Source organism: Campylobacter sp. MIT 12-5580 (assembly GCF_005406235.1).
GTDB lineage: Bacteria > Campylobacterota > Campylobacteria > Campylobacterales > Campylobacteraceae > Campylobacter_D.
On sequence record NZ_NXLK01000004.1, the window covers coordinates 1 to 114,979 of the forward strand.

Sequence of the window (114,979 nt, forward strand, 5' to 3'; positions counted from 1 at the left end):
AAGCTTTAAAAAACTTTAAAATCAAAGTAACATTTTTACTAACTAAAAATTTAAATATAAAGCCTTAGTTAAATGAATACTCATTTAGTTAAACAAATACTTTTAAATTTATACCTTCACATCCAAACTCTTATTTAAAACATTAAAAGTATTTAAGCTTATCTTTGAAAGCATACTTACTAAATCATTTGAATTTAAATCAAGACTTTTTAAATTTACATTCTCATCTTTTATTCCAAAAAGCATTTTAAGAAAATCTTTTTCATCAAAACTTTCTTCTAAAAGTTTTTTAAGAAGCTCATTTGTATCTATAGCTTTATAAGTTTCATTTTTACTTTCTGCTTGTATTGGAGTAAAAGTTGTTTTGTTTGCTTCATCACTTTGTGGGTTATCATTGTTTTGGACTAAAAAGTTATTTGTATTATTTAAAGTTTGTGAATTTAGCTTTTCATTTTGCATTGTAGTATAAGCTTTGTCAGACTCAGCTTTGAGTTTTAGCCATTGGTTTTTGAAGTCTTCTACATCTGTATAGGTGCTTCTAAGTGCAAAACGTTTTAAAAATTCAGCTGCTACATTTTCATTGAGTGTGTAGGTAATGGGATTATTTTGCATAAATTCATCTAATTCTTTTCTCTGACTTACACCAAAATCATCATCTACGCCTGTCATCTTACCAAATACAGTCGTTTTTCCACGCAAAAAGTCAGTATTTCTTGTAAAAAATGCCATTAAGACACCGCCTTTAGATATGCTTTTATCAGTATGAGTATAAATACTTTTGCCTATATCGCCATAATGAGAAGCAAAAATATCCTCGTTTTTATCTACAAAATCCAAACCGAGTTTATCCCAGCTTGCAAAGCTCAAAGCATGTTTTGAAGAACTATATGCACTTTCTTTGCTTGGTGTGATATTTAAATACTCATCTTTTGTATAAATTTTACTGACTTGCAAGCTTTGAGTATCCCACTCAAACCATTGGGGGATTTTATTAATGTCTTCTTTTGTAAAATTTCCCTCAACATTGCTTATAAGTTGTGAAAAAACTTGATAAGCCCTACCTAAACTTTTAGCTAAGTCTATACTTGTAAAAGCTCTACCAGTAGGGTTTTTTTCTAAACTTGTTATAGAATTTACAAAATTTTCAGCTCCTTTTGCATAAATTTTATAATCTTTTGGAATATTAGCTGCTTCATTAAAATCACTAGTAAAAAAGCCTTCTTTATCTACGCCATAACCTAAGACTTGAGAAACTGCCTTGTTTTTATCTTGGACTAAATTTGAAATGCTTGAATTTAAAGCATTGGTTTGAGTGGAATTTTCATTTAAATTTTGAGTTTTTGTTTGAGAATTAAAAGTATTTGCGTAGTTTGAATATGAATTTATAGAGTTTATTTGCATTTGAGCTTGCCTTTTGAAATTTATTATTAAAGTAAATCGGCAGAATGAAATTTTACTGAAGTTTTCATGAATTTAGTAAAGTGAAATTTGTAAAATATATTTATTTCAAAAAATCTTAAGCTTTTATGTCAAGCTGAAATTTCTTTTCAAACCATAATTTCTCAAGTGCAGTTTTAAAAGAGGTTTGATCTGTTTGCAGATACATTTCAATGAGTTCTTTTAAAGGATTTGTTTTGTTGAGTTTATGGTTAGGCTCTTCCATTTTTTGCCATTTAGCTTCAACTTCTGCCTTAAGATTTAAGAATTCTTTTTTAAATTCATCTATGCTTAAATCAGAACCTAAGAGTTCTATGGACTTTTTTAAGTCTATACCCTCAGCAAAAACCCAGTTTGTGCTTATAAATTTTGAAAGCTCTCTTGCTTCTTGTGAATTCTCATTTGCTTTGCCCATTATGCTTTTTGTGCCTACAAGCAAGGGCTCATTTTTATTAAGATTAAGGTGAGAATTGTTGCTTAAAAAGCCTATTAAAAGTCCTGCTTTGGTGATGGTGCCATCTTTGTTCGTGTAATTTTGAGCTGTAGTGCCAAAAAATATCCCATCATCTTTGCCGCCTGCTAAATTTGAATGCAAAATATCTGGATTAAAGGGCTTAAGCTCGTCTGTGATATTGTTAAAGCTTTGAGCGATAAGCTCATCATTTTTGAGCTTAAAGCCACTTGTGTTTCTTAGCTTTGTGGCATCTTCCCAGCTAAAAACTTGCGTAACTTCATTTTTGGTGTTAATGATATAATGTTGTGGAAAGTATTTTGCTAAATCTTCTTGACTGAAACTTTGTTGATGAGCGATATCAGGACTTTTTTCAAGGAGCTGAGAGACTACTTTATACGCATTTTGCACACTTTTGGCAATGTCAATATCTGTATAAGATCGTGGTAAAAGTGAAAAATTACTCGTTTTTGAACGCACTAAATTTTGCATAGTTTGGCTGTGGATTTTATAATCTTTTGGCAAGCCAGCTGCTTCATTAAAATCACTAGTAAAAAAGCCTTCTTTATCCACACCATAACCTAAGACTTGAGAGACTGCTTTGCTTTTATCTTGGACTAAAGTTGAAATATTTGTAATCAAAGAAGTTTTTTCTTTACTTACAATTTCTTTATGAGAAGTTAAAAAAGAAAATTGTGTAGAAACTGAACCAAGCATTTTATTTTCCACCCATTAAAACTCAATTTTAAAAAGCCAGTTGTCTTTTGAAGTTGCTTTCATAAATACTCTGCATCTCCCTAACTACTCTATTGGAGCCTATATTAGACTTGATTATATACACATTTCCACTATTTGTTACACCAACAAGAGTTGCACCTGAAGTAAAATACACAAACTGCCTACCATTGCTAGAATAGCTTATATTCTTTTTGACGCTAAAAGCAACAAATTTATTGGGATCATAACCAGTTGCAGTCATTATTTCTTTGTATTTATCTTTATTTATACTATAGGGTACTTTTTTTCCGTATGCCTCAAGAGAACCCGGTATATAGCAAGATGAAATACCTATGCTACAAATAGCGCCAGCATTTAATTCTTCGACTGTGGGAATAGCTATTGCTAACATTTCATTGTATGAAATTTTTCCTGTTGCAACTTGATACCCACCCTTAACCTCTTTCATCTCCTCAAGGCTAAGTTTTTTTACCCCAACTGAATAATCACTTAAATTTCCCTTACTTATCCTTGCTAAAAAATCATCTGCAAAAGTTAAGTTTGCAAACACTAAAACCAAACAAAAAAAGAAAAGCTTTTTCATGATCAAGTTCCTTAAATTTAAGATTTTTGCTTGGAAAGTATAGCATAAAATTTTATTTATCGGCGATAAAAAGTGTGAAAATAAAAGAAATTTTACCTCTGTTTAGAGAAATTTAAGATAGTTTTAAAAAGAGCCAAATAAAGCTTTTGAAATAAAAGACTTTATTTGCCAAGATGAGCTTCAAGTTTTTTGATTTTAGGGGCGATGATGACTTGACAATACGCTTGATTTGGGTTTTTCTCAAAATACTTTTGATGATATTCTTCAGCCCTTGTATAGCTTTGAAGTTTGCTTACTTGCGTAACTATGGGTTTTGCGTAGTTTGAGGCTTGTTTTGTGATAAAGGCTTGAATCGCCTTTTTATCCGCCTCATCTTCATAAAAAATCGCTGATCTATACTGCACGCCCACATCAGCACCTTGTTTGTCTTTGCTTGTTGGATCGTGAATGACAAAGAAAAGCTTTAAAAGCTTTTCAAGACTGATTTGGTTTTCATCATAGCTGATTTTTGCGACTTCTATGTTGCCATCGCCCCTTGAAACGCTTTCATAAGTAGGATTTGCCTTGCCACCACTATAGCCAACTTCAGTTTTAAGCACGCCTTCAACACGATCAAAGCTTGCCTCCACACACCAAAAACAACCCCCACCAAGTATGATACTTTTCATTGCTTTGCCTTTTTTGAAATTTGTTTGTATTTTAACCAAAAATTGACTTAATTTTTTTTAAATTTAAGCATTTCTTCAGGGGGGGGGGGCTTATAATTTCAGGAATTAAAATTTTAAACAAAAAGGAGAAAAGCACAATGTTTAAAAAAGCAAAAACAAACCATCATCCCAATGTCATCAACCTTGCTAATGAGATTATGGATACACACTTTGCTTATACAGCAGGTTTTTACGAAGCGGCAAAAATTTTAGGCGAAAGAATGCTAAACGAAAAATATCAAGCCTCAAGAGATAGGCTTGCTTATCCTTTTTTGTTTTTATATAGACATCATTTAGAGCTTTATTTAAAAAACATACTTCAAAAGATAAAAGAATTTAAAGAAGAAGGCATTGTATCTAGTTCAAAGGGGTGCATTCCTGATTCTTTATATAAAGAACTAAGTAATCTCCAAGACCATAATCTTTACCAACTTTTTGAGCTTATGGAAAAAGCCTTGCCATATGTGCAGGATTTAAAAGAAGATGATTTAAACTATTTAAGAGAAATAAAAAAGATGATCAAAGCTATGCATGATATAGACAAAAGTGGGCAGAAATTTAGATATCCAGCAAACAATAACGGCAAGCTCTTTTTTAGCAAAGAACAAAGCTATGAGTTAAAAACTATGGTTGAGACTATAACTAAAGTCCATAGCAAGCTTACAAGTATCTATGATAGTCTTGATAAATGTTTAGAAAGCATGTGCGAATATCATAATCAGCATATGGAGTAAGGAGAGAAAAAATGAAAAAAACATTAATGATTATATGTCTTATGTGGGTAAGTTGTTTTGGTTTAGATGAAAATTGGTGGAGAGAAATTTTTCAAACTGATCCAAGTAGTGAAAAGCTAGCTATAGAAATTTGTCTTGATGATGAAATGGTATTGAACGAAGGTACGTCATTTAGTTGCTACGATATCGCAAAAGTCATAAATGATGAGCGCAAAAAATTTTTAATTTATGAAAGAATATGTGATGAATTTCCTTTTAGAGACAACTATGTTTGCGTGCTAGCAGCTGATAAAAACAAAAATACCGAATTGGCTAAAAAAGCTTATGATAGTTCTAAGGGTGGCTGCTTTAAAAGATATGAAGCAATGAAAGATATAATCGCTAAAGGTAATGGCAGACCTTCTTATTTAGCGTCGTATGAAGGGTATATTAAATGGCTAGGAAGAGAATTGCCTATTGATGATGGGAGAAGTTGTGAGAATATGGTTGAGTTTACAAGTGGAAAGTGGAGTTGGTTTAAGCAAGCTGATTATCACAAAAATAAAGTGTATAAAGAAATGGCTTGCGCTTTAGATGAATCATATTGCAAGACTTATAATCTTAATGCCTTTGGAGCTAGGATATATAAAGATTTCAATTTGTTTAAAAATTTTGATAAAGATGTGCAAAATTTAAAAATACAAGAAGGTGTGCAATGAGAAAAATTATAATACTAGCATTGGGATTATTATTGTTTGGGTGCACTTCGCAAGTAGATATTGAGCAAATCGCTAAAGATGATAAGCTAAATTCGCAACAAAAAAACTATCTTGAGGGTTGTGAAAAATATGACAATATTAAGGCTTGCGATAAAATAGCTTGGAGCTATGAGTATGAGCTTGAAAATGATGATAAAGCTCTAAAATACTATGAAAAATCTTGTAACTTAGCAGCTGAACAAAAAATATTGTCGAAAGCATGTGATAACGCTGTTGATTTATACGAAGAAAAACTAGAAGCGGGCATAAAAGGAAGCAAAGATAAGGCTTTGCGATATTATGAGTTAACTTGCCGTACTGCCGACTGGGGGCGAGTATCGGCATGTGAAGACGCTGCTGAAATTTTCATAGAGAAAAAAGACTATCAAAAAGCTAAAAGATATGCACTAATGTCCGCTTTGTATGGAGGTGGTTATATAGACTTTATCAAAAAATACAAACTTATAAAACGCTGAGCCTTTTAAAAAGGCTCAAGCTTTATTTGTAGTTTTTAATCGCTTTTTCTAGGATTTTAACCGCTTCATCTACACCTTTGAAATCTTGCACTTTTACCCATTTTTCAGGCTCTAGCATTTTATAAGTTTCAAAGAAGTTTTTAATTTGTGCTAGGCTTGCTTTTGGCATATCATCAAGGCTTTTTATCTCTTTATATCTAGCGTCTATTTTATCAGCTGGCACAGCTAAAAGCTTTTCGTCCATTCCGCTTTCATCTTCCATGATCAAAACTCCTATCAAGCGGCAAGGTATCACAGCCCCAGCTTGTATAGGATAATCATTTAGCACAAGTATATCCACAGGATCGCCATCATCTGCTAAGGTATTAGCGATAAAGCCATAATTTGCTGGATAATACACAGCACTAGCCATAACGCGATCTACAAAAACCGCTCCACTATCTTTATCAAGCTCGTATTTTATGCTTGAGCCATAAGGGATTTCTATCACTGCGTTGATTTTGTCTGGAATTTTTCCTATTTGTATTTTTGAGATGTCCATTTTAATTTCCTTTCTTTTCTTGTATGAGTTTTTTGATATCAGCGACGATTTCTTCTATACTGCGTTCGCCATTGATGACAAAATGAAGGTTTTTTGCCTTATAAAAGTCTTGAATTTCTTTTAAAGGTTCGGTATATACTTTCATTCTGTTATTAAACACACTCTCATCATCATCAGCCCCACGCGCTCGCCCTAGCACTCTTTCTTTGGCTACAGCTTCGCTCACTGCGATTTCGATCACGCCTTTTAGCTTAACTTCTTTGTGTTTTTCAAGCTCTGTTTCAAAGGCTTGCATTTGCTCTACACTTCTTGGATAGCCATCGATTAGAATAATAGGCGTTGGCGCAGCTTTAAGTGCTGAAAGTATAGTATTTACCACTACTTCTAAAGGCACCAAATTTCCTTTTGAGATGAAGCTATCGATAAGTTTGCCAAGTTCTGTTTGCTTAGCCACTTCTTCACGTAGTAAATCTCCTGTTGAATAATGTGTGATTTGCTCATCATCTTGAGCGATAATGCTCGCATCAGTGGTTTTGCCACTTCCTGGTGCTCCTATGATTAAAAATAATTCTTTCATTTCATATTCTCCCTTAATTTAAGTCCAAGTTCTCTCATCGCCTCAGCATTTGGCTTTGAGGGTGCATCAGTCATCAGACATTGTGCGCGTTGTGTCTTTGGAAAGGCGATGACTTCTCTAATGCTATTTGCTTTATTTACAAGCATGATAAGTCTATCAAGTCCTATAGCTATACCTGCGTGAGGCGGTGCTCCAAAGCTTAGCGCATCAAGTAAGAAGCCAAATTTCTCCTTTTGTTCTTCTTCGTTGATATTTAAAAGCTTAAAGACTTTTTGTTGAATTTCATTTTTATGAATTCTTACACTCCCTCCGCCTAATTCAACGCCGTTTAAAACGACATCATAAGCGATTGATTGAATTTCTTCTAAATCCCCTTCATCTATATTTTTTGGCATAGTAAATGGGTGGTGCATAGCCGAGTAAGAGCCATCATCATTTTGCTCAAACATAGGAAAATCAACCACCCACAAAAACTCAAGTTTGTTTTCATCGATGATATTTAAATTTTGAGCTAAAAACACCCTAAATCGCCCCATATAATCAAGCACGACTTTTTTCACTCCAGCCCCAAAAAACACCACATCGCCCACTTCAAGTTCACACCTTTTAACAAGCTCATCTAAGTCTTTTTGCTCAAAAAACTTACACAAAGGACCCTTAAGTCCGTCTTCTTTAACCTGTATAAAAGCAAGTCCAGCTGCTCCAAATTTACGCACAAATTCTTCAAAGCCTTGCATTTGTCTTTTTGAAAAGATGGTATCGCCCTTTGGCACTCTTAGAGCTTTTATGCGGTTTTTCTTAGTATCCGAGGCAATCTTTGCAAAAATTTCATTATTTGAGCGAGCAAAAATGTCAATAACATCAACAAGTTTTAAGTCAAATCTTAAATCCGGCTTATCAGAGCCATATTCTTCCATAGCTTGTTTATAAGGCATTCGCATAAAAGGGGTTTGTATATCTTTACCGCAAGCTTTAAATATATCTTTTAAGAAGGTTTCAGCCACCTTTATAACTTCATCTTCTCCACCAAAACTTAACTCCACATCAATTTGAGTAAATTCAGGCTGTCTGTCAGCTCTTAAGTCCTCATCTCTAAAACACTTAGCGATTTGAAAATAGCGATCAAAACCAGCACACATTAAAAGCTGTTTAAAAAGCTGTGGGCTTTGAGGTAGGGCATAGAATTCGCCCTGATGCACTCGAGAAGGCACAAGATAGTCCCTTGCTCCTTCTGGAGTAGCCTTTGTTAAAATAGGCGTTTCAACCTCTAAAAATCCCATATTGGCTAAGGAATTTCTAGCCGCTATACAAGCTTTTGAGCGAAGGGCGAAATTTTCAAAAAGCTTAGGATTTCTTAAGTCTAAAAAGCGGTATTTTAGTCTTAATTCTTCATTCACGCTTTCATCGCCTATAGCAAAAGGCGTTGTTAAGCTTTCATTTTCAATGATAAGCTCATCAACTACAACTTCTATTTCTCCGGTTTTGAGCTTAGGATTTGCTAAGCCTTCGCCTCTTGGGCGGATTTTTCCTTTGGCGATAAGGACAAATTCATTTCTTATTTTTGAGGCTATTTCATGGGCTTTTTGGCTATCATTTGGATCGCAAACCAGTTGGATAAGTCCGCTTCTATCACGCAAATCGATGAAAATTACTCCACCATGATCGCGGTAAGAATTTGCCCAGCCACACAATCTTACTTCTTGTCCTACATTATTTATATCTAAATCTGTATTATAATGAGTTCGCAAATTTTTCCTTTTTGATGAAAATATTTGCAAGATTATAATAAATTTAGCCTTTTATTTTGCTAAGTTTTGTTATAATTTTTTATGCAAAATGAACTAGATTATAAAAACATACGAAAAATAGGGCTTGTCTCAAGGCATAACACACAGCTTGATGATGAAATTTCTTTTCTTGCAAGACTTTTAAAGGCAAGAACTATAGAGCTTTTTTTAAGTGATGAAAGTTCTTGCTCGCTTGATTTAAAAAGACTTGATTTTGATACACTTTGCAAAGAATGCGATCTTATCATCTCTTTGGGTGGTGATGGCACACTTATATCTTTGTGTCGCAGGCTTTGGAGATATGATAAGGCAGTTTTAGGGATCAATGCTGGCAATCTTGGCTTTTTAACGGATTTTAAAGTAAGCGAGGCTGAGAATTTTTTTGAGGATTTTTTTCGGGGCGAATTTATGCTTGAAAAACCTTTTTTACTCGAGATAAATCTTGAAAAAAAAGACGGCACAAAGCTTAATAAAATCGCCTTTAATGACGCTGTTTTTCGTCAAAGTAATTCCTTTTCAATGACGCATATTAAAGTTTTAGAAAAAGGCAAGGTGTTTAATGAATACAACGGAGATGGACTTATCATCGCTACTCCAGCTGGCTCAACAGCGTATAATCTAAGCGCAAATGGTCCTATAGTCTATGCTTTGGCTGAAGTTTTTTTACTCACTCCCATCTGCTCTCACTCACTTACCCAACGCCCTATCGTTTTGCCAAGGTGCTTTAAGCTTGAAGTGCAGGCGAGTGATTGTGTGCTTTGCATAGATGGACAAGAGAATTTCTTACTCAAAGACTATAAAAACGTGCAGCTTGGCTTAAGTGATAAAAGCGTTCGCTTGATACACAGAAAAAATAGAAATTATTTTCAAGTTTTAAAAGAAAAACTTCGTTGGGGAGAATAAAACAAAAGATTTTATTTATTTGTTATCATAAAATTTATAAAGTCAAAATTTCACACACTAAGACAAACAATGCCGCAAAAGAATTCAGATAAAACAACCAAAAAGCAAGTCATAAACCTAGTTATAAGCTTTATTATATGGGGATTTTTACTTTTTTATACACTCATATCATCGCAAGGTGAAGTGCATGTTGCTTTTTCTCATTTTATTATCCTTTGCTTCTGGCTACACAATGGGCTTTATCCGCTTATAAATTTTAAGGCATTTATTCTTTTTATACTGGGTTTGATTTTAGCTTTTGTTAGTCCTATTTATCTTTTTAAAGTTGATTATCGCATTGTTCTTTTATTGTATTTTTTAAGCGTTTTTATACTTTGTTTTATATTTAAAAGATATAGATTAGCTCTTACTTATCTTGCTTTTAATCTTAGTTTTGTGCTCGTTTATTTACTTAATCATTTGAATTTATTAGGAAGTTTTTATAAATAAAAATAATTTTTTATACCCTAAAAATTTAACTTTTTCGTATCATAATTTTAAAATAAATGCTAAAATTTACGCTAGGCATTGAAGGAGAATCAAAACTATATGCTAAGTGATTATAACTTAAAATAAATTCATATAAATTTGATAAATATAAGGGCTAAAAAAAGATGATTACTAAAGTTTTTATGCGTGAAAATGTGGGATTTAAGCTTGCCGAGCTTGAATTAAAGCCGGGCTTAACCGTCTTTACGGGCTTAAGTGGAGCTGGAAAATCTGTGCTTTTTAAGGGCATACTTTCAGCCTTTGCTTTGAGTGATTCTGAGGCGAAATTTGTAGAGCTTGAGCTTAACGATAGGCTTGATTTAAGTGATTTTGGTATTTTTGCTGAAGAAGAAAATTCATTTAAAATGCTTAAAGATAAAACGACAAAATACTTCATCAACAACCAAAGTATCGCTAAAAAGTCCTTAAATCAACTTTGTAAAAGCTTTGTAAAATACCTCAGTGCAAAGGAAAATAATGAGTTTTCAAATGAAAATTTTTTATTTTTGCTTGATACTCTTGAGGAGCAAAAAGATGCAAATTTTGCAAATTCAAAGTTTGAATTTGGCGAAGTTTTTAAGCGATTTTTACAGGTAAAAAACGAACTTGAAACCTTGTTAAAAGAAGAACAAAAAGTAGAAGAACTCAAAGAACTTGCCCAGCTTCAAATTCAAAAAATCGAGCAGATCAATCCAAAGCCAAACGAGTTTGAAGAGCTAATGAGCCTTAAAAAAAGGCTTTCAAAAAAGGATAAGATCGAACAAGCTTGGAACAAAGCAAATGAAATTTTTACTCTTGAAAAAAGCGTTTTGGAGGCTTTGAGTTTAAGTGAAGTTGATTCTAGCTTTTTTTCTGATTGTTTAAATGAACTTAGAGTCATTGCTGAAAAACAAAGTTTTGATGAGCTTGAATTTGATATAGAGGCTGTGCTTGATCGCATAGAGAGCTTATCAGGGTTGATAAAACGTTATGAAAGCATAGAAAATGCTTTGCTTGTGTTGGAGCAAAAAAAGAAAGAGCTTGCTCGTTATGAGAACTTAAGCTTTGAAAAAAAAGAGCTTGAAATTCAGCTTAAAGAACTTGAAGAACAAGTTTTAAGCTTGGCTCAAACTATCAGCACAAAAAGAAAACAAAATTTAAGCATACTTGAAAATTTTTTAAACGAATATTTGCAGAATTTATATATGAAAAATATCCACTTAAAGCTTGAAACAATAGAGCTTAATGAACTTGGCTTTGATTTGGTAAATCTTGAGATTGATAAAACCGGACTTAAAAATCTCAGCTCAGGCGAACTTAACCGCCTAAGGCTTGCATTTATCGCCACACAATGCAGGATTTTAAATGCTGGCAAGGGCATTATCTTTTTAGATGAAATTGATGCGAATTTAAGCGGAAAAGAAGCTATGAGTATAGCTAAGGTGCTTGATGAGCTTTCAAAGTATTATCAAATCTTTGCCATTTCTCATCTGCCTCAACTTTCTTCTTATGCACGTAATCATTTTTTAGTCGAAAAACAAGGCACACAAAGCATAGTAAGAAGGCTTGAAAAAGATGAAAGGGTAAATGAGCTAGCAAGAATGGTAAGTGGTGAAAAAATCACAACTCAAGCCTTAGAATTTGCTAAAACCTTACTTGAAAATGTAAAATGAGTTTTTTATATATTAATTAAAATTTAAGATATAAAATACATTAAGCAAAAGCAAAACTATAAATTTTTGTGTTTTAGACACATTTTTTGATGATAAAAACTTGAAATTCTTTAGCTTTTCGCCTAAATTTAAGCAAAATTATAACAAAGAAATGCTAAAATCAAAGCTTTATTTAAACCCAAATATAAAGCGATATTTCATGGAAAAAATTCTTATCATTGATGATAATAAAATGCTTACAAAACTTTTGGCTAAAAAAATTTCAAGTGCTTTGCATTTTGAAGTGGATACGGCTTTTTCTTTTGCTGAGGCTATAGCACTTTTTGAGCAAGGAAATAAATATTTTTTGTGTTTTGCTGATCTGTGTTTGCCTGATGCGGGTAATGGAGAAATCGTTGATTATACACTTGAGATTGGTTTGCCAACTATCATTTTAACAGCAAGTAATGATACACAAACTAGAGAAAAATTTATGGATAAAGATATACTTGCTTATATTTATAAAGAAAGCGAAACTTGTATAGAACAAATCATTAGCTCGATTGACTTGTTAAGTAAAAACCGAAAAAGCAAAGTCATCCTTGCTTTAAGCAAGGCTGCTGAGCGAAATGAGCTTAAAAAGATATTAAGCCTCAGGCTTTTTAATGTTCTTGTCGCAGCTCATGGCGAAGAAGCTTTAAACTATCTTAATGATAATGCAGATACCAAACTTATCATCGCAGATGCCCAAATGCCAGTTATTAATGGCTTGGATTTGCTTATTGAGATCAGGGAAAAATACTCTAAAACAGAACTTGGTGTGATTATAGTTGGCGAAAAAAACGATGCTCTTGAAGCAAGCTTGCTTCGTAACAATGCAAATGAGTTTATCACCAAACCTTTTAGTAAAGAGCTTTTTAACGCTAGGCTTGATAAGCTTTTAAAATACATGAATGACTTTGAACTTATTAGCACTTTTACAGATATCGAGCCTTTAACAGGAGCAAAAAATTCAGCAGCCTTAAAAAGTGAGCTTGAGGATTATTTAAAAGAAATTCAAGGAAGCGATGAAGAATTTGCTTTTGCATACCTAGATATAGATAATTTAAATTTCATCAATGAAGAATACGGCTTTGATATAGGAGATGCAGTGCTTAAAAGCGTGGTAAAAGAAGTGTTAAATGAAACTATGGGTAAGGATATAGTGGGGCATTTTAGCACAGAAAAAATTTGCATAGTGCTTAAAAATATCAGTAGTGAAAAAGCGATTAAAGTCTTTTCATCTATACGAGTAAATATCAAAAATAAAGGCATTTTAGTATCTTTAGACGAGCTTTTTTTCACTGCGAGCATAGGTATAACTTTTGGTAAAGCTGGGGCAAATTTAAATGAATTGAGTTCTAAGGCAAACAAGGCTTTACAAAGCGCAAAAGATAGTGGAAAAGATAGGGTAGAGGTATGTTTTTAGAGCTTGATTTTAGCACAAGTGCAAAGATCATTGATACGCATTGTCATTTAGATAGTGAAGTTTTTGCTGATGATCTTGATGAGCTTTTAGAGCATAGTTTTAAAAATGCTATTGACAAAGTCATCATTCCAGCGGCAAATCCGCAGGATTTAAGCAAATCAGTAAAACTTTGTGAGCGTTATAAAGAGCTTTATTTTGCTGTAGGAACACATCCTTATGAATGCGATAAATTTGATGAAAAACTTTTAAGAGAGCTTATCACGCATAAAAAATGTGTGGCTGTGGGCGAGTGTGGTTTTGATTATTATCACTCCAAAGATGAAGCAATGAAAACTTCTCAAAGACTTGTATTTGAGGCTCAGCTTGAGCTTGCTTGCGAGTTTCAAAAACCAGTGATTATCCATTCAAGAGAAGCAAATGAAGATACTTATCAAACACTTAAAAAATACGCCCCAAAGCTTGTAGGTGGAGTTTTACACTGCTTTAATGCAAGCGAGCTTTTACTTTCTTTGTATGAGTATAATTTTTATTTTGGCATAGGTGGTGTTTTAACCTTTAAAAATGCAAAAAACTTAGTTTCTATATTGCCAAAAATCCCAAAAGAAAAGCTTTTGCTTGAAACTGACGCTCCTTATCTTAGCCCAGAGCCTTTTAGAGGTAAAAGAAATGAGCCTATTTTAACGCATTTTGTCGCAAGTAAAATGGCAGAACTTTTAGCTATGCCAAGAGATGAGCTTATCGCACTTTGCACGCATAATGCCAAGGAGCTATTTTTTAAGGAGAATAAAGCCTCGTGAAAATTATCATAAAAACAATAATTTTATCATTCTTGGCTCAAGGCTTGCTTTTTGCCAATGCTTTTGCACCAGAGTATTATAAAAACCAAGTTGAAATTCTAAGAACGCTTGATATAGAAAGTAGTTTTATCGGTGATCCTGTATTTGTTGAAGCAAAAAGCGAGCTTAAAAAACTTCACTCAAAAACTCTTGTGATTTCAGCTGAAAATAATTATGAGTTTATCCCAGTGCTTCGCCAAATCATTAACGAGCAAGATTTACCAAAAGAATTTTTGTATCTTGCCATCGTTGAATCTGGGCTTAAAACACATAGCACTTCACGCACTAAGGCTATTGGAGTGTGGCAGTTTATGGAAAATACGGCAAAAAGCCTTGACTTGCGCGTTGATCCTTATATCGATGAGCGAAAAGATGTGTTTAAATCTACACTCGCAGCAGCAAATTACCTTAAAAGCTTAAAAGCTGAGTTTGGCAAGTGGTATTTGGCTATCTTAGCATATAATTGTGGTAATGGCAAACTTCGCCAAGCTATAAAAGAAGCAGGTAGCGATGATTTAAGTATCTTGCTTGATGCAGATAAAAAATACATTCCACTTGAAACAAGGGTTTTTATACGCAAAATTCTCACTTTGGCATTTTTAGCAAATAATGAAGATTTTGTTTTTGAGCAGAATTCAGCCTTTGCTAATTATTCGCTTTCTCATGAATTTAGTAAAGTAAGAGTGCCTCAAAGTGTTTCTTTAAAGGATTTGGCAAAACTTGCTGATTTGGATTTTGCTGAATTTAGACGTTATAATCCGCATTTTCGTTATGATTTTACCCCTCCAAATGGAGAAGTTTTTGTATATCTACCTTTAAGCAAGAGTGAAAGTTTTAGCCAAAAGCTTGATACAACAAAGCTTGCAAAGGTTGATACAACTATACCAAAAACACAAATTTATATCGTAAAGTCCGGTGATTCGCTTTATAGCATAGCCAAAAAATACAAAATTTCAGTCGCTTCCATAAGAGCGTATAATAAAATCAAAAAAAATCATCTCAGTATCAAGCAAAAGCTTGTGATTCCAATACCAAAACAGGAGTATAATTATGCAAAAACTCAAAATAAAACAACTACAAAACTCGTTAGTCGTTAGTTTTCTTGCTTTATTCATCAGTGCTTGTGGTTTGACAAGCTCAAAAACGCCAAGCGTGTATTATCCAAGCAAGGATTTTAAAAGTAACAAAGACGCCGCAAATTCTGGTGCAAAAGGTACGATGAAACCTTATACGATTAACGGCAAGACGTATTATCCAACCGTCGTTGAAGTGGGTGAAACAGCCGATGGTATCGCAAGCTGGTATGGACCGGGTTTTCATGGTAAAAAAACTTCAAACGGCGAAACTTATGATCAAAATGGCTTCACAGCAGCTCATAAAACCTTACCGATGAATACTATCTTAAGTGTAACAAATTTAAACAACGGACGCAAAACCACCGTTCGCGTTAATGATAGAGGACCTTTTGTGGATAACAGAATCATCGATCTTTCAAAGGGTGCAGCAAGTCAAATCGATATGCTTCAAAGTGGCACAGCTCCAGTTCGCCTTGAAGTTATAGGTTTTGGTTCTGTAGATAGCTCACATCAACTTGTGCAACAAAATGTAAATTTAGGCACAAATGGTGAAATCGTAGATAATGGCAAGGTGTATGAAGGTGGAGGCTTTATGGTGCAAATCGGGGCTTTTCGTTTTGAAGAGGGCGCTCAAAGCACGGCACAAAAATACAAAAATTATCAAGGCTATACCACTATAGTAAGAACGAGCGCAAAAGATGGACTTAATAGAGTGTTTTTAACAGGCTTTAGAAGTGAGGCTGAAGCAAGAGATTTTGCAAAAAGTGGAGCCTTTATCGGTGCTTTTGTCGTAAGGGAATAAAAAGGTTTTTGTGATGATAGAGCTTATTTTTTTAGATATTGATGGGTGCTTAACAGATGGCAAGATCATCTATACTTCGGACAATAAAGAAATAAAAGAATTTCATGTGCATGATGGTGCAGCTATTGAAGCGTGGCTTAAACTTGGTAAGAAAATAGCTATCATTACAGGGAGAAAAAGCGAATGCGTCGCTGCAAGAGCAAAGGACTTGAAAATTGATCTTGTGTATCAAGGCGTAAAAGATAAACTTACTTGCGCTAAATCAGTGCTAAAAAGCTTGAAGTTAAATTTCAAGCAAAGTGCAGCTATTGGGGATTATTATAATGATATTACCCTTTTAGAAGCTGTAAAATTAAGTTTTAAGCCTAAAAATGCCCACAAAGCTTTAAAAGTAGATAAAAATCTTACTCACAAAGGTGGAGATGGCGCAGTAGCTGAGATGATAGAATATATCATCAAGCACAATAAAATGCAAAGAGAGTGGAATGAGCTTTGGCGATAAAAATCTTTGCTGCTTTGATGGGAATTTTTGCTTTAGTTCTTGTTTTTTTAAGCACTCAGGATTTTTATTTTATTGATTTTAAGCCTTATGGGATTGATTTTAAAAATGTTGAGTCTAAGCATATTGAAGTATATGAATTAAACTCGAGCGAAGTTTTTACTCATTTTCAAGCTTCAAGTTGGAGCAGGTATGGAGAAGATGATGTTTTTACTGAATTTAGAGTTTTTGGCTATGATTATAATTTAAGTGCAAATACGCTCAGCTTGAGTCAAAAAAATACGAAGCTTGAGGGCAATGTATTATACAAAGATGTTAATCAAACGCGCATAGAAGCCCAAAGTTTGCTTTATGATAGAGCACAAAAGCTTTTAAGCACGCAAACTGAGTTTAAGGCATATAGGGGCGTAAGTATGCTTACTGGGCAAAGTTTGATTTATGATGTGCAAAACAAAGAGTTAAATATCAAAGGAGTAAAGGCGTGGTTAGAGTCAAATTGATGCTTTTTTTCAGCCTTGCTCTTGTTTTGTATGCTGGACAGATTGAAGTGAGTGCGAGTCATTTTTATGCAGATGAAAAAAAAGGTCAAAATGTGCTTAGTGGCAATGTTATCGTAAAACACGAAAAAGATATTTTGCACTCAGCAAAACTGACTATACTCACCAATGAAAACCGCAAACCTACAAGATATATAGCCTCTGGAAAAGCTCGTTTTGATATCGTTCTTAATGGTAAAAATTATAAAGGCAGTGGAGATGAGTTTGTATATATCGTCGCACAAGATACTTATGAGATTAACGGAAATGCTTATATAGAAGAGCTTGAAAGTGGAAAAAAGCTTTTTGGCGATAAGATTGTTGTCAATAGAAAAGAAAATCTTTACAGCGTTACAAGCAAGCAAAATCAGCCTGCTCGTTTTGTGTTTGATTTGGAGGAAAAGTGATTATTGGTGCCAAATTTATAAGCTCTTTAGCCAGATACGATGAAAATGCACCCTTAGCTTGCACGCAGATTGCTTTTCTTGGACGCTCTAATGTAGGAAAAAGCTCTTTAATCAATGCTTTATGCCATCAAAAAAGTTTGGCAAAAAGCTCAAGCACGCCCGGAAAAACACAACTTATCAATCTTTTTGAGGTTATATTTAAATTCAATGAAGAAAAGCATACTTTTATCTTTGTGGATTTACCCGGTTTTGGTTATGCTAAGGTGAGTAAAGACACAAAAGAACAATGGCACAAGAGTTTAGATGAGTTTTTACGCAAGCAAAGGCAAATCAAACTTTTTGTGCATTTAGTTGATGCAAGGCATACAAATTTAGAGCTTGATGAAGGTTTGCAGCAGTATTTGCAAAGCTTTTTGCAAGCTGATCAAAGAATTTTAAGGGTTTTTACTAAGGCTGACAAGCTTAATCAAAGCCAAAAAGCAAAACTCAAGCAAAACTTTAAAGACGCCTTTCTTGTATCAAGCACAACAAAACAAGGCTTAGAAGAGCTTGAAAATGAACTTTTTAGGCAAAGTTTGGGGCTATAAAATGGCAAGACGAAAATACGGCACAAACAAAACTTTACATTACAATATCGATTTTTCCTATATTTTTCTTGCTTTGGTGTTGGTTTTTTATCAAGTATTAAGCTCTATCTTTACGCATTTGCCTATATTGATCGGTTTTTTCTTTTGTTATATGTATAGTTTGCTTCAAGAAAAAGATGAGACTTTATACGATCTTGATTTTCGCTGGTATTTTTCTTTGGTATATCTTTTATTTATTGATATAACGCATGATTTTTACCTTTTTGTGTCGTGGATTTGTTTTTTTGTGTTTTATTATTTTTGTGCGGATTGGATTAGGACGAATTTTAAAATCGGCAAATTTGTTCCGATATTTTTTGTGTTTTGCACTTATCTTTTGTTTTGTGTTTTTGATAGTATTCTTTCTTATATTGACAATGCAAATATTAAAATTTTTGGTCGTGATTATTTTATCAGCATGGGTGTAGAAGCTTTACTTTGCTATCTTTTCTTTAAGGATAAAATCCGATGAGAATGCGTTTGGTTGTCGCTTTTATCTTTTTATTTTTTGTTTTGCTTTTAAGTAGAATTTATTATTTGAGTATAAAATCAAATATATATTATGAAGAAATGGCAAAGCAAAATGCGATAAAAACAAGATTTTTACCTCCTACAAGAGGCTTGATTAAAGATAGCAAAGGCAAGCTTTTAGCAGATAATGATCTTGGTTTTAGTATCGCTATAAAGCCGTATTTAAATATAAAAAAGCAAAATCAAGGGCTTTTAGATGAAGAGCTTTTTGTGCTTTCGCAAACCTTTCCTGATCTAAATGTTACGCTTTTAAAGCGAAATTATATCAAAGAGGATTCTTATTATAATCAAGATTTTATTGATATTGTGGATTTTATCCCTTATGGTGAGATGATACCGCATTTTTCTCAGCTAAACTTAAGAGAAAATTTACAAATTACGCCCATTGTTAAAAGAAGGTATCCTTATGGCAAGCTAGCAAGCCATATCATCGGCTATATAGGCAAGGCGAATTTGCAAGATATGAATGAAAATGAGATCGCAAAACTGACAAATTACACTGGAAAAAGTGGCATAGAGCGGTATTATAATGAAATTTTGCAAGGACAAAAAGGTGTGCGTGAAGTAAAAGTTGATGCACACAACAAAGAAATAGAAGAAATTTCTTTTCAAAAAACAAGTTCAAATGACATAAGCTTAACTATAGATATTCAATTGCAAAGCTTTTTAAGCGAGCTTTTTGCTGATAATGCTGGCGTTGCGATCATCATGGAGGCAAATACAGGCGCCATTTTAGCTGCTGGAAGCTTCCCAGAATATGATTTAAATCCTTTTGTTACCGGAATTTCAGTGCAGGATTGGAAAGAGCTTTCAAATAGCCCAGATCATCCATTTACAAACAAAATGGTAAATGGGCTTTATCCGCCCGGTTCTATCATCAAAATGGGCACGGCTCTTGCTTTTTTAAACTCAAGAAGTATTAATACCGCTACAGAGTTTTATTGTGCTGGTTTGATAGAGTTAGGAGGCAGAAATTTTCGCTGCTGGAACCGATCAGGGCATGGAGATATGAACCTTAAGCACGCCATTGCTCAAAGTTGTGATGTGTATTTTTATGAGGGTGGCTTAAAAGTAGGTATAGATCAAATCAGCTCAACTCTTGGTAAAATAGGCTTTGGGAGTAAAACAGGAGTGGATTTGCCAAATGAGTTTGTTGGCACAGTGCCAAGTAAAGAATGGAAAATGCAACGTTATAAACAGCCTTGGTATCAAGGAGAAACCTTAAATACAAGTATAGGGCAGGGAAATTTCTTAGTTACGCCTATACAAGTGGCTAAATATACCGCTCAAATCGCTGTTGGAAAGAATGTTAATCCGCATTTTCTCAAAGAGATCGAAGGCGAGCTTGACGAAAATACAAGAAAAGAATACCAAATACAAGATAAAGAAGAGGACGAGCTTTTTAATGTCTTTGAAAAAAGTCAATTGCCTGCTTTAAGAGAAGCTATGCTTGCTGTTACTAAACAAGAAGGTGGCACGGCGTATCGCTTTTTTAAGGATTTACCTTTAAGTGTAGCTGGAAAAACAGGCACAGCGCAAGTGGTGGGCTTTTCTCAAGCTGAAAAGCGAAACATTAGGGAAAAGGACTTAAAGTATTATTCTCGCTCACACACTTGGCTTACAAGCTTTGCGCCTTATAAAAAACCCCAATATGTCGTAAGCGTCTTACTTGAACACGGCGGCAGAAGTATAAGTTCAGGCGAACTTACAGCTGCGATTTATAGAAAAATGCTTGCTATGGGTTATTTTAATGAAAATTAAAGTTAAATTTTAATGCAAGAAGTTTAAATTTAAACACAACAAAAACATAATATATCTTTAAAATAAAGCTTAAAAATTGTGTTTTGGCTTTAAAAAACCTTAAGTTTTATCTTAGAATTTGAGCCACAAAATCCAACCAAAACCTTATTTTCCCATCATTTTTCTTAACATAACTCAAGATTAAATTTTCTTTAATTTTTAAGCATTTCTTAAGGGGGGGGGGGGCTATAATTTGACTTTATTTTGATAAAACAAAGCAACTTTCAAATAAAGGAGACAAGATGGATGAAAATAGTCCCAATCCGGTCCTAAGAGATTTAGCTATGGATTTGGAAGGTTATGTTGTGTTTGATATGGGGTTAAATTTAGCAAACCATGTAAGAAAAACTACGCTCATATATGATAAAGACGCTATATCTGGCGTTTTTATAAAGACTGATAGTCTAGTGGCTGTTGTTATGAGCTTAAAGAAACTTACTTATTTTGAAAATTTGCATAATGAGATAAATAGGCTCTATGAAATTAAACTTAAGCTCTTAAAAGAGAGTGGGCGAGAAATTTTTGCAGGTCTTTATATAGAAAATTTTGAAGGCGATTTGTATCATAAAATACTAGCTTTTAGGGACGAGTTTGAATGCAAGTGGAGCAAGCTTTATGCTCAAAACCAACACGCTATGCCAAATTGTGTAAGCTTTGGTGAGTCTTATTTTATGAAGCTGTGGCAACCTCCACTTAGACAGAGTCCTTGTTATGAATTTTATGATTTGCATGATAGCACGGATGAGGATAGGCTGCTTGGGCGTCGGTATTTTGTGGATAATTGCAAGGAGCATTTGACAAATCATTTTGGATATGACTTAGGAAATGTTTATACCAGTGAGTCAAAGCAAAGTGCTAGCCTCAGTGATTTTTCAGGGCTTACGATTTATCTTGATAGGGAGTATATGAGATGAAAAAGTGTATTTGTGTTTTGTTGTTATTGTGTGGGGTGAGTTGGGCTGTAGATGATGCTATTGAAAATATGTATGATGCAGTTAGCGAGGATGCAGTGTCACCAGCATGTTATAATAGTGAGGGACATTATTCCCGGGCATGTGATGACACTAATCATTGCTTGGCTGGTCCTCGCGGTGATAAAGATACTAGAGAAGCCTGCTTTAGTGTGGCAAGTCCATTTCTTCCTGGTGGTGGATATGCTTCTTTCGCTAGCAAGAAGGATTATGGTAAAAAAGAGCTTTATCTTCTATCCGTAGCATGTAATAAGGGCGATTGGCATTCTTGTGGTTGGTTAGCCGAAAGATTTCGCACAGGCGATGGTGTTAAAAAAAATATGTTAAAATACAGGGCTTATGAATTAGAAGCTTGTGATTTGGCGTTTAAACAATATATTGATGAAAATAATGATGAAAGCATCCCCTATCTCTCTTGTTTGCTAGTTGCTCAAGGCATGTATCACGGAAAAAAATGGCTGGAAAAAGAATCCAAAAAAAGCTGAAGAGTATTATAAAAAAGCATGCGAACTGAGTAAAAATTGGGGGGGGGGGCGTATGAGGAGCCTTGCGAAGAGTATATGAAGTATTTTATGTGAGATGAATTTTTCATCATTTTATAATTTTACCCTAAAACCCTTTAGGGTAAAGCCTCCTACACAATCAACATCGCATCTCCATAAGAATAAAAGCGGTAATGTTTCTTAATGGCTTCTTCATAAAGTTTAAGCGTCATTTTTCTACCTATAAAGCTTGCTACAAGCATGATAAGCGTGGATTTTGGCAGATGAAAATTTGTTAAAAGATAGTTTTGTCTTAAGGGTGGATTGCGAGGATGTAAAAAAAGCGTGCATTCTCCGCTTTTTTGCTGTGTTCTTGCGAAATTTTCAATCACCCTTGTTGTAGTGGTGCCAACTCCAAGTATAGGCTTATCACTTTGTAAAAGCTTTATTAGCTTTTCATCGATAAAAAAGCGTTCAGCGTGCATTTTATGCTCGTTTAAAAACTCAGCCTCAACGCTTTTAAAAGTCCCAGCACCCACATGCAAAGTAAGCGTGTAAATTTCATGCTTTAAGGCAAGTTCTTTGAGTTGATTTTTTGAAAAATGAAGGCTTGCAGTTGGGGCTGCAATGCTTCCTTCATACCTTGCAAATTCGCTTTGATAATTTATCTCATCGCTTTTTTCATCAGCTCTTTTGATATAAGGAGGCAAAGGCACATGTCCTATTTTTTCAAGCTTTAAAAAAAGCTCATTTTCGCTAAGCTCTTTTTGAGACTCAAAAAAACGCACCTGCCTAAAGCCATCATCACTTAATGTAACAATTTTAGCTTTTAAATTTAAATCAAATTCTAAAACATCTCTTGGCTTTACTCTGCCTTTAATCTGCACTAAAAAAAGCCCATTAGCTAAGGCTTTATGATATAAAAGTTCGATTTTTGCTCCGCTTTGTTTTCTGCCATAAATTCGAGCTTTTATCACCTTAGTATCGTTAAAAATGATGGCACAAGGAGGCAAAAACTGCTCTAAATTTCCAAAAAAAGTATGGCTTAACTTTTGTTTTGCTCGCTCATAAACTAAAAGCTTGGCATTTTCTTTAGGTAAAATGGGCTTTGTAGCTATGAGTTCTTGAGGCAAATCATAATCATAACTTGCGACACGCAAATCCTCATCATTTCTCATCAAATGTTTCTTTTTGGGCTGGGTTGATTTTCTTAGCGATAAAGATAGAAAGCAAATACAGCAAGCACAAAGGTCCTGCCATTAAAAACTGAGAAAGTATATCAGGTGGAGTCATAAGGGCTGAAAAGATAAAGATTACAAGCACTGCTACTCTAAAATGTTTTTTTAAAAAAGCATCATCGATGAGATTAAGCTTTGCAAGAAAAAAGGTTAGCACAGGCATTTCAAAAGCCAAACCAAAGGCTATCATGAGCTTTGTAAAAAAGCCAACATAAGGTCCAAGACTGATTAAGGGAGCTAAATTCTGCGTTACAGCTCCAAAATGAATGAGAAAAGCAAAAGCCATAGGCACAGCGATAAAATAACAAAATCCAGCCCCAAGCAAAAACATAATAGTCGCAGAAACGACAAAAGGGATAACCATGCGTTTTTCATTATCATAAAGCCCCGGAGCTATAAATTTCCAAAGCTGCCAAAAAATCACCGGCAAAGAAAAGATAAAACCCGCAAAAAAACTCACTTTCATCGAAGTAAAGATAGGTTCGGTAAGCTCTGTGAAAGTCATCTTGTTTGAAAGCTCAGGCAAAGCATCACGCACAGGTTTAGTTAAAATGCTGATGAGGTATTCATTAAAAAACAAACACACGATAAAAAAACCAAGAAGCACGACAACGCTGATAAAAAGCCTTTTTCTTAGCTCGATCAAATGAGGGCGAAGTTCTTCAAACATGTTTTACCTCTTTTTGCTCTTGAGCTTCTTGGTTTGTTTCTTTTGTATCATTTGGACTTAAATTGTTCTCATTGATATGCTTTTTAGCCTCTTTTAAATCATCTTCTATAGTGCTAAGATTTTTTTTAATCTCGTTTGTATCAGCTAGAATTTCTTTTTTTAGCTCGTCAAATTCTTCAAAACTAAGCTTTTTTCTTATGTTTTGATTATACTCTGAAAATTCATCTTTGTATTTTTGGCTTTCTTCTTTAAGCTCGCTAATTCTTAGTTCTTTTTCTATGCTTTCTTTAGCTTCATTAACTTGCTTTTTAAGGGCTTTGATGATTTTAGCAATCTGCGCTATAGTGCTTGGCAATTTATCAGGTCCTAAGACTAAGATCGCTACGATAACGATGACGATGATCTCGCCCATACTCATCTTTTTTTCCTTTGAAATTTAAAACTTGAGGCTTAATTTTACACAAATTTGCCTAAAATTTCCTTTTAGTTTTGCAAAAATAAGACAATTTCATCACTAAGTAAGAAATTTGTATTAAAAAAACGATGATTTTTGTAGATAAGCTTTTTTTTCTCGCTTAAAAACAAAGCTTTTTCAAGCTCATTTTGACTTAGTTTTTTTTCATCTATACCCACACAGCTTCTTAGTCCTAAAAACAAATGCTCTAAGTGCAAATCTTCCTTACTTAAAGGCTCTATTTTCCTAAAACAAGGCTCTTTGATATAGCTTTGTAAATTGGCTTTGGTATAAAAGCGTCTATCATCTTTAAAACCGACACTGCTTAAACCACAGCCTATATAGTTTTTACCTTGCCAATAGGCTAGATTGTGCTGGCATTTTTTACCAAAGTTGCTTATCTCATACTGCCTTAAGCCTAAATTTTCTATATTTTTGATAAAGTATTTCATCAAATTTGAAGCATTTTTTTTATAATGCAATTTCTTGCTAAAAGCGGTGTTTTTTTCTATGGTAAGATGATACGCACTGATATGAGTAAAAAGCTTTTTTAAAGAATTTAAATTTGCAAGCTCAAAATCAAGCATTTTTTTTGTATCCATTTTTGTATCATAAATCATATCGATATTTATATTTTTAAAGCCGACACAATTTGCATTTTCAAGAGCGTCAAGCACTTCTTTAAAGCGATGTATGCGTCCTAGAAAATGAAGTTTTTTTTCATTAAAACTTTGCACGCCAAAAGAAATTCTATTTAAACCAAAACTTTTCATTGTCTTAAGCCAGTTTTTATCTGCTGAGTTTGGATTAGCTTCGCTTGTAAGCTCAGCATTTGGGGCTAAAAAGGGTTGCAAAAACTCAAAAATAGGCTCATAAAAACAAGCTTTAATCACGCTTGGCGTGCCTCCGCCGATGAAAAGTGTTTGTATGCTTTGTTTTTGTGTGTTAAAATTTTGTATTTGAGCTTTTATGTCTTCAAGTAAGGCAGACATATAAGGCTTTTCAAGTTTATTTGTGGCTAAAGAAGTAAAGGCACAATAATGACATTTGCTTTCACAAAATGGGATATGAAGATATAAATGCAAAAATAAGCCTTAATTTAAATGAAATTTGAGAAAATTTTAATAAAAAATTGATTTATATTAGGTTAAAATTAGGCTAAAAAAATAAAAAGTTGAGTTGAATTTGACACAAGCTGAGAAAAAATATAGATTAAATGTCGCTGCAATAGTGCTTTCAAGCACCTATCCTTTTGAGTGCAAGATCATGCTTGCAAAGCGAAATGATATAGATAATATTTGGCAATTTCCTCAAGGCGGTATTGACGCTGGAGAAAATCCCAAAAGTGCTTTATTAAGAGAGCTTGAAGAGGAGATAGGTACGGCTGAGGTTGAGATTATCAGCGAATATCCAAAGTGGCTGCAGTATGATTTTCCAAGCAAGGTGAGCGAAAAAATGTATCCTTATGATGGGCAAAGACAAAAGTATTTTTTGGTGCGTTTAAAGGCAAATGCAAGGATAAATTTACAAACCAAAGAACCAGAATTTGAAGAGTATAAATTTGTAGATTTAAAAAAACTTTTTACGATGATCCATCATTTTAAAAGACCTTTATATGTTAAGGTGATTCGGTATTTTCAAGAGAAAGGATTTATGTAATGCTTATCGTTCAAAAGTATGGTGGAACGAGCGTTGGGGACTTAAAACGCATAGAAGAAGTCGCTAAAAGGGTTATAAAGACAAAAAAAGAAGGCGCAAAGCTTGTGGTTGTCGTTTCTGCGATGAGTGGGGTGACAAACGAGCTTATAGATTATGCTCATCATTTTTCAAAACAGCCCAATGCCAAAGATATGGATATGCTCTTAAGTAGTGGCGAACGCGTTACTTCAGCTTTATTAAGCATAGCTTTAAATGAACAAGGCTATAAAGCTCTTTCTTTTTCAGGCAGAAAAGCTGGTATTATCACAGATAGCGTTTTTACTAAAGCAAGGATAGAAAAGATCGATACAAGAGCTTTGCAAGAAGCCTTAGATGATGATTATATCGTCGTCGTGGCTGGTTTTCAAGGCGTGAATGAACAAGGCGAAGTAACAACGCTTGGACGCGGGGGAAGTGATTTGAGTGCTGTGGCTTTGGCGGGTGCTTTAAGGGCTGATTTATGTGAAATTTATACTGATGTTGATGGGGTTTATACAACTGATCCGCGCATAGAACCAAAAGCAAGAAAGCTTGATAAAATTTCTTATGAAGAAATGCTTGAGCTTGCAAGTTTGGGAGCAAAAGTGCTTCAAAATCGTTCTGTGGAGCTGGCTAAAAAACTTGATGTAAAACTCATCACAAGAAGTAGTTTTAATAACAATGAAGGAACAATGATTACGAAAGAGGAAGGTATGGAACAAGCTTTAGTAAGTGGTATAGCTATGGATAAAAACCAAGCAAGAGTAACTTTAAGACAGATTGAAGATAAGCCCGGAATTGCAGCTGAAATTTTTTCAGCCCTTGCGGCAAGAAATATCAATGTTGATATGATTATTCAAAATGTCGGCGTTGATGGGGCGACAAATTTAGGTTTTACTGTGCCTGAAAACGAGCTTGATTTAGCCAAAGAAACAATGCAAAATATCTTAGGAGCTAAAAGCCTTATCGAAACAGACAAAGAAGTCGTAAAAGTTTCAGTTGTGGGTGTGGGTATGAAATCGCATTCTGGAGTAGCTTCAGCTGCTTTTCAGTGTCTTGCAGATGAGGGTATAAACATACAAATGATCTCCACAAGTGAGATTAAAATTTCAATGATAGTGCAAGAAAAATACGGCGAACTTGCCTTAAGAGCTTTACATAAAGTATATAAGCTGGATGAAAAATGAGTGAAAATATCCTAAGCTACGCCCTAAAAAGTATTCGTGAGGGTGGTAGCTTTATGGCGTGGCTGGAGACAAAAAGACTTGAGCTTGTGCCACTTTTAAGTGCGAGATTAAGGCTTTTGGTGCTTGAAAATAAGCCCTTTGTATTGATGTGTGATGAAGAGCGAACTTGGTATGAATCATATTTGCTTGAAAATATCAATGCCAAGGCATATCGTCCGCTTGTGCCTATCTTTTCTTTAGGGGCTTTATGCAAAAAAAAAATCGAAAAGAACGAGGATATAGCACTTTTAAATGACTTGCTTGAGCTTTCATTTCCTAATGGTTTTGTGTATTTTTATATAGGTTCAAATTTGGATAAAAAAGCTCAAATTGCTAAGTCAAAAGATAATAGCTTGCTTTGGCTTTTTGATGAGGAATTGCAAAATAGTTTTTATCTTAATAGTAAAGATAAGGACTTAGATAGCAAATTACTCTCACTTTACAAGCTTTTTGATGAAATGCTTGATGCGATTTTGTTTTCAAGGGTGAGCCTTTGAGTTTTGTAAGCAAAATTCTTATCAGCGATGATTTTGAGGGCTTAAAAGAAAAACTTATCAAAGAATTTGGTGAAAAAAATTTGCGTTTTATCCCCAAAATTCCAGCAAATGAGCTTTTAATGGAAGATGCCAGAGCCATAGAAAAAGAAAGTTATATAGCAGAAAATACTCAAAAAATCATCATCATCATGGCAAAGGCTTTTCGCACAGAGGCTCAAAATTTCTTACTCAAACTCCTTGAAGAGCCACCAAGAAATATTAAATTTCTTATCATCAGCCCCTCAAAAAATTTGCTTTTACCAACCATACGTTCAAGGTTGATTTGTGAGAATTTAAAGCCTAAAAAAACAAGAAAAGCCCTAGAGCTTAACCTTAAAAATTTTGATTTAAAAGAACTTCTTGCTTTTTTACAAAAAAATGAAGGCTTAGATAAAAGCGAGCTTATACAGCTTATCGCTCAGCTTGGGCTAGAAGCAAGTAAAAATAAAAATTTAAGTGAAAAAGAACTTGAGTTTTTTTATGAGGCTTATGAGCTTGCAAAGCTTAATTCAAAGCCAAGTATCTTGCTTTCAAGCCTACTTTTAACACTATATGAGGCAAAATAATGCTGTGTTTTCATATCGATGAAAAGAGTGATTTTCATGTGCTTTGTAAGTTTATAAAACCTCATAAAATAGGCGAAAAGCTTATGGGTGCAAAGAGTAAATTGCATTTTTTTTTCATCCAAAACTTATCCACCCCAGCTGCAAATATACTCAAACAAGACGCCTTAAGAGTAGGAGCAGAGCTTGTTACTCAAAGTGAGGTTATACTTGGCAAGATTAGGCATTCAAATGCTTTATTAATCGCTAATGAAGAGCAAATTGCTAAGCTTGTAGCCAAAGAAAAAATGCAAGATTTCAAGCTTAAAGAACTAGCGAAATTTTTAGAAAAAAAATTTATAAAGCCAAAAACTGCAAAGCTTATGGGGGTGTTAAATATCAATGAGGATAGTTTTAATGCTCAAAGTAGGGTAAGCTTAAACGAGCTTGAAGCAAGGCTTGAAACTCTTTTAGAGCTTGAGCCCGAATTTATTGATATAGGAGCGGTTAGCTCAAGACCGGGCAGTGAGTATTGTGGGAGCGAGGAGGAGTTTAAAAGGATAAAGCCAGCCCTTGATTTGATTTATCAAAAAGGCTTTTATGAAAAGGCGATTTTTAGCCTTGATAGTTTTGATTATACTTGTTTAAAATACGCTTTAGATAGAGGTTTTAAGCTCATTAATGATATAAGTGGGCTTAAAAATTTAGCTCTAGCCCAGCTTGCTAGAGAATATAAGGCGTATTATTGCTTAATGCACATACAAAATGATCCTAAAACCATGCAAATTAAGCCTCATTATGAAAACTTACTTTTTGAAATTGCCAGTTTTTTTGAAGAAAAGCTTGAGTTTTTAAAAGATTTAGAAGCTGATAAAATCATCTTAGATGTAGGTATAGGCTTTGGTAAAACCCCGGAGCATAATCTCTTGCTTATTAAGCATTTAAGCCATTTTTTGCAGTTTGAAAAGCCTTTGCTTGTAGGTGCAAGTAGAAAAAGTCTTATAAATGCGTATTTTAAAAGTGAGATAAAGGATCGCTTGGCTGGTTCTTTAAGCTTGCATGCAAGAGCTTTTGAAAATGGAGCAAGTATCATAAGAACACATGATGTATATGAGCATAAGCAGTATTTTACCTTGCAAAACGCGATAAATGAGCTTGGAATTTAAAAAAGGACTTAAAAATGACTTATGAAGATTATCTTGAAAAAATACAGCTTGCAAACACTTATGCAAGGGCGTATTATGAAAAAGATGAGCCTTTGGCAAGTGATGAGGAGTATGATAAGCTTATAAGAGAGCTTAGAGCCTTTGAGGCAGACAATCCAAGTTTGATCGATAAAAACTCACCTACTCAAAATGTAGCTCCAGCCATACAAAGCGAATTTCATAAGCTAAAACACAAAGAAAGAATGTGGAGTATGGAGGATATTTTTGATGAAGCTGAGCTTAGGGCTTGGGCAAAACGTGCAAAATGCGAAGAAAATTTTTTTATAGAGCCTAAATTTGATGGAGCAAGTTTAAATTTAACTTATGAAAATGGAGAGCTTATAAGTGGAGCTACAAGAGGAGACGGCGAACTTGGCGAGGATATAAGCTTAAATGTCCGCCAAATCGCAAATATCCCAAAAACTATATCTTATCAAGGAAATATAGAAATCAGAGGCGAAGTAGTGATTTTAAAAGCAGACTTTGAAAAGCTTAACGAAAAAAGAGCCAGCGAAGGATTAAGCCTTTTTGCCAATCCTCGCAACGCAGCAAGTGGGAGTTTAAGACAGCTTGATACAAGCATTACAAAAGAGCGGAATTTGATGTTTTTTCCTTGGGGTGTGGGAGCAAATTCTTTAAATTTTCAAACTCATGCTGAAGTTATGGACTTTGTGAGAGGACTTGGCTTTTTAAAAGATGATTTTATCAAGCTTTGTGCGAATTTAGATGAGGTTTTAAAAGCCTATGATGAGCTTTTGGCTTTAAGAGAAAGCAAGGGCGTGATGATGGATGGCATGGTTGTAAGAGTCAATGATCTTAAGCTTTGTGAAGAGCTTGGTTATACAGCAAAATTTCCAAAATTTATGGCAGCTTTTAAATTCCCAGCTCTTGAAAAAACAACGCGTTTATTAGGAGTAAATTTACAAGTTGGACGCAGTGGGGTTCTTACGCCTGTGGCTGTTTTAGAAGCTGTTGATTTAGATGGAGTAAGGGTAAAATCAGCTTCTTTGCATAATTTTGATGAGATAGCAAGGCTTGATATAAGGATAAATGATGAGGTTAATATCATTAGAAGTGGAGATGTTATCCCAAAGATCACAAAGGTGTTTAAAGAGCGTAGGCAGGGCTTTGAGCAGCTTATCACTCGCCCAAAACTTTGCCCTATTTGTCAAAGCGAGCTTTTAGATGAGGGGGCTTTGATTAAGTGTCAAAACCTTGATTGTGAGGCTAGAGTGCTTGAGAGCATTATTTATTTTGTATCTAAAAAATGCTTAAACATAGATGGCTTAGGGCAAAACATAGTAGAGCTTTTATACAAAAAGGGTAAAATTCATTCAGCTTTAAGTATCTTTGATCTTAAAAAAGAAGATTTTGAGAATTTAGAGGGCTTTAAGGATAAAAAGATTAATAATATCCTAGAAGCCATAGAAAATGCCAAAAACTGCGAGCTTTTCCGCTTTATCAGTGCTTTAGGCATTGAGCATATTGGCGAGGTTGCAGCTAAAAAGCTGGCAAATAGTTTTGGCTTTGAATGGATTGATAAAAATAAGCAAGACTTTGAAAACCTAGAAGGCTTTGGTGTGCAAATGGCTGAGAGCTTGGCTGAGTTTTTGCGTGTAAATAAAGAAAAAATCCTTCATTTTTATGAAATTTTAAAGCTTACTCACACTCAAAGCACGCAAAATGAAAGTGAACTTTCAGGCAAAAGTATAGTCATAACTGGCACGCTTTCAAAGCCAAGAGAGCAGATAAAAGCAAGGCTAGAAAGCTTGGGAGCTAAAATCAGCTCTTCAGTATCTAAAAAAACTGATTTTGTGCTATATGGAACTGAGGCTGGAAGCAAGCTTGAAAAAGCAAGAGAACTTGGGGTGAAAACACTCACAGAAGATGAATTAAACGAGCTTTTAGCTAAATAATATGCGATTTTTTACCCTTTTTTCACTCTTTGCATTTTGCTTACTTTGGCAGGAGTTAGCCTTTGCTTTTGTGCTTTTGCTTTTACCTTTATATGTGATATTTCATGAGCTTTTTATCTTTTTCAAAGCAAGAAAAATGATTATTAAAAGAGCAACTTTAAGGCAAAATGCCTTGCTTTATAAGCTTACTAAGGGGGATTTTTTTTCAAAAAGCCTAGCTTTTGTCTTTGCTTTTGGTATTTGGCTTCATTTGGTTTTAAACTTAATGCTAGCTGGACTTTTGGATTTGCTTTTTTTATTTGTAATTTTTCCATGTTTTTTTGTGCTTGTTGTTTTATTTTTTAGAACCCAGTTTAAAAAACACCCTTATAATATCTTTAAATTCATACTTTTTGCAAGCTTGCCTTGCGCGTTTTGTTATGCTTTAGTGCAAGTTTTTATGCTTGAAAAAACAGAGGCTTTTTTATATCTTAGTAATAATATTGATGCGTATAAAACAAGTACACTTGCTTTTATTGATAGCTTTTCTCAAGCCTTGCATATGTTTTTGGTGTTTAAAAATTTTTTATTATTATTAAGTGATGATTTGAGTATTTATGTTCTTGTATTTTGCTTTGATTTTATGAATTTTTTTACTCAAGCTTTAGCTTTTGGATTTGTGTATAGCTTTGTGTTTAAGGGCAAGATGGATTTTTTCTTATGCCTTGTTTTTGGACTTTTGCTTTTGTTTGTATATGATGAAAAGAAAAATGAGGAGCATAAATACCAAGATAAAATTCCTCTTCTCATGCAAAATTTAGATCAAAGCTCGCTTTTTCTTGATGAAAATTTAAGCCTTTTAAAACAAAAAAATCAAAATTTTTACCAAGAGCTTGAAAGCTTAAGAACTTTGCTTGATAAAAATGCCTTTGATATGGGAATTTGGTGGTTTTCAACTGATAAAGATAAGCTTAAAAAAGACTTAGATGAGCTCTTGCAATGAGATATGATAGCTTTGTGAGCAAAAAGCTTGAAATTTCAAGAAACAAAGCCCTAGAGCTGATAGAAAACAAGCAAATCATGCTCAATCAAAGCTTTTTTAAGCCAGCCTTTGATATAAAGGCTTATTATCTAAGCTTAAAAAACGAGCATACTAAGCAAGAACTAAGCCAAAAAGAACTTTTAGAAAATAAGGCTTTAAATTTAAAGCTTTTAAGTCAACTTTATGTTTCAAGGGCAGCTTTTAAGCTTGAGGCATTTTTAAAAGAAGTTAAGCTTGATATAAGGGGCAAAAGCTGTCTTGATATAGGCTCTAGCACAGGAGGTTTTGTGCAGGTTTTGCTTGAAAATGAGGCTAAAAGCGTGCTTGCTTTAGATGTTGGAGCAGGGCAGTTACATGAAAGCTTGCGTTTAAACTCAAGGGTAAAAAGTCTTGAAAATACGGATTTAAGAGACTTTGCAAGAACTTATGAGGGGCAAAAATTTGAGCTTATTACTTGTGATGTGAGCTTTATCTCACTTTTACATTTGTTAGCTTTCATCGATAAGCTAGCAAATGCTTATATTATCTTGCTTTTTAAGCCTCAATTTGAAGTCGGTAAAGAAGCAAAAAGAGATAAAAAAGGCGTTTTAAAAGATGAAAAAGCCATCAATTTGACAAGAAAAAGCTTTGAAAAAGCCTGTATGCAACTTGGCTGGCTTTTACAAACAAGTATAAAATCAAGCTTAAAAGGAAAGGAAGGTAATGTCGAGTATTTTTACCTGTATTCAAAAAGATAGGATTGAAAGTCTTGCTATAGGTAGGTTTGATGGAATGCACCTTGGGCATTTCAAGCTTTTTTCTCATCTTGATAATAATCCAGCACTCTTGCTTATCGATACAAAAAAGCCTTTTGCGCTTACAAGTTTAGAGGATAAAAAAGAGCTTGTGGATTTTGAGCTTATTAATGTGGATTTTTCACTGCTTAAAGAACTAAGCGGAGAGGCGTTTTTAAAACTTTTAAGGCTTGAGTTTAAGAATTTAAAAAAGATTGTTGTGGGTGAGGATTTTCGCTTTGGCAAAGATAGGGCTTTTAATGCAAAAGATATTGAGCCTTTAAGTGGGATTAAAACACTTATTGTAAGGGAATTTGAACTTGATGGAGTGGGAGTGCATTCAAGTAAGATTAAGGAGTTTTTGAGTGAGGGTTTGATTGAAAGGGCAAATGCTTTTTTAGGAAGAAACTATAAGATTAGTGGCGAGCTTATTAGCGGACAAGGACTTGGTTCAAAAGAGCTTTTTGCTACGCTTAATCTTGATACAAAAGAGCAGTATTTTTTACCTAAAAATGCAGTATATGCAAGCCATACCATAGTGCAAAATCAAGCTTTTAAAAGTGTAAGTTTTATCGGCAAACGTCTAAGTACTGATGAAAAATTCAGCATAGAAACGCATATCATCGAGCCTTTTTCGCTTAAGGTTTTAAAAAATGAGCATATAGCCTTAAAATTTAAAGCTTTTTTAAGAGAAAATCAAAAATTTAACACCCTTATAGAGCTTAAAGCTCAAATTCAAAAGGATATTAACAAGGCTTTATCTGTGCTTTGAAAATTTAAAAGCGATATTTTAGAAAATTATAAAGAAGTTGGGCTTACAGGTATGGGATTATCCTAGCTAAAGCTTTGCGATGACATCAAGCTTGTCATCGCAAATTTATAGCTTGTTTTTGGCATTTGCTTAATAAGGCCAAATGGCTTCAAATATGCTTGTTCCCCAAGGCTTTCTCGTGCTTCTTGCGACATCACCTTCAGTTTTGTATAGGATTTTTGCATCAGCTATGTAACGACTATCTATGGTATTGTCTTGTCCTATATCATAAGGGCGGATTACACCGCTAAGTTGTATGGTTTGTTTTTCGCCATTGATAAGAAGTTCTCTTGAGCCTTCGATGAAATAATTTCCATTTGCAAGGATTTTAATCACACGGGTTGAGATGGTAGTATTAAAGCTTTCATTTCTTGTTTGCGAGCCTTGTCCTGTGTAGTTTGAGTTTGAATTTGTCCCAAAGCCTATATTTGAATAATCGCTAATTGTATTTGCTATACTTGATAAAGCCCCACCAGCTGTAAGCGTAGCCCCACCTAAATTTGTGTTATTTGTTTTTGAAGTGGCTTTATTAGCTTGCGTGCTTTGTGTAGTGCTTTCTTGTATGGTAACAGTTACAAGATCATTAACATTCATCGCTTTTTTATCTGAAAATAAGGGATTGTCTCCCTTACCAAAAAGCGATCCGGGCGCTATTTCGACATTATTTGTTTGTTTTGGTGCAAGTTCTTCTACATAAGCGGGCGGTTTCATACTGATTTGTGGTTCAACACCAGCTCCACATCCTGTTAAAAAATAAGCTGCTACCAAAGAGCTCACGCAAAAAATCCTTTTTTTCATTTTTCTTCCTTAATAAAAGTTTATTTTTAATAAAATCTTAGTAAAATTATAAAAGCAAATTGAGTTCCAACTTTAAAAAAAGCAAGGAGTAAAAATGAGAAGTTTATACCTCATTCGTTCTGATCAAAAGGAGATAAACCTCAAAATCAGCACCCAGTTGCTAGAAAATTTATGTAAAAAGCATAAAAACCTAGCCCTTTTTTGCCCAGTGGTGAGTGAAGATACCATAGAAACACTTAAAAATCTCATCACTAAATTCAAACTCAAACAAGACTTAGCAAGCGTGTATAGTTTTAATTTTCAAAATGGCACCAAGCAATACAACGACGATCAAAATCTTTTTACTGATAAGATCATTAATGACTATGAAAATTTAAAAGCAAATTATGATTTTGTTTTTGTTGTGGGTTTTTCAAGGTTTGGGATTTTAGGCTCTTTTGAGATTAATACCCGTCTTGCAAAAGAGCTTAACACGCCAATTTATGCTATAGTAGATAAAAATAATGCCAAAATGTGCGATGATTATCTACAAAAACGTCTTGAAAGCAAGAATTTTGTTATTATTGATGAATGGTTTAATCAAGAAAATGTAAAAGAGCTTGATGATTATACCTTTTTAACACCTAATCGCTTTCGTTACAAGCTTATACAAAGTGCTAAAAAAGACAAAAAAATCGTTGTGTTACCAGAAAGTGATGATGATAGGATCATTGAAGCTAGTGGAATTTTGCTCGAGCAAGAAGTTGTCGATCTTATCTTGCTTGGCAATGAAAAAGAAGTCAAAGAAAGAGCAAACAGGCTTGGCGTTGATCTTAAAAATGCACAAATTCTTGATCCAAAAAACTCGCCTTTTCATGATGAGTTTGCAAACACGCTTTATGAAGCAAGAAAAGCAAAGGGTATGAGCTTAGAAGAAGCAAAAAAACTCGTGCTTGATCGCACTTTTTTTGGCACACTCTTAGTGCATACTCAAAAAGCTGATGCTATGGTAAGTGGAGCTTCTACAACTACAGCTGAGACTATACGACCGGCTTTACAGCTCATTAAAACAAAACCAAATGTAAAAACCGTTTCAGGTATGTTTTTTATGAGCTTAGAAGATAGGCTTTTGGTGTTTGCTGATTGTGCGGTTACGCCAAATCCTACCCCAGAGCAAATTGCAGAGATAGCTTATACTAGCGCAAGCACAGCCAAAGCCTTTGGGCTTGATCCAAAAGTAGCTATACTTTCTTACTCAAGTGGAAGCAGTGGCAGTGGCATAAGTGTAGAAGCAAGCAAAGAAGCGCTAAAAATAGCAAAAGAGCGATATCCAGAACTTTGTGTTGATGGACCTTTGCAGTTTGACGCAGCTTATGATCCACTCACTGCAAAAAGCAAAATGCCCGGTTCAAAAGTCGCAGGCTATGCAAATGTTTTTGTATTCCCAGACTTAAATGCTGCAAATATAGGCTATAAAGCCGTGCAAAGAACGGCTGGAGCGCTTGCTATAGGTCCTATCTTACAAGGACTTAAAAAGCCAGTAAATGACTTAAGTCGAGGCTGCTTGGTTGATGATGTAGTAAATACTGTCATTTTAAGTGCGATTCAAGCACAAGATAATTAAATTTTGATAAAAGGAAAACAATGAAAATTTTAGTATTAAACTCGGGTTCAAGCTCGATTAAATTTAAGCTTTATGAAGATAAAACCGCTGTTGCAAGCGGACTTGTTGAAAAGATAGGTGAAAGTGATTCTAAAGTGGAGCTTAAAGATATCGCTAAAGATAAAAAATACTCACGCGAAGGAGCAATCGCAAATCATGAAGTAGGTTTAAGTCTTGTTAATGAACTTTTTAAAGAATCAGGGCTTTTGCATGATTTAAATGAGCTTGATGGTTGCGGACATAGAGTCGTGCAAGGTGGAGCAAAACTAATTAATCACTGCGTCGTTGATGAGGCTGTGCTAAATGAAATTCAAAGAGTAAGCGTTATGGCACCTTTACACAACCCAGCCCACATAGCTGGCATTAAAACTATGCAAAAAGCTGCCCCTAAGGTAAAAAATGTCGTTGTATTTGATACGGCGTTTCATTCAACTATGCCAGATTTTGCGTATATGTATGCTTTGCCTTATGAGTATTTTGAAGAAGATAAGATTAGAAAATATGGCTTTCATGGCACTTCTCATTCTTATGTAAGTAAAAAAGCCGCTGAGTTTTTAGGTATGGAGCTAAACAAATTTAACGCTATTACCGCTCATCTTGGAAATGGCGCGAGTGTAAGTGCTATAGAAGGTGGAAAATGCGTGGATACTTCTATGGGACTTACTCCGCTTGAAGGGTTGATGATGGGAACAAGATGTGGGGATATTGATCCAGCTATCGTGCCTTATCTTGCTAAAACTAAGGGCTTAAATCCAGAGCAAATCGATAATATAATGAATAAAAAAAGTGGATTTTTAGGAATTTGTGGCTTTAATGACTTAAGAGATGTTGAAGCACAAATCGAAAAAGGCGACAAAAAAGCAAAACTCGCCCAAGATATGTATATCTACCGCCTTGCTAAATACATAGGCTCATATTTTGCTATCTTGCCACGTACTGACGCACTTATCTTTACAGCTGGAGTTGGCGAAAATTCTGATCTTGTGCGAAAACTTGTGTGTGATAAACTTGCTCATCTTGGTTTTGAGCTTGATGAAAGCGTAAATAAAGGCTTAAGAGGCAAGCTTTGTGAAATTTCTAAAGCAGGTTCAAAGGTAAAAATTCTCATCGTGCCAACTGATGAAGAGCTTGAAATCGCTACCATCACAGAAAATTTGATTAAATAACCTTTTTTCCTCTATCTTTAAAAAACTTCAGTATGCAAAAAGCTTACATACTGAAGTTTGATTAATTAGATACTTTAAGTAAAATTATCTATTTTTTATTATATTGCTTTGAATGCGATAGATTTAAAAAAACGAAATTAAAAAATGAAAATTTGCTTTCTCAATTTTCTTGATTTTATATTTTAGATTTTTAAGATTATTATTATTGATTGTTCTTATCATTTATAGTTTTTGTTGTTCTATGGTATTTTTATTATACCTACTTGAATTTAAATATGATAAAATAAATATTTAATATAATATCTCTCCCTTTAGCCAAAATAATTCTATATTTTTTACACAATAATTTCTATCAAAAAGTAAAAAATATTAAATAAAACTTAAATATAAAAGTAATAAAAATGAAAAATTTGTTACTTTATTACTCAAAAAAATTAAAATAAACTTAAAAAAAGCATTTTTTTCTTTTTTGGAAATAAGAATTTTTAATTTTTGTTATCATTGAGCTTATGAGGTGAAAAACAAGAGTAGTCTCAAATTCTTTTTTAGGAGCAAACAATGCAAGAAGTTGTTATTGTAAGTGCGAAAAGAACCGCGTTGGGTTCTTTTATGGGTAGCTTGAAAAACACCAAAGCGGTGGATCTAGCAAGTGCTGTTGCTAAGGCGATTTTCGCAGAAACCAAGATTGATCCAAATCTTGTTGATGAAGTGATTTTAGGACAAATCCTTCAAGCAGGACAAGGACAAAACTCTGCTAGACAAGTCTTAATCAATAGCGGAATTGATCAAAGCAAATCTGCTTTTACGATCAACAAAGTATGTGGCTCTGGACTTAAAGCCATAGGTTTAGCACAACAAAGCATAGCTTTAGGAGATGCTGAAGTGATACTTGCAGGTGGAGCTGAGAATATGTCGATGTCTCCGTATTTGCTCGAAGGAATTCGAGAAGGCTATAAAATGGGCGATAAAAAAGTCGTTGATAGTATGATTAAAGATGCTTTATCTTGCGCTTTTAATAATTACCATATGGGTATTACTGCTGAAAATTTGGTAAAAAAATACGGCTTAACAAGAGATGAACAAGATAAATTTGCTCTTGAGTCTCAAATCAAAGCTAAAAAAGCCTTAGAATCAGGCGTTTTTAAAGATGAGATCGTGCCTATAACATTAAAAAGCAAAAAAGGCGACACTATCTTTGATAAAGATGAGTTTGTAAAACTTGATGCAAGTGCTGAAGGACTTAATAAACTCAAACCAGCCTTTGACAAAGAAGGTTCAGTAACAGCTGGAAATTCATCAGGTATCAATGACGGAGCAGCCCTAGTGCTTGTAATGAGTAAGGCAAAAGCTCAAGCTTTAAATCTTCCTATACTAGCCACAATCAAAGCCGTAGCAGCAGCTGGTGTTGATCCAAGTATCATGGGTATAGGAGCAGCAGCAGCAGCTCAAAAAGTGCTTGATAAAGCTAAGATGAGTATCAATGATATCGATGTAATCGAAGCAAATGAAGCTTTTGCAGCCCAATCTCTAGCGTGCTTAAAAGAGCTAAAACCAAATGATCTTTCCAAAATCAATATCAATGGTGGAGCTATAGCTTTAGGACATCCAGTTGGTGCAAGTGGAGCAAGAATCACCGTAAGCTTACTTCACGAGATGAAAAGAAGAAAAGCAAAACACGGCTTAGCAACTCTATGTATAGGTGGCGGGCAGGGAATCGCTGCTATTTTTGAAAGGAATGAATAATGAAAAAAATCTCTGCAAAAGAAGCGGCAGCTTTAATCAAAGATGGTGATTCTGTAATGATGGGTGGCTTTTTGGGTTGTGGCACAGCGCATAAATGTGTTGATGCCCTGCTTGAAGCTGGAACAAAGAATTTAACAATGATAGGCAATGACACAGCTATGGCTGATTATAGTTATGGTAAGCTTGTTGTGGCTGGACAGCTAAAAAAAGTCATCGCCACTCACATAGGCACAAACAAAGAAACCGGAAGATTGATGAGTGAAGGACAACTTGAAGTTGATCTTGTGCCACAAGGAACTTTAGCTGAGAGGATAAGAGCTGGAGGATATGGACTTGGTGGTGTGCTTGTAACTACAGGACTTGGCACTGATGTAGCTAAGGGTAAAGATATAGTTAAAGTTGATGGTAAAGAGTTCTTGCTTGAAAAGGCTTTGCGTGCAAAAGTTGCACTTATCTATGCTACAAAGGCTGATAAATACGGCAATCTAAGCTATGATGGCACAACAAGAAATTTTAATGTCGTAATGGCTATGGCGGCTGATATAGTCATCGTTGAAGTTGAAGAATTTGTCGATGGTGCCTTAGATCCAAACCAAGTGATCATTCCTGGCGTCGTGGTTGATTACATAGTAGAAAGCAAAAAGGAGAAATAATGGCACTAAGCAAAGAAGAAATCGTTGCTCTTATCGTGAAAAGAGTAGCAAAAGACTTTAAAGATGGGGATTTAGTAAATTTAGGTATAGGTATGCCAACTCAAGCAGCAAACTACTTACCAAGTGGAGTTGAGATCATTATGCAATCAGAAAATGGTATGCTTAAAATGGGACCAGCGCCAGCTGAAAAAAATCCACGCGTTACAAACGCAGGCGGACAGGCTTCATCTATACTAGAAGGGGGTATGTTTTTTGACTCAAGCTTTTCTTTTGGCTTGATTCGTGGCGGGCATGTTGATATTACTGTGCTTGGCGGACTTGAGGTTGATGAGCAAGGTAATCTTGCAAACTGGATTATCCCGGGCAAATTAGTGCCGGGTATGGGCGGGGCAATGGACCTTGTCAATGGAACAAAAAAAGTGATCGTGGTTATGGAACATACTGATAAAAATGGCAATTCAAAGCTTAAAAAAGCGTGCTCTTTGCCGTTAACCGGTGCAAAATGCGTTAATCGCGTGATCACTGAACTTGGGGTGTTTGATTTTGAAAATGGCAAAATGAAACTTGTTGAACTTCAAGGCGAAGCAACTTTAGATGAGGTGAAAGCTAAAACTGAAGCAAACTTTGAAGTATGCATTTAAAGGACTAATATGATAGGTGCAATTTCATCTTTTATGACGAGGGTGGTTCAGCGTTATTTACCTGATCCACTTGTTTTTGCGATCATCTTGAGTGTGATCGTTTTTGTTTGGGGGTATTTCGTTGTTGATGTTTCAAGTGCAGCAGCTTTAAAAGCGGCTGGATCAGCAGCAGCTGGAGAAACTCCAAGCGCATTGATGTCAATGACAAGATTTTGGGGTGATGGTTTTTGGAATTTACTAGCCTTTACTACTCAAATGGCGATGATAGTGGTTACTGGTTTTGCGCTAGCTAGCTCTGAACCAGTAAAAAAGCTTTTAAAAATTTGTGCTTCTTATGCGAAGACTCCAAAACAAGCTGTGGCTTTAGTGGCGTTTTTTGGTGGTGTTGCAAGTGCGATTAACTGGGGCTTTGGACTAGTTATTGGTGCGCTTTTTGCAAAACAAATCGCAAGAAATTTAAAGGCTGTAGATTATGGCTTACTTATAGCTTGCGCTTATATAGGCTTTATGACTTGGGGTGGAGGCTTAAGCGGTTCTATGCCACTTTCAGCTGCAAGTGCGGACAATGGTATAGTACAAAAATACCTTGCTGGTGTGCCTATCCCTTTAACTGATACAGTTTTTACTTGGTATAATGGCTTTACTATACTTTGCTTACTTGTTTTTATGCCGATTTTAGTAACTTATATGGTGCCAAAAGAACCAAAAGTTGTCGATCCAGCACTTTTAGCTGAAGAGCCAAGCTATCAAAAAGAACTTCCAAAAGATGCTCCTCCAGCACTTAAAATGGAAGAAAGCAAATCTTTAGCTTATATTATCGTGCTTGTGGGTGTGGTATATTTGGTGGATTATTTTATGAAAAAAGGCTTTGCTGGGCTTGATTTAAATAGAGTTAATCTCATCTTTTTAGTCGGTGGGCTTGCGCTTCATAAAACACCTATGGCATATATGAGAGCCATTCAAGGTGCGGCTCGATCTACGGCTGGAATTTTAGTGCAGTTTCCTTTTTATGCGGCGATTGCTTTGATGATGGAAGATTCTGGGCTTGGAGGCTTAATCACTGACTTTTTCATCGATATAGCCAATAAAGACAATTACGCCGTTTGGGCATTTTTCAGCTCAGCAGCAATTAATTTTGCTGTGCCTTCAGGTGGAGGACACTGGGTTATACAAGGACCTTTTGTTTTAGAAGCAGCTAAAGAGCTTGGTGCTGATCTTGGAAAAGCCACTATGGCTATAGCATATGGTGAACAATGGGCAAATATGGCTCAGCCTTTCTGGGCTTTACCAGCCTTAGCTATAGCTGGACTTGGTGTAAGAGATATCATGGGCTTTTGTATCACTGCTTTGATCTTTTCTTTACCGATCTTTGTAATTTCTTTGTGGTTTATACCATAAAGCTTTAAATTTTTAATCTTGCTTTGTTTGACTCAATTTGCTTTTTCTTGACAAAGCAAGATTAACTTAGTCTTACTTTTTACCTTCATTTAAGCCAAAAATCATTATAATCAAACAAAAATACAAAGGAAAACCATGTGTAAAGATTGCGGTTGCTCACTTACCCATGAGCACACTCACGAGCATACTCACAAAGATGGACACTCACATACTCATTCACACAAGCATAGTCACGATCATGCCCACCCAACCTTAAACGAGTCAAAAAGCGTAGAAGTAATTACAAAAATTTTAAGCCAAAATGATCATGAAGCAGGGCATAATAGAAAACATTTTAATGAAAACAAAGTCTTATGTTTAAATTTAATGAGTTCTCCAGGAAGCGGCAAAACCACGCTTTTAGAAAGCACCATAAAGGCTTTAAAAGCTGAGCTTAAAATCAGCGTCATTGAAGGGGACTTAGAAACTGAAAATGATGCTAAAAGGGTAAGGGAAGCTGGAGCAAATGCTTATCAAATCACCACAGGACAAAGCTGTCATTTAGATGCTTTTATGGTGCATGAGGCTTTGCACCACTTAAATTTAGCAGATACTGATCTGCTTTTCATCGAAAATGTAGGCAATCTTGTTTGTCCTGCAAGCTATGATTTAGGGCAGCATATCAATGTAGTGCTTTTAAGCGTAACTGAGGGCAGTGATAAGCCAGCAAAATATCCAGTAATGTTTAAAAAAGCTGATCTTGTCATCATTTCAAAGGCTGATTTAGCTTCTTTGTTTGATTTTGATACAGATGAAGCCATAAAAGAGTGTAAAAAACTCAATCCAAAAGTAGAAATCATCGCTCTTGATGCAAAAAACGGCACAAATTTAGAACTTTGGTTTAAATACTTAAGACTTAAAAAGGAGTTAAATTAATGTGCTTATCTATACCATCTGAAATTTTAGAAATTGACGAGCTTAATAATGCTGTGGTGCAAACCTTAGGCGTAAAAAGAAGGGTAAGTTTGGATTTAATTGCTGAGCCCTGTAAGGTGGGAGATTTTGTGCTTATTCATGTAGGCGTAGCTATGGAAAAGATCGATAAAGAATACGCAAAAGAAAGCATAAAAGCTTATCAAGAAATAGTCCAGCAAATGCAAAGTGGAGAAATAGATGAAAATGAAGGGAATTTAGGATACCATGAACTTCATCGATGAATACAGAGATAAAAACACTATTTTAGCTTTTAAAAAGCTTATTGAAAAAGAGCTTAAAAAGCCTGTTAATATCATGGAAATTTGCGGTGGGCATACACATAGTATTATGAAATTTGCCCTGCCTTCTATACTACCAAAAGAAATTAACTTTGTGCATGGTCCAGGCTGTCCGGTGTGCGTTATGCCTAGAACTCGTATAGATATGGCGATTAAGCTTGCTTCTATGCCAAGCTCTATCTTTTGTACCTTAGGGGATTTGTTAAGAGTGCCTGGAAGCACTATATCCTTACTTGAACTTCGTGCAAAAGGTGGTGATGTAAGGGCTCTGTATTCGCCTCTTGAAGTACTTAAAATCGCCGAGCAAAATCCAGAAAAAACCATCATCTTTTTTGCCATAGGTTTTGAAACCACGACGCCTATGAGTGCATTACTCCTTGAAAAAGTCATAGAAAAAGGTTTAAAAAATGTCTTTTTTCATATCAATCATATCACCGTGCCAGCTCCAATTCACGCTATAATGAATGATGAAAATGTCAAAATTGATGCCTTTTTAGGACCTTCTCATGTAAGCGTTATCACAGGCTATGAGCTTTATAAGCCAATAGCCCAAAAATACTACACACCCATAGCTGTAAGTGGCTTTGAACCAGTTGATATTATGCAAAGCGTACTTAATATAGTCCGCCAAGAAAACGCAGGCACTTATGAGGTGTATAATCAATACTCAAGAGCAGTAAGTGCTAAGGGTAATGAAAGGGCTCAAGAGCTTGTGAAGCGGTATTTTACAAGTTGTGATTTTGAATTTCGCGGGCTTGGAATGATTGCTGATTCTGGGCTTAAACTTAAAGATGAATTTGCAAGTTATGATGCTGAAAAGGTGTTTGATTGTAACGTGCAAAGTAAAAATGAAAGCAAGGCTTGTATTTGTGGCAGTATATTAAGAGGTATAGCCAAGCCTTATGATTGCAAAGTTTTTGGCAAGGCTTGCACGCCTAAAACTCCAGTTGGTAGCTGTATGGTAAGCGGCGAGGGAGCTTGTGCGGCGTATTATAAATACTCAAAAGTAAATTAAAGAGCTATGATGAAAGAAATTCAACTTGCACATGGTGGCGGTGGAGAGGAGATGAACGAGCTTATAGCTGGGATTTTCAAGGCTTTAGATAATGAGATTTTACGCGAAGCAAATGATGCGGCTATACTTGGAAATTTAGCTTTAAGCACGGATTCATTTACTCTTAGCCCCATTTTTTTAGATGAAGAAGTAAATATAGGCAAACTTTGTGTATGTGGAAGCATTAATGATGTTTTAATGGTAGGAGCTAAGCCTGAGTTTTTAAGTCTTGCTTTTATCATAGAAGAAGGCTTTAAAACGCAAAAACTTAAAAAAATTCTTGCTAGCATTTATGAAGAATGCCAAAAAGCTGGGGTAAAAGTCGTGTGTGGAGACACCAAAGTCGTGCCAAAGGGCAAGGCTGATGAACTTTATATCAATACAACAGCACTTGGCACTATCACCCAAAAAGTGCAAACTAAGGACATAAAAGCTGGCTTATCTGTGCTTCTTTCAGGCGATATAGGCAGGCACGGAGCAGCTGTTTTAGTGCAAAGAAACGAGCTTGAAGCTGAGGTAAAGAGTGATTGTAAGAGCTTAAAAGATGAGGTCTTAAGTCTTTTTGAGGCTCATATCAAGCCTCTTGCCATGCGTGATGCAACGCGTGGAGGCTTATCTGCTGTACTTAATGAGTGGGCAAGACAAAGTGGCTTTGATATACTTGTATTTGAGGAAAAAATTGCTGTTAAAGATGAGGTGGCTGGAGTATGTGAGCTTTTTGGCTTTGAGCCTTATGAGCTGGCAAATGAAGGTACCTTTGTGCTTTGCGTTGAAAAAAAAGATGAACAAAAAGCCCTTGAAATTTTAAGAACTTTTAATCCAAACGCAAATATAATAGGTGAAATTTTAAGCGAAAAAAAGGGCAGGGTTATACTTGAAAATGCTTTTGGAGCAAAACGTTTTTTAGAAGCTCCAAAAGGCGAACTTTTACCAAGAATTTGTTAATATGCACGAACTTAGCATAGTTGAGTCTTTAATCACGCTTTGTGAACAAAACGCAAAAGAGCAAAACGCTACGCAAATCAGCGAGGTTTATGTTAAAATAGGACGTTTAAGCGGTATAGAAAGCGAGCTTTTTAAACGTTGCTTTGATACTTTTAAGCTTAATTCAAGCTTTTGCAAGCAAGCTAAGCTTTTTATAGAACAAAGCGAACTTGAAATAACTTGTTTTGAGTGCGGACAAAATAGCATTTTAAAACAAAATGAGTTTAAATGCTCACATTGTCAAAGCACGGAGCTAAAAATCATCAGCGGAGAAGACTTGCTTTTGATGCGTTTGGTGATGAATTAAAATAAAGCAAATTACTTCATCAGCCATACTTTTTTACAATGATAGCTTTTTTTGAGTTGTGTTATCATGCGTTTTTTCAAAGTCTGTTTTTTGCTAAAAATCAAGTTTAAATTTCGCCCACATACTGCGTCCGGGTTCAAATACCCTTTGACTGACAGGATTATCAAGCATGCTGATCTCAACGCTGTTTTTAGATAAGTGATAAGCGTATAAAGTGTTTGTAAGATTGTCTACACCGAGTAAGAATGAAAAATTTTTATTTTTATAGCCTCCGTATAAATTTGCTGTATAAAAGCCAGCACTTTGCCCAAAGTCCCTTCCAACAACATTTCCATAGTCTTTTGCATAGCGTGTTTGTGCAGCTTGTGCATCAATGTCAAGGCGTAAAAGCCATGAGTTTGTATCGATATAAAAAGCAAAACGCGTCTGTAAAGGGGCTATTCTTGGTAAAGGCGTGTTTGTTTTGGTGTTTTGAGCGTAAGTATAGGAAAGATTGGCATAAAAATGATAAATTTCATCAAAAGAAATTTCACCTTCTATCTCGCCTCCATAGAGTTTAGCGTTTGTTTGAAGCGCGGAGCTATTTGCCCAATTTATAAGTATATAATCATACATTCTTGAAGCAAAAAATGAGGCATTAAGATACAAATTTTCTGTCTTATAAATCGCTCCAAAGTCAAGCTGGGCGTTATTTTCAGATTTTAATTTTTCGCCATTGATTTTATTGATCTCCCAATAATCAGCCCCTCTTTGTGCATAACCAGCTCCAGCATACAAAGTCATCGCTTCTTGATAGTGCTCTAAGCGCACAAAAGCACTAACAAGCCCATCGCTTTTGTGTTTGTAACCGCCATTTGTTCGCATAGTTTTATAACGCAAGGTTTTTAGCTCATCATATCTTGTGCCAAAAAATACACCCATATCTTTAAAGCCAAAGTATTGTCCTTGTAAAAAGCCACCAATGCTTTGTTCAAGATAATTTGGAGTATAAGATTTGCTAAAGGCATTTGTATCAGCTGTTTGGGCATTTGTGCCTGAACCGCTACGAGAAGAGTGTTTGTCGTGGTTGTAATTTGTGCCAAGATAAAAAGAAAGTTCTTGACTTGCCTTATAGTTAAGTTCTGTTCTAAAGCCTGAATTTGTGCGTTTTGGATTGCTTAGCATAAACATAGAGCTTGTATTTGGGCGATGTGAGAAATTATCCATAATATGATCGATTTCATTATGCCACACACGAAAATCAATATACTCAAAAAGAGTATTAAGCTCTTGTTTTACTCTTAAGTTAAAAGAAGTTCTATCAAAAGTGCGTCCGTCCATAGCACGATCTGCATACGAAGCAAAACCTTTGCCAAAGTCTGCATCAAGTTCTATACCTGTGCTTTCAAAAGGCGTGAGCGTACCAATGAGGCTTAAAGACTCTCTTTTGTAGGCTGAATGCACACTTTGCTTGTCTGCAGTTTCATAATCATTGCTTGAATACCTTGAGCCAATGACACGCAAAGAACCAAGCTCATTCCCACCAAACATATCAGCATTAAGCTCAAGTTGGTTAAAGCTTGCGTAAAGCACGCTACTTTGAGCTTTCATCATCGTTGTATCAAGCCTTTTAATATTTCTATCAAAAAGCACTCCCCCACTGATTAAATTCCCAAAACGCACATCTTGAGGACCTTTTAGGGTAGTAATGGTATCATAATTTTCAGCAAATATATAAGAGATACTTGTATCCATTCGCCCGCCACAACCGCCATTTAAAATACCACCATTGATAAAAATGGGTAGCCTTGACGCACCTTGTGAGCGAAAAAATATCTCACTTCCACCACCACCTTTTCTTGCCATAGAAAAACCGGGTAGATTTAAGAAGGACTTAGCAAGATCGCCTGATTGCAAGAGTGTGTTTTTTGCAGAAAAATCCGTGTTGTTCGTAGCATCAAGTATATCTTTTTGCGCTGTGATTACAGAAGCTGATAGCTTTAGTGTGGAGTTTTTGCGATCTTGGGTTTTTTCATCTGCTAAGAGATAAAATGAATTTGATAAAAAAACTAAAATTAAAAAATATTGTCTTAAAAGTCGCATAGATAGAGGAATTTCCTTATTTTAAAATGATAACAATTATATAGTATTATATTAAAAGCAAACTGAATTTTATTATCTTAGGTTAAATTTTATAATGATAAAAAATGCTAAAATGACAAAATCATTTCAAAAGAGAGGTAAAATCCAATGCAAGTTATTTCTTGGGATAGGCTTGAATTTAAAGATGAACAAGTTGGCATTAAAGTTCTTCATGAAAACGCAAATGCAAAAGAAATTCAAATCATTATGCCAAAAGAAAGCGTGATGAAAGAGCATAAAGCTCCATTTGACATAAGTGTGCAGGTATTAAAAGGCGAGATTGAATTTAGTCTAGAAAATGAAATTTTTAAACTTAAAGCTCTTGATATGATAGCTTTAAGTGCAAATGTGCCACATTCTTTAAAGGCTTTAAAAGATAGCATCGTGCGCCTAAGCCTTGCTAAAGCTGATAGTATCACTAGGGTAAATGCTATTTTAAAGCCTTTGTAGAAAATTAAAGCTTTTTAAAAAAACTCACTTGCCTTGAGATAAAGACAAGTTAAGAGTAAGTTTAAGCTTTGTAATTTTGTACGAAAGTCTTAATGCGTTCTAAGCCTTTGATGATATTATCTAAACTTGTGGCATAAGAAAGGCGAAAATACCCTTCCATACCAAAGCCAATGCCCGGAACCACAGCCACTTTTTGCTCCTCTAAGAGTCTTTGACAAAATTTCATAGAGTCTTTTTCAAGCCTTGAAATATTCACAAAAAGATAAAAGGCTCCTTGTGGTTTATATACGCTTAAATTTGGTATTTGTGCTAAAAGTTCTAAGGCTTTATTGCGTCTTTTTTCAAACTCAGCTCTCATAAATTCTAAGTCTTTATCAGCCTCACCAAGTAGGGCAGGGATAGCAGCGTGCTGGGTGATAGAGCAGATATTTGAAGTACTTTGTCCTTGCAGTTTTTTTACAGCCTTAATCAAATCCTTGTTTTTACTTGCCATATAGCCAAAACGCCAGCCTGGCATTGCCCCACATTTGCTTAAACCATTTATAGTAACGCTTCTTTGTAAGGCATCTTCACTAAGGCTTGCAAAGGCGTGAAATTCAGTATTATCATAGCGAAGTTTTTCATACATTTCATCACTTAAAACGATGATATTTGTGCCTTCAAGCACCTTTGCTAAGCTTAAAAGCTCATCTTTGCTATAAATAGCTCCTATAGGGTTGTTTGGCGAGTTTAAGATCAAAAGTTTTGTTTTTGAAGTAATAGCATTTTTAAGCTGATTGGCTGTGATTTTAAAGCCGTTTTGCTCCTCACCTTCTATGAAAACAGGCTTTGCACCGGCGTATTTTACCATTTCAGGATAGCTTACCCAATAAGGACTTGGGATAAGCACTTCATCATTTTCTTCTACAAGGCATTGAATACATTCAAAAAGTGAGTGCTTGGCTCCTACATTTGTGATGATTTCACTTATATCATAATCTAAATTATTGTCTTTTTTAAGCTTAAAAGCCACAGCTTTTAAAACCTCATTTGTGCCAGCTACAGCAGTATATTTACCACAACCTTGCTGTATAGCTTTTATGGCTGCGTTTTTAATGACTTCTGGGGTGTCAAAGTCTGGCTCTCCAGCTGAAAAGCTCAGTATATCCTCGCCCTTAGCCTTAAGTTCATTTGCAAGGGCTGTGATAGCTAGAGTTATGGACTCGCCTAAAACTTGTGATCTTTTGCTTAACATTCTTACTCCTTTTTAAAGCTTGATTATAACAAAATTTAAATTTAAATTCCGTGAAAAAGAGCTAGAAAAATGCTCTTGTTTTTAGTTTTTACCCATATTTTATTTTTTACTATATAAAAAATGCCAATATTTTTATTTAAATTCAGTCTCATTTAAGAAAAAAAGTGTAAAATCCTATAATTTTTATTTCTAATAAATAAAGGATTTTTTTATGATGACTCAGATGCGTTAGTCTGGCTATCATCAAAAACTTTAATGTTTTCGGTAGTCAGATTATTTTAGATGAAGCAAGCACAAATATTTTGACTATGAAAGGAAAACAAAATGAAATTAAAAACTCTACTTCTAGCCTCTATCTTAGGCTTAGCAACTTACGCAAATGCAGAAAAAATTATCGTTGGAGCTACTCCTGTGCCTCATGCTGAGATCTTGCAGTTTATAAAGCCAAATTTAGCTAAAGCTGGCTTTGAGCTTGAGATTAAAGAATTTAACGATTATGTGCAACCAAACTTAGCTACAGATAGTGGCGAGCTTGATGCGAACTTCTTTCAGCATACACCATACTTAAATGAATTTAACAAAAACAAAGGCACAAAGCTTGTTAATGTCGCTGGCATTCACCTTGAGCCTATGGGTGTGTATTCTAAGAAATTTAAAAATATCAAAGAGCTTAAAAATGGTGCAAAAATTGCTATTCCAAATGATCCGACAAATGAAAGCAGGGCTTTAAATATCATCGCTAGCACAAAAGCAATTGAGTTTAAAGACGCTCAAAAAGAGCTTAAAACTCCACTTGATATTAGCAAAAATGATCTTAAGCTTAAATTCCTAGAGCTTAAAGCTGCCCAGCTTCCAAGAGCGTTAGAAGATGCTGATTTTGCTGTGATTAATTCAAACTATGCTATGGCAGCGAATTTAAATCCTGTTAAAGATTCTCTTGTTATAGAAAGTAAGGATAGCCCTTATGTTAATATCCTAGTCGTAAAAGCTGGTAATGAAAATACAGCCAAAACTAAAGCTTTAATCAAAGCCTTACAAAGCAATGAAGTGAAAAAATTCATCGAAGAGAAATATCAAGGTGCGGTAATCCCAGCATTTTAAACCCAAGCTCCTTTTTAAAGGAGCTTGTATAAAGGAGTATATATGAAAATTAAAGCTTTTATTCTAGCAAGCTTACTTTTTTTAACAAATTTAAGTGCAAATGATAAAATCATCACTATAGGAGCAACTCCGGTGCCTTTTGGTGAAATTTTAGAATTTGCAAAACCACTTTTTAAACAAAAGGGCTATGAGCTTAAAATCGTCGAATTTAGCGATTATTCTATACCAAATAAAGCCTTGCTTGAAGGCTCACTGGATGCAAATTTATTTCAGCATAAGCCGTATTTAGATGAGTTTAACAAAGCAAATAAGACAGATTTGCAAGCTGTTTTAAGTGTGGCTATCTTTCCTATGGGAGCGTATTCAAGAAAATTTAAGGATATAAGTGAGCTTAAAACTGGCTCAAGTGTAGCTGTGCCAAATGATCCTACAAATGAAAGTAGGGCGCTTGAACTACTTGAAAAAGCAAATTTAATCAAGCTTGATAGGAAAGTAGCTTTAAAAACCCCACTTGATATTAGCTCTAATCCTAAAAAATTAAAATTTAAAGAGCTAAAAGCTGCTCAAGTTCCAAGGGCTTTAGAGGATGTGGATTTAGCGGTGATTAACACTAACTACGCTCTTGATTTTGGTTTAAAACCGCTTAAGGATTCTATTATCCTAGAGGATAAAAATAGTCCTTATGCAAATTTTCTTGCTGTGCGTAAAGAAGATGTAAATTCAGCCAAAACTCAAGTTATAAAAGAAATTTTGCATAGTCAAGAAGTAAAGAAATTTATGCTTGAAAAATATGAGGGTAATATCATCCCAACTTTTTAGACAAAAATGCGTTTCAAAGCTTTGTTTTATAAGAATTTTTTTGTATGATAGTGTAAAAAAACTACGGAGCAAGGCTTTGATACGAAAAATTTGTTTTTTGTTATTTGTGCCGTTTTTAGCTTTTGGGCTTGATACAAATCTAGAACAAGTAAAACTCGAACTTATCAAGACATATCAAAACAAATTCCCAACCCTTATCATCAAAGATATAGAGATTCACACTAATTCTTTACCAAGGGACTTTTCACAATATAAATTTTTAAAACTTGCACAAGGTAAATTCAACCGAGCAAATGGTTATTTAAGAGCTGAATTTAAAAGCCCGCAAAACTTGCAAAGGAATATTTTTTTACGCTATTTTATTAAGGCTGATTTAGAGGTTTTAAGGGCAAATAAGGACTTAGAAAGAGGGCAAAGCTTGAGTGCTTTTGATTATAATCTTGTTTTAATGAGTTTTGATAAAGTGCCTCAAGATGCTCTTTTGCGTGATGATGATCTTGATTTGATTGCTAAAACTACAATACGAAAAAATAGTATTTTGAAAAAAAATATGTTTAAAGGCAACAAGCTCATCAAAAAAAACAATACTATACAAGGCTTGCTTAAAGATGAAGGTTTAAATGTGCTGATTGAAGTAAGCGCCCTTGAAAGTGGCGATAAAGGCGAGATAATCAAAGTCAAAACTAAAGATGGCAAAGTTATGCAAGGACAGATTATCAACAAAAACGAGGTGCTTTTGCAATGAAAATTCTTGTTGGTATAAGTGGGGCAAGTAGTGTAAATTTAGGCTTTTCTTTGCTTAAGGCTTTAGAAAATATTGCTTTGCAAGAACAAAGATTGCAAATTTATGCAGTGATAAGCGAGGGGGCAAAAACCAGCTTTTTAGCTGAAAATGCCCAGCAAAACTTAACTCATCAAGATGAGTTTTTATGCTTTTGCAAGGATAAATTTAAGCTTGAAAAAACGCAGTTTTTTGATGATAAAAACTTAGCTGCTGGGGTTTCAAGCGGTTCTTTTGGTATAGAAAAAACTATCATCGCCCCTTGTTCTATCAATACTCTAGCTCAAATTTATCAAGGTTTAGCTCATACTTTACTTACTAGAGCTTGTGCTGTGGCTTTAAAGGAGCAAAAAAAGCTCATTTTAGGGGTAAGAGAATTGCCTTTTTCAACTTTAAATTTAAAACATATGTATAAGCTTTCTAAGATGGGCGTTTGTATAGCTCCTCCTGTAATGGCAAGCTATAGTAAGGCTTCAAGCTTAAAAGAACTTGAAAATTTCATCGTTGGCAAATGGCTTGATTTACTTGGCTTAAAACATGATTTATTTAAAAAATGGCAAAATGAGTTGGATTAAGCAAAAATTTGCTAGAATTCTTTGTTTGATTGTATAAATTTAAAATTGGAGTAAAGCAAATGACTTGTTTATATCCAGGCACCTTTGATCCTATCACAAATGGACATTTAGATGTGATTAAAAGAGCCTTAAATATCTTTGATAAAGTTGTTGTAGCTATCGCTAAAAATGAGCAAAAACACCCCTTTTTTAGCCTAGAAAAAAGAAAACAACTTGCTTTACTGGCTACTGAAAATTTAAAGGGCAATGTGCAAATCATCACTTTTGATTTTTTGCTTGTGGATTTAGCAAGGCAGATGAATATAAGCACTGTCATTCGTGGGCTTAGAGCGGTGAGCGACTTTGAGTATGAATTGCAGCTTAATTATGCTAATAATGCCTTATGGCAAGAGTTTGAAACCATTTTTTTGATGCCTCATTTGAAAAACGCTTTTATCTCAAGCTCCATAGTGCGTTCAGTGAATGAACACGGCGGAGATTTAAGTTCGCTTGTGCCAAAAGAGATTATTCCTTATATGAAAGATAGAGAATGTATGTAGTATTTGAAGGACTTGATGGAGTGGGCAAAAGCACGCAAATAGAGCTTCTAAAGCCTGAATTTAAAAACGCTCTTTTTACGCTTGAACCCGGTGCAACTGAATTTGGCAAGCATATAAGAACCTTATTGCTTAATAGCGAGTATAGTTTTGATGCAAAAACTGAACTTATGCTTTTTTTGGCTGATAGGGCTGATCATTTTGAACGCGTATTAAAGCCAAATTCTCATAAGCTCATTATCTCAGATCGAAGTGTTATTTCTGGTATAGCTTATGCAAGCGTGCATTTTAGCTTAGAAAGTTTGCTTTTTTTAAATGATTTTGTGCTTGAGGATTTTTTTCCAAAAAAGGCTGTGTTTTTACAAGCCGATGAAGAAGTACTTAGACAAAGACTTGTTGGCAAAGGGCTTGATAAGATAGAACAAAGAGGCTTTGAGTATTTTATGAATATACAAGAAAATTTCAAAAAAACGCTTTTATTTTTAAAAGAGCAAAAAAATCTCGAGTTTATCACGCTTGAAGCTTGTGAGGATAAGCTTAAACTTCATAAATTAATTAAGGAATTTATCAATGATTAGTGCTTTAAAAGGAATGAAAGATATCTTTGATAAGCAGGCTAGGCTTTATGAAAAAGTGGTGCGAACCTGCGAGGAAGTAGCTATAAACTATGGTTTTAGTTTTATAAATACACCTCATTTAGAGCTTAGTAAGCTTTTTAGACGCAGTGTTGGGGAAAGCTCTGATATAGTAGGTAAAGAAATGTATGAGTTTATCGATAAGGGGCAAAATGAAGTTTGCTTGCGACCTGAGGGTACGGCCGGGGTTGTAAGAGCGTATATAGAGCATAAATTTGATAAAAATATAAGCGTAAAAAGATGGTTTTATCATGGTTCAATGTTTCGTTATGAAAGACCACAAAAAGGACGTTTGCGTGAATTTCATCAATTTGGGGTTGAAAGCTTTGGCACCCCAAGTGTGTATGAGGATGCAAAACTCATAGCCATGCTTCATACTATCTTAAAAAAACTTGAAATTCAAACAAGATTAAAGATAAACTCACTAGGTTGTGAAAAGTGCATGGGAGTGTTTAAGCAAAAATTTCTTACCTTTGTTGAGAGCAAGGAAGGCTTTTGTGAGGATTGTTTAAGACGCAAGGAACAAAATGTTATTCGTATGCTTGATTGCAAAAACGAGCATTGTCAAGAGCTTTTAAAAAATCACCCAAAATTAAGCGAGTGCTTATGTGAGGAATGCAGGCAAGATTTTAGCCTTTTAAAAGAGCTTTTAAGTGTGAGTAATATAAGCTTTGAATGTGATGAAAGACTGGTGCGTGGGCTTGATTATTACTCAAAAACGGCTTTTGAGTTTGAAAGTGATGAACTTGGTGCAAAGTCTGCTGTAGCAGGTGGTGGGCGTTATGATAGACTGATTGCTTATCTTGGAGGCAAGCAAGGCTATGGAGTGGGCTTTGCTATAGGTATAGAACGTTTAATGGCGATTTTAGAGCTTAAAGAACAAAAAGAGCTAAGAAAAGGAATTTATCTTTGTGCCTTAGATGAGGCTTTTATCAAAGAGCTTTTTGCTTTAAGTTTAAAACTTCAAGAAAGCAAAATCGTGCATTTTACTCATGAGGCAAAAAAGCTTGCAAAGCATTTAAATCAAGCTGATACTTTAGGAGCTGAAGTTTTTTTATGTATGGGTGAAGATGAGGCACAAAAACAAAGTCTTTTTTATAAAAACTTAAGCACAAAAGAAGAAAAACTCATACGCATTAAAGACTTGGAGCAGGCTTTATGAAAGATTATGGTATAGATATTTGGGGCGATGATAATTTCATCATTAAAAATGGCAAGGTTTGTGTAAATTTTGGCAAAAAACCAGCCCTCATTGAGATCATAAGAGCCTTAAGAGATGATGGCTATAAAGGACCTTTGTTGCTTCGTTTTCCTCATCTTATCCACAAGCAAATTGAAAATATTTATGGTAAATTTGCAAATGCAAGAAAGGAATTTGACTATAAAGGCTCATTTAACGCTGTATATCCGCTCAAGGTAAATCAATATCCAGGTTTTGTAAAAAACCTTGTTAAACTTGGCAAGGATTATAATTACGGACTTGAAGCAGGTTCAAAGGCTGAACTTTTGCTGGCTATGGCGTATAATAATCAAGACGCACCCATCACAGTCAATGGCTTTAAGGACAGAGAACTTATCAACATAGGCTTTATAGCTCGTGAAATGGGGCATAATATCACTTTGACTATAGAGGGTTTAAATGAGCTTGAAAGCATTATTGATATAGCTAAGGAACGTTTTAAGCCTAAGCCAAATATAGGCTTAAGGGTAAGGCTTCATTCAGCTGGGGTTGGAATTTGGGCTAAGAGTGGGGGGATAAACTCTAAGTTTGGACTTACTTCAACTGAGCTTATAGAGGCTATTAATTTGCTTAAAAAAAATAATTTACTTGAGTATTTTACCATGATACATTTTCATCTTGGCTCGCAAATCACTGAAATCCACCCCCTTAAAAAAGCTTTAAATGAGGCAGGCAATATCTACACAGAGCTAAGAAAAATGGGAGCAAAAAATTTAAAAGCCATTAATCTAGGCGGAGGCTTAGCTGTGGAGTACTCGCAGTTTAAGGATGAGCAAAGCAAAAACTATACCTTAGGCGAGTATGCTAATGATGTGGTCTTTATCCTTAAAAATATAGCCGAGCAAAAAAAGGACTTAGAACCAGACATTTTTATAGAAAGTGGACGTTTTGTCGCGGCAAGCCATGCTGTTTTAATTGCTCCTGTTTTAGAGCTTTTTTCTCAAGAATACACAGAAAGCAAACTTGCACTTAAAAAGCAAAATCCAAAGCTTGTTGATGAGCTTTATGATTTATATAAAAGCATAAAGCCTTCAAATGCCCTTGAATATATGCACGATAGCATAGATCATATGGAGAGCATTTTAACCCTTTTTGATCTAGGCTATGTGGATTTAATAGATAGATCAAATACTGAAATTTTAGTGCATTTAATCATCAAAAAAGCCATTGCCTTGCTTGGAGATACGCAAAACTCAGCTGATTTTTTAGCCTTGCAAAATGAGGTGCAAGAACGCTATTTGATCAATTTTTCACTTTTTCAATCAATCCCTGATTTTTGGGGCTTAGAGCAAAATTTTCCTATCATGCCTTTGACGCATTTGGATAAAAAACCAACAAGAAGTGCGAGCATTTGGGATATTACTTGTGATAGCGATGGTGAAATTTCATATTCTAAGAGCAATCCTTTATTTTTGCACGATATAGATATTGAGAAAGAAAATTATTTTTTAGGATTTTTTTTAGTAGGAGCTTATCAAGAAGTGCTTGGAATGAAACACAATCTTTTTGTGCATCCTACTGAAGCAAGTATAAAGATAGATGAAAAAGGCTATGAGCTAGAAAGTGTCATAGAAGCTCAATCTATACTTGATACTTTAGACGATTTAGATTATGATATCCATGTGATTATGGACATACTTAATGAAAGAATTTCAAATTCAAAACTTGTGAATGAAAAGCAAAAAAAGCAAATTTTAGGCGAACTTTATCTATTTTTAAATGATAATGGATATTTAAAAAGTGCAGATGTGTGATGAATTTTTTTGCTCTTATTAAAGAAGATTTTGATCAAGCTAAGCTTCAAGATCCAGCTTATCATTCAGTTTTTGAGCTTTTTTTTAATTATCCTGGTATTTGGGCTGTGGTAAATTACCGCTTTGCGCATTTTTTCTACACAAGAAAATGCAAGCGAATCGCTCGTATTATCAGTGGAATTTCACAATTTTTTACAGGGGTTGATTTACACCCTGGCGCAAAGCTTGGCAGACGTGTATTTATCGATCATGCAAATGGAGTTGTTATAGGACAAACGGCTATCATTGAAGATGATGTTTTGATCTATCAAGGCGTAACCTTAGGTGGCACAAGCCTAGATAAAAACACTAAACGCCATCCTACCATAAAAAGCGGTGTTATCATAGGAGCAGGAGCAAGAGTGCTTGGCAATATTACCATAGGCAAAAACGCAAAAATAGGCTCAAATGCTGTAGTTATAGCCGATGTTCCAGAAAGTGCAACAGCTGTTGGCATACCAGCAAGGATAGTAAAAAACAAAAAAGAAAATAGCAGAGCTATAGATAAGCATTGCGAAGACAAACTTGCTTTGCTTGAAAAAAGAGTGCTTGAGCTTGAGAATTTGCTTTTGCATGGAAAAAAATGAGTATTAGTTTTTAGCTCAAAAAAGACAAGGGAATTTGAAAAACTTTTAACTAGCTTATTTTTATAAAAATTATGCTTTTAAAACACCTTTTTTACAGATAATAAAAATAAAAAGTATTTTTATAGCTTAAGTTGTAAAGTTTGATTTTTTTGAGAAAGAATAAAAGTTTGATTTGATAAAATTTGTTATAATCTTGCCTTTAGTTTAAGGAAAATAATGCCACTTTCAAAGCTTAATGAAGAACAATACAAAGCCGCCACAGCTAAACTCGGACACAATCTTATCATCGCTAGTGCTGGCACGGGTAAAACTTCTACTATAGTTGCTCGCATAGCATATCTTTTAAAACAAGGAATTTGTGCTGAAAAGATTATGCTTTTAACCTTTACAAACAAAGCAAGTAAAGAGATGATCTCTCGCTTAAGCCTTTATTTTCCAAAAGAAATTACACAAAAAATTATCGCCGGAACCTTTCACAGCACCGCTTATACCTTACTTAAAGAACGCAACAAAGAAATACTTTTAAAGCCAAATGCTGAGCTTAAAGTGCTTTTAAAAAGCGTTTATGAGCGCAGAACTTTTGCTCATTTAAGTGATACTAAGCCTTATATGCCAAGTTATTTGTATGATATATACTCACTTTTTCAAAATAAAAGCAAAGATAGGAATTTTGAAGCATTTTTTTGTCAAAACTACCCAGAACAAGCCGTTTTTGCAGAAATTTATCAAGATATTTTGCACGAGTATGAGGAGGAAAAAAGGCGGTTTAATTATGTAGATTTTAATGACTTGTTGCTTCATCTTAAAGAAAGCTTAAATGAAGAGAAAAAAGAATTTGATGAAATTTTAGTTGATGAGTATCAAGATACAAATACCTTGCAAGGTTCTTTGATAGAGGCTTTTAAAAGCAAAAGTTTGTTTTGTGTGGGGGATTATGATCAAAGTATTTATGCTTTTAATGGGGCTGACATTGGTATTATAGGAGGCTTTAAAGAAAGATTTAAAGACGCTGTAATTCACACCTTAAATAAAAATTATCGCTCAAGTCGTTTTATACTTGCCCTTGCAAACAAAGTCATTATCAATAACGAACGCCTTTATCCAAAAGAACTTGTTGTAACAAGGCAAGGCGAGTTTAAAGCTCCTGTTTTGCTCGTTTTTAATGAGCTTTTTGAGCAGTATCAGCATATTGCTAAAATCATACTTACAAGTGGGGTGAGTTTTGAAAAGGTAGCGGTGATCTTTCGTAATAACTCAAGTGCTGATGGCATGGAAGTGGCTTTAAGAGAGCAGGGCATTGCTTGCGTGCGAAAAGAAAGTCGTAGTTTTTTTGATAGTCTTGAGATTAAAGCATTTTGCGCAATGCTTGCTTTAAGGGTAAATCCTAAAGATATCATGGCATTTATTCATTTGCTCGAGTATGTAAAAGGTGTTGGGAGTGTGCTTGCAAAGGAGCTTTTTGATAGTTTTTTACAACTTGGCGAGGGTAATTTAATCCGTGGTTTTTTAGAGCCAGATAAAAAAGCAAATTTAAAAAAAACAGCGAAAAAAAGCTATGATTTGGGGCTTTTTGAGGAGCTTGAAAGCTTGCAAAACCCAAGCCGCTTTCATTTAAAGAGCGAATTTAATGAAAATCCCATTTTAAGCCTACCAAAAATCAATGAATATATAGCCTTAAAGCTCGAAAAAATATATCATTTTATAAAAGAAAGTGTTAAAACAACAAATTCAAATGAGCTTATTACACTTATCTTAGAAAATGAGCTTTTTGTTAAAATTTGTGAGTTTTTGGCGACAAAAAGAGCGACAAATAAAGCAGGGCATGTTGATATGGATAAAAAAAAGCTGGCGTTAGAAAAGATAGAGTTGAAGCTGGCTATGCTTAAGGATTTGGCAAAAAATTATAGTGATGTTTATAAATTTTATAATTTTCTTACACTTGGAGCAAACGAGATGAGTAATGGCTCTGGGGTAAATTTACTTAGCGTTCATGCAAGCAAGGGGCTTGAGTTTGATCTTGTTTTTGTTGTCGATCTTGCACAGGGACGTTTTCCTAATGAAAAGCTTATGCTTATGGGTGGATCTTTAGAGGAAGAAAGAAGGCTGTTTTATGTGGCTGCAACAAGAGCAAAAGATATGCTTTATCTTAGTTATGCCAAGTATGATAAAAACAAAAACACTCACTATAAGCCTTCTTGCTTTCTCATTGAAGCTGGTTTGTGTAAGCCTTCTTAGTCAAAATATCTAAAGCGAAAAATGGGGTAGGGTTTGTGGATTTTAAAAAATTACAAAAAATACTTATGCAAATTTAGTATTTTTGAAAGATATTTCCATAATACTCTATATCTTTTGCATTTTCTTTCTTTTCAAGTTTTTCAAGCAAGTTTTTGCCTTCACTTGCTTTTTGGATGTCTTCATCTAAGTCTTGATAAGAAAAAACCATATTTATACTGATGATATTTTTTAAGGCTTCCAAGCTTTTATATGCTTTTAGCTCATCATCTAAGCACTCACTTTCAATGATTACGATGATTTTGTCATTTTCATTAAGCTCGACGCTGCAGTCTTTGATGAGCTTAATCTCTTTTAAAAGCTTATCTTGGTGTTCTTTTTTTGCTATGATTAAAACGCTTGAGATATTCATTTTTATCCTTCATTGAGTGTAAAAATTAAAATTGTATCATTATATCCTGAAACAAGTAGAGTTTTTTCATCTAAAAAAAGTATGTGTTCGAGTGAAAAATTAAGATTTTCAAAAGCTTTTATTCTTTTTAGATTTGAGCTAGAGAAAATTTCAAGTGTGTTTTTGCTACTATCACCAAAAGCAAATACGCTTGCATTAGCACTTAAAGCACAAGTATAGATAAGAAAATCCCTTTCTACAAAACGTTGTACGCCATTTTGCACAAGTCCCACTTTTCTATCAGTAGCACAACTTAAAACGCTTGAGTTTTTAAAATCCACGCTATATACACTATCTTTGTGAATTTGATCAAAATTAGCAACTTCTTGCCATCTTTTTAGATCAAAAAGCTTGACTTCTCCGCTCTCAAAGCCAGCTACAAGCTTGGTTTTATCTTCATTCAATGCAGCATCATTTAAGCTAGAATGTGAAAAAATATACTCTTTTAGCACTTTTAAATTTGAAAAATCAAGCAAGATTAAACGTGCTGAAGAAAGAGCAAGTAAAACCTTATCATCATCAAGTAAAAAGGCTTTTTTTGCAGAATCAAAAGCAAGCTTTTTACTTTGTAGCTTTTTGTTTTGATCAAGTAAATTTAGGTTTTTTCCACCAAATGAAGCCTCGCTTAAGATAAGCACCTTATCTTTTTGCATATCAAGGCTAAAAACGCGTGGCGAGACATTTTTTTCATAATAATTTTCTATCTTTGCAAGTTGAAGATAAAATGCACTCTTTTTTTCTTTTAAGTCAAAAAGCTCTACACTACCTAAATCCGTGCCGATGAGTAAAATTTCATCTGCTTTACTCAAGCTCATTATATTTGAATGATCTTGAGTTTTTTTAAACACTTCAGCTTCTAAGGCTAAAGATAAACTTAGGCTTAAAAGCAAGATAGCAAGAGCTTTTGGCATTTATTTTACCCCTTCGTTTAAGGCATCGATGAGATTTGATCTTTTCTTTGCTTCTTCGCTTTTAAACTCTGGCTTGAAAGTGTTTCCAACCAAAGGTTTTGCATTACTTTGAGGCACATGGCATTGGGTGCAGTTAAATCTTTCGTTGCTTACTTCATCGCCTGTTGCTTTACCTGCTTGAAAGTCAAAATAATGAGTCATAGGCATAGCTGTAGCACCCACATCAGCAGCAATTGCTTTGTCGTGGCAGCTTAAGCACATATTATTTTCCCTTGTGATAGGAAGCATATTCTCGATGCTATGAGGCACAAGCGGTGGAGCATTTTCAAATGATCGTTCGATCAAATTTGATTCGCCCGGTTGCAAAGTAGTGAAATTTGCATCAGGTAAAACAACATTGTTTTCGTTTTCAACGCTTGTTTTTCTTATGCCTATCTCATCAGAACTTAGTGCTGAACTTGTGCTTTCTTTTTTATCTTGACAAGCGATGAAAGTTAAAGCACACGCACACGCTAACATTATAATTTTCTTTTTCATTTTTTACTCCTTAAATCTAAAATATTAAAAACCAAAGCATCATCATCACAAACCTCAATGCAACGCCCACATCTTATGCACTCCCCAGAACTCACGCTTTTGCTTTCCTTGCCTACCATAAAAAGCACTTGTTTTTCAGGGCAGATTTCTATGCATTTATAGCATTTGGTGCAGTTTTGTGCTTTGTGCTTTACTTTAAGCAAAGCAAAACGAGAGATAAGCGCATAAAATGCTCCCAAAGGACAAAAATGCGAACAAATCGCTCTTGGGCTTAAAAAGCTATCTATACAAAAGATCACAAAAGCAACAAAAAGCCAAGAAACACTGCCAAAAATAATACCCCTTTGCACTATGCCTATATAAGAAATGCTCTCAAACACAGGCAAAGAAAGCACAAAAGAAAGCACTAAGCACAAAATAAGCACAAGGTATCGTAAGTTTTTGTGCAAGATCACAAATTTAGAAGACTTAAAGCCAAATTTCTTTCGCACAAAAGCTGCTAAGTCAGTGATAAGGTTGATAGGACATACCCACGCACAAAATGCGCGTCCTAAAAATACCGCATACACAAAAGCAATGATTAAGGCTCCGCTTAAAACAGCAGCGTCTATACTCAAACTTGCAAGCACGATTTGTAAAAAAGCAAAAGGATCGCTCAGTGGGATGGTATCAAACCACACAGATGAGCTTAAATCACCCTTAGCGATAAAATCAAGTGAGCTAAAGCCAAGGCAAGCTAAAATTCCAAGCTGAACAGCTCTTCTTAAAAGTAAATATCTCATAACAAATCCTCGCTATTAAGATAATCCCTAGCTTTGTTTTGCTCGTTTTTCTTGCTTGTATCAGCGTCTTTTAGCCTTTGTTCATCTTGCTTGTCCCAGCCTTTGACATAGTTTGTCCCGGCTCTACCAAGCACATATTCACGCGGTAAAACACGGATAGCTGGTTCTTCTGTGATACAGGCTCGCTCGCAAAGCCCACAGCCAACGCACACTTCATGATCGACAACAGGGAGCAAAAAAGCATGCTTAGCGGTGCGTTCATTGCGTTTAAGCTCAAGTTTTAAAGCCTTATCAATCAATGGACAGGCTCTATAGCACGCATCACATTGCACACCCCAGTGAGCGACACAGCTTGCGCTATCAAGTATAGCTATACCCATTTTAAGTTCCAAAACACCTTTTTCACGCTCTAAATACTGATGATCTAAAGCATTTGTAGGGCATTCTCTTATGCAAGGTATATCCTCGCAAAGATAGCATGGCGTTTTTCTTGCTTCAAAAAAAGGTGTGCCATTTTTTGGGCTATCAAAAACACTTGCAAGCTTTAAAGTATCATAAGGACAGGCTTTTACACACAAACCACAACGTATGCATAAAGATAAAAAACGCTTTTCATCTTCAGCTCCGGGTGGGCGTAAAAAATATCCCTCATCAGCCTTAAGTGCAAGCGTAGCTAAAAAGCCACCGCCCGCACAAAGACAAAGGGCTTTAAAGCCAGTTTGCATAAACTCTCTTCGGTTTTTCATTGTTTTTACGCTTTAGTGATTTTTACCGCACATTTTTTAAAATCTGTTTGATTTGAAAGTGGGCAAGTCGCATCTAAAGTAACTTTGTTAATATAGACATTTTCATCAAACCAAGGCACATATACAAGTCCTACAGGCGGTTTGTTTCTACCACGCATATCAACGCGTGCTTTAACCTTACCACGACGCGATTCAACCCATACAAGATCGCCTTGTGCTAAACTAAGCTTCTCACAATCTTGTTCGTTCATATAGCACAACGCCTCAGGCACAGCTCTATAAAGTTCAGGCACACGCATAGTCATCGTTCCACTATGCCAATGTTCTAAAACCCTACCTGTAGAAAGCCAGAAAGGATACTCAGCACTTGGACGCTCAGGAGCTTTCATAAATGGACGGAAGAAAATCTTTGTTTTGTTTGCAAGTGAGAATTTCTCATCGCCAGAAGTTGGAGCGATTAAATTTCCTCTTTGCAAGGCTTTATCAGCAGCTCCATAAAAAGCAAAGTCTGAATTTGGAGCTGCTTTTTTAGCATAATAATCAAATTTGGTGTTAAAACGCCACTGGGTTTCTTTACCATTGACTACAGGCCATCTTAAGCCTCTTACTTGATGATAGGTGTTAAAATCTGCTAGATCGTGTCCGTGTCCAAGTCCGAATTTGCGGTATTCTTCCCAGAGGTATTTTTGCACGAAAAAGCCATAGCCCGTAAATTCTTTACCATCACTGCCTATAACCTTTCTTGCGTCACCTTTTACTTCGCTATTATCCACGCCTTGCATTACAGCATCATCAGCGCTAAATTTTTTCGCATCTTCATTTGCATAAAGTACATCAAAAAGCGTGCTTTCTTCGCTATAACCCATAGCCTTAGCTTCTTCTAAAACGCTTGGTAAAGTCGTTTTATCATCAACCTTTGTTTCTCCCCATACTTCTTTGAGTTTAAAACGTTTTGCAAATTCCATCATCTGCCAAGTATCACTCATAGCTTCACCTATAGGTAAGACTTGTTGTTTCCAGTGTTGGGTTCTTCTTTCAGCATTGCCATACGCACCCCATTTTTCATAAATCATCGCACTTGGTAAGATAAGATCGGCTACCTTTGCTGAAATACCCGGATAACTATCACTGACTACGATGAAATTATCCATAGTTCGTGCTGCAGCTATCCAGTGGTTTGCGTTGGCTGTATTTTGCCAAGGATTATTCACTTGCACCCAAGCAAATTTGATCTTGCCATCTTCTAAATCACGCATTATCTTAAGATAAGGAGCACCCGGCTTTGGATTTAAGGTTTTTGCTGGGAGTTTCCAAATTTTTTCTGTGATTTCTCTGTGTTTAGGATTTGCCACAACCATATCAGCTGGTAAGCGGTGTGAGAAAGTGCCTACTTCTCTAGCAGTGCCACAGGCTGATGGCTGTCCGGTTAGAGAAAATGCTCCACTTCCTGGTTTTGCTTGTTTGCCAAGTAAATGATGCACCATATACGCTTGCTCATTTACCCAAGTGCCTCTTGTGTGTTGGTTAAAGCCCATAGTCCAAAAGCTCACAACTTTGCGGTTTTTTTCTATGTAAAGATTGGCAAGTTCTTGAAGTTTTTTCTTAAAATCTTCTAAGCTTTCATTATCATCACCCTTTGAAACCTTAGCCACATAGTCTAAAGTATAAGGTTCAAGGGCTTTTTTAAAGTCTTCAAAGCTGATTTCCCAGTGAGCCATAGCTGCACCTGCGTGCTTGTGTTCAAGAGTATCGCCTGCTTTAACGCCAAGATAAGCTAAAGCTACGGCTTCTTCTTCATCAAGAACTATAGAGTTTTGTTTAGCGACTATATCTTTTTCTGCTTCTTTGAATTTTGGGTGGTTTGGATTGTTTCTCATACCATAACCAATGTCAGCATAACCTGTAGTGAAAATGCAGTGATTTTTGATAAAATCCATATCCAAAGCTTCTGGATGATTATAGACTATCTCTCTAGCGATGTAGTTCCATATCGCTAAATCAGTATTTGGTTTAAAGATGATCTCACTATCTGCGATATGACTGGTGCGGTTTGAAAAAGTCGAGAGGTTGATAACCTTGACTTTATCTAAATTTGAAAGCTTTCTATCTGAAACACGGCTCCATAAAATCGGGTGCATTTCAGCCATATTTGCTCCCCAAGTGATGATAGTATCGGTAAGCTCTATATCATCATAACAGCCTGCTGGCTCATCAACTCCATAAGTTTGCATAAAAGCTACAACAGCTGAAGCCATGCAGTGTCTTGCGTTTGGATCGATATTGTTTGATCTAAAGCCTCCTTTGATGAGCTTTACAGCCGCATAACCTTCTTGAACGGTGTATTGTCCGCTACCAAAAACAGCTATACCACTGGCACCAAGCTCATTGTAAGCCTTTCTAAATTGCTTTTCCATTTCATCAAAAGCTCTTTGCCAAGAAACTTGCTTGAATTTGCCTTTTTTATCAAATTCGCCCTTTTCATTGACTCGAAGCAAAGGTTGCACCAAACGATCCTCGCCATACATAATTTTAGCATTAAAATAGCCCTTAATGCAGTTTAGCCCACGATTTACCGGAGCAGCTGGATCGCCTTTAACCGCAACGATTTTGCCATCTTTTTTTGCGACCATGATACCACAGCCTGTTCCACAAAAACGGCATACTGATTTATCCCATTGCCATTGTTCTTGAGCATTAGCTAAAGCTGAACTTGGCAGACTCAAACCTGCAACGCCAGCAGCACTAGCAATAGCAGAGTTTTTGATAAAATCCCTTCTATTCATAAGAAAGACCTCCAAAATTTGATTTTCACTTCATTGTAGCAGAGTTTTTATTAAACGAATATAAAATGAATATTTTTCTAAGCATTATTTTTACATTTTTTTAAGGATTTTAAATTAAAGACTAGAATAATATTAATTAACATAAGCAATATATAAAATTATCAAAATCACCACATTTTGAGTGCTTTTAAACGCTATTTTAAAGCAAGATATAAAACGGCACTAAATTTAAAACAACGCAAAAAAGAGCAAGCCATTTAAAACGAATGCTAATTAGAACTAGTAATATATAGGCTAAGAGTAGGTTCAAGCTTATATTTGCAAAATTTAAGGCGTGAAATTTAAAGTTAAAGAAATCAAGTAAATAGCTATCTACTAGCCCTCCAAAGCCTATGAGGTGCAAAAACAAAACGCAGGGATAAAATACAACAAAAGCCGCACTTAAAGGTATGGCTAAAAACTGCTGGAAAGAAATAAGTGGGAAAAAATGTAACACTGGGATAATCATCGCTAAAAAAGTCCATAAATTTAGCAAGATGATATTAATAAAAGCATTAAAATAGCTTGCGAAATGATGTAAATATAAAAAGATAAAAAATACTCCCAAAACTGAAAACAAAAAGCCTACGCTAAAAAGAAGCTGCGGAAATAAAGCAAGACAGATTAATACGCTAAAAAATAAATTCCCAAAATGAATGATTTTATTATGCTTGGCTAAAAGATAAAAGCCAAACAAAGCCATCACTAAAGATCGCACAAAACTTGGCACAAAGCCGATAAGATAAGCATAAAAAAGCAAAAATACAAAAATCATCACACTCAAATCAAGCCGTAAATTTCGGTAAGGAAAATAGCGTTTTTGAAAAAAGCTATAAAGTGGAGCAAAACAAAAAAAGAGCAAAGAAAAAATCAAAGCGATATGATAGCCACTAATGGCGATAAGATGAGCTATGCCATAGTGATTGACATCATTTCGAAGTTCCTTTGAGACACTAAGGGCAAAAAACAAAGCCCCATAAAATTCCTTAATCTTTTCATCTTGGTGCTGATTGAGAAAATAAGGAATGATTTTATGTTTAAAAACAGGCTCTGTTGAAGTGATATTTAAATCATAACTTGGCATATAAAAGCTTTTTGAAAGATAGTCTTTAAAGCTTACTTTGCTTGTAATAGCTCTTAAATTTAGCTTTGCATAGTTTGAAATTTCTTTATCTTTAGCTGTGGTGGTATAAAAGTTAAAGTCGTTGCTAGCAAGCTTTAAAACCCTATAAGTTCTACCTTTTTCATTTGTTTTTATATAACTTAAAAGCACGCTAATATCTTTAAGATAGATATGCTTACTTTCTTTAAAGGCTAAAAATTGTCTGTATTCATAAAAAAGATTAAGACTAAAAACACAAAGGCAAAAAAATCCAAGAAAAAGGAATTCTTGGTATTTTTTTACCCATCTTTTCATTGTGTTTTTTTAGAAAAAGAAGAAAGATAAAACCAAATCAAAGCGATTAAAATAAGCAAAAACAAAGGCACAAGATAAGGATAAGTGCCTAAAGTATCCATAAAAGGCGTGATAACAGCTCCAAAAGCAAAGCCAGCATATCCTAAAACTATAGCCCAAAGCAAGCTTGCAAGTGTGTTGATGATGAAAAATTTCAAAAAGTTAAATTTCGCAAGTCCAGCCGCCATAGGGATAAAGGTTTTTAGTCCATAGATGAATTTTTGAAGCAAAAGTAAAAAAACGCCGTATTGTTTGATCTTCATTTGAGCTAAAGCAAGCTTGCGTCGGTGTTTTTTAAAATACGGCATTAAATCTTTTTTATAGTATTTGCCTAAGATAAATAAAAGTGTCGAGCCAAGCGTATTTGCCACAAAGGCTAAGACTATGCAAAGGCTGAGGCTAAAATGCCCTCCAGCGCTTAACACTCCAGCAGCTAAGATAGCTACCATTCCACCACCTAATGAATACACAAACAATATAATATAACCATACTCAAGCAAGCTCGCGATAGTTTCACTCATAAAAAAAGCCTCTTATCTCGCGTAATCCACAGCCCTAAGCTCGCGTATAACATTGACTTTGATTTCGCCCGGAAATTGCACCTTATCTTGAATTTCACTAGCAATTTCTTTAGCCAAAAGCACGGCTTCATCATCATTGATAAGTTTTGCATTAGCAATGACTCTAATCTCACGCCCAGCATTTATAGCGTAAGCATTTTTAATACCTTCTTTACTTTTAGCTATATCCTCAAGCTCAGTAACTCGTTTTAAAAAGGCTTCAAGAACTTCTCTTCTAGCTCCGGGTCGTCCTGCAGAAAGCACATCAGCAGTACAAACAGCCGCACTTTCCACACTTGTAGCTTCTTCGTGTCCATGATGAGCGTAAATGGCGTTTATCACAGCTTCAGGCTCTTTATATCGCTTGCAAAGCTCGCCTCCTAAATCCACATGCGAGCCTTCAAAATCATGAGTTAAAGCCTTGCCTATATCGTGCAAAAGCCCAGCACGACGAGCCAAGCTTTCATCGCCTCCGCATTCAGCAGCGATGATACCAGCTAAGTGAGCGACTTCTAAAGAGTGAGCAAGAGCATTTTGTCCGTAGCTTGCTCTGTATTTAAGCTTACCGATAAGTTTAACTATCTCAGGGTGCATTTTGCTTAGCCCCAAATCCATGATGATATTTTCGCCTTCTTCAAGGATTGAGCTTTCAAAGTCTTTGCAGACTTTTTCATAAATTTCTTCTATGCGGGCAGGTTGAATGCGTCCATCTTCAACTAAGAGTTCTATAACCTTCGTCGCTATGGCTCTGCGGTAGAGGTTAAAGCAACTTACTATGATAGCTCCGGGCGTATCATCGATGATGATATCCACGCCTAGCACCATTTCTAGAGTTTTGACATTGCGTCCTTCTTTGCCTATAATGCGTCCTTTAAGCTCATCGTTTTTGATATTTACGACATTGATGAGCCTTTCAGCTGCAAATTCACCAGCAAAGCGAGAAGTCGCTTGTGCGATGATGTAGTTTGCCTTTCTTTTACCTTCGTTTTTGGCTTCTTCTTCGTATTTACGGACTATAGAAGCGATTTCTTGCCTTGAGTTTTCTTCGACTTTTTTTAAGACGATTTTTTTGGCTTCTTCTTGGGTAAGTCCGGCTGAGCGCTCTAAGGTTTTTAAAACTTCTACTAGCTTTTCTTCGTAATTGTTTTTAAGATTAATACTTTCTTCAAAAAGCTCTGTAGCCTTTTTTTGCTTTTTTTCTAGTTCTTGTGAGCTTTCTTTGAGATTTTGCTCTTTTTTGTGTAAATCATCAAATTTTTGAGAATATTCTTTTTGCATTTTGTGGCTTTTATCCTCAAATTTCTTTTTGGCTTCAAACTCAGCATTTAAAACTGAATTTTTAGCATCCTTTAGTACAAGCTCAGCTTCGTATTCTATGGCTTTTGCTTTTGCTTTTGCCTGCTCAATAAAAATATCATGCTTTGCATCGTTTATTTTTTTGGCAACTATATACCCAATCCCTACGCCTATGATAACGGCGATAAATGCAGTTAAAGTTATCAGCATTTTTCAACTCTTTCTTATAAAATTTTTTAAAAGGGTTAAGATAGAAATCACCTTGTATATCGTGTTCTTGACTTAGTTTGTTTTGGCTAAATCCCTGCGTAGCTTGCACAAAAACGATTAAAGGTTTATATTTTAAGCTTGCAAAAAACCTATCATAAAAACCTTTACCATGTCCTATTCTTTTAAAGCTTTTATCCACGCCAAGCACTGGCACTATAGCTAAATCAATTCTAACACTCATCAAAGAATTCTTTGGTTCTTTAACCCCAAACCTCTTTTTATAAAAAGGTAGTCTTAATTTTATCACTTTTAAACTTTCATCTTGCATAAATGGAACAAAAAGCTGACAATTTTTACTGAATTCGTGTCTAAACTTATATAAATCAAGCTCATAAGCAAGTGGTAGGTAGATTAAGACATTTTTTGCTTTTGTGTTTTTTATAAGTTTGAGGCATTCTTTAAATACAGCAAAATCATGTCTGAAAAAGTATTTTTGAAGCTGGATTAATTTGCTTTTTTGCAATTTTCTAAATTCTTTTTTCATTGTGTATCCATTTATGAATTTCTTATATAATCTTAGCATTTTTTAAAAGATTTTAACGAAATTTAAAAAGGAAAATAAATGAGAATTTTTATAACTTTGTTTTTAGCTCTTTTTTTAATCTCATGCTCAAGTGATGATAAAGATGAACAAAATGCAAGCTCACTTCTTTCTTGGGGACAGGGCAATAAACAAAGCTTTGATCTTAAACTCAATAATGGCGAGAATTTATTTATCAAGTCAAATGAAGGAAAACTTGAGTTTGTGAGTAATGATAAGGCAACTTTATTTGTGTTTTTTACAACTTGGTGTGCTCCGTGTTTGGCTGAAATTCCTCATCTTAACAAGCTTCAAGAAAAGTATCAAGATAATTTTAATATTATCGGTATTTTGCTTGAAGATAAAAATTCAAACGAAGTATCAAATTTCATAAATGAAAAGCAAATCAGCTTTAAAGTGGCTTTGGGCGAGCCAAATTTTACCTTTGCTCAAAGCGTGGGTGGAGTGAATGCTATACCTACGATGATACTTTATTCAAGTTCTGGCGAGCTTGTGGGGCAGTATTTGGGTATTATCCCTCAAGAAATGCTTGATATTGACATTCAAAAAGCGATTATGTAATGCTTGATTTTTTAAAAAAAGGTTTGCAAAAAACCTTTGCTAATTTTAGCGATCTTAAAAAGGGTAAGGAAAAAATTTCAAAAGATTTGCTTGAAGAAATGCTTCTTGAAGCTGATGTGAGCTATGAGATCATAGAAGAAATTTTATATTATCTTCCGCCAAGCGATGAGGTTAAAAAGGAAGATTTACTACGCGTGATGAAGGCGTATTTTATCTATGATAAACCAAAAGCTATTGAGGAAAAGCCCTTTGTTCAGCTTATCTTAGGCGTAAATGGGGCTGGAAAAACCACAAGTATTGCTAAACTTGCAAATTTTTATACACAAAATAATCAAAAGGTGATTTTAGGAGCTTGTGATACCTTTAGAGCTGGAGCGATCGAGCAGCTTAAGCTTTGGGCTAAAAAACTCGAACTTGACATAGTCGCTTCCGCACAAGGTCACGATCCCTCAGCTGTAGCGTATGATGCGATTAGCAAGGCTTTGGCTAAAAAGTATGATAGGGTGATCCTAGATACAGCCGGACGTTTGCAAAATCAAAAAAATCTTGCTAGCGAGCTTGAAAAAATCGTGCGAATTTGTGCTAAAGCTATGCCAAATGCTCCCCATCAAAAAATCCTCGTGCTTGATGGCACTCAAGGTAATGCTGGCATTTTGCAAGCTAGGGCTTTTAACGAGCTTGTTAAGCTTGATGGTGTGATTATCACTAAGCTTGATGGCACAGCTAAGGGTGGGGCTTTATTTGGTATAGCAAAAGAGCTTGAGCTTCCTATACTTTATATAGGAGTAGGCGAGGGCGTAGAGGATTTACTTGAATTTAATGTCGATGAGTATTTGCAAGCTTTACTTGAAGGTATTTTTGAGTAAAAATGAGCTTTACTCTAGCTTTTTGCTCTATCTTTTAAGTAAAGCCCAAAGCATTTAAGCTTTTATATCAAGCAGATTTTCACTTTTTTCCTCTTGAGCTTCTTCTTTTTTTAACTCAAGTTCTTTCTTTTGAGCTTGTTCTTGAAATTTAAGCGTAGGCTTGATTTTGTATTCTAAGTCAGTATCTAAAAGACCAGCGCAAACTTCTAAAATCATTTATCTGCACCATCCCATCCATTTGCAAAAAGCCTCTTGGTATATAGGCTGTTTGATTGTTTGACAATTTTTGAAAGTAGCGCAAGTTATGGCTCTTTCCTCAATTGTGTAATCATCGTCAAAGTCTCTCTCACTTTGATAATTGTGATTTGCAGCAATAGCACTCACACCTAAAGCTAAAAACACTAAAGAGATCAAAATACTCTTTTTCATGGGGAAACTCCTTGTAAAACGAAATATATCTTTAAATTATAATTAAATTAAGATAAATTTTTTCTTAAAAATGATATTTTAGCTCATTTTACACAAAAAAGTAGCACTCATTTTTTCAGCACCCAGCCTAAATAAAAACAAAGCAAGCTTAAGGCTAAGACGATAAAATTTCGCAAAGTATAGTTTGAAATCAAAGCGATATTGGTTAAAGAAAGCATAAAACCAGCTGCTGCACTATAAATACACGCGCTACTCATCATACCATTTTGCACGGCTTTTCGGCACGGGCAGTTTTTATACAGCTTTTTAAGGCTTGATTTTTGGCTTGGGTTTTGCTCTAGTTGCTCGTGCTTTTTTGCGAATTTCATTCCTATAAGTGAAACAAGGGCTAAAAAGCTAAGATAATAGAGCAAAAACTCAAATAAAGAATCAAAAAGCGTTTGAAATACCATCAAAAGTTCCTTAGCCAAAAGTCAAGATGAGCTTGCTCGGTTTTTAGCGTGGTTTCTCCTCCGTGTCCTGGCAAAAGCCTTAGCTCATCTTTAAAGCCAGCCACTCGTTCTAGGCTTTGTTTCATTAAATTTGCATCAGAATAAGGAAAATCATACCTTCCAATACTGCCTTGAAATAAAAAATCCCCACTAAAAGCCAAACCTTCACCCACAAGCTCTATCATACAACACCCCGGCGTGTGTCCGGGAAAAAGAAGGAATTTAAATTTCACTCCAGCGATGTCAAATTCATTTTCATCAGTGATTAAAATATCTGCTTTTGAATGCTCATGCCCCATACCAAAAGGATCACTTAGCATAAACTCATCAAATTTATGTATATAAATAGGAGCCTTAAAATGCCTTTTTACCGCTTCATTATCCCAAACATGATCAAAATGCCCGTGTGTATTTAAGATCGCTTTAACCTCAGCTGCATTTTGCTTTACAAAGTCAAATGCTCCATCTCCAGGATCGATGATAAAGTCTCCTTGCTCGCTTTTGAGTATGTAGCAATTTGTGCCGTAAGCCCCACACGTTTTTTTTAAAATTTGCATTTATTAATCCTTGTTAATTTTTAGTTATAATTATACATTTTTAAGTTAAGGATAGAAAATGGATTTTGCTTTTTTGGAAAAAAAGCTTTGCAAATTTATACAAGATGAGCTTGAAAATGCCCGCGTAAAAGGCGTAGTTTTAGGACTTAGTGGAGGCATAGACTCAGCCCTTGTAGCTACACTTTGTAAAAAAGCTTTGGGCGAAAAGGTATTTGCACTTTTAATGCCAAGTCAGTTTTCTAATGAAGCAAATCTTAAAGATGCTTTAAAACTTTGTGAGAACTTAAAACTTGAGTATAAGATCATAAACATTGAAAACATACTCAAAGCCTTTTTGCAAAACATTCAAAATCCAGATAAAATCCGCATAGGCAACTTAAGCGCAAGAATTCGTATGAGCTTGCTTTATGATTACTCAGCCTTTAAAAATGCTTTGGTTGTTGGCACGAGCAATAAAAGCGAGCTGATGTTGGGATATGGCACGATTTATGGGGACTTAGCTTGTGCTTTTAATCCTATAGCAAGGTTGTATAAGAGTGAAATTTTTGAATTTGCTAAATTTTTAGGCTTAGATGAAGTTTTTATCAAAAAAGCTCCAAGTGCGGATTTGTATGAGGGACAAAGTGATGAAAAAGAACTTGGCTTTAGCTATGCACAGATTGATGAGGCTTTAAAAGCTCTTGAAGCAAATGATAAAAGCATTCTAGCAAAACTTGAACCAAAATTGCTTGAGATGATTGAAAAAAGAAAAAGGCAAAATGCCTTTAAGCTTGAACTTCCTCGTTTTATAAGTCTTGATGAATGAACTTTTTTGATTCGTATTTTTATAAGCCAAATTTCTTTCAAAAAGTGCTTGCTTATCTGCTTTTACCCTTAAGCTTTATCTATGCTTTGTTTGCTATTTTAAACACTCAATTCAAGAAAAAAGTAGCCTTTGAGGTGCCAATCATTAGCGTTGGAAATTTAAGCTTAGGTGGAAATGGAAAAACACCTATGTGTAAGGCTATAGCTGTATTTTTGCAAGAATTTTTATCGCAACAAGGCTCAAAGGAACCTAGAATTTTTATCATTTTAAGAGGCTACAAGCGAAAAAGCAAGGGCTTAATATGTGTGAAACTTGGTGAAAAAATACTTTGTAGTGTAGAGCAAAGTGGCGATGAGGCTATGGAATACGCCTTTGAAAAGGCAATTTATGGCGTGATCGTGAGCGAAGATAGGGTAAAAGGCATACAAAAAGCTCTTGAGTTAGGAGCAAGTATCATTTTGCTTGATGATGCTTTTTCCAAATTTCACATCAAGAAATTTGATCTTTTGCTTGAGGGCAAAACAAAGCCTTATTTTAATTTCCCCCTACCAAGTGGAGCGTATCGCTTACCGCCAAGTTATACTAAAAAGGCTGATTTTATAGCTATTGAGGGTAGAGATTTTGTGCGGTATTCTTATGTGAAAGAAAATCAAAAAGCAGTTTTAATCGCTTCTATAGCCAAGCCTTTTAGGTTGTATGAGCATTTCATCAAGGCAAGGGCGTGTTATTTTTTTAAAGATCATTATGATTATAAAAAAAGCGAGCTTGAAAATTTGCTAAAAAAGCATAATTGTGATACACTAATGCTGACTTTTAAGGACTTTGTCAAGGTTAAGGATATGGGCTTTAAGTATGAACTTATTAAGCTTGAGCTTGAGTTAATGCCAAGCTTAAAAGAAGCTTTAATAAATTATATAAAAAGCTTTAAAAACTTTGATATAAAAGGATAAAAATGCTTTTAGTAGGAACAAGGGATAAAAGTCAAAGCGTTTCTTTTAAAGAAGCTTTGCTTAATCCAGCTGCTCATTTAGGCGGTTTGTATGCACCATTAAGCTTGCCCAAGTTTAATGGCTATGCGTATAAAGACTTAAGTTATAATGATTTTGCTTTAAAACTTATTCAAAGCTTTGAATTTGGCTTTGATGAGGACTTTAAGGAGGCTTTAAAAAGCTATAAAAGTTTTGATGATGAAACTTGTCCTGTGCGTTTAAATAAAATCAGTGAAAAACTTTTTATCAATGAGCTTTATCATGGACCAACAAGAGCATTTAAAGATATGGCTTTACAGCCTTTTGGAGTGCTTTTAAAACGTTTTAGCGAGGGTAAAAATTTCCTTGTGTGCTGCGCGACAAGTGGAGATACTGGACCTGCGACTTTAAAAAGCTTTGAAAATAGCCAAGTTAAAGTTGTATGTATATACCCAAAGGCTGGCACAAGTAGGCTTCAAGCCTTGCAAATGAGAGCTTTAGATAAGGACAATCTCAAAGTTTTTGCGATCAATGGCGACTTTGATACAGCCCAAAACACGCTTAAAGCTTTGCTTAACGATACTGAGTTTAAGCAAGCCTTAAAGACTGAAAACATAGAGCTTTCAGCAGCAAATTCAGTAAATTTTGCACGCATTTTGTTTCAAATCATTTATCATTATTATGCTTGTATAAAGATAGATAAAGAACTTGAGATCATCATACCAAGTGGCAATTTTGGCGATGCTTTGGGGGCGTATTATGCTAAAAAAATGGGGGCAAAAATCAAGCGTATAAAGATCGCTTCAAACGCAAATAATATCTTAAGTGAATTTTTTAACACAGGCAAATATGATTTAAGAGGCAAAAAGCTGGTTAAAACGCTTTCCCCAGCTATGGATATACTCATATCTTCAAATATAGAACGTTTGCTTTTTGATCAATTTGGCGATGTAAGAACGCTTGAGTTAATGAATGCTTTAAAAGAAAAACTTCATTTTGAACTCACAAAAAACGAGCTTGAGAGTTTAAAAGAGGATTTTGAGGCTGATTTTTGCACGGATTTAGAATGCAAACATTTTATCAAAGACTTCTCAAAAAGTGCCATCATCGATCCACACACCGCAACTTGTTTTAAGCTTTTAAATCCGCATAAAACTACACTCATTACTTCAACAGCTGAGTGGAGTAAATTTGTGCCAAGTATGTATGAAGCTTTATTTAACAAGTCTTGCAATGATGAAAAAGAAGCGATGCTAGAGATCGCTGAAGCTTACGGCGAGGGGATAAAAACCGAGCTTTTAGATCTTTTTGATCTTGAAAAACAAGCTATTCAAAGCTATGAAGCAAGAGCTTTAAAAGATGAAATTTTAAGGTGGATAAAGAAATGATTATTATACCAGCAAGGTTAAAATCAAGCAGAATGCCTGAAAAGATTTTATGCGAGATTAAAGGCGTGCCTATGTTTATCGCAACTGCTTTAAGAGTAAAGGGTGTTGATGAAGTATGTATAGCTGTTGATGATGAAAAAGTGCTTGATGAGGCTAAAAAGCATGGCTTTAAGGCTGTGCTTACAAGCAAAGAACATGAAAGTGGCACAGATAGGCTTAATGAAGCATGCAAGCTTTTGGGCTTAAAAGATGATGAGATAATCATCAATGTTCAAGCTGATGAGCCTTTTATAGAGCCAGAAAATTTACATAAATTTAAAGAATTTAGTCAGCAAAACCTAGATATTACAGCCTTTATGACAAGTTGTTTTAAAACCTGCACGAGCGAGCAAGCACAAGATAGCAATCTTGTTAAAGTCGTGCTTGATAAAGATAATTTCGCCCTTTATTTTTCTCGCTCAAAAATTCCTTTTGAAAGAGCAGATTATAATGAAGCTTTTAAAGCGCATTTAGGCATTTATGCTTATAGTGTAAGGGCATTAAATGAGTTTTGCACCTTAAAAAGCTCAAATTTAGAGCAAGCTGAAAAGCTTGAGCAGCTTAGAGCCCTAGAAAATGGCAAAAAAATCAAAATGCTTGAAATACAAACAAAAAGTATAGGCATAGATACCAAACAAGACTATGAAAGGGCGTTGAAGTATTTTGTATAAGGATTTAAGGCTTGATTGACAATGTGCTTTTTAAAAGAATGGCTCTAAAATAGAGTATTTTTTTAAAAAAGGTTGAGAAAGGGTAAAAAAGTCTTGCTTTGAGCCTTTTTATTCTCTTTTAATTTAATAAATCCTATAATGTAAGTTTTAGTTTAAGATAAAAGCATAAAAGGCAGTAGTTGTGGATATATTTGATGAAATGTTTTCTAAAAGCCCTGAGGAGAAGTTTTTTGAGACTTTAAGGCATGCGCCTTTGGGGGCTGTTGAGAAGTGCTTAAGAGCTTTTATAAGCGAGCATATCGCTATGCTTGAGCTTTTGGAGCAAAAGGGCGTGAGTGAAGATGAACTTGAGCTTTATAAGATGGAAAATGACTTTTTGATTCAAGAGCGTTTAAATGATTATTATATAGAGCTTGGAGCTAAAATTTTAGGACAAGAAGGATAGATGAGGGTAATCACTCTTTGTTGTTTGCTTATTTGTGTAAGTTTTGCAGCTGCTCCTGTGTTTGAGCATAGTTATGAGTTTAGCCTTAAGAAAGATGAACGAGCTTCTGTGAGTATTACTGAACTTGCGTATAATGACAAACAAAATTTTGACTTTTATTGGACTCTTTTTGATACAAATAAAATCATCATACATACAAGATACCGCAAATTTTCAAGACAGTTTGTTTTGGCTTTGCGTAGGAATCTTAACTGGGCGACTCAAACTTTGATCCCTGATTATACCAATCCTCACATAGATAGAGCCAGACTTATCTTAGAATTTAGTGATTTTTCAAGAGGAGAAGCTAAATTTAAGGTGTATATCGAGGATAAGCAAGCAAGACTAGCTGTGGATTTTTTAGATCCAAATAAACTTGATCCAAGTAAGACAAGTGATGCAACAAAGATAGTTCCGGGGATTTATTTTAGTGAGGAAAAAAATGCTAGCCTTCAACCAGCTCCTCAAACAGAGCAAGCACCTCAAGTTTTAGAGCCAAACGAAACAGGGCAGACTAATCCTCAAGCACCATTAAATCAAGAAAATTAGAACAAAGGATAAAAAGTGCAAGAAATTGATGAGTTTATAACAAATTTTGTAAAAGATTTGGAGTATAAACCTATACTTTTAATGTGCTCAAAGCTCAAATCAGGTAAAAAACTCCGTTCAAAGCTTCTTTTAAATATAGCCAAGCCAAGCCAAGAAGCCTTTACAATCTGTGCTTTGATAGAGCTTATCCACCTTGCAAGCTTGCTTCATGATGATGTTATTGATGAAGCAGAGTTAAGACGAGGGGCAAAAAGCATTAATGCTGAATTTGGGGCTAAAAATGCGATTATGCTAGGCGATATTTTATACTCTAAAGCCTTTTTTGAGCTTTCAAAGCTCAACTCAATTTTTGCAAAAATTATCTCAGAAGCTGTTTTAAAGCTTTCAAAAGGCGAACTTATGGATATAGAATTAAGCAAGAGTTTTAATGATGATGAAAAGGCTTATCTTGAGATGATCGATCATAAAACTGCAGCATTGATTGAAGCAAGTGCGCGGTGTGGAGCGATACTAGCTGGTTTTGATGAAGAAAAATTTGCTTTATATGGTAAAAATCTTGGCATAGCCTTTCAGATCATAGATGATATACTAGATATTAAAAACGACGCACAAACGCTTGGAAAGCCAGCGATGAATGATTTTAAAGAAGGAAAATGCACCCTAGCATATATCTTTGCATACCAAAACTTAGCCCAAGATGAAAAAACAAGGCTTAAGAGCTTGTTTAAAAAAGAGCTCAGTCAAGATGAAGCAGTTTGGCTTAAGAGTATCATTGCTCCTTATTTAGATCAAAGTTTTATTTTAGCAAAAGATTATACGCAAAGAGCTTTAAAAGCCATAGAAAATTATCATAATGAAGCTTTAGAAGATATCGCTAAAACGATGATAAATAGGGAGTTTTAATGACTTATTTTTGTATAAGCTGGACGCATAAAAACACAGAACTTGCTTTGCGTGAGAAATTTTCTTTTTCAGATGAAGAAACAAAAAAACAATTTCTTTCCCAGCTTATCAAACATCAAAATATACAAGAATGCTTGCTTTTAAGCACTTGTAATAGGGTTGAAATTTTTGCTTTTGTTAAGGATAAAAACAAGGCTGGTTATTTACTAGCTAGTGTTTTGGCTGAGTTTTACAAACTTGATACAAATGAGCTTTATAACAGAGCTGATATTTTTGAAGATACAGGGGCTATTCATCATCTTTTTTCAGTGGCTAGCTCACTTGATAGCTTAGTTGTAGGCGAAACTCAAATCGCTGGACAGCTTAAAGACGCTTTTATCTTTGCTTTGGAGTATAAATTTTGTGATATTCATCTTTCAAGGGCGGTGCATTATGCTTTTAAATGTGCAGCTGCGATTCGCACTCAAACGCAAATTTCTAAAAACCCCATCTCAGTTTCTTCTGTAGCTGTGGCTAAGGCTAAAGAGCTACTTTCTTTAGAAGGCAGAAAGGTTATAGTTATTGGTGCTGGAGAGATGAGCGAGCTAGCATGTAAGCATTTGCTTACCGCAAGGGCTCATATTATTTTGCTTAATAGAAGCTTAGATAATGCCAAAGAACTTGCCTTAAAGCTTGGTAGAGGTGTAGAAATTGATAGCCTTGATAAGCTTGAATACTATCTTAACACATATGAGCTTTTTTTCTCGGCTACAAATTCGCCTCATTATATCATCACTGATACTATGCTTAAAGAAGTGAGCTTTACGCGTTATTTTTTTGATATAGCTGTGCCAAGGGATATTGACTTAAAACAAAGCAAAAATGTGCAAGTTTTTGCCGTAGATGACTTAGAAGAAGTGGTAAAAACAAATCTTGCCTTAAGAGAGGAGCAAGCTAAGATAGCCTATAAGATCATTGGCACTATGACAGCAAGCTTTTTTAGGTATTTAAACAAACTTACCTTAACACCTATCATTAAGGATTTAAGACTTGAGGCAAAACGTTGCTCTCAAGAAATTTTAAGCAAGGCTTTAAAAAAGGGTTATTTGAAAGGTTCTGATGAGGAAGAGGCAAGAAAGCTCATTCATCAAGTATTTAAAGCCTTTTTGCACACGCCAACACTAAGGCTTAAAGAGCTTGAAGGGCAAATTCAAAGCGATACTATCATCAATGCTTTGCGTTATGTTTTTGCTTTAGAAAATGAAAAATCTGGCTTAAATGAATACAAATGTGAATTAAATTTAAAGGATAGCTGATGAAAATGAGTAAATTTTACGCACCAAGCACCAAAGAAAGCCCAAAAGATGCGATTTTAGCAAGCCATATTTTTTTGCTTAGGGCAGGCTTTATCGAGCAAATTGGTAGTGGGCTTTATAATTTCTTACCGCTTGGAAAAAAAGTGTATGATAAGATAGAAACTATCATCAAAGAGGAAATGGATAAAGCAGGTGCCTTGCAAACTAGCTTAAGTTTTGTAACTCCAGCTTCTTTGTGGCAAGAAAGTGGAAGGTATGAAGCGTATGGAAAAGAGCTTTTGCGTTTTAAAGATAGAAAAGAAAATGAATTTGTGCTGGGCGCAACACATGAAGAAGCCATGCTAAGCGTGGTTAAAAACAAAATTACAAGTTACAAGCAACTGCCTTTAAATTTATATCAAATAGGACTTAAATTTAGAGATGAGGCGCGTCCTAGATTTGGGCTTTTAAGGTGTCGTGAGTTTGTGATGAAAGATGCGTATAGCTTTCATGCGAATGAAGAGTGTTTAAAGGCTGAGTTTGATAATATGTTTGAGACTTACTCAAGGATTTTTACTCGCTTAGGGCTTGATTTTAGGGCTGTTGAGGCTGATAGTGGAGCCATTGGAGGAAGTGGAAGTAAGGAATTTATGGTGCTTGCAAAAAGTGGCGAAGATGATATCATCATTTGTCAAAACTGCTCTTATGCGGCAAATATCGAGGCTGCAAAACGAGCCAAAAGAACGAGCAAAGAAGAGCGTCCTGAAGCAAATTACGCAAGCAAATTTCACACTCCAAATACAAAAACTATTAAGGCTGTGGCTGAATTTTTTAAAATCGCTGAGTTTTATACTATAAAAGCTGTGGTGAAAAGGGCTATTTATGAAAATGAAAGTAAATTGGTTGTGTTTTTTTTAAGAGGCGATGATGATTTACAAACGACAAAGGCTAAAAATGCTTGCAATGCTCTTGATATAGTAGATGCTGAAGAAAGCGAGCTTATAGAAGCTGGTTTAACACCCGGATTTATCGGCTTTGTGGGCTTAAAAGATATCGATTTTTATGTGGATAATGAGCTTTATGAAGAAAGCAATATGATCATGGGAGCCAATGAAAAAGACTATCATCTTATAGGCATAAATGTCAGCAATCTTAACAAAGATCGTTTTAAAGACTTGTGCGAGGTAAAAGAAAATGATACTTGTGCGTGTTGTGGTGGGGTGCTTAAGATGAGTAAAGGCATAGAAGTAGGACACATTTTTAAGCTTGGCACGAAGTATTCAAGCGCGATGAATGCGAATTTCTTAGATGAAAATGGCAAGGCTCAGCCTTTTTATATGGGGTGTTATGGCATAGGTGTAAGTCGTTTGGTGGCTGTAGCTGTAGAGGCAAGCCATGATGAAAAAGGCATAGTATGGAACAAAACACTCACGCCTTTTGCTTTGCATATCATCATTTCAAATATCAAAGATGAAAAAGCCTTTAAGCTTGGCGAAGAACTTTATAACAAACTTACTCAGCAAGGTTTTTCTGTGCTTTTTGATGATAGAAATGAACGTTATGGAGTAAAGATCAATGATTTTGAGCTTATGGGCTTTTCTTATGCTTTAATCATAGGCAAGGGCTTAGAAGAGGGCTTTGTTGAGCTTGTGAAGCGAGAAAAGCTCGAAAAAACTCGCTTGAGTGCTGATTTGAACGAACTTGAAGAAAAACTAAAGAAAGCTTTATCATGAATTACTACCGCTTTTCTATCTTTCCTTTTGTTTTGCTTGAGCTTTTAGCAAGTGTGCTTTTTGTTTTTGCTTTTGGCTTTGGAAATTTTTTGATTTTTTTGCTTGCAAGTGTGATTGTAGGCGTGATTTTGCTTGCTGTATTTTGGAAAAATATGCTTGAATTTCAGCTTTTGCGTCCTAAGGAAATGCTTGCTCAATTTGCTTATATTATCGCTGCTTTTTTATTTATAGTGCCGGGTGTTTTAAGTTCGTGTATAGCCTTTTTTATTTTGATTTTTGCCCTTATTTTTAAAGGCAAAAAAAGACAAAAACAAGCCTTTGCAAATTTTAGCAGGGAAGAAAAACCTAGCAAAAGCAAAGTATATGATGAAGAAATCATTGATGTAGAGATCATTAAGGAGTAAAGATGAAGCTCATAATCGCAACACGAAAAAGCCAACTTGCGTTGTGGCAAAGCGAATTTGTCAAAGCGAGCCTTTTAAAAGAGCATAAGAATTTAGAACTTTTACTTCAAGGCTTTAAGACAAAAGGCGATGTTTTGCTTGATAGTCCTTTAGCTAAGATAGGTGGAAAAGGACTTTTTACCAAAGAGCTTGAAGAAGGTATGCTAAGAGGAGAAGCCCAGCTTGCGGTGCATAGCCTTAAAGATGTGCCAAGTTTTTTACCTCACGGGCTTGTTTTAGCTGCACTTTGTAAAAGACACAGCCCAAATGATGCCTTACTTAGCGATAAATTTAAAGACTTTCAAGCCTTGCCAAAGGGCGCTAAGATAGGCACGACAAGCCTAAGACGCAAAATGCAGCTGCTTGCCTTGCGATCTGATTTAAACATCATTTCTTTAAGGGGAAATGTTAATTCTCGCATAGAAAAGCTTAAAAAAGGCGAGTTTGATGCTATAGTTTTAGCTCAAGCTGGCATTGAACGTTTAAATTTAGATAAGCTTGTAAATTTTACTTATACCTTTAGTCTTGATGAGATGATACCAGCGGCTTCTCAAGGCATACTTGGTATAGAAAGCGTTGATAAAAAGGAAGTTTTAGAGCTTTTAAAATGTCTAAATGATGAGAATGCAAGCATTGAAAGCAAGATAGAAAGAGATTTTATCAAAGAGCTTGAAGGCGGTTGTCAAGTGCCAATCGGTATAAATGCAAAGATAAATGGCGATGAGATAGAGCTTAGAGCGATTTTGGGCTTACCTGATGCAAGTAAAATGCTTCAAGAAAAACTTGTGATTAAAAAAGCTGAGTATAACACAGCTGGAACTAGCTTAGCTCAACAATTCATCAAGCAAGGCGCAAAAGAGCTTTTAAAAGAGGCTGAAAAGATGATATAAAGAGGAAAAATAATGCAAAAATTCATTAAAATTTTAGAAGAAAATAACTTACTTAAAGTCATATCAGATCCAATCGATACAGAACTTGAAATGGCTCATATTGCCTATATAGAAGCCAAAAAAGGCGAGGAAGGTAAGGCTTTGCTTTTTACCAATGCTATCAATAGAAAAGAAAACAAAAACTATGAATTTAATGTGCTAATGAATACTTTTTGCAATAAAAAAGCCCTTCATCTAGCCTTTGGCAAGGATTATGAAGAAGTAGCAAGCGAAATAGCAAGTCTTTTAAAGCTTCATATCCCTACGAATTTTGGCGCAAAGCTTGACTTTTTTAAAACCCTTTTTAGCCTTAGAAATGTCCCACCAAAACGCGCTAAAAGCTTGCAAGCAGACTTTAAATTTAAAACCCTAAAAAGTCTTGATGAACTGCCTATCTTAAAAACTTGGAGCAAGGACGCTGGCAAGTTTATCACTATGGGACAAGTTTATACTCAAAGCCTTGATGGCACGCAAAATAACCTTGGTATGTATCGCTTGCAAGTTAGCGCTCAAAATGAGCTTTTATTTCACACTCAAATTCACAAAGACAGCACACATTTTTTTAACGAATACAAAAAAGCTGGCAAAAAAATGCCTGTAAGCATAGCTATAGGCGGTGATCCACTTTATATTTGGTGCGCTCAAGCTCCTTTACCAAAGGGAATTTTTGAGCTTTTACTTTATGGTTTTATCAAAAAACACCCAGCCCAACTCGTAAAATGTGAAAGCAATGAGCTTTTCGTCCCAAAAGATAGCGATATAGTCATCGAAGGCTTTGTGGATACGAATGAATTTAAGCTTGAAGGTCCTTTTGGCGATCATACTGGCTTTTATACTCCAGCTGAGCTTTTTCCGGTGATTAAGGTTGAGAAAATTTTTGCTAAGAAAAATGCTGTGTATCAAGCCACGGTTGTGGGTAAGCCTCCGCTTGAAGATAGGGTGATGGGGCTTGGCACTGAAAGGGTATTTTTGCCACTTTTGCAAACCACTACGCCTGATTTGATTGATTATAAAATGCCTGAAAATGGAGTGTTTCATAATCTCATCTTAGCAAAGATCAAGCCAAACTACCCAGCACACGCCCAGCAAATTATGCACGCTTTTTGGGGAGTAGGGCAGATGAGTTTTGTCAAGCATGCTGTTTTTGTCGATGAAAAAGCACCTAGCCTTGAGGATTACGAGGCTTTGATTTTACATATTTTAAACCGCTTTAAGGCTGAAAATTTGCTTATTAGTAGCGGGGTGTGCGATCAGCTTGATCATGCCTCGCCAAATGCTTGTTTTGGCGGAAAGCTTGGGCTTGATGCGACAAATGATGAGCTTAGCAAAGATGAGCTTGAAAAACTTGATGATGAGGCTTTACTTGAGCTTTTTAAGCAAGTTGATGAAAATATCACAGCCTTAAAGCAGTTTTTTATACAAAGTAAAAGTCCTATAACTTGCATTTTGGTGGATAAAAAAACAGCACATAAAGAACTTTTTGAAAAGCTTTTAAAACTTAAAAAGCATTTCAAAATTCTCATCTTTTTAGATACAAACAACCACCTAGAAAATCCATATATGCTCCTTTGGCGTGTGGTAAATAACATAGATGCGCAAAGAGACATTTTTATCAAAGATGAATGTGTGGGCGTTGATGCAAGTGCAAAAGGCGAACTTGAGGGCTATACAAGGGCTTGGCCTGAGCAGACGGATTGTGATAAAAGTGTGGTTGATGGCTTGATTTTAAGAAATATCATCAAGCAAGACAAAACTCTTTTTGATCAATTTGAGCTTTTTGAATGAGGAATTAGGCTAATTAAATTTTAAAAAGAGCAAGCGATCAGAGCTTGCTTTGTATTTATGATTAAATTTTTCACCTACACCATTACTACAAAAAATATATATTGATAAAATTTATTATTTTTAATATAATTTTAAGTTCTTATGATTTATCATTTTACTTTTGAAAATTTAAAGACAAAAAAGGGAGCAAAACAATGAAAAGAATTTGTCTTGGTTTAAGCTTGGCTGTAACGCTAGCTTTAGCTGAGAATAATGCTACACAGGGGGGGGGGGCTTACAAATACTGAAATACTTGAATTTGACAGCCTAGAAATCAGTGGATCACAGCTTAGTAACGAAGAGAAAGTTTTTACTCATGCTGGAGCTGTTTCTTCAAGAGAAGGCATTAATAATTCTACTCAAAGCCTTGATGATATTATAAGAGAGACTCCGGGTGCTTATACGCAAGTTGATCCTTCACAAGGTGGCGTTTCGGTTAATATAAGAGGTATGACTGGACTTGGCAGGGTAAATACCATGATCGATGGTGTGCCTCAAACCTTTTTTGGTACGAGTGAGGAACAAGGTAGGTATCATGGAGGTGGCAGGGTAAGTGGCACTTCTGCTTTTGGGGCTATGGTGGATCAAAATTTACTCGTTGGCGTGGATATTGAAAGGGGCACTTTTTCTGGGGCAAATGGTGGCAATGCCTTAATGGGAAGTGCAAATTTACGCACTATAGGTGTAAAAGATATAGTAAGTAAAAATAATATCTTTGGTGTAATGGCAAAGTATAGCTACGGCACAAATTCGCTAGGACCATCTTATATGGGAGCTGTGGCTGGAAAGTATGATTTTGATCTTGGCTATGTGGGCTTAATGTATGCTTATAGCGGGCGTAAGCTCTCACAAGGCTATAAGATAGGCGAAGATGAAACCACTATAGTCCCACCTGATCCAAATGATCCAAATAGTTCCATTTATGCTTTTAATCCCCAAAGTCTTACTCAAAAGCCTGTAAATCAGCTTGCTAAACTTGAATTAGCCTATAAAACGCATTCTTCTACTTTGCAGTATAGAAGATATGATAATAATCTAGCAGGTAGAAAATTAATAGGGAATAATTATCAAATCAATTACCGATATAATCCAAATGATATACTTGATATAAATTTAGCCCTCGCTCGAAATGAAGCAAGTCAGCATTACAATGAAAATGTAAAAATCATGAGTACTCCGGTAGGAAATATGAAAGGTATTACCTACAACACAGCCACAATGTTTAATCTTAGCAACACTATTACTTCAAATTTAAGTCAAAATCTTGATTTAAGGAGCACTTTTGGAGTAAATTTTATGAGTAATTCTTATTCTAAAAGCTTAGATTGGGATCAATCTTACAGCTCAAATGATGGCTCAACTGATATGCCCGGTTATTTTCAATACGGCTTTGCTCCAGATGGCAAGCAAAACATAAAAACTTTATACCTTGATAATGCTTTTAGCAGTAATTTTTGGGATTTTTCTTTGAATTTAAACTATGTATTTGCAGAGCTTAGCACTATAAGACAAGGTGTTTGTCAGGATTTTAATGCCTATTGTTCTCCAAAAGAAGCAGGGGCTTTTAAAAAGAATTTTAACAATTTTAATATCTCAAGTATGCTTGCAGCAAAAATTCATACTCTTTTTACACCTTTTGTGAGTTACTCAAGAACATATAGAATTCCAAATGTCCAAGAAATGTTTTTTTCAGGCACTTTTAATACTTCAAGTGATAATTTTCAAGATTTAAACACGGGCTTAAGACCTGAGCTAGCAAATACTTACCAGATAGGCTTTAACAGCTTTACTCAAGGCTTATTGTATGAAGATGATAGCTTTGGCTTTAAGGCGGTTTATTATTACAGCCATATAAAAGATTATATCTATAATCAAAATGTGATTAATAGTGATAATTTTGGACCTCCAAATTATGGTGAAAATGATTTTTTACTCCTACCTCTAAACACAAAGGCTATTTTTAGCGGTATTGAAGCTGAATTAAGATATGACATGGGCTTTTTTTACACAAAGCTTACTTACACGCACCAAAACACTGATAGGCAAGTTTCTCAAAGTGAAGCAAATGCTAATGGCTCTCAAGCTTCTCATATCAATTTGGCTCAATCACAATTTTCAGAACTACCAGAGGATTATGCTGTACTTGATTTAGGAACAAGGCTTTTTAATCAAAAGTTCATACTTGGTTCAAGAGCAACTTATACAGGTAAGATGAAAAGAATCGATCCAAGTGCTTTTATGCCAGATAATAACACAAGACCGCCAGCAAATACAGGTTGGCAAGAATTGTGGGCTATGGGTACTCAAGATTTACCAAGTCAGCCTATCATACTTGATCTTTATGCAAGTTTTGAGCCTTTTAGGAATTTCATCATCAAAGGAGAAATTCAAAATTTACTCGATGAAAAATACATAGACGCCCTAAATTCATATAACCAAACCATGAATAGCACAGCCGATCCTTTAGCTATGAATAATTACGCCAGAGGACGCACCTATGTGATGAGTTTTTCATATAAATATTAAATTAATGATTGTTTTTAAGCAATACATTCTTTATCTAAGTGCAGTAAAGCCACAATTAAGCAGAAGTTTTAAGTTTTTAAATTTGAAAATAACTTCATAAGAGTTAGATAAACAAAGATAAAAACTTTTATTGATGCCTAAAGTCTTTTGTGGCTTGACTTAAGATAGATTTTTTATGCACTTTTACTTTTTATTCGCCATTTGATAGATAAAGGCAAAAACTTCAGCCACAGCTTTATACATATTTGGTGGAATTTCATCACCCAAATCAAGCTTTGAAAGTATCTCAACTAAATCTTCATCTTCTTTGATAGGCACGCCGTGTTCTTTGGCTAGGCTTATCATTTTTGCTGCACTTTCGCCCTTGCCTGTGGCAAGGACTTTTGGGGCTTGATTGCTTGCTTGATTATACCCTAGGGCTACGGCTTTTTTGATCGAGCTTTTTGCCATTTTATGCCTTTTTGTCTATACCCATTTGCAAATCATAATCCCTTACACCAGCGTTTGTTTGATCAAATTTACTTCGCACTATATCGCCAACAAAGAAATTCGAGCTTAAAAGTCCGGCTTTATTTATCGCTCTTTTAAGCTCGTGAGCGTTTTCATAAATTCGTTTTCTAAATTCCTTATCTTCTGCCATGATATTAATGTCAATGTATTTTTCATTGTTTAAGGCTATGAGTATGTCAAGTTCGCCAAGTTTAGCAAACTCAAGCTTGATTTGAGCGAAAAATTTATCTTTCTTGCCCCTTTTAAATACAAGTTTTGAGTCGTTTAAATCCTCCCAAAAAAAAGGCAGATAAGTGTTTATGCTTTCATTGGCTAAGGACATGAGCTGGTTCATCTCAATTTGAGCTAAAAGGCGGTTAGCTTGATTAGCAATGGCTTCATTATCCGTGCTTTTGGCTAAATTTGAAACTTGCAAAAGCGTAGATTTTATATCACTTTTTAGCTCGCTCATCACTTCATGCTCGTTTTTTGTGGCAATTTGAGCCAAGTCCTTGCTCGCATTTTGCATTTTGTGTGTTAAATTTTTAAGCTCGCTTAAATTACTTTTGGCTTCACTAGCACCTAAGTCAAGTTGTTTGAGGCTTTCATTAAGTTTTCTATTTAAGGTGTTTATATCTTTGCTGAGTTGTTCAAGTTCAAGCATTTGGGTTTTTTCATTTGAAAAGACGAGGTTTTTTACCTTAGCTTCTAAATTTTGTATGGCTTTGTTGGCTTCACTAGCTTGTGTTTGTATCGTTTTTTCTGGTAAAGCTTGGGTGTTTTGTGTGTTTAAATTTGTGTTTGTTTGGGTATTTTGTGGATTTTTAGGACCTTCTTTTAGGGCTTGAGTCGCGTTTTCTTTTGGTATTTCTTTGGTATTTTTGCTGATTTCTTTGTTTAGATCTTTAGTTATATCTTTGTTTAAATCCTTACTTGCTTCATTTTTAACTCTTTCTTTAGCAGCTTCTTTTGGGTTTTCTTTAATGCCTTCTTTTCCTTCTTTAAGAGTTGTTTCTTGAGTATTTTCATCTAAGAGCGTTTCATCTTGAGTGAGCTTTTCTTTGTTTTGTTCGTTTGTATTTAGCTTTTCATTTGTGTCTTTGCTTTGGGTTTCATTTGTTTTTGAATTGCTGTCTTTGGGCTGAGTTTTTTCATCATTTTGATCAGTTTTTAACACTTCTTGCTCTTCATCTTGAAGAAGCTCTTGTGTGTTTTTATTGGTGTTTGAATCCTTATTGACTTCATTTTTTTGCGTAGTTTCATTTTTTTCATCTTTAAATTCTACATTTGATGAAGGAGCTTTAGGGCTTGTTTGTTCTTCTTTGACATTTGTTTCAACCTTAACAAAAGCGTTAAAACTTGGGCTTTTATCTTGAGTATTTTGGGTGTTTTGAGGCGTAAAAGGCTTAGCTTGAATGATGTCTTTAAGCGTTTCTTTAAGCTTCATAAAGCTTTGATTTAAATCTTTCAAAAAATTTGTATCTTTTAGGGCTAAATTTTGAGGTTTTGAAAGCTCTTGTTTGAATTGCGGCTCAAGTTTTTCAAGTTTTGAGAGTATATTATTGGCGATTTGGCTGAGTTTTTCTTGGGCTAAATTTGGATTTTTGCTGATATAAAGTTTAAAGTTTTCAAGTTTTGAACCAAGTGAAAGTAGGGTTTTAAAAGCACTTTCTTTAAGAAGGTTTGTATTTTCATTTTTTTGATTTTGTATGATGTTTTTAAGCTCATTTAAAGAGCTTTTTGCGTCAAGTTCTTTGCCAGCTAGGGCTATGATTTGAGTGGCTATTTTTGGGCTTGAAAGGGATTTTATAGTGTTTAAAAGGCTGTGAAAACTGCTTGGGAGCTGTTCTTTATTTAGCGCGTCTTTTAGCTTTGCTTCAAAAAATACGCCTGAGTTTTTAAACAAAGGAGCAAGATTATCAGCTTTCATTTGGCTTGCTGGCTTTAAAATTTGCTCTAGCTTTGCAAATAAATCCTTAAAAATTTCATTTTTTTTCATCTCATTAGCAAGAAATTTAAGCTCGTTACTAAAATTTGGAGCAAAATTAAGCTTTTCTCCTTGCTCGATGAGCTTTGAGCTGTCTTTAGTGCCAAGTTGATTTAAGAGCTTATTGACAAGTTCTTTAAGCTTTAAATTGAGCTCCTCGCTGTTTGTGCTAAGCTCTTTTGTGGGTAATGTGGTGTTTGAAAGTCCTAAATTTTTCTTTAAAGCCTCTGTTAGAGCTTCTTTTGAATTGCTTTTATCACTTGTAAGCTTATCGTTTTTGTTGTCAGTTTTTGAATCTGTTTTGTTTAAATTTAAATTATTATTTGTTTGAACAACTTGGCTTGAAACTACAGAGGGATTAATCATGATTTTTCCTTATATTTGGCTTATTGATCGCAAAAAGGATTAAAAAGCCCAAAGCACACAGATAAAAAAGTGTAAAGCCCTGATATGAAAAATACTGCATTAAAGCACCCAAAAGAGTAGGGCAGAGTAAAGAGCCAAGCGAGTAGCAAAAAAGCACCGAGCGGTTAAGCTCAACTAATTTGCTTTTATCCTCAAGCATATCATTAGCACGTGCTAAAGCTAAGGCATAAAGCGGTCCTATACCAATGCCAAGAAAAAAAGAAAGCAAGCACTGAATCACAAAGTCAAGTTTAAAACAAAAAAGCAATGTTGCAACACTTAAAGCAATACTTGCACACAAGATAATGGCAAATTTTCGTCCTATTTTATCAGAGATAAAGCCAACTCCAAGCTGTGCACTAAAGCTTCCAAGCATCATCGCAAACATAAAAATAGAAACCTGAGCCGCCTCAAAGCCTTGCAAAAGTATATACAAAGAAGACATTGAAAAAAAGCCATTTAAAAGCATACCAGCGATAAAACTTGTTACAAAAGCCAAAGGCACAAGATCAAAAACCTTAGGCAGTGAAATTTGACTTTGTTTTTGTAAAATAGGTTCTTTGATACGGATAAGATTTAAAGGCAAAGATGAAAACATAATGAGACAAGCTGAAATGATGAAAATTTCATATTTGTTTAAATTTAAAGCAAGAAGTAGGGTGCCACTACCAAGCGCAAGATAAAAAGTGATCTCATAAAGGCTTAAAACCCTTGAGCGATTAGCATTTTTTGCTTTATCATTAATCCATGATTCAATAAGCATTAAAAAAGCATAATAACAATACCCAAGCACCAGCCTTAAAATCGTCCAAAACCAAATCGCATCACTTATAGAGTGCAAGATAATGCAAATAGCAAAGCACGAGCCAAACACCCCAAAAGCCCTTATATGCCCTATCTTTGTAATGATTTTATGAGCGCTTATGGTGCTTAAAAGTGCGCCTAGAAAAAAGCAAGAATTAACAAGTCCTATACCAAAAGAAGAAACGCCAGCCTCTTTAAGGATCACGCCCACTGAAGAAACGATGAGCGCATAACCTGCAAAAACAAAGATCATCGAGATAAACAAAGCCCCAAGGCTTTTCATCGTTCTTTTATACGCACTCATTTTTTTCTAATCACCACTCCAAAACACAAAATGCCTATAAGTAAGGCAAAGATACCAGCAAATAAGCCAAAAATGCTTAAATATCCATTTTTTTGCAAAAATAAAAAAATAAGCACAAACACTATATACACAAGCATTTTTAAGGCACTAAAAAACCATAAAAAATTCTTAAATCTTGGTTTTAAATCGGCATTTGCGTCTAAAAATTTGACAAATACAAGCTTTTTTGGGGCTTTTTTATACCAAATACACAAGGGCTTTGGGCTAATGTTTAAGCTTTCAAGTTCTCTTAAAATAAGTTTTTTATAGTTTAAATACGAGCTTAAAAAGATAAAAAAAGCTCCAAAAAAGCTTAATTCAAAGCTTAAAAAAAGAGCCAAGCTTAAGCCCTTAAAAGCAAAGCTTATAAAAAGCACAAGCAAATGAAAGCATAAAAGGCTTATAAAAAGCTTGTTTTTTTGCTGTATAAAAGCTTGTTTTGCAAGGCTTGAAAGCTCATTCATCGATCAAATTTACCCTCATCAAAATCCTCATCATCTTCTTTTGAGTCTTTAGGAGCATAACGCACTCCATCTTTAAACTCCTCATAGCTTGCTACTTGGGCTTTATAGGCTTTATATACATTTAAAATCGCTGCTGCTACGCCTATAAATACGCCTAACCAAAAAAGCCAGCTTATACCTGTGTATTTTTTAAGCAAATACCCTAAGCCAACTCCTATAAGCACAGCCACAACCATAGAAATTCCAAGACTTAAGCCATCAGCTGCTTCTATGCCTTTTTTGATAAATTTTGCTCTTTTGCTCATAGACTTTTAAAGCTTTCATAGGCTTTTTCACACACTTCATCGATAAGTTTTTTATCCATTTTATCGCAGATAAAGCCTGTTTCAAACTGAGAGCAAGCCAGATAAACGCCTCTTTTTAGCATAGCTTGATGAAATTTGGCAAAAAGTTTAAGATCGCTTTTTGAGGCGTCTTGATAGTTTAAAACCTCATTTTCATTAAAGAAAAAGCCAAACATAGAACCAACACAAGTTGTTTGCAAGGCTATGCCTTTTGAGTTTGCACCTTCTTTAAAGCCTTTCATCAGCCTTGCGCCAAGATCTGCAAGCTTAGTATAAAGCATTTTATCTTTCATCGCTTTTTTTAGGCTTGCTATACCAGCTGCCATGGCTAAAGGATTACCACTTAGCGTTCCTGCTTGATACACTCCACCCAAAGGACTTAGCAAATCCATAATCTCAGCCCTACCAGCAAAAGCAGCCGCAGGCAAGCCTCCGCCTATAACCTTACCAAAGGTTACAAGATCAGCCTTTATGCCATTTATGCCAAAAGAGCCTTTTAAGCTTGCTCTAAATCCACTCATCACTTCATCAAAGATCAAAAGCGTGCCGTGTTTTTTGCAAAGCCTAGCAAGCTCTTCTAAAAACTCAGCCTTTGCTGGCACAAGCCCCATATTTCCAGCGATTGGCTCGATGATAACACAAGCTATATCTTTGTGTGTATCAAAAAGAGCCTCAACGCTTTTTATATCATTATAGCTTGCTACCAAAGTGTATTTAGCTAAATCTTTTAAAACCCCTAAAGAGCTTGGGGTATTAAAAGTAGCCAGGCCAGAACCAGCACTTACTAGTAAAGAATCGCTATGTCCGTGATAGCAACCTTCAAATTTTAAGATTTTATCGCGTCTTGTAAAGCCTCTTGCAAGGCGAATGGCACTCATTGTTGCTTCTGTACCACTGCTTACAAAGCGGATCTTATCAAGATGTTTAAAATTTTCTAAGACAAGTTTGGCAAGCTGTGTTTCTAAAAGGGTTGGTGCTCCAAAGCTCGTGCCTTTTTTCAAGGCTTTTTCACAAGCCTTTGTAATGTCTTTATCACAATGTCCAAAGAGTAAAGGTCCCCAGCTTTGCACAAAGTCTATATAGCTTTTACCTTCTATATCGCTGATAAAAGCTCCTTTTCCCTTATCGATAAACAAAGGATTTGAACCCACCGCACTAAAAGCACGAACAGGCGAATCAACCCCACCAACGATAAGCTCACAAGCTTGTTTAAAGGCTTTTTTATTTGTCATTTTTTCTCCTTGTTAAGTTCTTGTATGTAATTATAAAGCGTAATAATCTCACTTGGTGTAAGCGAATAAGTAGGCATTATGCTTTTTGTATTTTTATCCTCAAGCAAAGCCTCTTTAAATGCTTCAAAGCTTAAATTTTGTATGCTTGGCACGATGAAAGGCTCTTTCTCGCCTTTTTTGGTATAATAACCTAAAACCTGCGAAGCCCCATCGGCTCCGTGGCATTCTTTGCACGATATGCCACGAGGATTTTCATAGAGCATTTTTGCATATTCTTTTAAAGTGATAAAGTCTTCAGCCAAAGCAAAGCTTAGCCCAAATACACATAAAATCATAAGTTTCAATTTTTTTACCTTTATTGTCTATCTTTAATGAAAAAAAAGTTTTATTATGATACAATTTTTTTTATAAAAAAAGCTATAAATTCAAGGAAAAATGATGACTTTACTTGACGGAAAAAAAATCAGCCAAGAACTCAAAACAGAAGTAGCAAATGAGGCTAAAAAGCTTAAAGAGCAAGGGATAGAGCCTTGTTTGGCTGTAGTTTTAGTAGGCAATGATCCAGCAAGCAATACTTATGTAAATAACAAAGCCAAAGCTTGCGAGGCGTGTAAAATAAAGTCTTTGGTTTATAAGCTCAATGAACAAACAACACAAAATGAGCTTTTAGCTCTTATTAATACTTTAAATTATGATGATAGCATTGATGGAATTTTAGTGCAACTTCCCTTGCCAGCTCATATCAACAAAAATATAGTGCTTGAAAGTATCAATTCAAACAAAGATGTTGATGGCTTTCATCCCTTTAATGTAGGCTGTTTGAACTCAAATTTAAAAGGTGGATTTGTTGCTTGCACTCCACAAGGCGTGATTCATCTTTTAAAAAGCTATGGTATAAAGTTAAGTGGGCTTGATGCTGTGGTTATAGGAGCTTCAAATATAGTAGGACGCCCTATGGCAACCTTGCTTTTAAATGAAGGAGCAAGTGTAAGTATCTGTCATATCAAAACAAAAGATTTAAGTTTATATACCAAAAGAGCCGATTTAATCGTCGTTGCGGCTGGGTGTGCTAGGCTTTTAAAAGCCGATATGGTAAAAGAAGGCGTAATCGTTGTTGATGTAGGGATAAACCGCGTTAATGATAAGCTTGTGGGCGATGTGGATTTTGAAGAAGTCAGTAAAAAAGCAAGCTTCATCTCACCAGTTCCAGGCGGTGTGGGTCCTATGACTATAGCTATGCTTTTGAAAAATACCATCAAAGCAGCTAAAAACCGCGTTAAATTTGAAAATTAAGCGTTCATTTGCTTGTTTAGTTTAAAATGCAACTTTCAAATTCGCAAAACAGCTTCTAAGATAAAAGCTTATTTTAAGGAAAAAAATGCAAAAACTTAAGAGTCTTCATAAATTCTCACAATCTTGGACAGGCACAATTATCATCGTTTTGCTCGTGATTTTTTTCTTTATTCAAGCTTTTACTATACCGAGTGGCTCGATGAAAAATACGCTTTTGGTTGGGGATTTTTTATTTGTAAAAAAATTTAGTTATGGTTTGCCAACTCCGCATATTCCTTGGGTTGAAGTGCCTATTTTACCAGATTTTAACGGCGATGGACATTTGCTTCGTGGTAAAGAGCCTCAACGCGGTGATATAGTCGTCTTTCGCAATCCGCTTGATCCAAAAGTTCATTTTGTTAAACGTCTTGTGGCAAAGGGTGGTGATGAAGTTGTGATGGTTGGTTCGACTTTGTATGTTAAGATGAGCGAGGGTGATGCATATATGAAACAAAACTATGCAGATAGTATCGTTTATATTCAAAATCAAATTTTTGTTAAAGAACCTTACAAACAAAAAGGCATACATACTGATGAGCGAGTGGATATGGAGGCAACTTATAATCTTTATCTAAGCAGAAATGCCTTTGCTATGCAACCTGTTGTTTTATCAGGTTTTGGTGAAGTGGGTGCGAATGGGGCAAATGCGTATTATTATGCTGTGCCTCAAGATGAGTATTTTATGATGGGTGATAATCGCGATCATTCAAATGATAGTCGGTTTTGGGGTTCTGTGCCTTATAAGCTTATCGTTGGCACGCCTTGGTTTACATATTTTTCTTGGGATGAGAACAAAAATATACGTTGGGAGAGGATAGGACGCTTTGTCGATACTTTGGAAAACAATGAGCAATATATCCACCACGAAGAAAGCAAAATAGGAGCTTTGGAGTAAAAACATTCTTTGTTTTTGTTTCTTTGTTTGCTTCATTTATCATTGCTGATTTTATACCACAAAGCTTATTTTGGTTTTTTAGACATTATTTTTTTGATGTCAAGATATTTTTATCAGCCTTGGGTATCTTGCTATAAAAGGCATATCATAGCCTTAAAAAATTTGATTTTAGGCTTCAAAACTCAAGCCATCGCTATCGCCTAAGATCTTTTGAAGCTCGGCAATCTGTGCCATGAGAACGACGATTTGCGAAAGGAGCTGCATTTTAAGCTCCATATCACTTGTTTTTTCAAGTTGTTGTTGAAGCATTTCTAGTTGTTCTTTGAGTTTATCTAGGGCATTTTTTTCTTTTTGATCATCTTCTTTGCTACTTGTTGTCTGGCTCAACTTTTCAGTTGCCTCAGCACTTATATTTTTTATGATATCGCTTGAAGAACTTTCTTGAGTAGAATTTGAAGCATTTTCACTTTTTGTTTGTTGCTTGTTATTTTGAGAATTTGCGAGTGTGTTTGCTGTATTTAAATTCGCATTATCTTGCTGTGCTTGAGCGTTTTGTTTATCTTTTTCCTCATTTTGTGTAGCGACAGGTTTTGAAAATGTGAAATTTAAACCTGCATTGTAAGAATTAATTGTCATTGTCTTGCCTTAAAATTTATTTTCCATTCACAAAATCGGCAAAATTTAAATATTTTTTAGTCTTTTTTTGATTTTAAATAAAAATGTTAAAGTTAAAACAAGCTTTGCAAACAATGAGTAAGCACAAAGAAGCAGTATTATAATTATAAAAGGAAATCTAAGATAGATAAAATGGTGCGGTTAGCGAGATTTGAACTCGCACACGCGAAGCGCACTACCCCCTCAAGATAGCGTGTCTACCAATTCCACCATAACCGCATGGAATAAAAGCCTCTAAAGAAGAGGCTTAATTTTTAAGCAAAAGCGATAAAAGGATTTGCATAAAGTGCGATAAGAGCGATAACAAGAGCGTAGATAACTTGAGCTTCTATCATCGCAAGGGCGATAAACATTGTTGTCATTAATTTTCCGCCAAGACCTGGATTTCTTGCTGTTCCAGCTATAGTTGCTGCAGCAGTATGTCCCATACCAATAGCCCCACCAAGAGCAGCAACGCCTAGTCCTAAGCCAGCTGCAAGCACTGAAAAGGCTTTAATCCATACATTCATAGACTCTTGTTCAACAGGAGCACCTGTTGTTTCAGCCAAAGCTACACTTGCTAAAGCAAGCACTAAAAAAACGATTTTTTTCATATTTTCTCCTTTAAATTTCAGCTTTTTAAAACTAGTTCGGCTTGCGTATCCCTACTTAGAGCTTTAAAAATCTGTTTTAAAATCGTATCTTAACCTTTTTAAGCTTTAATTTTGTTTAAAATAAAATCCAAAAGCCAGCTATTTTATAAGCATTGTGAAAAATTTTACCTTTTATTATCAAATATCAAAAAATAAGCATTTTATCAAGCATTTAAACAAGTTTTTAAGTATTTTTAGCTTTAATTTTGACATTATAAAATTTAAAAAGGCTTAACCTTGAATTCGAAATTCTCAAAAATCGGCTTTGTTTTAGCCGTGGCTGGATCAGCAGTTGGACTTGGAAATGCGTGGAAATTTCCTACTTTGGTTGGACAAAACGGAGGTTCTGCTTTTATTTTGCTATATTTATTTTTAACGCTTTGTGTTGGCTTTGTGGTGTTTTTAGCAGAGCTTAGTATAGGAAAGTTAAGTGAAAAAGATCCAGTAAATGCGTATAAAACCCTTGCTCCAGAAGGTAAAAAAGCATGGGCTTTAGCTGGTTTTACTATGCTTGGAGCGATTTTGCTTGTTTCTTTTTACTCTTTAGTCATTGCTTGGATTGTCAAATACGCTGTTTTTAGTGCCGTAACCTTACCAAGTGATATTCAAAGTTCAACAAGCTATTTTGAAGAGCTTGTGGGTAATAGTCCTTGGCTTCAGCTTGCGTGTTTTACTTTTGTGTTTTTGCTTGTTTTTTATGTAGTGTCAAAGGGTGTTAAAAATGGTATTGAAAGGCTTAATGTCTGGATGATGCCAAGTCTTTTTATCCTGCTTGTGCTTATGCTTTTTTATGCTTTAAGCAAAGGTGGTTCTTTTCAAGCTTTTGAGTTTTTATTAAAGCCAGACTTTAGCAAGATCAGCGTTGCTTCTATACTTGATGCTTTAGGACTTGCCTTTTTTAGTCTTTCTTTGGGTGTTGGCACCATCATTACTTATTCAGCTTCTTTGCCTGATCGCACCAATTTCATCACAAGCACACTTTCTATCATCTTTATCAATATACTCATAGGCTTGATGATGGGGCTTATTGTTTTTACTTTTATTTTTGAATTTGGAGCTGATCCTACTCAGCAAGGTCCTGGACTTATTTTTATCTCTTTAGCTACGCTTTTTGCAAAACTTGGCGTGGTGGGGAATATTTTAGCTGTGTGCTTTTTTGTATCTTTGTTTTTTGCGGGTATTACAAGTGCGATTTCTATGATTGAGCCTTTTGCCTTTTATCTTATCAATACCTTTAAATTTTCGCGCCTTAAAGCTCTTGTATATATAGGCGTGTTTGTTTATATACTTGGCATTCTTTGCATACTCTCATCAAATCAAGCTACTGCTTTTACTTTCTTTGGTAATAAAAGCTTTTTTGATGTGCTTGATTATCTCGTGCAAAATATCATTATGCCAATAGGTGGGCTTTGTGCGGCGATTTTTGTAGGCTTTGTGGTGAAAAAAGAGGCTTTACAAATTCTTTTTGCACCTTGTATGAATAGCTTCTTCTTTGAACTTTGGTATTTTTTCTTGCGTTTTATCGTGCCATTTATCATTATACTTATCGCTATAAATTCCATTTATCCGCTCAAGCAGTTATTATGAGGCTTTTTGGATAAAAGCTTATGAGGATATATTTTAGCAAGATAGGTTTTATCCTAGTTGTAGCTGGCTCGGCTGTTGGGCTTGGAAATGCGTGGAAATTTCCAACCCTAGCCGCAAAAAATGGCGGTTTTAGCTTTGTGCTTTTGTATCTACTTCTTACGTTGACTTTAGGTTTGAGTGTATTTTTAGCTGAAATTGCTATGGGAAGGCTAAGTAGAAAAGACTTAGCTCATTCTTTTGAGAGTTTGGCTGTAAGAGGCGCGAGGTATTGGAAATTTGGCGGCATTTTTATGATAAGTGGCGTTTTTGTGCTGAGTTTTTACCTTGTGATTATGGGCTGGGTGTTAAAATATATGTTTTTTAGCCTTTTTTATCTACCAAAGGATATTATTCAAGCAAAAGCGGATTTTGATATGCTTTTAAGTCAAGATTTAACTTTGTCATTTTTGTGCTTTTTTGTCTCTTTTATACTCACTTTTGCAGTGCTTGCTCGTGGCTTGATTAAAGGTATAGAAAAGCTTAATGTTATCATTATGCCAAGTTTATTTCTTATGCTTTTGGCTATGCTTTTGTATTGCACGCAGTTTGAGGGTTTTAAACAAGCTTTTTTACACCTTTTTAGCCCAAATTTAAAGGTTTTTAGTTTTGATTCTTTGCTTGATGCGCTAGGACTTGCTTTTTTTACTCTGTGCCTTGGCATAGGCTGTATAGTCACTTACGCAGCAGCTTTGCCAAAGAAAGTGAATTTGCTTCAAAGCTCTATATTTGTAGTGTGTATCAATCTTTTTATCGCTTTGATGATGGGGCTTATCGTTTTTACTTTTATCTTTGAATTTGGATCTGATCCTAGCGTGCAAGGAGCTGGGCTTGTGTTTGTGTCCTTGATGAGCTTATTTAATCAGCTTGGTGTGTTTGGAAATTTTTTAGCCTTTTATTTCTTTTTGGCTTTGTTTTTTGCTGGCATTACAAGTGCGGTTTCTATGGTAGAACCACTTATCTTTTATCTTACACGCACTTTTAAGATAAGTCGTTTAAAAGCTTTGATGATGAGTGCTCTTGTGGTATTTGTGCTATCTATAGCGTGTATTTTATCTTTTAATGCTTCTTTTTCTGCATATTTTAAGGTGTTTGAACTGAGTTTTTTTGATTTTTTGGATAAACTCACTTCAAATTTTTTACTTCCTTTAGGGGTATTTTGTATAAGTATTTTTGTAGGATTTTTTGTCAAAATAAGTCAAATTTACAGACTTTTTAGCTCTTTTATGAGTAGAAAAATGTTTAAATTTTGGTTTTTTGTATTGCGTTTTATCACGCCTTTTGCTATTATTTTTATAAGTTTTTATAATTTTTTTGTGTAATTTATAAAAAACTCATCAAAATTTAAAGTTGATTTGTTAAAATTTACTTTTTGCAAGAAGGAGAGAAAAGGTGGCAAAGAAGTTTATTGACATTATGGATACGAGCTTTAGAGATGGCTTTCAGTCTGTTTATGGGGCTAGGGTATTGATGCAGGACTTTTTCCCTGCTTTAGAAGCAGCTAAGGAAGCTGGCATTACTCATTTTGAGTTTGGTGGTGGGGCGCGTTTTCAAAGTCTTTATTTTTATCTCAATGAAGATGCTTTTGAAATGATGGATAAATTCCGATCAATAGTCGGTAAAGAAGCCAACCTTCAAACCCTTGCAAGAGGTGTAAATACCGTTACTTTAGATACAGGAAGTAGAGAGCTTATTGATCTGCACGCCAAGCTTTTTGCAAAACACGGCACGACAACCATACGCAATTTTGACGCTTTAAATGATGCTAATAATCTTAAATTCAGTGGTGAGTGTATAGTGAATCATGGCTTAAAACACGAGATAGTCGTTACTATTATGGATTTGCCACCGGGTTGTAAGGGCGCTCATGATGTTGCTTTTTATGAAAAGAGTTTAAAGCAGATTTTAGAAGCTGAAATTCCTTTTCATAGTGTTTGTTTTAAAGATGCAAGTGGCACAAGTAGTCCTCAAAAAGTATATGAAACCATAAAAATGGCGCGTAAGCTTTTGCCTGAAAATACGCATTTAAGATTGCATACGCACGAAACTGCTGGTGTAAGTGTAGCGTGTTATCTAGCGGCTTTAGAAGCTGGGGTTGATGGCATAGATTTGGCCGCTTCTCCTGTAAGCGGTGGCACAAGTCAGCCTGATATTTTAACTATGCTTCACGCAGTGAAAGGTAAAAATTATGATCTAGGTGGGCTTGATGCAGAAAAAATTCTTGTTTATGAAGAAGTGCTTAAGGACTGCTTGAAGGATTATTTCTTGCCACCTGAAGCAACTATGGTAAGCCCACTTATACCTTTTTCACCTATGCCAGGTGGAGCATTAACTGCAAATACTCAAATGATGAGGGATAATAATATCTTAGATAAATTCCCTGAAGTGATTAAAGCCATGAGAGAAGTGGTTGAAAAGGGTGGTTTTGGCACTTCAGTTACTCCTGTTTCTCAGTTTTATTTTCAACAAGCTTTTAACAATGTTATGTTTGGAAAGTGGAAAAAAATCGCTGATGGATATGGTAAAATGGTGCTTGGTTATTTTGGAAAAACCCCTGTGCCAGCTGATAGTGAGGTGATAAAATTAGCCAGCGAGCAGCTTAATTTAGAGCCAACAACTGAACTTGCCATTGATTTGGCTGATAAAGATGAAACTAAGAGTTTGGAATTTGCGCGTAAAATTCTTGAAAAAGAAGGCATTGAAACAAGCGAAGAAAATGTATTTATTGCTGCAGCTTGCAAAGAAAAAGGCATCGCTTTCTTAAAAGGCGAAGCAAAGCTCAATGTGCGTAAAATTTCAAGTATGCCAAAAGGCTCAAATATCAGCGCAGATGAGACTAAATTTACTATAGCTGTAAATGGCAACAAATACCATGTTGAAGTGCATGCTGGTTTTGATAAAGATGTTAATATCAAAAGCGTAAGCAAGGTAGAAGAAAGTAACAATGAAAAAGCTTCTACTCAAGTTGCAAGCGATGAAAATGCTGATGGCGTAAAAGCAAGCATTTCTGGCAATGTCTTTAAAATCGTTGCTAAAGCTGGCGATAAGGTAAAAGCTGGACAAGTTGTTGTCGTGCTTGAAGCGATGAAAATGGAGATTGAAGCCCTTGCTCCAAAAGATGGAGTGATTAAAGAAATAGTCGTAAAAGCTGGCGATAGCGTGGCTGAAGGACAAATTTTAGCAGTATATGAATGAGGAAATAACAATGCAAATGATTAAAGATTTTGATAAATTAGGACTTGTTAATGTTGGGCAGGTTTTTCATAATCTAAGTTATGATGAGCTTTTTAAGCATGAAGAGCAAAACAAAGAAGGTGAAGTTACCAAAAACGGCACTTTTGCAGTAGATACTGGCGAATTTACCGGTAGAAGCCCAAAAGATAAGTATTTTGTCAAGCAAGATCCAAGTCAAAAATACCTCGCTTGGGGCAAGATAAATCATCCTATCTCAAAAGAACTCTTTGAAACACTTCTAGCAAAAGCCAAAAAGCAACTTAGCAATAAAAATATTTATATACAAGATGTCTTTTGTGGCGCGTCTTTAAAAAGTAGAAAAGCTGTGCGTTTTGTCAGCGAAATCGCTTGGCAGGCTCATTTTGTTAAAAATATGTTTATCCGCCCAAATGAAGAGGAACTAAAGGATTTTAGCCCTGATTTTGTGGTGTATAATGCGTGCAAATGTGTCAATGAAGACTACAAAGAACAAGGTTTAAACTCAGAAGTTTTTGTGATCTTTGATATAGAAGCAAATATCGGCGTCATAGGTGGCACTTGGTATGGTGGCGAGATGAAAAAGGGTATTTTTTCTATGATGAATTATTGGTTACCTTTGGAAAATAAATTCCCTATGCATTGCTCGGCAAATGTGGGAGTTAAAGGCGATGTAGCCCTTTTCTTTGGACTAAGTGGGACTGGAAAAACTACACTTTCAACTGATCCAAAGCGAAAATTAATCGGTGATGATGAACATGGCTGGGATGATGAGGGCGTGTTTAATTTTGAGGGTGGTTGTTATGCAAAATGTATAAATTTGAGCGCTGAAAATGAACCTGAAATTTACGGGGCTATTAAAAGAAATGCTCTTTTAGAAAATGTAGTGTTAAATGCTGATAAAAGCGTGGATTTTAAAGATGCTTCAAAGACTGAAAATACCCGCGTATCTTATCCAATCGAGCACATTTTAAACCACGAGCCAAGCTTAAAAGCTGGACATCCAAGCAATATCATCTTTTTAACTGCTGATGCTTTTGGGGTTTTGCCTCCTGTAAGCAAGCTTACTAAAGAACAAGCAATGTATTATTTTTTAAGTGGTTATACAGCTAAAGTAGCTGGCACAGAGCGAGGCGTTACAGAGCCTCAAGCGACTTTTTCAGCTTGCTTTGGCGAGCCTTTTATGCCTCTTCATCCAACCGTGTATGCTAAGCTTTTAGGACAAAAGATAGACAAGCATAATGTAAGCGTATATCTTGTTAATACCGGCTGGAGCGGTGGAGGCTATGGAGTAGGGCAAAGAATGAGTATCAAAGCAACAAGGGCTTGCATTAATGCTATACTTGATGGCTCTATAAAAGCTTGCGAATTTGAGAATTTTGAGCTTTTTGACTTGGCTATCCCTAAGGCTTTAGCTGGAGTTGAAAGCAAGCTTTTAAATCCTATAAATACTTGGAGCGACACAAACGCTTATAAACAAGCAAGAGCGAAGCTTGCTAGTATGTTTGTAGAAAATTTCAAACGTTATGAAGATGTAGCTGAAGGTAAAGAATACTCCGGTTTTGGTCCTAAGGCGTAATGCATGAAAAATTCCATGTGGTCTGGTCGCTTTGAAAGTCAAAGTAGCGAGCTTTTGCAAGAATTTAATGCAAGTTTAAATTTTGATAAGCTCTTATACAAGCAAGACATACAAGGATCAATCGCTCATGCGAGCATGCTTTGTCATTGTGCTATCATCAGCGAGGCTGAAAGAGATGCGATGATTAAGGGTTTAAAGCAGATTGAAGCTGAGATTGAAGCTGGTGAGTTTCATTTTGATATCAAAGATGAGGACATACATATGGCGATTGAGAAACGTCTTTCAGCTTTAATAGGTGCTGAAATAGGCGGTAAGCTTCACACTGCAAGAAGTAGAAACGATCAAGTCGCCACTGATTTTAAGCTTTTTGTAAAAGAGCAAAACCAGCTTTTGCAAAATTTACTCAAAGAACTCATTAAAACCTTGCTTACTCACGCAAAGGCTCATAAAACAAGCATTATGCCTAGCTTTACTCATTTACAGCACGCTCAGCCTATAAGCTTTTCTTTTTGGATTTTAAGTTATGCTTTTATGTTTATGCGTGATATTAAAAGGCTTGAGGCAGGTTTTGAGCTGGCTGATTTTTCCCCGCTTGGAAGCTGTGCTTGTGCTGGCACGAGCTATCAAACAGATAGAATGCTAAGTGCAAATTTGCTTGGCTTTAAAGATATTATGCCAAATGCGATGGATGGCGTGAGTGATAGGGACTTTGCCCTTGATTTGCTTTATACCATAGCTGTGATTTTCATGCATGCTTCAAGGCTATGCGAGGAACTTATACTTTTTTCAAGCTCTGAGTTTAATTTCATACAAATTAGCGATGCGTATTCCACAGGAAGCTCTATCATGCCACAGAAAAAAAATCCTGATGTATGCGAGCTTATAAGGGGTAAAACAGGCAGGGCTTACGGGAATTTAATCGCTCTTTTAACTACGATGAAAGCTCTACCACTTGCGTATAATAAAGACATGCAAGAGGATAAAGAAGGGCTTTTTGATAGTGTGTTAAATGCAAAGCAAAGTCTTATCATCTTAAATGCCATGCTTAAAGAAATCAGCATAAAAAAAGAAAATATGCTTAAAGCTTGTCAAAAAGGGCATTTACTGGCTACTGATTTGGCTGATTTTTTAGTGCGTGAAAAAAATATCCCCTTTAGAAAGGCTCATTTTATAGTTGGTGAAGTCGTAGCAAAGGCTGATAAAATGGGACTTGATTTAAGCCAGCTTTCAAATTTACACGAACTAGAACCACTCTTTGATGAAGCAAGTGCTAAAAGGCTTTTAAACTTTGAAAATTCTTTAAATTCAAAGCAAAGTGAAGGCTCAAGCGCTGTAAAAAGTGTAGAAAAGCAAATCGAAATTTTAGAAAAGTTCTTAAAAGGCTAAGTTTAAGCTTTTAAGAACTGCTTTTATAAAACTTGGTATTCTTAGCTTTATGCAGAAATTTTTACCCTAGTGATATATGTAAATTTTAACAAATAAAACAAAGCATTTTTAAATTTATATACTCTACTTTTTTCTTATTAAAGTTCTGTGTATTTTCACACCTTTGTGATTGATTTATAATATTGAAGTTTGACTGAGGATTTTAAGTCTTTATGTAAGTTTTTATGCTTTATTCTACTTCAACAATGTATATAAGTATAAGTGTTTATTTACCTAGGCAGCAAAACTTGCTTTTTCATTCACTGCTCCTTAGTTAAAACATCTTTATTTGTAGCGTTTATAAGTTATTTGCCCTTTGTAAAATCTTTTGCATTTTTGGTTCATTGTTGTATTTTTCTTGCAAGATTTTATGAGCTTGTGAAAGTGGCTTGCAAAATTGCTTTATTTTTTCATCAAGCTCTTTTTGTCTTGCTTTATCATATCCATATTCACCGCGAAAATAATTACAAGCACAAGCATTTTCTATGTATGTTTCAATATCTTGTGGATATAGCATTTTGGATTTTATAATGCTTTGTGTATGTGTATTTACTTGCTTTAAAGATATATCAAAACTTTTATAAGTGCAAATTTTCTCCCCATTATCAAAAGCTTCTAGGCTGATTTTTACTTCTTTTGCATTTTTCCACTGCACCTTAAGTGTTTTATATCCATAAATTTCACTTTCCTCATCATTAAGTGCTTGGGTGATATTTTCCATAGTTTCAATACTCTGTGGCAGATAATAACTTTCCGAAAAACTATTTTTCATTTGATTGTAAGCTTTTGTGATATTTGTATCTGTAAAAATATCTTCTTGTTCTACTTGTGCAAATAAGCTATTGCAGCAAAATAATAAAACCAATATATAATGCATTTATATTTTTACCTTCTAACTCAAAGAATTTTTTATATAGCTTGTGATTAAGATTATATCCAAATAGGATGTATAAAAAACTTAGAATTTGTAATATTATGATATTATCGCTTTTAAATAAAAATCAAGGCATAAAAGTGAAAGGCTATTATCAAACAAACTATACTTCTTCTTTTGGAGATATTACCCTAGCTTGTGATGGTAAAAATCTCATAGGCTTATGGCTTGAAAGTCAAAAGCATTTTGATAGCAAGCTAAAAGCTCAAGCTATATATAATGATGATTTAGAAATTTTTAAACAAACTAAAGCTTGGCTTAAAAGCTATTTTAAGGGCGAAAAACCAGCTATTTCAGAGCTTTCACTCGCACCCATAGGCACTGAGTTTAGGCAAAGAATTTGGCAAATTTTATGTGAAATTCCTTATGCAGGACTAATGACTTATGGCGATATTGCTAAAATCATCGCTCAAGAAAGAGGCAAAGCTAAAATGTCCGCTCAAGCTGTAGGTTCTGCTGTAGGGCACAATCCCATCTCTATCATCATTCCTTGTCATAGAGTCGTGGGAGCAAATGGTAATCTCACAGGCTATGCAGGTGGGATACAAACTAAAATCAAGCTTTTAGAACACGAAGGCGTGGATATGAAAGGCTTATTTATCCCAAAACATTTAAGCTTGCTTTAGTTATATTTTAAATTTTTTAAACAGCTTGAGTTGTAAGAAATTACTTAAAATCCAGCCAAAAGATGAAAATGTAAGTGAAATACCTCTTGTCCAGCTGCTTTACCGCAATTTGTAAGAAGCTTATAGCCGCTTTTATCTACACCTAAAAGCACAGCAAGTTCTTGAATAAAACTTGTCATTTTCATCATCACTTCAGGATCGAGTTCTTGAAAGTCTTTAAAATGCTTTTTTGGTATGATGAGTATGTGAATTTTTGCTTTTGGATTGATATCATGAAAAGCTAAGAAATCCTCACTTTCAAGCACTTTATTGCAAGGGATTTTTCCCTCGACTATGAGTTCAAATACACTTTTTTCTTGCATAATATTCCTTTAAGATTTAAATTTAAGCAATTATACCCTAAGTTTTATGTGTTTTTTAATTAAAAATAGGCTAAAATACCCCAAATTTTAATTTTATACTCCAAAAAAAAGGAAAACATTTGCAAGAACTGATTTCAAAGATACAAGCGTGCTCGAGTTTAAGTGAGCTTGATAAAATGCGTGTTGAAATACTTGGCAAGAAAGGTTCTTTAACGCTTGAGTTTGCAAAGCTAAAGGATATGCAAGGCGAAGAAAAGAAAGAATTTGCAAACTCGTTAAATATACAAAAAGACGCTTTTAACAAGGCTTTTGAAAGCAAGGCTAAGGAACTAAATTCACTTGCGCTTGATGAAAAGATGAAAGAAAATGCCCAGCATTTTAGTTATTTTGATGAAAATGCCCAAGTTGGAGCCTTGCACCCTGTAATGGCAACTATGGATAAGATCATAGAATACTTTTTAGCTTTAAATTTCAGCATAGAAAAAGGACCTTTGATAGAAGATGATTTTCATAATTTTGAAGCTTTAAATTTACCAAAGTCTCACCCAGCAAGAGATATGCAAGATACTTTTTATTTTGATGATAAAAGACTTTTACGCACACACACTTCACCAGTGCAAATTCGCACCATGCTTAAGCAAAAACCACCCATTCGTATGATCACTCCAGGAGCCGTGTTTAGAAGGGATTTAGATCTTACTCACACGCCTATGTTTCATCAAGTAGAAGGGCTTGTGGTTGAAGAAGGTCAAAAGGTTAATTTTGCGAATTTAAAAAGCATTTTAGAAGAGTTTTTAACCTTTATGTTTGGCGATGTTAAAGTGCGTTTTCGCCCAAGCTTTTTTCCTTTTACAGAACCTTCAGCTGAAGTTGATATATCATGCGTATTTTGTAAAGGGCAAGGCTGTAGGGTTTGTAAGCAAACAGGTTGGCTTGAGGTTTTAGGGTGTGGGGTTGTTGATCCAAATGTCTTTAAATTTGTGGGTTATGAAAATGTAAGCGGTTATGCCTTTGGACTTGGGGTTGAGCGCTTTGCTATGCTTTTGCATGAAATTCCGGATTTGCGTTCTTTGTTTGAGGGCGATTTAAGATTATTGGAGCAGTTTAAATGATACTTACAAAAACTTGGTTAAATGAATTTGTAGATTTAAGCTCTAAAAGCTTGCAGGATTTGGTTAAAACCTTAAATGCTATAGGCATAGAAGTTGATGACGCGCATAAATTAAAAGCTCCAGATAAAGTAGTCGTGGGCTTTGTTAAAGAAAAAAATAAGCACAAAGATGCAGATAAGCTTAATGTTTGTAAGGTTGATGTTGGGGAAACTGACTTGCAAATCGTTTGTGGAGCAAGCAATGTCGAAGCAGGGCAATTTGTAGCCGTAGCCTTAGAAGGTGCTAAGCTACCAAATGGCTTGGTGATTAAAAAGGCTAAGCTTAGAGGTGTTGAGTCTTGTGGTATGATATGTTCAAGCACCGAGCTTGGCTTTGCTAAGATAAATGATGGCATTATGGTGCTTGATGAGAGTTTGGGGGATTTGATCCCGGGCAAAGCTTTAAATGAATATGAGCTTTTTAATGATGAATACATAGAAGTTGAACTTACCCCAAATAGAGGCGATTGCTTAAGCATTTATGGCATAGCAAGGGATTTAGTAGCTGCTTTAGAGCTTGAGTTTAAAAAACAAGAAAGCTTTAGCGAGCCAGAACACACGCTTGGTATAGGAAGGGTCTTAAGAATCACTGCTGAAAAAGAACTTCAAAGCACTTTTAATTACCGCGTTATCGAGCTTAAAGATGAGCTTAAACTTTCTTTGACGATGAGACTTCGCTTAGCTACTATACAAAGCTTAAGTCAAAATGAAGTGATGAATTTCTTAAATTACGCTACACATTCAACAGGTGTGATTTTTAATGCTTATGATTTTAAGGTTTTAGAAGCGAGTGAAAGTGAATTGAGCTTAAAAATTTCAAAAGGAAAATTTGCTGAAAGTATCATCTCTTGCAATAATAAGCAAATCGCTATAACAGGCATTTATGAAGAAAAATTTGCTAAGCTTAATGAAAACTCAAAACTTATCATCATCGAGGCAAGCTATACTTGCCCAAATATCATCGCTGAAGCAAAACCACACTACAAAGAACAAGATAGCGAAGTGGTGTATCGTAGCTTTAGAGGAAGTGAGCCAAGACTGAGTTTAGGCGTAGAATACTTGCTTAAAAAAATGCTTAAATACCCAAGCATAGCTATTTATACAGGTTCTCAACAAGTGCTTTGCGAAAGAGAACAAAAAGAAGTGAATTTTAATGTCGCTGATATCAATAAAATGATAGGCATTGATATAGACAAAAATGAAATCGTTAAAATTTTACAAAAGCTTGGCTTTGAACTTAGCGTTATTAGCGAGCAAAGTTTAAATGCTAAGGTGCCGATTTGGCGAAGTGATATAAGCAATGTTTCTGATATCTGCGAAGAAATCGTGCGTATGATAGGTATTGATAATATTAAAGCGCAAGGGCTTGAATTTGTAGAAAAAAAACGTTTTAATCAAACTTATGATGAGTATAAACTGCTTAAAGATATAAGACTTAAAGCTGTAGCAAATGGCTATTTTGAAAGCGTGCATTATGTGCTTGATAGTCAAAAAGAACTTGATGAGCTTGGCTTTAACACAAGCAAAATTAAGCTTGTAAATCCTATAAATTCAGATCTTAATGCCCTAAGAAGCACTTTAATTAATCAGCTTTTAAACGCAGCAAGTTTTAATATCAAAAATTCTCAAAAAGTCATCAAACTTTTTCAAAGCGGTGCTACATTTGATGAAAAATCAAATGAAAGCCATAAAATCGCCTTTTTAAGTTGTGGTTTTGTTGAAGAAGCAAAGATAGCAAATAAGGCAAAACCACAGCTTGTAAGCTTTTACGCCTTTTTACTAAAGCTTAAAAATATCATCGGTTCTTTTGAGCTTCAAAGCTCAAATCATCATTTTTTAAGCCCTTACGAGCAAGCAGATATTTATAAAGAGGGCGTTTTAATCGGCTTTGTTGGTAGGGTGCATTTAAAGATCGAGCAAGATAAGGACTTACTTCAAACTTATGTTGCTGAACTTGATTTATCAAAGCTTAAGGCTGAGTTTAAAAAAGCAAAAGTGTATTCTAAATTTCCTAGTATGAGTAGGGATTTAAGCTTGCTTGTGCCAAAAGGCTTTGCATATAGTGCCTTAAAACAAGCTGTAAATGAACTTAAAATTCCTATCTTAGAAAGCTTTAGGATAGTTGATATTTATCATGATGAAAGTTTAAAAGAACATTTTAGTTTAAGCATAAATTTCCTTTTCAAGTCTTTAGATAAGACGCTTGAAGAAAGTGAAGTGACAGCTGCTATAGAAGCGATTTTAGCACACTTAAAAACAAAATTAAAGTTAGAGTTGCGATGAAAATTTATCCTCTTAAGAAAGAAATCAAGGCAAAGCTAGAGCAAATTGCTGCAGATAAAAGCATATCTCATCGCTTTGCGATTTTTTCCTTGCTGAGTAAAGGACAAAATCACGCTAAAAACTATCTTTTGGCTGAGGATACTTTAAACACCCTTAATATAATCAAAGCTCTAGGTGCAGAAGTCTCAAGACAAGGCAGTGAAGTTTTTATCACTCCGCCCTTAAAAATCATCTCGCCAAATCAAGTTTTAGAATGTGGAAATTCAGGCACGAGTATGCGTTTAATGCTGGGCTTATTAAGTGGAGTTGAGGGCTTTTTTGTTTTAAGTGGAGATGAATACCTTAATAAACGTCCTATGCAAAGGATAAGCAAGCCTTTAAGAGCTATTGGAGCGCAAATTTATGGCAGGGATAATGCAAATCTTGCACCTATTTGCGTGCAAGGGAACAAGCTTAAGGGCTTTGATTATAAAAGTGAAATTTCCTCAGCTCAAGTAAAAACAGCGATGATTTTAGCTGGGTTTATGGCAAGTGAGAAGTCGTATTTTAGTGAAGTTAGCCTAAGTAGAAATCATAGCGAGTTTATGCTAAAGGCGATGAATGCACCTTTAAAGATAAGTCAAGATGAGCTTAGCCTTGAAATCAGTCCTTTAAAAGAGCCTTTAAAGCCTTTAAATATCACTATACCAAACGATCCTTCATCAGCGTTTTATTTTGCTTTAGTAGCGTGTATTTTGCCTCATTGTGAAATTTGCATTCAAAATGTCTTGCTTAATCCTACTCGCATAGAAGCTTTTAAGGTGCTTGAAAAAATGGGCGCAAATATACAATATAAATTCTATGAAAAAAGTTTCGAGCAAATCGGTGAAATTTGGGTAAAAAGTAGCGAGCTAAAAGCTGTAAAAGTGAGTGAAAATATCGCTTGGCTCATCGATGAGGCTCCAGCTTTAGCCATCGCTTTTGCTTTGGCAAAGGGTAAAAGTGTGCTTAAAAACGCTAAAGAATTGCGCGTTAAAGAAAGCGATAGGATCAAAGCTATGGTTGAAAACTTGCAAAGATGTGGCATTAAGGCAAGCGAGCTTGAAGATGGTTTTGAGATTGAAGGTGGCGCACCAAAAAAAGCACAAATTCAAAGCTTTGGCGATCACCGCATAGCTATGAGTTTTGCGGTTCTAGGGCTTGTGTGTGGCATGGAAATAGACGAGAGTGAGTGTATAAATACTTCTTTTCCAAATTTTAAAGACATACTTTTAAACTTGGGAGCAAAGATTGATTATTGAGTTAGCAAAAAATTATGGTTTTTGTTTTGGGGTAAAAAGGGCGATTAAAAAGGCTGAGCAGATCAAAGATGCAGCGACGATTGGACCACTTATCCACAATAATGAAGAAATTTCAAGGCTTGCTAAGGGTTTTAATGTCAAAACCTTACAAAACATAAGAGAATTAAGCGATGAAAAAAAAGCCATCATACGCACACATGGCATTACTAAGCAAGACTTAGCCGAGCTTAAAAAGCAAGATATAGAAATTTTTGATGCGACTTGTCCTTTTGTAACTAAGCCTCAACAAATTTGTGAAAAAATGAGCGCTGAGGGCTATGAAGTCGTGATTTTTGGTGATGAAAATCATCCTGAAGTCAAAGGCGTAAAAAGCTATGTAAGCACAAAAGCTTATGTAATCTTAGATGAAAACGAACTTAAGGGTGTAAAGCTACCAAGTAAAATCGCTGTAGTAAGTCAAACTACAAAAAAAGTTGAAAATTTTATGAAAATTGTAAATTTTTTAATGCTAGTTTGCAAAGAAGTACGAGTGTTTAACACGATTTGTGATGCAACCTTTAAAAATCAAGAAGCCATTTTAGAACTTTCTAAAAAAAGCGATGTGATGATCATCGTTGGTGGGCGAAACTCGGCAAATACAAAACAACTTTTTTTAATCGCTCAAAATAACTGCCAAGATAGTTATCTCATCGAAACTGAAGCTGAGTTACAAGCTCAGTGGTTTAAAGATAAAAAACACTGCGGCATAAGTGCTGGCGCTTCAACTCCTGACTGGATCATACAAAAAGTCATCAAAAAAATAGAGAATTTAAGTAAAAATTAACTCTAATTAAAGAAAAAATCTGCTACAATGAAGCTTTTATTATTTTTAAAAGGACCAAGATGGCTGAGGCGAACAAAAAAGTTCAAACAAGTATGGACGATTTCACTGATGAAGAAAACTTTGAGCAATTGCTAAAAGAATTTGATAAAAAAGATGAAGGTGCCATAACACAAGGTGTGATTGTTGCGATTAAAGACGAAGAAGCTTTTGTTGATATAGGCAAAAAATCAGAAGGAATTCTAGCAATAGACGAGCTTAAAGATGCTGGGGGAAATTTACTCTACAAAGAAGGCGACAAACTTGAAGTTGCTGTGATAGGAAATCGTAATGGCAAGCCTCTTGTCTCTCATAAAAAAGCTTTAAGAAAGCAAAAAGTTGTTGAATTTATCAAAAATTATACAGAAGATGATAATAAAATCCTTAATGTAAAAATTATCTCTAAAAACAAAGGCGGTTTTGTTTGTGTTGATGATGAGGGTGTTGAGTTTTTCTTACCTCGCTCGCAGTATCTTGCAAAAGATGGCAATGTCATCGGCAAAAGCTTGAAAGTAAAGATCATTAAGATCGATCAAGACGAACAAAGCATAGTCGTTTCACGCAAAAAAATTCTTGATGATGAACGCAAGAAACGCAAAGAACTTGTTAGTGATATCGTTGAAGAGGATAAGATCATCGAGGGTATCATTAAAAAAATCACAAGTTATGGAATGTTTGTTGATGTTGGCGGTATAGATGGGCTTGTGCATTATAGCGAAATTTCATATAAAGGGCATGTTAATCCAAATGCACTTTACAAAGAAGGCGATAGCGTAAGTGTAAAAGCTATAAAATACGACAAAGACAAAAAACACCTTTCTTTATCGATCAAAGCAGCCCAGCCTGATCCTTGGAAAGAGATCAAAGATAGCTTAGAGCTTGGTGATACGATTAAGGTTGTTGTTTCAAATATAGAAAATTATGGTGCTTTTGTGGATTTGGGAAATGATATAGAAGGCTTTTTGCATATTAGCGAACTTTCTTGGGATAAAAACATCAAACACCCAAGAGATCATATCAGCAAAGGACAAGAACTTGAAGTTGAAGTGATTGAAATCGATCCAAACCAAAAGCGTTTAAGAGTTTCTTTAAAAAATCTTCTTGCAAAGCCTTTTGATGAATTTGTAAAAAACTATAAAGTAGGCGATATCATCAAAGGAAAAGTAAGCTCACTTACTAATTTTGGAGCTTTTATCGCTATAGATGGAATTGAAGCTTTGCTTCATAATGAAGACTGCTCTTGGGATAGAAATGATAAGTGCAAAGACTTATACAAAATAGGCGATGAGCTTGAAGTAAAGATCATCAAAATCGATCCAGAAAATCAAAAAATTTCTTTAAGCATAAGAGAACTCAGTCAAAGTCCGGTGCAAGCTTATATCAAAGAATTTGGTATAGGCAAGATCGTAAAAGGCAAGATTAAAGACATTAAGGATTTTGGTGTTTTTGTTGAACTTAAAGATGGAGTTGATGCGCTCATTCACAAAGAAGATATTAATGCTAAAGATATGGAAGAGCTTAAAGTAGGCGATGAGATAGAATCCGTCATTAGTTTTGTCGATGAAAAGAAAAACAGAATTCGTCTTAGTGTAAAAAATCTCAAAAGGATGAAAGAAAGAGAAGTTCTTAACGAAATCAACAACAACGATAGAGTAAGTTTAGGCGATATCATCAAAGAACAACTTTCTTAAATAAAATGAGCGATGAAAAAATATAGCTTTTTTGCTGTTTTAGCTGTATTGTTTTTAGGGCTTTTGGTGGCTATCTTTTCTTTATTTTTTTCAGAAAATGATATAGTCCCAAATTTTGATAACTTGCAAGAAGAAAGTGAAGCGCAAGTTTCTATTCAAGAACAAAATAATCAAACTTGGCAGGATAGGTTTGCAAATTTAAGCCCTAAAAACTACACGCCTGCTGTAGAACAATTTTCTATGGTTTTTACTCCAGATACAAGTCAATACCAGCCTAAAAGCAAATTTTTTCAGCTTATCGTTGATAAAAATGATGTATATTCTTTGTTTTGTCTCAAACAAACTTTAAATTTTTTCAAGGTAAAATATTCGCTTACCTCGACTGGAACAAATACTGAGATTTTCTTAGATACAGACAATCAAAACTTACTTAAAGATATACAAGCAAGACTTAAAATTTATGATATAAACACACAAATAAAGGAGATATGGCTATGAAAAAAAAGATTATCGTTTGTGATGCGATTTTAGATGAGGGTGTAGAACTTTTAAGAAAGGCTGAGGATATAGAGCTTATCGAAGCGGCAAAAGTGCCAAAAGATGAGCTTTTAACTAAGCTTGGTGATGTTGAAGTAGCCATTACTAGAAGTTCAACTGATGTAGATGAGAAGTTTTTACAAGCCGCACCAAAGCTTAAAGCCTTAATAAGAGCTGGAGTAGGGGTTGATAATGTCGATATAAATGCCGCTTCAAAGCAAGGCGTTATAGTGATGAATGTGCCAACGGCAAATACCATAGCAGCTGTTGAATTAAGTCTTGCTCATCTTTTGTGTGCGGCTCGATCTTTTGTCAATGCGCACAATCAGC

116 protein-coding genes, 1 tRNA gene and 1 pseudogene (1 of these 118 cut by a window edge) are annotated in these 114,979 nt (G+C 35.1%); 78 read left to right on the forward strand and 40 right to left on the reverse strand.

What is annotated here, in order from left to right; translation table 11 throughout:
• Nucleotides 1-108 precede the first annotated feature (108 nt).
• From CQA38_RS09325 to msrA, 4 genes are all read right to left on the reverse strand, one after another.
• Entirely contained in the window at nt 109-1,401 is a 1,293-nt protein-coding gene (locus CQA38_RS09325) for a Cj0814 family flagellar-dependent secreted protein (RefSeq protein ID WP_212741818.1), read from the reverse strand.
• A 115-nt stretch (nt 1,402-1,516) separates the two neighbouring features.
• The gene (locus tag CQA38_RS09195; protein WP_170999473.1) at nt 1,517-2,605 is read right to left on the reverse strand and encodes a Cj0814 family flagellar-dependent secreted protein; all 1,089 of its coding nucleotides are present in this window, start codon (nt 2,603-2,605) and stop codon (nt 1,517-1,519) included.
• A 28-nt stretch (nt 2,606-2,633) separates the two neighbouring features.
• On the reverse strand, nt 2,634-3,209 hold the full coding sequence (locus CQA38_RS05020; protein ID WP_137632909.1) for a hypothetical protein: 576 nt from the start codon (nt 3,207-3,209) through the stop codon (nt 2,634-2,636).
• Between the two features lie 161 nt (nt 3,210-3,370).
• A complete protein-coding gene (gene msrA / locus CQA38_RS05025) occupies nt 3,371-3,877 on the reverse strand; it encodes a peptide-methionine (S)-S-oxide reductase MsrA (protein ID WP_137632910.1) in 507 nt (168 codons plus the stop codon).
• Between the two features lie 137 nt (nt 3,878-4,014).
• Between msrA and CQA38_RS05030 the strand changes: the two genes are divergently transcribed.
• From CQA38_RS05030 to CQA38_RS05040, 3 genes are read left to right on the forward strand one after another with little or no spacing between them, the layout of a single operon-like run.
• Nucleotides 4,015-4,650, forward strand: coding sequence for a hypothetical protein (locus CQA38_RS05030; protein WP_137632911.1), 636 nt, complete (start codon nt 4,015-4,017; stop codon nt 4,648-4,650).
• A gap of 11 nt (nt 4,651-4,661) precedes the next feature.
• Nucleotides 4,662-5,348 (forward strand): hypothetical protein, encoded by a 687-nt coding sequence (locus CQA38_RS05035; RefSeq protein WP_137632912.1) that lies wholly within the window; start codon nt 4,662-4,664, stop codon nt 5,346-5,348.
• A gap of 32 nt (nt 5,349-5,380) precedes the next feature.
• Nucleotides 5,381-5,863 carry a hypothetical protein gene (locus tag CQA38_RS05040; protein ID WP_137632913.1) on the forward strand — a complete coding sequence of 161 codons (483 nt, stop codon included), beginning with the start codon at nt 5,381-5,383 and terminating at the stop codon, nt 5,861-5,863.
• Nucleotides 5,864-5,885: 22 nt separating this feature from the next.
• Here CQA38_RS05040 and ppa read toward each other — a convergent pair whose 3' ends face one another.
• The 3 genes from ppa to aspS are packed head-to-tail and all read right to left on the reverse strand — an operon-like array spanning nt 5,886 to nt 8,729.
• Nucleotides 5,886-6,404 carry an inorganic diphosphatase gene (gene ppa / locus CQA38_RS05045; protein ID WP_137632914.1) on the reverse strand — a complete coding sequence of 173 codons (519 nt, stop codon included), beginning with the start codon at nt 6,402-6,404 and terminating at the stop codon, nt 5,886-5,888.
• Nucleotide 6,405: 1 nt separating this feature from the next.
• Entirely contained in the window at nt 6,406-6,981 is a 576-nt protein-coding gene (locus CQA38_RS05050) for an adenylate kinase (protein ID WP_137632915.1), read from the reverse strand.
• The gene (gene aspS / locus CQA38_RS05055) at nt 6,978-8,729 is read right to left on the reverse strand and encodes an aspartate--tRNA ligase (protein WP_137632916.1); all 1,752 of its coding nucleotides are present in this window, start codon (nt 8,727-8,729) and stop codon (nt 6,978-6,980) included. The genes CQA38_RS05050 and aspS overlap by 4 nt, the downstream gene beginning before the upstream one ends.
• Nucleotides 8,730-8,810: 81 nt before the next feature.
• Between aspS and CQA38_RS05060 the strand changes: the two genes are divergently transcribed.
• From CQA38_RS05060 to CQA38_RS05125, 14 genes are all read left to right on the forward strand, one after another.
• Complete coding sequence (locus tag CQA38_RS05060; RefSeq protein WP_137632917.1) at nt 8,811-9,671, forward strand: NAD(+) kinase; 861 nt, start codon at nt 8,811-8,813, stop codon at nt 9,669-9,671.
• Between the two features lie 653 nt (nt 9,672-10,324).
• Nucleotides 10,325-11,851 (forward strand): DNA recombination protein RecN, encoded by a 1,527-nt coding sequence (locus CQA38_RS05065; protein ID WP_137632918.1) that lies wholly within the window; start codon nt 10,325-10,327, stop codon nt 11,849-11,851.
• A gap of 199 nt (nt 11,852-12,050) precedes the next feature.
• A complete protein-coding gene (locus CQA38_RS05070; RefSeq protein WP_137632919.1) occupies nt 12,051-13,298 on the forward strand; it encodes a diguanylate cyclase in 1,248 nt (415 codons plus the stop codon).
• On the forward strand, nt 13,289-14,095 hold the full coding sequence (locus CQA38_RS05075) for a TatD family hydrolase (RefSeq protein ID WP_137632920.1): 807 nt from the start codon (nt 13,289-13,291) through the stop codon (nt 14,093-14,095). The genes CQA38_RS05070 and CQA38_RS05075 overlap by 10 nt, the downstream gene beginning before the upstream one ends.
• Nucleotides 14,092-15,231 (forward strand): transglycosylase SLT domain-containing protein, encoded by a 1,140-nt coding sequence (locus tag CQA38_RS05080; RefSeq protein WP_349290125.1) that lies wholly within the window; start codon nt 14,092-14,094, stop codon nt 15,229-15,231. The genes CQA38_RS05075 and CQA38_RS05080 overlap by 4 nt, the downstream gene beginning before the upstream one ends.
• Nucleotides 15,185-16,012, forward strand: coding sequence for a septal ring lytic transglycosylase RlpA family protein (locus CQA38_RS05085; protein WP_137632921.1), 828 nt, complete (start codon nt 15,185-15,187; stop codon nt 16,010-16,012). The genes CQA38_RS05080 and CQA38_RS05085 overlap by 47 nt, the downstream gene beginning before the upstream one ends.
• Before the next feature lie 13 nt (nt 16,013-16,025).
• Nucleotides 16,026-16,514, forward strand: a complete 489-nt coding sequence (locus CQA38_RS05090; protein ID WP_137632922.1) for an HAD-IIIA family hydrolase — start codon at nt 16,026-16,028, stop codon at nt 16,512-16,514.
• On the forward strand, nt 16,505-17,011 hold the full coding sequence (locus CQA38_RS05095) for an LPS export ABC transporter periplasmic protein LptC (protein ID WP_137632923.1): 507 nt from the start codon (nt 16,505-16,507) through the stop codon (nt 17,009-17,011). Before CQA38_RS05090 ends, CQA38_RS05095 begins: the two co-directional genes overlap by 10 nt.
• On the forward strand, nt 16,993-17,454 hold the full coding sequence (gene lptA, locus CQA38_RS05100) for a lipopolysaccharide transport periplasmic protein LptA (protein WP_249355199.1): 462 nt from the start codon (nt 16,993-16,995) through the stop codon (nt 17,452-17,454). The genes CQA38_RS05095 and lptA overlap by 19 nt, the downstream gene beginning before the upstream one ends.
• Complete coding sequence (yihA, locus tag CQA38_RS05105; RefSeq protein WP_137632924.1) at nt 17,451-18,041, forward strand: ribosome biogenesis GTP-binding protein YihA/YsxC; 591 nt, start codon at nt 17,451-17,453, stop codon at nt 18,039-18,041. The genes lptA and yihA overlap by 4 nt, the downstream gene beginning before the upstream one ends.
• Before the next feature lies 1 nt (nt 18,042).
• Nucleotides 18,043-18,552, forward strand: coding sequence for a hypothetical protein (locus CQA38_RS05110; RefSeq protein WP_137633090.1), 510 nt, complete (start codon nt 18,043-18,045; stop codon nt 18,550-18,552).
• A complete protein-coding gene (gene mrdA, locus CQA38_RS05115; protein ID WP_137632925.1) occupies nt 18,549-20,372 on the forward strand; it encodes a penicillin-binding protein 2 in 1,824 nt (607 codons plus the stop codon). The genes CQA38_RS05110 and mrdA overlap by 4 nt, the downstream gene beginning before the upstream one ends.
• A 281-nt stretch (nt 20,373-20,653) precedes the next feature.
• A complete protein-coding gene (locus CQA38_RS05120; protein WP_137632926.1) occupies nt 20,654-21,325 on the forward strand; it encodes a hypothetical protein in 672 nt (223 codons plus the stop codon).
• The gene (locus CQA38_RS05125; protein WP_137632927.1) at nt 21,322-21,867 is read left to right on the forward strand and encodes a hypothetical protein; all 546 of its coding nucleotides are present in this window, start codon (nt 21,322-21,324) and stop codon (nt 21,865-21,867) included. The genes CQA38_RS05120 and CQA38_RS05125 overlap by 4 nt, the downstream gene beginning before the upstream one ends.
• A 149-nt stretch (nt 21,868-22,016) precedes the next feature.
• Here the strand turns inward: CQA38_RS05125 and queA are convergent, their stop codons facing one another.
• The 4 genes from queA to hemW all read right to left on the reverse strand — a co-directional run bounded on the left by queA (nt 22,017) and on the right by hemW (nt 25,311).
• The gene (queA, locus tag CQA38_RS05130; protein WP_137632928.1) at nt 22,017-23,042 is read right to left on the reverse strand and encodes a tRNA preQ1(34) S-adenosylmethionine ribosyltransferase-isomerase QueA; all 1,026 of its coding nucleotides are present in this window, start codon (nt 23,040-23,042) and stop codon (nt 22,017-22,019) included.
• Entirely contained in the window at nt 23,032-23,772 is a 741-nt protein-coding gene (tatC, locus tag CQA38_RS05135) for a twin-arginine translocase subunit TatC (protein ID WP_137632929.1), read from the reverse strand. Before tatC ends, queA begins: the two co-directional genes overlap by 11 nt.
• Nucleotides 23,765-24,190, reverse strand: coding sequence for a Sec-independent protein translocase protein TatB (gene tatB, locus CQA38_RS09450; protein WP_137632930.1), 426 nt, complete (start codon nt 24,188-24,190; stop codon nt 23,765-23,767). Before tatB ends, tatC begins: the two co-directional genes overlap by 8 nt.
• A 65-nt stretch (nt 24,191-24,255) precedes the next feature.
• The gene (hemW, locus tag CQA38_RS05145) at nt 24,256-25,311 is read right to left on the reverse strand and encodes a radical SAM family heme chaperone HemW (protein WP_137632931.1); all 1,056 of its coding nucleotides are present in this window, start codon (nt 25,309-25,311) and stop codon (nt 24,256-24,258) included.
• A 100-nt stretch (nt 25,312-25,411) separates the two neighbouring features.
• On the opposite strand from hemW, the gene CQA38_RS05150 reads away from it, so the two are divergent.
• The 9 genes from CQA38_RS05150 to CQA38_RS05190 are packed head-to-tail and all read left to right on the forward strand — an operon-like array spanning nt 25,412 to nt 33,894.
• The gene (locus CQA38_RS05150; RefSeq protein WP_137633091.1) at nt 25,412-25,885 is read left to right on the forward strand and encodes an RNA pyrophosphohydrolase; all 474 of its coding nucleotides are present in this window, start codon (nt 25,412-25,414) and stop codon (nt 25,883-25,885) included.
• The gene (locus CQA38_RS05155) at nt 25,885-27,090 is read left to right on the forward strand and encodes an aspartate kinase (protein WP_137632932.1); all 1,206 of its coding nucleotides are present in this window, start codon (nt 25,885-25,887) and stop codon (nt 27,088-27,090) included. The genes CQA38_RS05150 and CQA38_RS05155 overlap by 1 nt, the downstream gene beginning before the upstream one ends.
• Nucleotides 27,087-27,626: a HobA family DNA replication regulator gene (locus CQA38_RS05160; protein WP_137632933.1), complete on the forward strand. Its 540-nt coding sequence runs from the start codon at nt 27,087-27,089 to the stop codon at nt 27,624-27,626. The genes CQA38_RS05155 and CQA38_RS05160 overlap by 4 nt, the downstream gene beginning before the upstream one ends.
• Entirely contained in the window at nt 27,623-28,231 is a 609-nt protein-coding gene (locus tag CQA38_RS05165; protein WP_137632934.1) for a DNA polymerase III subunit delta', read from the forward strand. Before CQA38_RS05160 ends, CQA38_RS05165 begins: the two co-directional genes overlap by 4 nt.
• Nucleotides 28,231-29,373, forward strand: coding sequence for a dihydropteroate synthase (folP, locus tag CQA38_RS05170; protein ID WP_137632935.1), 1,143 nt, complete (start codon nt 28,231-28,233; stop codon nt 29,371-29,373). The genes CQA38_RS05165 and folP overlap by 1 nt, the downstream gene beginning before the upstream one ends.
• Nucleotides 29,374-29,387: 14 nt before the next feature.
• Nucleotides 29,388-31,328 carry an NAD-dependent DNA ligase LigA gene (gene ligA / locus CQA38_RS05175; protein ID WP_137632936.1) on the forward strand — a complete coding sequence of 647 codons (1,941 nt, stop codon included), beginning with the start codon at nt 29,388-29,390 and terminating at the stop codon, nt 31,326-31,328.
• A gap of 1 nt (nt 31,329) precedes the next feature.
• On the forward strand, nt 31,330-32,310 hold the full coding sequence (locus CQA38_RS05180; RefSeq protein WP_137632937.1) for a hypothetical protein: 981 nt from the start codon (nt 31,330-31,332) through the stop codon (nt 32,308-32,310).
• The gene (locus tag CQA38_RS05185; RefSeq protein ID WP_137632938.1) at nt 32,307-33,086 is read left to right on the forward strand and encodes a TlyA family RNA methyltransferase; all 780 of its coding nucleotides are present in this window, start codon (nt 32,307-32,309) and stop codon (nt 33,084-33,086) included. Before CQA38_RS05180 ends, CQA38_RS05185 begins: the two co-directional genes overlap by 4 nt.
• Nucleotides 33,052-33,894 (forward strand): bifunctional riboflavin kinase/FAD synthetase, encoded by an 843-nt coding sequence (locus tag CQA38_RS05190; RefSeq protein WP_137632939.1) that lies wholly within the window; start codon nt 33,052-33,054, stop codon nt 33,892-33,894. Before CQA38_RS05185 ends, CQA38_RS05190 begins: the two co-directional genes overlap by 35 nt.
• Nucleotides 33,895-34,023: 129 nt before the next feature.
• On the opposite strand, the gene flgH is transcribed toward CQA38_RS05190, so the two are convergent.
• A complete protein-coding gene (gene flgH / locus CQA38_RS05195; protein WP_137632940.1) occupies nt 34,024-34,731 on the reverse strand; it encodes a flagellar basal body L-ring protein FlgH in 708 nt (235 codons plus the stop codon).
• Nucleotides 34,732-34,825: 94 nt separating this feature from the next.
• On the opposite strand from flgH, the gene pta reads away from it, so the two are divergent.
• From pta to CQA38_RS05250, 11 genes are all read left to right on the forward strand, one after another.
• The gene (gene pta, locus CQA38_RS05200) at nt 34,826-36,334 is read left to right on the forward strand and encodes a phosphate acetyltransferase (protein ID WP_137632941.1); all 1,509 of its coding nucleotides are present in this window, start codon (nt 34,826-34,828) and stop codon (nt 36,332-36,334) included.
• A gap of 20 nt (nt 36,335-36,354) precedes the next feature.
• Nucleotides 36,355-37,539 (forward strand): acetate kinase, encoded by a 1,185-nt coding sequence (locus tag CQA38_RS05205; RefSeq protein ID WP_137632942.1) that lies wholly within the window; start codon nt 36,355-36,357, stop codon nt 37,537-37,539.
• Nucleotides 37,540-38,097: 558 nt separating this feature from the next.
• Nucleotides 38,098-39,282, forward strand: a complete 1,185-nt coding sequence (locus CQA38_RS05210; protein ID WP_137632943.1) for an acetyl-CoA C-acetyltransferase — start codon at nt 38,098-38,100, stop codon at nt 39,280-39,282.
• A complete protein-coding gene (locus tag CQA38_RS05215; protein WP_137632944.1) occupies nt 39,282-39,935 on the forward strand; it encodes a CoA transferase subunit A in 654 nt (217 codons plus the stop codon). Before CQA38_RS05210 ends, CQA38_RS05215 begins: the two co-directional genes overlap by 1 nt.
• A 20-nt stretch (nt 39,936-39,955) precedes the next feature.
• The gene (locus CQA38_RS05220; protein ID WP_272482883.1) at nt 39,956-40,576 is read left to right on the forward strand and encodes a 3-oxoacid CoA-transferase subunit B; all 621 of its coding nucleotides are present in this window, start codon (nt 39,956-39,958) and stop codon (nt 40,574-40,576) included.
• Between the two features lie 9 nt (nt 40,577-40,585).
• Nucleotides 40,586-41,974 carry a TIGR00366 family protein gene (locus tag CQA38_RS05225; protein ID WP_137632946.1) on the forward strand — a complete coding sequence of 463 codons (1,389 nt, stop codon included), beginning with the start codon at nt 40,586-40,588 and terminating at the stop codon, nt 41,972-41,974.
• Nucleotides 41,975-42,109: 135 nt separating this feature from the next.
• A complete protein-coding gene (hypB, locus tag CQA38_RS05230) occupies nt 42,110-42,889 on the forward strand; it encodes a hydrogenase nickel incorporation protein HypB (RefSeq protein WP_137632947.1) in 780 nt (259 codons plus the stop codon).
• A complete protein-coding gene (locus CQA38_RS05235; RefSeq protein ID WP_137632948.1) occupies nt 42,889-43,170 on the forward strand; it encodes a HypC/HybG/HupF family hydrogenase formation chaperone in 282 nt (93 codons plus the stop codon). Before hypB ends, CQA38_RS05235 begins: the two co-directional genes overlap by 1 nt.
• Nucleotides 43,154-44,242 carry a hydrogenase formation protein HypD gene (gene hypD, locus CQA38_RS05240; RefSeq protein WP_137632949.1) on the forward strand — a complete coding sequence of 363 codons (1,089 nt, stop codon included), beginning with the start codon at nt 43,154-43,156 and terminating at the stop codon, nt 44,240-44,242. Before CQA38_RS05235 ends, hypD begins: the two co-directional genes overlap by 17 nt.
• Nucleotides 44,243-44,251: 9 nt before the next feature.
• Nucleotides 44,252-45,226 carry a hydrogenase expression/formation protein HypE gene (hypE, locus tag CQA38_RS05245; RefSeq protein ID WP_137632950.1) on the forward strand — a complete coding sequence of 325 codons (975 nt, stop codon included), beginning with the start codon at nt 44,252-44,254 and terminating at the stop codon, nt 45,224-45,226.
• Nucleotide 45,227: 1 nt separating this feature from the next.
• Nucleotides 45,228-45,572, forward strand: a complete 345-nt coding sequence (locus CQA38_RS05250) for a hydrogenase maturation nickel metallochaperone HypA (RefSeq protein WP_137632951.1) — start codon at nt 45,228-45,230, stop codon at nt 45,570-45,572.
• 93 nt (nt 45,573-45,665) lie between these two features.
• Here CQA38_RS05250 and CQA38_RS05255 read toward each other — a convergent pair whose 3' ends face one another.
• Complete coding sequence (locus tag CQA38_RS05255) at nt 45,666-47,654, reverse strand: TonB-dependent receptor (protein ID WP_137632952.1); 1,989 nt, start codon at nt 47,652-47,654, stop codon at nt 45,666-45,668.
• 147 nt (nt 47,655-47,801) lie between these two features.
• Here CQA38_RS05255 and CQA38_RS05260 point away from each other — a divergent pair, with 147 nt between their 5' ends.
• Nucleotides 47,802-48,143, forward strand: coding sequence for a cupin domain-containing protein (locus tag CQA38_RS05260; protein ID WP_137632953.1), 342 nt, complete (start codon nt 47,802-47,804; stop codon nt 48,141-48,143).
• A gap of 61 nt (nt 48,144-48,204) precedes the next feature.
• Here the strand turns inward: CQA38_RS05260 and CQA38_RS05265 are convergent, their stop codons facing one another.
• A complete protein-coding gene (locus CQA38_RS05265; protein ID WP_137632954.1) occupies nt 48,205-49,377 on the reverse strand; it encodes a pyridoxal phosphate-dependent aminotransferase in 1,173 nt (390 codons plus the stop codon).
• 324 nt (nt 49,378-49,701) lie between these two features.
• Here CQA38_RS05265 and CQA38_RS05270 point away from each other — a divergent pair, with 324 nt between their 5' ends.
• From CQA38_RS05270 to CQA38_RS05315, 10 genes are all read left to right on the forward strand, one after another.
• A complete protein-coding gene (locus tag CQA38_RS05270) occupies nt 49,702-50,478 on the forward strand; it encodes a MetQ/NlpA family ABC transporter substrate-binding protein (RefSeq protein WP_137632955.1) in 777 nt (258 codons plus the stop codon).
• 42 nt (nt 50,479-50,520) lie between these two features.
• Nucleotides 50,521-51,297, forward strand: coding sequence for a MetQ/NlpA family ABC transporter substrate-binding protein (locus tag CQA38_RS05275; RefSeq protein ID WP_137632956.1), 777 nt, complete (start codon nt 50,521-50,523; stop codon nt 51,295-51,297).
• A gap of 88 nt (nt 51,298-51,385) precedes the next feature.
• On the forward strand, nt 51,386-52,042 hold the full coding sequence (gene flgA, locus CQA38_RS05280) for a flagellar basal body P-ring formation chaperone FlgA (RefSeq protein WP_349290126.1): 657 nt from the start codon (nt 51,386-51,388) through the stop codon (nt 52,040-52,042).
• The gene (locus CQA38_RS05285; protein ID WP_137632958.1) at nt 52,039-52,653 is read left to right on the forward strand and encodes a UbiX family flavin prenyltransferase; all 615 of its coding nucleotides are present in this window, start codon (nt 52,039-52,041) and stop codon (nt 52,651-52,653) included. Before flgA ends, CQA38_RS05285 begins: the two co-directional genes overlap by 4 nt.
• Before the next feature lie 59 nt (nt 52,654-52,712).
• A complete protein-coding gene (gene coaD, locus CQA38_RS05290) occupies nt 52,713-53,192 on the forward strand; it encodes a pantetheine-phosphate adenylyltransferase (RefSeq protein WP_137632959.1) in 480 nt (159 codons plus the stop codon).
• Nucleotides 53,183-53,767 (forward strand): dTMP kinase, encoded by a 585-nt coding sequence (tmk, locus tag CQA38_RS05295; protein ID WP_137632960.1) that lies wholly within the window; start codon nt 53,183-53,185, stop codon nt 53,765-53,767. The genes coaD and tmk overlap by 10 nt, the downstream gene beginning before the upstream one ends.
• Nucleotides 53,760-54,986, forward strand: coding sequence for a histidine--tRNA ligase (gene hisS, locus CQA38_RS05300; RefSeq protein WP_137632961.1), 1,227 nt, complete (start codon nt 53,760-53,762; stop codon nt 54,984-54,986). Before tmk ends, hisS begins: the two co-directional genes overlap by 8 nt.
• On the forward strand, nt 54,983-56,818 hold the full coding sequence (gene speA / locus CQA38_RS05305; RefSeq protein ID WP_137632962.1) for a biosynthetic arginine decarboxylase: 1,836 nt from the start codon (nt 54,983-54,985) through the stop codon (nt 56,816-56,818). The genes hisS and speA overlap by 4 nt, the downstream gene beginning before the upstream one ends.
• Entirely contained in the window at nt 56,818-57,444 is a 627-nt protein-coding gene (cysE, locus tag CQA38_RS05310; RefSeq protein ID WP_137632963.1) for a serine O-acetyltransferase, read from the forward strand. Before speA ends, cysE begins: the two co-directional genes overlap by 1 nt.
• A 216-nt stretch (nt 57,445-57,660) precedes the next feature.
• Entirely contained in the window at nt 57,661-59,679 is a 2,019-nt protein-coding gene (locus tag CQA38_RS05315; protein WP_137632964.1) for an ATP-dependent helicase, read from the forward strand.
• Nucleotides 59,680-59,752: 73 nt separating this feature from the next.
• On the opposite strand, the gene CQA38_RS05320 is transcribed toward CQA38_RS05315, so the two are convergent.
• The 10 genes from CQA38_RS05320 to CQA38_RS05365 all read right to left on the reverse strand — a co-directional run bounded on the left by CQA38_RS05320 (nt 59,753) and on the right by CQA38_RS05365 (nt 69,991).
• Nucleotides 59,753-60,088, reverse strand: coding sequence for a chaperone NapD (locus tag CQA38_RS05320; protein WP_137632965.1), 336 nt, complete (start codon nt 60,086-60,088; stop codon nt 59,753-59,755).
• Between the two features lie 2 nt (nt 60,089-60,090).
• On the reverse strand, nt 60,091-61,038 hold the full coding sequence (locus CQA38_RS05325; RefSeq protein ID WP_137632966.1) for a WD40 repeat domain-containing protein: 948 nt from the start codon (nt 61,036-61,038) through the stop codon (nt 60,091-60,093).
• Nucleotides 61,039-61,575, reverse strand: coding sequence for a nitrate reductase cytochrome c-type subunit (locus CQA38_RS05330; RefSeq protein ID WP_137632967.1), 537 nt, complete (start codon nt 61,573-61,575; stop codon nt 61,039-61,041).
• Nucleotides 61,572-62,357: a quinol dehydrogenase ferredoxin subunit NapH gene (gene napH / locus CQA38_RS05335; protein ID WP_137632968.1), complete on the reverse strand. Its 786-nt coding sequence runs from the start codon at nt 62,355-62,357 to the stop codon at nt 61,572-61,574. Before napH ends, CQA38_RS05330 begins: the two co-directional genes overlap by 4 nt.
• Nucleotides 62,354-63,103 carry a ferredoxin-type protein NapG gene (napG, locus tag CQA38_RS05340; RefSeq protein WP_137632969.1) on the reverse strand — a complete coding sequence of 250 codons (750 nt, stop codon included), beginning with the start codon at nt 63,101-63,103 and terminating at the stop codon, nt 62,354-62,356. Before napG ends, napH begins: the two co-directional genes overlap by 4 nt.
• Nucleotides 63,104-63,108: 5 nt before the next feature.
• The gene (gene napA / locus CQA38_RS05345; protein ID WP_137632970.1) at nt 63,109-65,886 is read right to left on the reverse strand and encodes a periplasmic nitrate reductase subunit alpha; all 2,778 of its coding nucleotides are present in this window, start codon (nt 65,884-65,886) and stop codon (nt 63,109-63,111) included.
• Nucleotides 65,887-66,085: 199 nt separating this feature from the next.
• Nucleotides 66,086-67,342: a ComEC/Rec2 family competence protein gene (locus CQA38_RS05350; RefSeq protein ID WP_137632971.1), complete on the reverse strand. Its 1,257-nt coding sequence runs from the start codon at nt 67,340-67,342 to the stop codon at nt 66,086-66,088.
• On the reverse strand, nt 67,339-67,902 hold the full coding sequence (locus CQA38_RS05355) for a DedA family protein (RefSeq protein ID WP_137632972.1): 564 nt from the start codon (nt 67,900-67,902) through the stop codon (nt 67,339-67,341). Before CQA38_RS05355 ends, CQA38_RS05350 begins: the two co-directional genes overlap by 4 nt.
• Before the next feature lie 12 nt (nt 67,903-67,914).
• Nucleotides 67,915-69,447, reverse strand: a complete 1,533-nt coding sequence (gene rny / locus CQA38_RS05360; protein ID WP_137632973.1) for a ribonuclease Y — start codon at nt 69,445-69,447, stop codon at nt 67,915-67,917.
• On the reverse strand, nt 69,356-69,991 hold the full coding sequence (locus tag CQA38_RS05365) for a 5-formyltetrahydrofolate cyclo-ligase (RefSeq protein ID WP_137632974.1): 636 nt from the start codon (nt 69,989-69,991) through the stop codon (nt 69,356-69,358). Before CQA38_RS05365 ends, rny begins: the two co-directional genes overlap by 92 nt.
• Nucleotides 69,992-70,069: 78 nt before the next feature.
• On the opposite strand from CQA38_RS05365, the gene CQA38_RS05370 reads away from it, so the two are divergent.
• Nucleotides 70,070-70,609 (forward strand): TlpA disulfide reductase family protein, encoded by a 540-nt coding sequence (locus CQA38_RS05370; protein ID WP_137632975.1) that lies wholly within the window; start codon nt 70,070-70,072, stop codon nt 70,607-70,609.
• Complete coding sequence (gene ftsY / locus CQA38_RS05375; RefSeq protein ID WP_137632976.1) at nt 70,609-71,475, forward strand: signal recognition particle-docking protein FtsY; 867 nt, start codon at nt 70,609-70,611, stop codon at nt 71,473-71,475. The genes CQA38_RS05370 and ftsY overlap by 1 nt, the downstream gene beginning before the upstream one ends.
• 54 nt (nt 71,476-71,529) lie before the next feature.
• Here ftsY and CQA38_RS09200 read toward each other — a convergent pair whose 3' ends face one another.
• The 4 genes from CQA38_RS09200 to CQA38_RS05390 all read right to left on the reverse strand — a co-directional run bounded on the left by CQA38_RS09200 (nt 71,530) and on the right by CQA38_RS05390 (nt 72,952).
• Nucleotides 71,530-71,691 (reverse strand): hypothetical protein, encoded by a 162-nt coding sequence (locus tag CQA38_RS09200; protein ID WP_170999474.1) that lies wholly within the window; start codon nt 71,689-71,691, stop codon nt 71,530-71,532.
• Nucleotides 71,692-71,904 carry a hypothetical protein gene (locus tag CQA38_RS05380; RefSeq protein ID WP_137632977.1) on the reverse strand — a complete coding sequence of 71 codons (213 nt, stop codon included), beginning with the start codon at nt 71,902-71,904 and terminating at the stop codon, nt 71,692-71,694. It abuts the gene before it with no gap.
• 107 nt (nt 71,905-72,011) lie between these two features.
• A complete protein-coding gene (locus tag CQA38_RS05385) occupies nt 72,012-72,356 on the reverse strand; it encodes a hypothetical protein (protein WP_170999475.1) in 345 nt (114 codons plus the stop codon).
• Nucleotides 72,356-72,952: an MBL fold metallo-hydrolase gene (locus tag CQA38_RS05390; protein WP_137632979.1), complete on the reverse strand. Its 597-nt coding sequence runs from the start codon at nt 72,950-72,952 to the stop codon at nt 72,356-72,358. Before CQA38_RS05390 ends, CQA38_RS05385 begins: the two co-directional genes overlap by 1 nt.
• A 58-nt stretch (nt 72,953-73,010) precedes the next feature.
• Between CQA38_RS05390 and CQA38_RS05395 the strand changes: the two genes are divergently transcribed.
• The 13 genes and pseudogenes from CQA38_RS05395 to CQA38_RS05455 all read left to right on the forward strand — a co-directional run bounded on the left by CQA38_RS05395 (nt 73,011) and on the right by CQA38_RS05455 (nt 87,488).
• Nucleotides 73,011-73,757, forward strand: coding sequence for an NAD+ synthase (locus CQA38_RS05395; RefSeq protein WP_137632980.1), 747 nt, complete (start codon nt 73,011-73,013; stop codon nt 73,755-73,757).
• Nucleotides 73,754-74,707 (forward strand): tetraacyldisaccharide 4'-kinase, encoded by a 954-nt coding sequence (locus tag CQA38_RS05400; RefSeq protein ID WP_137632981.1) that lies wholly within the window; start codon nt 73,754-73,756, stop codon nt 74,705-74,707. Before CQA38_RS05395 ends, CQA38_RS05400 begins: the two co-directional genes overlap by 4 nt.
• A gap of 2 nt (nt 74,708-74,709) precedes the next feature.
• Complete coding sequence (gene thrC / locus CQA38_RS05405) at nt 74,710-76,113, forward strand: threonine synthase (protein WP_137632982.1); 1,404 nt, start codon at nt 74,710-74,712, stop codon at nt 76,111-76,113.
• Nucleotides 76,110-76,823 carry a 3-deoxy-manno-octulosonate cytidylyltransferase gene (kdsB, locus tag CQA38_RS05410; RefSeq protein WP_137632983.1) on the forward strand — a complete coding sequence of 238 codons (714 nt, stop codon included), beginning with the start codon at nt 76,110-76,112 and terminating at the stop codon, nt 76,821-76,823. Before thrC ends, kdsB begins: the two co-directional genes overlap by 4 nt.
• A 181-nt stretch (nt 76,824-77,004) precedes the next feature.
• Entirely contained in the window at nt 77,005-77,268 is a 264-nt protein-coding gene (locus CQA38_RS05415; RefSeq protein WP_137632984.1) for a DUF2018 family protein, read from the forward strand.
• Nucleotides 77,269-77,676, forward strand: a pseudogene (locus tag CQA38_RS05420) (exporting protein); the annotation flags it as partial. It lies immediately after the preceding gene.
• 195 nt (nt 77,677-77,871) lie between these two features.
• Nucleotides 77,872-78,759, forward strand: a complete 888-nt coding sequence (locus CQA38_RS05425) for a polyprenyl synthetase family protein (protein ID WP_137632985.1) — start codon at nt 77,872-77,874, stop codon at nt 78,757-78,759.
• A complete protein-coding gene (gene hemA, locus CQA38_RS05430; RefSeq protein ID WP_137632986.1) occupies nt 78,759-80,054 on the forward strand; it encodes a glutamyl-tRNA reductase in 1,296 nt (431 codons plus the stop codon). The genes CQA38_RS05425 and hemA overlap by 1 nt, the downstream gene beginning before the upstream one ends.
• Nucleotides 80,051-81,766, forward strand: coding sequence for a proline--tRNA ligase (locus CQA38_RS05435; protein ID WP_137632987.1), 1,716 nt, complete (start codon nt 80,051-80,053; stop codon nt 81,764-81,766). The genes hemA and CQA38_RS05435 overlap by 4 nt, the downstream gene beginning before the upstream one ends.
• Nucleotides 81,763-82,170, forward strand: coding sequence for an integral memnbrane protein (locus CQA38_RS05440; RefSeq protein WP_137632988.1), 408 nt, complete (start codon nt 81,763-81,765; stop codon nt 82,168-82,170). The genes CQA38_RS05435 and CQA38_RS05440 overlap by 4 nt, the downstream gene beginning before the upstream one ends.
• Before the next feature lie 2 nt (nt 82,171-82,172).
• Entirely contained in the window at nt 82,173-83,099 is a 927-nt protein-coding gene (gene hemC, locus CQA38_RS05445) for a hydroxymethylbilane synthase (protein ID WP_137632989.1), read from the forward strand.
• Between the two features lie 12 nt (nt 83,100-83,111).
• Nucleotides 83,112-84,923, forward strand: coding sequence for a menaquinone biosynthesis decarboxylase (locus CQA38_RS05450; RefSeq protein ID WP_137632990.1), 1,812 nt, complete (start codon nt 83,112-83,114; stop codon nt 84,921-84,923).
• A gap of 252 nt (nt 84,924-85,175) precedes the next feature.
• The gene (locus tag CQA38_RS05455) at nt 85,176-87,488 is read left to right on the forward strand and encodes a TonB-dependent receptor (protein ID WP_137632991.1); all 2,313 of its coding nucleotides are present in this window, start codon (nt 85,176-85,178) and stop codon (nt 87,486-87,488) included.
• A gap of 183 nt (nt 87,489-87,671) precedes the next feature.
• Here the strand turns inward: CQA38_RS05455 and CQA38_RS05460 are convergent, their stop codons facing one another.
• From CQA38_RS05460 to CQA38_RS05490, 7 genes are read right to left on the reverse strand one after another with little or no spacing between them, the layout of a single operon-like run.
• Nucleotides 87,672-87,938, reverse strand: a complete 267-nt coding sequence (locus CQA38_RS05460) for a FlhB-like flagellar biosynthesis protein (protein ID WP_137632992.1) — start codon at nt 87,936-87,938, stop codon at nt 87,672-87,674.
• 1 nt (nt 87,939) lies between these two features.
• A complete protein-coding gene (locus CQA38_RS05465; protein ID WP_137632993.1) occupies nt 87,940-90,330 on the reverse strand; it encodes a flagellar hook-length control protein FliK in 2,391 nt (796 codons plus the stop codon).
• On the reverse strand, nt 90,323-91,477 hold the full coding sequence (locus CQA38_RS05470; RefSeq protein ID WP_137632994.1) for an MFS transporter: 1,155 nt from the start codon (nt 91,475-91,477) through the stop codon (nt 90,323-90,325). Before CQA38_RS05470 ends, CQA38_RS05465 begins: the two co-directional genes overlap by 8 nt.
• Nucleotides 91,474-91,980, reverse strand: coding sequence for a hypothetical protein (locus CQA38_RS05475; RefSeq protein ID WP_137632995.1), 507 nt, complete (start codon nt 91,978-91,980; stop codon nt 91,474-91,476). The genes CQA38_RS05470 and CQA38_RS05475 overlap by 4 nt, the downstream gene beginning before the upstream one ends.
• Entirely contained in the window at nt 91,977-92,285 is a 309-nt protein-coding gene (locus CQA38_RS05480; protein WP_137632996.1) for an AtpZ/AtpI family protein, read from the reverse strand. The genes CQA38_RS05475 and CQA38_RS05480 overlap by 4 nt, the downstream gene beginning before the upstream one ends.
• The gene (gene hemL / locus CQA38_RS05485; protein WP_137632997.1) at nt 92,282-93,556 is read right to left on the reverse strand and encodes a glutamate-1-semialdehyde 2,1-aminomutase; all 1,275 of its coding nucleotides are present in this window, start codon (nt 93,554-93,556) and stop codon (nt 92,282-92,284) included. The genes CQA38_RS05480 and hemL overlap by 4 nt, the downstream gene beginning before the upstream one ends.
• A complete protein-coding gene (locus CQA38_RS05490) occupies nt 93,553-93,891 on the reverse strand; it encodes a c-type cytochrome (RefSeq protein WP_137633092.1) in 339 nt (112 codons plus the stop codon). The genes hemL and CQA38_RS05490 overlap by 4 nt, the downstream gene beginning before the upstream one ends.
• A 103-nt stretch (nt 93,892-93,994) precedes the next feature.
• On the opposite strand from CQA38_RS05490, the gene folD reads away from it, so the two are divergent.
• Nucleotides 93,995-94,849: a bifunctional methylenetetrahydrofolate dehydrogenase/methenyltetrahydrofolate cyclohydrolase FolD gene (gene folD, locus CQA38_RS05495; RefSeq protein ID WP_137632998.1), complete on the forward strand. Its 855-nt coding sequence runs from the start codon at nt 93,995-93,997 to the stop codon at nt 94,847-94,849.
• A gap of 85 nt (nt 94,850-94,934) precedes the next feature.
• Nucleotides 94,935-95,783, forward strand: a complete 849-nt coding sequence (lepB, locus tag CQA38_RS05500; RefSeq protein WP_137632999.1) for a signal peptidase I — start codon at nt 94,935-94,937, stop codon at nt 95,781-95,783.
• A gap of 168 nt (nt 95,784-95,951) precedes the next feature.
• On the opposite strand, the gene CQA38_RS05505 is transcribed toward lepB, so the two are convergent.
• The 3 genes from CQA38_RS05505 to CQA38_RS05515 all read right to left on the reverse strand — a co-directional run bounded on the left by CQA38_RS05505 (nt 95,952) and on the right by CQA38_RS05515 (nt 97,051).
• Complete coding sequence (locus tag CQA38_RS05505; protein WP_137633000.1) at nt 95,952-96,419, reverse strand: hypothetical protein; 468 nt, start codon at nt 96,417-96,419, stop codon at nt 95,952-95,954.
• 172 nt (nt 96,420-96,591) lie between these two features.
• Nucleotides 96,592-96,677: transfer RNA gene (locus tag CQA38_RS05510), tRNA-Leu, on the reverse strand.
• 35 nt (nt 96,678-96,712) lie between these two features.
• Entirely contained in the window at nt 96,713-97,051 is a 339-nt protein-coding gene (locus CQA38_RS05515; RefSeq protein WP_137633001.1) for a F0F1 ATP synthase subunit C, read from the reverse strand.
• 276 nt (nt 97,052-97,327) lie between these two features.
• On the opposite strand from CQA38_RS05515, the gene CQA38_RS05520 reads away from it, so the two are divergent.
• The 5 genes from CQA38_RS05520 to argH all read left to right on the forward strand — a co-directional run bounded on the left by CQA38_RS05520 (nt 97,328) and on the right by argH (nt 104,888).
• On the forward strand, nt 97,328-98,677 hold the full coding sequence (locus CQA38_RS05520) for a sodium-dependent transporter (RefSeq protein WP_137633002.1): 1,350 nt from the start codon (nt 97,328-97,330) through the stop codon (nt 98,675-98,677).
• A 20-nt stretch (nt 98,678-98,697) separates the two neighbouring features.
• Nucleotides 98,698-100,035: a sodium-dependent transporter gene (locus CQA38_RS05525; protein WP_137633003.1), complete on the forward strand. Its 1,338-nt coding sequence runs from the start codon at nt 98,698-98,700 to the stop codon at nt 100,033-100,035.
• A gap of 70 nt (nt 100,036-100,105) precedes the next feature.
• The gene (locus tag CQA38_RS05530) at nt 100,106-101,908 is read left to right on the forward strand and encodes a biotin/lipoyl-containing protein (protein WP_137633004.1); all 1,803 of its coding nucleotides are present in this window, start codon (nt 100,106-100,108) and stop codon (nt 101,906-101,908) included.
• Between the two features lie 19 nt (nt 101,909-101,927).
• Nucleotides 101,928-103,502, forward strand: coding sequence for a phosphoenolpyruvate carboxykinase (ATP) (pckA, locus tag CQA38_RS05535; RefSeq protein ID WP_137633093.1), 1,575 nt, complete (start codon nt 101,928-101,930; stop codon nt 103,500-103,502).
• Between the two features lie 3 nt (nt 103,503-103,505).
• On the forward strand, nt 103,506-104,888 hold the full coding sequence (gene argH, locus CQA38_RS05540; protein ID WP_137633005.1) for an argininosuccinate lyase: 1,383 nt from the start codon (nt 103,506-103,508) through the stop codon (nt 104,886-104,888).
• Nucleotides 104,889-105,225: 337 nt separating this feature from the next.
• Here argH and CQA38_RS05545 read toward each other — a convergent pair whose 3' ends face one another.
• Complete coding sequence (locus CQA38_RS05545; protein WP_137633006.1) at nt 105,226-105,699, reverse strand: hypothetical protein; 474 nt, start codon at nt 105,697-105,699, stop codon at nt 105,226-105,228.
• Nucleotides 105,700-105,941: 242 nt separating this feature from the next.
• On the opposite strand from CQA38_RS05545, the gene CQA38_RS05550 reads away from it, so the two are divergent.
• Nucleotides 105,942-106,487 (forward strand): methylated-DNA--[protein]-cysteine S-methyltransferase, encoded by a 546-nt coding sequence (locus CQA38_RS05550; protein WP_249355203.1) that lies wholly within the window; start codon nt 105,942-105,944, stop codon nt 106,485-106,487.
• A 44-nt stretch (nt 106,488-106,531) separates the two neighbouring features.
• Here the strand turns inward: CQA38_RS05550 and CQA38_RS05555 are convergent, their stop codons facing one another.
• Nucleotides 106,532-106,849 carry a histidine triad nucleotide-binding protein gene (locus CQA38_RS05555; protein ID WP_137633007.1) on the reverse strand — a complete coding sequence of 106 codons (318 nt, stop codon included), beginning with the start codon at nt 106,847-106,849 and terminating at the stop codon, nt 106,532-106,534.
• Nucleotides 106,850-106,968: 119 nt separating this feature from the next.
• On the opposite strand from CQA38_RS05555, the gene pheS reads away from it, so the two are divergent.
• The 7 genes in view from pheS to serA are tightly spaced (at most 59 nt apart) and all read left to right on the forward strand, a layout consistent with a single transcriptional unit that may run on beyond the window.
• On the forward strand, nt 106,969-107,961 hold the full coding sequence (pheS, locus tag CQA38_RS05560) for a phenylalanine--tRNA ligase subunit alpha (RefSeq protein ID WP_137633008.1): 993 nt from the start codon (nt 106,969-106,971) through the stop codon (nt 107,959-107,961).
• A complete protein-coding gene (pheT, locus tag CQA38_RS05565) occupies nt 107,958-110,282 on the forward strand; it encodes a phenylalanine--tRNA ligase subunit beta (protein WP_137633009.1) in 2,325 nt (774 codons plus the stop codon). Before pheS ends, pheT begins: the two co-directional genes overlap by 4 nt.
• Nucleotides 110,279-111,562, forward strand: coding sequence for a 3-phosphoshikimate 1-carboxyvinyltransferase (aroA, locus tag CQA38_RS05570; protein ID WP_137633010.1), 1,284 nt, complete (start codon nt 110,279-110,281; stop codon nt 111,560-111,562). The genes pheT and aroA overlap by 4 nt, the downstream gene beginning before the upstream one ends.
• Nucleotides 111,552-112,385, forward strand: coding sequence for a 4-hydroxy-3-methylbut-2-enyl diphosphate reductase (locus CQA38_RS05575; RefSeq protein WP_137633011.1), 834 nt, complete (start codon nt 111,552-111,554; stop codon nt 112,383-112,385). The genes aroA and CQA38_RS05575 overlap by 11 nt, the downstream gene beginning before the upstream one ends.
• Before the next feature lie 59 nt (nt 112,386-112,444).
• Nucleotides 112,445-114,112, forward strand: coding sequence for a 30S ribosomal protein S1 (locus CQA38_RS05580; RefSeq protein ID WP_137633012.1), 1,668 nt, complete (start codon nt 112,445-112,447; stop codon nt 114,110-114,112).
• Nucleotides 114,113-114,124: 12 nt separating this feature from the next.
• Complete coding sequence (locus CQA38_RS05585) at nt 114,125-114,610, forward strand: hypothetical protein (RefSeq protein WP_137633013.1); 486 nt, start codon at nt 114,125-114,127, stop codon at nt 114,608-114,610.
• On the forward strand, nt 114,607-114,979 hold the 5' end (the start) of the coding sequence (gene serA, locus CQA38_RS05590; RefSeq protein ID WP_137633014.1) for a phosphoglycerate dehydrogenase. The gene runs 1,211 nt beyond the window's last position; only the first 373 of its 1,584 coding nucleotides appear in the window; the start codon lies at nt 114,607-114,609; its stop codon lies beyond the right edge, outside the window. The genes CQA38_RS05585 and serA overlap by 4 nt, the downstream gene beginning before the upstream one ends.

Bases quoted from the DNA above. Each gene is read 5' to 3' on its own strand.
- CQA38_RS09200 (WP_170999474.1), bottom strand. From the start codon at position 71,691: ATGATTTTAGAAGTTTGCGCTGGTCTTTTAGATACTGACTTAGAATAC.
- CQA38_RS05180 (WP_137632937.1), top strand. From the start codon at position 31,330: ATGCGATTTTTTACCCTTTTTTCACTCTTTGCATTTTGCTTACTTTGG.
- CQA38_RS05440 (WP_137632988.1), top strand. From the start codon at position 81,763: ATGAATTACTACCGCTTTTCTATCTTTCCTTTTGTTTTGCTTGAGCTT.
- CQA38_RS05585 (WP_137633013.1), top strand. From the start codon at position 114,125: ATGAAAAAATATAGCTTTTTTGCTGTTTTAGCTGTATTGTTTTTAGGG.
- CQA38_RS05185 (WP_137632938.1), top strand. From the start codon at position 32,307: ATGAGATATGATAGCTTTGTGAGCAAAAAGCTTGAAATTTCAAGAAAC.
- napH (WP_137632968.1), bottom strand. From the start codon at position 62,357: ATGAGATATTTACTTTTAAGAAGAGCTGTTCAGCTTGGAATTTTAGCT.
- CQA38_RS05285 (WP_137632958.1), top strand. From the start codon at position 52,039: ATGAAAATTCTTGTTGGTATAAGTGGGGCAAGTAGTGTAAATTTAGGC.
- CQA38_RS05505 (WP_137633000.1), bottom strand. From the start codon at position 96,419: ATGACAATTAATTCTTACAATGCAGGTTTAAATTTCACATTTTCAAAA.
- CQA38_RS05475 (WP_137632995.1), bottom strand. From the start codon at position 91,980: ATGAATGAGCTTTCAAGCCTTGCAAAACAAGCTTTTATACAGCAAAAA.
- CQA38_RS05320 (WP_137632965.1), bottom strand. From the start codon at position 60,088: ATGAATATCTCAAGCGTTTTAATCATAGCAAAAAAAGAACACCAAGAT.
- napG (WP_137632969.1), bottom strand. From the start codon at position 63,103: ATGAAAAACCGAAGAGAGTTTATGCAAACTGGCTTTAAAGCCCTTTGT.
- CQA38_RS05250 (WP_137632951.1), top strand. From the start codon at position 45,228: ATGCACGAACTTAGCATAGTTGAGTCTTTAATCACGCTTTGTGAACAA.
- hemC (WP_137632989.1), top strand. From the start codon at position 82,173: ATGAAGCTCATAATCGCAACACGAAAAAGCCAACTTGCGTTGTGGCAA.
- hypE (WP_137632950.1), top strand. From the start codon at position 44,252: ATGAAAGAAATTCAACTTGCACATGGTGGCGGTGGAGAGGAGATGAAC.
- CQA38_RS05370 (WP_137632975.1), top strand. From the start codon at position 70,070: ATGAGAATTTTTATAACTTTGTTTTTAGCTCTTTTTTTAATCTCATGC.
- speA (WP_137632962.1), top strand. From the start codon at position 54,983: ATGAAAGATTATGGTATAGATATTTGGGGCGATGATAATTTCATCATT.
- CQA38_RS05090 (WP_137632922.1), top strand. From the start codon at position 16,026: ATGATAGAGCTTATTTTTTTAGATATTGATGGGTGCTTAACAGATGGC.
- CQA38_RS05525 (WP_137633003.1), top strand. From the start codon at position 98,698: ATGAGGATATATTTTAGCAAGATAGGTTTTATCCTAGTTGTAGCTGGC.
- CQA38_RS05050 (WP_137632915.1), bottom strand. From the start codon at position 6,981: ATGAAAGAATTATTTTTAATCATAGGAGCACCAGGAAGTGGCAAAACC.
- CQA38_RS05580 (WP_137633012.1), top strand. From the start codon at position 112,445: ATGGCTGAGGCGAACAAAAAAGTTCAAACAAGTATGGACGATTTCACT.
- argH (WP_137633005.1), top strand. From the start codon at position 103,506: ATGAAAAATTCCATGTGGTCTGGTCGCTTTGAAAGTCAAAGTAGCGAG.
- CQA38_RS09325 (WP_212741818.1), bottom strand. From the start codon at position 1,401: ATGCAAATAAACTCTATAAATTCATATTCAAACTACGCAAATACTTTT.
- pheT (WP_137633009.1), top strand. From the start codon at position 107,958: ATGATACTTACAAAAACTTGGTTAAATGAATTTGTAGATTTAAGCTCT.
- ftsY (WP_137632976.1), top strand. From the start codon at position 70,609: ATGCTTGATTTTTTAAAAAAAGGTTTGCAAAAAACCTTTGCTAATTTT.
- CQA38_RS05400 (WP_137632981.1), top strand. From the start codon at position 73,754: ATGAACTTTTTTGATTCGTATTTTTATAAGCCAAATTTCTTTCAAAAA.
- CQA38_RS05215 (WP_137632944.1), top strand. From the start codon at position 39,282: ATGAAAAAAATCTCTGCAAAAGAAGCGGCAGCTTTAATCAAAGATGGT.
- CQA38_RS05270 (WP_137632955.1), top strand. From the start codon at position 49,702: ATGAAATTAAAAACTCTACTTCTAGCCTCTATCTTAGGCTTAGCAACT.
- CQA38_RS05390 (WP_137632979.1), bottom strand. From the start codon at position 72,952: ATGCAAATTTTAAAAAAAACGTGTGGGGCTTACGGCACAAATTGCTAC.
- CQA38_RS05315 (WP_137632964.1), top strand. From the start codon at position 57,661: ATGCCACTTTCAAAGCTTAATGAAGAACAATACAAAGCCGCCACAGCT.
- CQA38_RS05355 (WP_137632972.1), bottom strand. From the start codon at position 67,902: ATGAGTGAAACTATCGCGAGCTTGCTTGAGTATGGTTATATTATATTG.
- CQA38_RS05065 (WP_137632918.1), top strand. From the start codon at position 10,325: ATGATTACTAAAGTTTTTATGCGTGAAAATGTGGGATTTAAGCTTGCC.
- CQA38_RS05030 (WP_137632911.1), top strand. From the start codon at position 4,015: ATGTTTAAAAAAGCAAAAACAAACCATCATCCCAATGTCATCAACCTT.
- CQA38_RS05365 (WP_137632974.1), bottom strand. From the start codon at position 69,991: ATGAAAAAAGAATTTAGAAAATTGCAAAAAAGCAAATTAATCCAGCTT.
- CQA38_RS05545 (WP_137633006.1), bottom strand. From the start codon at position 105,699: ATGAAAAATAGTTTTTCGGAAAGTTATTATCTGCCACAGAGTATTGAA.
- hypB (WP_137632947.1), top strand. From the start codon at position 42,110: ATGTGTAAAGATTGCGGTTGCTCACTTACCCATGAGCACACTCACGAG.
- CQA38_RS05515 (WP_137633001.1), bottom strand. From the start codon at position 97,051: ATGAAAAAAATCGTTTTTTTAGTGCTTGCTTTAGCAAGTGTAGCTTTG.
- napA (WP_137632970.1), bottom strand. From the start codon at position 65,886: ATGAATAGAAGGGATTTTATCAAAAACTCTGCTATTGCTAGTGCTGCT.
- coaD (WP_137632959.1), top strand. From the start codon at position 52,713: ATGACTTGTTTATATCCAGGCACCTTTGATCCTATCACAAATGGACAT.
- lepB (WP_137632999.1), top strand. From the start codon at position 94,935: ATGCAAAAACTTAAGAGTCTTCATAAATTCTCACAATCTTGGACAGGC.
- hisS (WP_137632961.1), top strand. From the start codon at position 53,760: ATGATTAGTGCTTTAAAAGGAATGAAAGATATCTTTGATAAGCAGGCT.
- CQA38_RS05555 (WP_137633007.1), bottom strand. From the start codon at position 106,849: ATGCAAGAAAAAAGTGTATTTGAACTCATAGTCGAGGGAAAAATCCCT.
- CQA38_RS05085 (WP_137632921.1), top strand. From the start codon at position 15,185: ATGCAAAAACTCAAAATAAAACAACTACAAAACTCGTTAGTCGTTAGT.
- CQA38_RS05460 (WP_137632992.1), bottom strand. From the start codon at position 87,938: ATGGCAAAAAGCTCGATCAAAAAAGCCGTAGCCCTAGGGTATAATCAA.
- CQA38_RS05035 (WP_137632912.1), top strand. From the start codon at position 4,662: ATGAAAAAAACATTAATGATTATATGTCTTATGTGGGTAAGTTGTTTT.
- CQA38_RS05125 (WP_137632927.1), top strand. From the start codon at position 21,322: ATGAAAAAGTGTATTTGTGTTTTGTTGTTATTGTGTGGGGTGAGTTGG.
- CQA38_RS05380 (WP_137632977.1), bottom strand. From the start codon at position 71,904: ATGAAAAAGAGTATTTTGATCTCTTTAGTGTTTTTAGCTTTAGGTGTG.
- CQA38_RS05190 (WP_137632939.1), top strand. From the start codon at position 33,052: ATGTCGAGTATTTTTACCTGTATTCAAAAAGATAGGATTGAAAGTCTT.
- tatB (WP_137632930.1), bottom strand. From the start codon at position 24,190: ATGAGTATGGGCGAGATCATCGTCATCGTTATCGTAGCGATCTTAGTC.
- CQA38_RS05455 (WP_137632991.1), top strand. From the start codon at position 85,176: ATGCTACACAGGGGGGGGGGGCTTACAAATACTGAAATACTTGAATTT.
- ligA (WP_137632936.1), top strand. From the start codon at position 29,388: ATGACTTATGAAGATTATCTTGAAAAAATACAGCTTGCAAACACTTAT.
- CQA38_RS05490 (WP_137633092.1), bottom strand. From the start codon at position 93,891: ATGATTTTATGTGTATTTGGGCTAAGCTTTGCTTTGGCTGAAGACTTT.
- msrA (WP_137632910.1), bottom strand. From the start codon at position 3,877: ATGAAAAGTATCATACTTGGTGGGGGTTGTTTTTGGTGTGTGGAGGCA.
- thrC (WP_137632982.1), top strand. From the start codon at position 74,710: ATGCTTTTAGTAGGAACAAGGGATAAAAGTCAAAGCGTTTCTTTTAAA.
- kdsB (WP_137632983.1), top strand. From the start codon at position 76,110: ATGATTATTATACCAGCAAGGTTAAAATCAAGCAGAATGCCTGAAAAG.
- CQA38_RS05325 (WP_137632966.1), bottom strand. From the start codon at position 61,038: ATGCCAAAAGCTCTTGCTATCTTGCTTTTAAGCCTAAGTTTATCTTTA.
- tatC (WP_137632929.1), bottom strand. From the start codon at position 23,772: ATGTTTGAAGAACTTCGCCCTCATTTGATCGAGCTAAGAAAAAGGCTT.
- CQA38_RS09195 (WP_170999473.1), bottom strand. From the start codon at position 2,605: ATGCTTGGTTCAGTTTCTACACAATTTTCTTTTTTAACTTCTCATAAA.
- CQA38_RS05395 (WP_137632980.1), top strand. From the start codon at position 73,011: ATGGATTTTGCTTTTTTGGAAAAAAAGCTTTGCAAATTTATACAAGAT.
- CQA38_RS05205 (WP_137632942.1), top strand. From the start codon at position 36,355: ATGAAAATTTTAGTATTAAACTCGGGTTCAAGCTCGATTAAATTTAAG.
- aroA (WP_137633010.1), top strand. From the start codon at position 110,279: ATGAAAATTTATCCTCTTAAGAAAGAAATCAAGGCAAAGCTAGAGCAA.
- CQA38_RS05020 (WP_137632909.1), bottom strand. From the start codon at position 3,209: ATGAAAAAGCTTTTCTTTTTTTGTTTGGTTTTAGTGTTTGCAAACTTA.
- CQA38_RS05225 (WP_137632946.1), top strand. From the start codon at position 40,586: ATGATAGGTGCAATTTCATCTTTTATGACGAGGGTGGTTCAGCGTTAT.
- tmk (WP_137632960.1), top strand. From the start codon at position 53,183: ATGTATGTAGTATTTGAAGGACTTGATGGAGTGGGCAAAAGCACGCAA.
- CQA38_RS05120 (WP_137632926.1), top strand. From the start codon at position 20,654: ATGGATGAAAATAGTCCCAATCCGGTCCTAAGAGATTTAGCTATGGAT.
- CQA38_RS05235 (WP_137632948.1), top strand. From the start codon at position 42,889: ATGTGCTTATCTATACCATCTGAAATTTTAGAAATTGACGAGCTTAAT.
- CQA38_RS05255 (WP_137632952.1), bottom strand. From the start codon at position 47,654: ATGCGACTTTTAAGACAATATTTTTTAATTTTAGTTTTTTTATCAAAT.
- CQA38_RS05350 (WP_137632971.1), bottom strand. From the start codon at position 67,342: ATGAAAAGATGGGTAAAAAAATACCAAGAATTCCTTTTTCTTGGATTT.
- flgH (WP_137632940.1), bottom strand. From the start codon at position 34,731: ATGAAAAAAAGGATTTTTTGCGTGAGCTCTTTGGTAGCAGCTTATTTT.
- CQA38_RS05265 (WP_137632954.1), bottom strand. From the start codon at position 49,377: ATGTTAAGCAAAAGATCACAAGTTTTAGGCGAGTCCATAACTCTAGCT.
- cysE (WP_137632963.1), top strand. From the start codon at position 56,818: ATGAATTTTTTTGCTCTTATTAAAGAAGATTTTGATCAAGCTAAGCTT.
- pta (WP_137632941.1), top strand. From the start codon at position 34,826: ATGAGAAGTTTATACCTCATTCGTTCTGATCAAAAGGAGATAAACCTC.
- CQA38_RS05450 (WP_137632990.1), top strand. From the start codon at position 83,112: ATGCAAAAATTCATTAAAATTTTAGAAGAAAATAACTTACTTAAAGTC.
- CQA38_RS05075 (WP_137632920.1), top strand. From the start codon at position 13,289: ATGTTTTTAGAGCTTGATTTTAGCACAAGTGCAAAGATCATTGATACG.
- CQA38_RS05260 (WP_137632953.1), top strand. From the start codon at position 47,802: ATGCAAGTTATTTCTTGGGATAGGCTTGAATTTAAAGATGAACAAGTT.
- folD (WP_137632998.1), top strand. From the start codon at position 93,995: ATGACTTTACTTGACGGAAAAAAAATCAGCCAAGAACTCAAAACAGAA.
- CQA38_RS05330 (WP_137632967.1), bottom strand. From the start codon at position 61,575: ATGAAAAAGAAAATTATAATGTTAGCGTGTGCGTGTGCTTTAACTTTC.
- CQA38_RS05385 (WP_170999475.1), bottom strand. From the start codon at position 72,356: ATGGTATTTCAAACGCTTTTTGATTCTTTATTTGAGTTTTTGCTCTAT.
- hemA (WP_137632986.1), top strand. From the start codon at position 78,759: ATGACTTATTTTTGTATAAGCTGGACGCATAAAAACACAGAACTTGCT.
- CQA38_RS05465 (WP_137632993.1), bottom strand. From the start codon at position 90,330: ATGATTAATCCCTCTGTAGTTTCAAGCCAAGTTGTTCAAACAAATAAT.
- CQA38_RS05210 (WP_137632943.1), top strand. From the start codon at position 38,098: ATGCAAGAAGTTGTTATTGTAAGTGCGAAAAGAACCGCGTTGGGTTCT.
- CQA38_RS05155 (WP_137632932.1), top strand. From the start codon at position 25,885: ATGCTTATCGTTCAAAAGTATGGTGGAACGAGCGTTGGGGACTTAAAA.
- CQA38_RS05070 (WP_137632919.1), top strand. From the start codon at position 12,051: ATGGAAAAAATTCTTATCATTGATGATAATAAAATGCTTACAAAACTT.
- CQA38_RS05060 (WP_137632917.1), top strand. From the start codon at position 8,811: ATGCAAAATGAACTAGATTATAAAAACATACGAAAAATAGGGCTTGTC.
- hemL (WP_137632997.1), bottom strand. From the start codon at position 93,556: ATGACAAATAAAAAAGCCTTTAAACAAGCTTGTGAGCTTATCGTTGGT.
- ppa (WP_137632914.1), bottom strand. From the start codon at position 6,404: ATGGACATCTCAAAAATACAAATAGGAAAAATTCCAGACAAAATCAAC.
- mrdA (WP_137632925.1), top strand. From the start codon at position 18,549: ATGAGAATGCGTTTGGTTGTCGCTTTTATCTTTTTATTTTTTGTTTTG.
- rny (WP_137632973.1), bottom strand. From the start codon at position 69,447: ATGCTGATAACTTTAACTGCATTTATCGCCGTTATCATAGGCGTAGGG.
- CQA38_RS05480 (WP_137632996.1), bottom strand. From the start codon at position 92,285: ATGAGCAAAAGAGCAAAATTTATCAAAAAAGGCATAGAAGCAGCTGAT.
- queA (WP_137632928.1), bottom strand. From the start codon at position 23,042: ATGAGAAATGATGAGGATTTGCGTGTCGCAAGTTATGATTATGATTTG.
- folP (WP_137632935.1), top strand. From the start codon at position 28,231: ATGCTGTGTTTTCATATCGATGAAAAGAGTGATTTTCATGTGCTTTGT.
- CQA38_RS05275 (WP_137632956.1), top strand. From the start codon at position 50,521: ATGAAAATTAAAGCTTTTATTCTAGCAAGCTTACTTTTTTTAACAAAT.
- hypD (WP_137632949.1), top strand. From the start codon at position 43,154: ATGAACTTCATCGATGAATACAGAGATAAAAACACTATTTTAGCTTTT.
- CQA38_RS05110 (WP_137633090.1), top strand. From the start codon at position 18,043: ATGGCAAGACGAAAATACGGCACAAACAAAACTTTACATTACAATATC.
- CQA38_RS05160 (WP_137632933.1), top strand. From the start codon at position 27,087: ATGAGTGAAAATATCCTAAGCTACGCCCTAAAAAGTATTCGTGAGGGT.
- CQA38_RS05470 (WP_137632994.1), bottom strand. From the start codon at position 91,477: ATGAGTGCGTATAAAAGAACGATGAAAAGCCTTGGGGCTTTGTTTATC.